Source organism: Hyphomonas chukchiensis (genome assembly GCF_000682695.1).
GTDB lineage: Bacteria > Pseudomonadota > Alphaproteobacteria > Caulobacterales > Hyphomonadaceae > Hyphomonas > Hyphomonas chukchiensis.
Genome location: NZ_AWFG01000001.1, coordinates 338285 through 451290 on the forward strand (window position 1 = coordinate 338285; position 113006 = coordinate 451290).

Genomic DNA, 113006 nt, shown 5'->3' on the forward strand with positions numbered 1-113006 from the left:
ATCGGGTGAGAGTTTCGCCGCCCAGTCCGCCAGCGCGCTGAGCGGGGGGCCGAGATGGGAGATTTCCAGAAAACTGTCGAGCACGCTCGCGCCTGCGGCCAGGTCTGCATAGAGCAGGTTCGTGGCCGCCGCGACGATGCCGCCGACAAAGAAGACGGGCATGCGGCCAAGGACGGCAATCAGTACCGCCCCCAGCAACGACCCGAGAATGGTCGCGATCACACCAAAGAACTTCGAGGCAATGGCCACATCGTCCAGCGAATGGCCGAGCGCGCCGAACTGGTCTCCCAGATAGAACGGATAGGCGAAAGCGCCCCAGACTGCATCGGTGAAGCGATAGGTCAGCGCCAGAAGCAGCACGAGCACAGCGCCCCATTTCAGGCGCGATATCAGCTCCATCAACGGATCGAAAATCGCGCGGAACAGGTTGCGCAGGACAGAATCGGCGCGCGTCTCATTGGCAATCCGGACCGGTGTTTCCGCTGCACGCGCCCCGAAACGGAAGACGAGAACGGCCGATACGATAGCCGGCACGAGCACGGTCAGTCCGACAATCCATGGCCCCTCAGAGCGCACGAACGTGCCGCCGGAGGGCGGCGTCGCCGAGAACAGCGCCTGCATCACGAAGGTGAGGATCATGACAAAGCCGATGAGCCAGCCGATAGACACGACCGTGACGGCAGGCACGGAAACGCTGCGCGGCAGGCTCGGCAGGAAGGACAGCCGGTCGGCATTGGGCTTTTTGGAGCTGGCCGGTTCCGGCGCAATGATGCTGCCGATCATGGAGAGGGCCAGCACGAAGGCGACCATCAGGAACGTGACCGTCCAGCCTGCCCGCGCCGCGACCAGCAGTGCAATGAAGCCGGAGATAAAACCCGCCGACTTGTAGCCGAACTGGTAGAGGGCGGACATGAGGTCCTTGTCCTCGTCCGACCGGGCAACCTCGATACGCCAGGCATCAAGCACGATGTCATGCGTCGGCGAGATCAGCGCAATCGCCAGCGCAATGAGCGCAACAAGGCCGATATTCGCCGCCGGATTCGTGAAGGCGAAAATGGCGATCAGGACAACCATGATGCCCTGCAGGAGCAGCAGCCATGACCGCCGCCCGCCGAGGAAACCGGTCAGCGGCGCGGGGTGGGCCGTCTGGAAAATCGGCGCCCAGAGATATTTAAAGGAATAGCCGAGCGTCAGCAGCGACAGCGTGCCGATCGTGGACGGCGTGATACCAAGCTTGGTGAGCCAAGCATTCAACAGGCCCAGCGTGACGCCCATGGGCAGGCCCGCCGCGAACGCAAAAAGCGCCATGGCGGCCATGCGCCTGTCGCGCAGCGCCTTGAGGGCACGCACGGCGCGGGGCGGTTTTTTCATCGGCGGAGGGGAGATCGCCGCCTCGCTCATGCGGCGCCTGCGGCCTGGCGCTTGGGGTCGGTCCAGCGGATGGCGAGCATGCGCAGGGCTTCGGCGTCGAGCGGCTTGGCCACGACACTGTCAGCGCCCGCCGCAACGGCCCGGCGCTCGATTTCGGGATTCACTTCCGCGGAAACCGCAATGATCGGCACACGCGAGCCCCCTGCCCTCAGCTGGCGCATGGCCTCGAACCCGTCCATGACGGGCATGCGCAGGTCCATCAGGATGAGAGCTGGGTTCATGTCGCCTGCGGCCTCCAGTGCTTCACTGCCTGTGGAAGCGACTGTGACGGTAAATCCCGCCGATTCCAAGGCGCGCCGTGCAATCAGCGCGTTGACCGGGTTGTCGTCGGCAATCAGCACATGACCGGCACCGGTCGTTGCCTCCTCCTCGTCCTGGGTCTCGCCGCCTGCACGGACAATGAATATCCGCTCGGCGAGCGACGAGGTGCGGAGCGGGCGCACGAGCCAGCCGACACAGCCCAGCAGGCGGAAACGAGGCAGCGCGCCGCGGTCTTCCGGACGCAGCACGACAAGCGCGGGCGCCATTTTGGCATAGGCGCGCACGGTCGCTTCCGGCAGGTCCGCGCCGATCAGCAGAACATCGACGCCATCGGGCAGCTTGCCGCGTGAGGGATCGACCAGGACCGGGGTCGCCTTCACCTCCTCAAGCGCGGCCGCAATCGAGAGACCTGTAACCAGCGGCAGGCCGACCAAACCGACCTTTCCGCCAAGGTTCACGCCTGTCGTACCTGGTTCCATCCCCGAGCGCTCAAGCGGCAGGACAACCGAGAACGCCGTGCCGACACCTGGCAAGCTGTCCACATCAATCCGGCCTCCTAGCAGGTCTGTCAGGCGCTTGGTGATGGCAAGGCCAAGTCCGACGCCGCCATCCTTGTAGGCATCCGCGCGGCCGGCCTGGTGGAAGGCCTCGAACAGGTGTGCGAGATCGTCCCTTGCGATGCCGGGGCCGGTGTCAATGATGCGGAATTCGAGTCCGTTCTCGAGGGCCGTTATGTCCAGCAGGACCCCGCCCTTCTCGGTGAACTTCAGCGCATTGCCGACCAGGTTGAACAGGATCTGGCGGATGCGGCCCGCATCGCCCGAATAGGTCGGCATGGGCAGTTGCGAGGTGCGGGCGGCCAGGTCGAGCCCGGCAGCATGGGCGCGGGGACTGAGCAGTTCGATCACTTCGCGCCCGAGCTGGGCCGGGCAGAAGCTTTCGGCCTCCAGCTCCACAGCGGAGGCGTCGAGGCGGGCATAGTCCAGCACATTGTTCAGGAGTTCGAGCAGGCGGGCGCCGCTCTGCTTGATGACTTCGGCATATTCGCGCTGGGAGGGCTGGAGGTCGGTCTCCAGCAGCAGTGACACGGTGCCGAGAATGCCGTTGAGGGGCGTACGAATCTCATGGCTCGCCGTGGCGAGGAAGGTTTCCTCGGGCGATGGCGGCGATTGAGGGGGTTTGGGCGCGTCAGTCATGGATCCCGACCCTAGGTTCAAGGCTTTAGCATTCGTTTAATGCGGGCTAGCGCGCGAGGGCCCCGGCCTGAACGCCTTCGGCCTGCCCCGGCGCGCGGCGGCGATAGGTCAGCGCCTCGGCAATGTGGAGGCGGCGCACGGCCGTCGCGCCATCGAGATCTGCAATGGTGCGGGCAACTTTGAGAACACGGTGATAGCCCCGCGCGGTGAGCTGGAGATTCACGGCGGCATCGGCAAGGAGGGCCGCGCCGGCAGCATCAGGCGCGGCGAGGCGTTCAATGTCGCCGGTGGGCGCATCGGCATTGACGGGGCGGCGCTGGTCGCTGGTGATCTCGCCGAAACGTTCGGTCTGGATATCGCGGGCCTTCAGGACGCGGGCCTTGACCTCCGCCGTGCCCTCGGCGGCAGGCGGCAAGGCCAGGTCGACGGCAGTGACCGGGGGCGTGTCGTAGTAGAGATCGATGCGGTCAAGGAACGGGCCGGAGAGGCGCGACTGGTAGCTTTGGGCGCATTTCGGCCCCTTCGTGCAGGCCGCTGCGCCCGGACCGCCCCCGCAGCGGCAGGGGTTCATGGCGGCGACGAGCTGGAAGCGGGCCGGATAGCGCACATGGCGATTGGCGCGGGCGACGACGGCTTCGCCCTCCTCCAGCGGCTGGCGAAGACTGTCGAGCACATGGGCGGGAAATTCGGGCAGTTCGTCGAGGAAGAGGATGCCGTAATGGGCGAGCGATACTTCGCCGGGCTTGGCCTTGATCCCGCCGCCGACAAGGGCCGCCATTGAGGCCGAATGGTGCGGCGCGCGGAAGGGCCGTGTGCGCGAGAGACGGCCGCGTTCGAGGAGGCCCGCAATGGACTGGATTTGCGAGACTTCCAGCAGTTCGCGCGCCGAGAGCGGCGGCAGGAGGCCTGGCAGGCGCTGGGCGAGCATGGACTTCCCGGACCCCGGCGGGCCGCAAAAGAGGAGGTTGTGGCCCCCCGCAGCGGCAATTTCGAGGACGCGCTTGGCCCCTTCCTGGCCCTTTACGTCGCGCAGGTCAGGCCCGGCAGGCGGCTCGGCCAGCACACCGGCGGCGGGCGGGCCGATGACAGCGCGGCCGGTGAAATGATTGATCAGGGCTATAAGGCTCGGCGCGGCGAGCACGCTGCCGCCGGCCCAGGCCGCTTCCCCGCCGCAGGGGGCCGGGCAGATGAGTTTCAGGTCCAGCGCCTCGGCGGCCATGGCGGCGGGCAGCACGCCGAGCGTTTCGCCGAGGCGGCCGTCGAGCGAGAGTTCGCCAATGGCGGCATGGCCTTCGAGCATGTCGGGCGGGATGACGCCCATGATGGCCAGTATGGAGAGCGCGATGGCGAGATCGTAATGGCTGCCCTCCTTGGGCAGGTCTGCCGGGGCGAGATTCACAATGACGCGCTTGGGCGGCATGGCGAGGCCGAGCGCGGCCAGCGCCGCGCGCACCCGCTCGCGGCTCTCGGTCACCGCCTTGTCGCCAAGGCCGACAATGTTGAAGGCCGGCTGGCCGCCGGTCAGCTGCACCTGCACATCAACCGGCTGCGCCTCAACGCCCTCGAACGCGAATGTTGTAATGCGGCAAACCTGCGCCTCTCCCCATCAGCGGGAAAAGCGTTAACACACGTTAACGAACAAAGGAAGAACAAATATAAGGGATCGGCGCGAGGCTGCTCGAACCATCCTGAAAACAGTCGGCCTTGTTTTCGGGCAAGGTGGCTTCATAGTGAATCAGGCCTTGGGAGGGGCAGGAAATGATGCGATCGTGGCGATTGTTCTTAATTGGCTGGCTGATCATTGCGGTCGGCGTTCTGGCCGCGCACCTCGTTCAGACATCGGGCGCCGTGTCGGTCAAAGAGGTGCAATACGCAACCGCCGAGGGCCGCACGATCAGCGCCTTGCTGTACACGCCCGCGACGGCCAGCGCGGCATCGCCTGCGCCGGGTATTCTGGGTGTGCACGGCTATATCAACTCGCGTGAAGTCCAGTCGGGTTTCGCCATCGAGTTCGCACGGCGCGGCTATGTCGTGCTGACGCCGGACCAGACCGGCCACGGCTATTCCGACGGCCCGGCCTTCGCGGAAGGGTTCGGCGGCCCGGCGAGCTTGGCCTACCTGCGAGGCCTGGAGAGTGTCGACCCGAACAATATTGGCCTTGAGGGGCATTCCATGGGCGGGTGGACCGTGCTGGCAGCGGCGGCGGCGATGCCAGACGGCTACAGGAGCCTGGTGCTTGAAGGCTCAAGCACCGGGGCGCCGTTCGTCATGGATGGCACGCCGGACTGGCCGCGCAATACGGCCGTCGTCTTTTCGAAGTTCGACGAGTTTTCACCGCTGATGTGGGGCGTCGATCGCGGAAGCGACGTTACTGCGAGCCCGAAGCTGCAGGCCCTGTTCAACACGGCTGATCCGATCAAGGCGGGCGAGATCTATGGCGACAGGGCCGATGGAACCGCGCGGGTGCTGTATCAGCCCGCCGTCACCCATCCAGGCGATCATATCTCTCCGGTGGCAATCGGGCATGCGATTGACTGGTTTGCGCAGACGCTGGAGGGCGGCACGGCGCTGCCGAGCGGCAATCAGGTCTGGGTGTGGAAAGAAGTTGGTACGCTGACAGCGCTGATCGGCTTTGTGGTCCTGTTGATGGGCACGTTCCAGCTGTTGCTGGAGATACCCTACTTCAGTCGCCTGAAGACCGAGGCGACTGCGGCCGCGTTCGAGCGGCGGACGGCGCGCTGGTGGACCATGGCGGCGATGAGCATGATCGTGCCGGTCGCGACATTCTACCTGTTCTTCAAATGGGCGGAGGTGCTGCTGCCCGCGTCGGCGCTACTGCCGCAGACGGTAACGACCCAGATTGTGGTGTGGGCAGTGCTGAACGGTATCATTGCCGCATTGATTGGCCTGACCGCCAAGCGGCCTGCCGGGACGCGGCAGCCGGATGTTGTCGCAGCCATGCTGATCGCGGTCCCGACGATTGCTGTCGGTTACTTTGTGGTGTGGCTTGCCGGCACGCTGTTCCATCTGGATTTTCGCTTCTGGTTCGTCGGCGTCAAAATGCTGAGCGTCGCGCAGGCGCAGATTGCGCTCGTGTATCTTATGCCGCTGGGGGTCTATTTTGTGCTGACGTCGCGAGCGCTTCATCAGGGCCTGTCTGTCATGGGAGACGGGCGCTGGGCACAGTACGGCGCCAATGCCGCGATCATGGCGGGCGGCTTCGCGATTTTCCTTGCCGCGCAATATCTCGCGCTGTTCACAACGGGAAAGCTGCTGACGCCGAGCGAACCGCTCAACACGATCATCATGCTGCAATTCGTGCCGCTCATGCTGATCGTGTCACTGCTCGGCACGTTCACCTATCGGCGGACGGGCAGCTATATTCCCGGCGCGGTGCTCAACACGCTGTTCGTGACTTGGTACGTGGTTGCCGGACAGGCCACTCAATTCGCCGGGGCGTAGCGCCCTCTTCTCTTGCGGCGCACATCGCAGCACCAAAAGCCGGACAGGGCGCTGCCCTTCCGGTTTTGCTTTGCTTGCAAGGTCCTTGCGGATGGGCGGCGGGGCCGCCTGGGGCAAGGCTGATAGTTCAATTATTGTTGGATAGTGTTGCGCCCTGCCGTGCACAGCTGGCCGCCGTCCCATCCGCGCGGGGCAGGCAAGTGCCCCGGACCCTGTCGCCAGGGGGATCCGACGACGGATGAAAGTATAGGCGCATTGTGGCGGGGGCGGAGAGAAGCGGGCGCTTTTGCCGAAGGCGCTGCAGGTTGCAGCTCGGATTGTGTGGGAAAGGCGGTTTCAGACTTCCGCGATATTGACCGTGTGCCCCGTGATCGCCTCGACGGCGGCGTCGAGCACGTCGAGCCCCGCACCGGGCTTTGGCGCGCGCTCTGACAGGACACGGCGCCAGGCGCGGGCGCCAGGCTGGCCATTGAAGAGCCCAAGCATGTGGCGCGTCATGGCGTGGAGGCCGGTGCCGCGGTCCAGCTGGTCTGCCATGTAAGGCATGTAGGCGATGATGGCCTCATGCGCCGAGACGACGGGGGCCCCTTCCCAGCCGAAGGCCGCGTCGACCTCGCCGAGCAAAGACGGGTTCTGGTAGGCCGCGCGGCCGAGCATGACGCCGTCGAAGACTTTCAGATGGGTGCGGCATTCTTCAATCGTGGTGATGCCGCCATTCAGCGTGATGGAAAGGCGCGGGCGCGCGGCTTTCAGGTCTGCGACAAGACCATAGTCGAGCGGGGGGATGTCGCGGTTTTCCTTGGGGCTGAGGCCTTTCAGCCAGGCCTTGCGGGCGTGGACGGTGAAGTTTGTGCAGCCGGCGGCGGCGACCGTGTCGATAAAGGTGAAGAGGGTTTCGCGTGCGGGCATGTCGTCGATGGCGATGCGGCACTTGACGGTGATGGGCAGGTCTGGCTCGGCGGCGCGCATGGCCGCGACGCAGTCTGCGACGAGGGCGGGCTCGGCCATCAGGCAGGCGCCGAAGCTGCCGGACTGGACGCGCGAGGAGGGGCAGCCGCAATTGAGGTTGATCTCCTCATAGCCCCAGCTGGCGCCGATGCTGGTGGCTTGCGCGAGTTTTGCTGGGTCGGAGCCGCCGAGTTGCAGCGCTGTGGGGTGGCAGGCCGGGTCCTCGCGCAGCAGGCGGTCCGGGTCGCCATGGATGACGGCGTCGGCGGTGACCATTTCGCTGTAGAGGAGCGCGCTTTTCGTCAGGCAGCGATGGAAGGCGCGGCAATGCGCGTCAGTCCAGTCCATCATGGGGGCCACGGAGAAGCGGTAGTCGGTCATGCGGCCCCGTTTAGTGCGGGGGATGGGGGCGCGTCCAGCGTCTTTGCCGTGATCAATGTATTTGCAGGCGGGGCGCGCGGCAGGCTATGAGCAGGGGATGACAGATACTGCCCGCATCGACACGCTTGAAATCCGCATCGCCCATCAGGACGAGGTGATCGACGACCTGAACAAGACCGTGATCGCCCAGTGGAAAGAGATCGACCGGCTGACGCGGCAGATGGCGCGGCTGGCCGAGCAGTTTGCCAACATGGGACAGGCCGAGCGGCCCACGCAGGGCGACGAGCCGCCCCCGCCACACTGGTGACGCCATGAGCCGTATTTTCGGGAAAGTCTGCCAGAACGGCTATGTCGTGCGCGATATCGAAGCAGCGATGAAGCATTGGATCGAGGTGATGGGCGTTGGCCCGTGGTTCTATATTGAAGACGTGAAGACCGACTGGTTCACCTATCGCGGTGTGGCGTCTGACGTGAAGATGAGTATTGCGCTCGCCAATTCCGGCGACCTGCAGATTGAGCTGATCCAGCAGCGCAATGAGGCGCCGTCGATGTACAAGGACTTTCTCGATGCGGGCCGCGAAGGCCTGCAGCACATGTCCTATTGGACGGAAGATTATCAGGGGCTCTACGACAAGGCGCTGGGGCTTGGCTATACGGTGGGCCATGAGGGACAGATTGGCGGAGAGAAGGGCCGGTTTGCCTATTTTGATACGGAGGCACATCCTGGCACCGTGGTCGAGATTTCCGACATCAGCGGCGCCAAGGGCAAGACCTTTGCCTATATCCGCAAGCAGGCCGAGGGCTGGGACGGGACGAACCCGATCCGCACGTTCAGCTGATCCGGTCTTCCGCGATTTCGACAGTGTGATCGCGCGCCTTGTGCACGACGATATCGGCATGGGCTTTCAGCGGTAGGATATGGTCGCGCAAATTGGGCAGGTTGACGCCGTCCCAGACAGTCTTTGCGAAGGCGCGCAGCTCTGTCTCGCTCATATGTAGCCATTGGGCATAGAATGAGCTGGGGTCGGTTCGGGCCGCATTCCAGAAGCCGACGAAGCGTTCCACATACCAGTATTCCAGATCGGCCTCGGACGCATCAAGGTAGACCAGCACATCCGGCTCGCCGTCCGGGCGCTCAGGGCGGGTTGGCGGCTGGAAGCCGAGACCTTCGAGGATGAGCATGTCGGGCAGCTGAACTGTGCGCGTCAGCGCCGGGTCGATGTCATAGATGTCGTGGCTGTGGGCCGGGAACGCGGCCTCCCCTTGCCTTATGCTGACGAGCGCATTGGTGAAGCCATCGCGGTCATAGGTTTCGGGGAAGCCCTTGCGCATGAGCAGCCCCTGCGGCTCCAGCACGGCGTTCGGGAAGAGGAATCCATCGGTCGAGACGGTTTCGACGCTGAGGGGTGGGTTCAGCGCGTCAGCCACGTCGCGGGCGAGCGTGGTCTTGCCGGCAGCGACAGAGCCTGTGAGGCCGACAATGCGGGCGGCAGCGCTGGACCGTAGCTCGGCGAGGCGCTCGGCCAGCGCGGCAATGCCGGGGCCTTGATGGATGATCACGTCGCGATTCATGCAGTCAGTCCCTCAGGCTTGCGTGCACAGCTTAGCGGCGGAGCGCCAAGGAACCAACGGGAAAACGGCCCGGACGCGCAGCTTGGTGGCGCTCCCTCCCCCTGTTAGATTGAACAGCTACCGGACGCGCGGAGGACAGCCTACGATGCTGGGCATGAAAACATATCTCGGTTGGAAGGTGGATTTCCTGCAGCCTGCAGGGGAGCCCGCCTATGCAGGGCCGGACTCCGTGTCGTGGCGCGTGTTCAAGAATCCGATTGCGCTGGGCGTGGGCGGCATTGCTGCCGTGCTGCTGGAGTTTGCCGATGCGCGCATACGGTCGGGCGTGTGGGACCATTCCACGTTCAAGACAGACCCGGTTGGGCGTTCGAAACGGACCGGCATGGCAGCCATGGTGGGCGTTTACGGACCGCAGAGTGCGGCGCGGCGGGTTATTCAGGGCGTTACCAATATGCACCGGCAGGTGAACGGGGAAACACCGACTGGCGAGGCCTATTCGGCGCTGGATGTGGAACTGCTGGACTGGGTGAGCGCGACGGCGACCTATGGCTTCCTGACCGCCTATGACCGGTTTGTGGCGCCGCTGTCGGAGGCTGACAAGACGCGCTTTTATGAAGAGGGCGAAGCCGTGGCCCGCCTCTATGGTGTGCAGAACCCACTGCACAATGAGGCCGATTTCCACGCGATGCTCGCCAAACTGATGCCGCGTTTCGAGCCGCACCCGATCAATACCGAATTCCTCGATATCATGAAGTCCGGACGGGCCGCCAAGGGCGTGCCGAAAGGGTTGCAAAGCGCGGTCGTGAATGCGGCCGTTTCCATCCTGCCCGTCGCGGTTCGCGAGCGGCTGGAGCTTGGGGCGGACTATGACCTGCGGCCTAAGGGCGTTGCGACGGTGAAGGCCATGGGTGCCCTTGCGGAACGTCTGCCCTTGCCTGCGAGTCCCGCGGGTCAAGCTTGCGTCAGGCTGGGTCTTCCTGCCACATTTCTATGGAAGAGCCCTGAGAAACAGGCAAGTATACGCCACACAATACAAGAGGGACGGGCGGCATCACTGGCGCACTGATCTCCGGAGGAGCGGCAAAAGTGAACCTGGAATTTCTTACCGAAGAAGAAGCCTTTCGTGATGAGGTGCGCACGTTTCTCGACCGGGAACTGACGGCAGACCTGCGTGCCTATGCAGCGCGGATGACGAGCGTCTATTCCGACAAGGAAACCGCCCTCGCCTGGCAGGCCATTCTGGTGAAACAGGGCTGGGCCGCCCCCGGCTGGCCGGTGGAATATGGCGGCTGCGACTGGACCGTGGCGCAGAAATACATCTTCGACGTGGAGATGGCCCGCGCGGGAGCGCCTCCCCTGTCGCCCATGGGCATCGCAATGTGCGGACCCGCGTTGATCGGGCATGGCACCAAGGAACAGAAGGATTATTACCTGCCCCGTATCCTCTCCGGCGAGGATTTCTGGTGCCAGGGCTATTCCGAGCCGCATGCGGGGTCTGACCTCGCCTCGCTGACCATGTCGGCCAGGGATGATGGCGACGCGTTCATTTGCAATGGCTCGAAAATCTGGACCACGCATGCCCATGAAGCGAACATGTGCTTTTGCCTTGTGCGCACCGATGCCAGCGGCAAGCCGCAACAGGGTATCACGTTCCTGCTGATCGACATGACCACGCCGGGCGTTCGTGTCGATCCGATCATTATGACATCCGGCGAGCATATCCAGAATGCGATCTTCTTCGACGATGTGCGCGTACCGAAGGCCAATGTGATCGGCAAGGTCAATGAAGGCTGGACGGTGGCGAAATACCTGCTCGAGTTCGAGCGGGGCGGATCAAGCTACGGCCCCCGCCTGAAGGCACGTGTTGCGGCGCTGCGCAGGCAGGCAGCCGAGGCGGGCACGGGGCCGGACATGGCCGCCAAGCTCTCACAGGCTGAAGCGGATGCCTCTGCGCTGGAAGCGGCCGAGCTGATGATGATGTCGGAACTCTCTGGCGGCGGGACGCCAGGGCTCAAGGCCTCGATGATGAAGATCAAGGGCACGGAACTGAGCCAGCGCCTGACGGAGCTTGCGCTCGAAATCGCTGGCAACTGGGTGGAGCCCTTCCAGCCGCACCATACCAATCCCGGAGGCGAAGTGGTCAACGCGCCATCAAACTCCGGCGCGCTTGTCGGGCCGGAGAGCGCTGTCACCGTATCAGCCAAATATCTCAACGACCGGGCAGGCTCGATCTATGCCGGTTCGAACGAAATCCAGCGCAACATCCTTGCCAAGGCCCAGCTCGGGCTTTGATCATATAACGGAGCAATAAACCGCATGCTCGTCCTCTATGAACATCCGCTGTCGCCCTATGCACAGAAGGTCAAAATTGCCCTGCGCGAAAAGGGCCTCGAATTCGAGGTGCGCATGCCGGAAGGCATTGGCGCCGGCCACACGAAAGGCGAATTTGCCGAGGCCAACCCACGCCGGGAAGTGCCTGCCCTGATTGATGACGATGTCGCCCTGTTCGATTCCACCGTGATCCTCGAATATATTGACGACAAGTGGCCCGAGCCCTCGCTGATGCCGAACGCGCCGGAAGACCGCGCGCGCATGCGCCAGATCGAGGACGTCATGGACACGCATTTCGAGGCGATCACATGGGGCCTCGGCGAGCTGCATTTCTTCAAGCGCGGCAATGCTGAATTGCGCAAGACGATTGAAGCGCAGGCAAGCCGTCAGATTGCCGGCTTCATGGCCTGGCTGGAAAGCGAACTGGGCGATAATGACTGGTTCAGCGGGCATGAATTTGGCCGGGGCGACCTTAGCGTCATTCCCTACCTCAATGCGGCCGACGGTTTCGGCTATAAGCCTGCCGAAGGCTCGGCCCTCGCCGCCTGGATTGCCCGCGCCAATGCGCGCGACAGCGTGAGCCAGACAGACGCGGAATCACGCGCGTCGATTACCGGCATGCAGATGGTCAGCGCAGCGGTCGAATCCGGCCTGTTCAAGCGCCAGTACCGCGATCACCGCCTCGAATGGATGATCAAGTCCGGCGGCATGGACATTGTGCGGGACGGTCTCGAAAAGCAGACCATCCGCTTCACCGATCACTGGGATACCTGAGACACACAACACGGACCGCCCAAGGCGGCAAAGGGAGACAAAAAGAATGCATATCAAGACACGTTTCACCGAAATGTTCGGTATCGAGCACCCGATTGTTCAGGGCGGCATGCAATGGGTGGGTTATGCCGAAATGGTTGCGCCTGTGGCAGAGGCCGGCGCGCTCGGCTTCCTGACGGCGCTGACACAACCAACACCGGAAGACCTTGCCAAGGAAATCCAGCGCACAAAGGACATGACCGACAAGCCGTTCGGTGTGAACCTGACCATCCTGCCGGCGATCACGCCGCCGCCCTATGCCGAGTACCGTCAGGCGATCATCGAAGGCGGCATCAAGATTGTCGAGACGGCCGGCTACAAGCCGCAGGAACATATCGATCACTTCAAGCAGCATGGCATCAAGGTGATCCACAAATGTACCGCCGTGCGCCACGCACTGTCGGCGGAGCGGATGGGCGCGGATGCGATCTCGATCGATGGCTTTGAATGCGCAGGCCACCCCGGTGAAGACGACATTCCCGGCCTGATCCTGATCCCGGCAGCGGCCAACAAGGTGAAAGTGCCAATGCTGGCTTCCGGCGGCTTTGCGGATGGACGCGGCCTCGTGGCGGCGCTGGCGCTCGGCGCGGACGGCATCAACATGGGCACGCGTTTCTGCGTGACCAAGGAAGCGCCGATCCATGACAGCTTCAAGGCCCAGATGGTGGCCAACAATGAACGCGACACGAACCTGATTTTCCGTACGCTGCACAATACGGCCCGCGTGATGAAGAATGCGGTCAGCGACGAAGTGGTCGAGATCGAGCGTAAAGGGGGCGCCAAGTTCGAGGATGTTGTGCACCTCGTCGCGGGCGCCCGTGGGCGCAAGGCCATGGCCGAGGGCGACGCGGATGGCGGCATCTGGTCGGCGGGCATGGTGCAGGGCCTGATCGACGATATCCCGACCGTGAAGGAACTGATCGACAGCATCATCGCGGACGCCAACGCGATCATCAATTCACGCCTCGCCGCGACGACCAAGTAACGCCCGGGAGGATATGTGATGGCCTACGAGCAGATCCTTTTGGAAAAGGATGGCCCGGCGGCCATCATAACCCTCAACCGTCCGGAAAAGCTGAACGCGTTCACCGCGCAACTTGGCCAGGAGCTGGCCCATGCGGTGAATGCGTGCGACGCCGACGATGAGGTGCGCGGCATCATCCTGACGGGTGCGGGCCGCCATTTCTGTGCGGGCGCCGACATTTCCGATGGCGCCGATGCCTTCGATACGAAGAGCGGCACGGGCGCGAAGAATTTCGGCACGTCAGAACCCGGCAAGAAGCGGGATGGCGCGGGCTTCATCGGGGCGCTCTACAATTGCCGCAAGCCCGTGATTGCCGCCTTCAACGGCGCGGCTGTCGGCGTGGGCCTGACGCTGGCCTTGCCGACCGATATCAAGATCGCTTCGGAGAAAGCGAAGTTCGGTTTCGTGTTTGCGCAGCGCGGCCTGCCGCCGGAAGCGGGCAGCGCGTGGTTCCTGCCTCAGCTGGTCGGCCTGCCGCAGGCCCTGCGCTGGTGCATGACGGGGCGCGTCTTCGATGCGGAAGAAGCGCTGGCGGGTGGCCTGATCAGCGAGATCCATCCACCGGAAGAGCTGCTGCCGGCGGCCAAGCGCATTGTTGACGAGATTGCCCGCAACACCGCGCCAGTCTCCGTCGCGCTGGTTCGCCAGCTGCTGTGGCGGTTCGGACCGACGGGTGATCCATTTGAATTGCTGAAAGTCGACGGACAATTTGCGCTGACGCTCGGCTCGTCACCGGACGTGAAAGAGGGCGTCAGCTCGTTCCTCGAAAAGCGCGCGCCCAATTTTCCCGGTAAGGTCTCCACCGACATGCCGGAAGGCTATCCCTGGTGGGAGCGCACCTGAGCCCTTCCCTGCCCTAAAAAGACGGCCGCAATCCAGAAGGATCGCGGCCGCGGTGCCCGAGGGGAGGAAACACTTTTCGGTTCTAGAACCGGTACGTGAGGGAGGCACCATAAGTCCGTGGCATGCCCGCAAAGCGCATGACGACGTTGGCGTTCGTCGTGATCTGCTGCCAGTAATACTCGTCGGTCAGGTTCTTGCCCCAGACCGAAAGCTCCCAGTTCTGATCGAGCGAATAGACGCCGATCGACCCGTTGAGCAGACCATAGGAGTCGATGTCGTAGAGCGGGTCATTTGGCTGACCAGCTGTCGACTCGCTCTGCCAGCGACCGCTCAGCGAAGCCCGCAGGCCGAGATCCGTCGTGACCGGGCGGTCATAGAGCAGCGCGAGACTGACAACGGATTCAGGGCTGTAAAGGAAAGGGTCGCCCTGGCGGTTAGTCGGCAGGCCGAAGCTGTCGACCGTGTCGAAGTCGCCGATCTCGGTGTGCAGAAGTGTGAGGCCACCCATCGCCGTCAGCTCTTCACTGATCAGGTAGGTGACTTCTGCATCGAGACCGTAGGCTTCAGCGGTTGGGACGTTCTGAAGACGGGCGAGCGCCTTGTAGATCGGGTCGGCAAAGAAGGCCGAAATCTGCTTGTCTTCATAGTCATAGTAGAAGAGCGCCGCGTTGGCCTGCATGCGCTGGTCGAGCAAGCTGGCCTTGAAGCCCACTTCATAGGCGAGCAGGCCTTCCTGCGTTGCAGGGGCGTTCTGTTCGGACTTGGATGCCGCGTTCACAGGCGTGGAGGCCGACTTGTAGCCCTGCGTTGCTGAGGCAAAGAGGACCAGATTGTCGGTCGGCGTCCAGTTGCCGACCACGCGCCAGGAGACGTTGTCTTCCTTGGTGGAAGACGAGACCGGTCCGAAGGAATTGGTTGCGACATCAAACGTGTTGCAGCCGTTCTCGAGCAGTGGGGCGGCGGGAGCCGTTCCGTAGATCAGCGCGAAATAGGTGCGGTTGAAAACGTTGACGTTCGGCTGCATCGAGCCGTTCACGTCGCCCGAGCAGCCGACATAGTCCTGCGTGTCTTCGGTATAGCGGATGCCTGTGGTGAGCGTGAACTCCGGCGTCAGCTCCCAGTCAGCGTTAGCAAAGATGCTCCAGGTCTTGGTCTCGAATTCGCCGGTGTCGCGATAGGTCTGGAACGAGTTCAGAAGCTCGGCCACCGTGTAAGGCAAGCCGGTTTCCGGATCCACATTCAGGGGCGAGGCTGCGAGTGTGGCCGCGATGGTTGCGACATAGCTGGAGTTGGCATTGTCGAGCAGGAGTGTGCGGTTCGTATCCGAGGTTTCGTCCTTGCCGTAATACGCGCCGACGAGCCAGTTGGCTTTCCCGGTCTCGCCTTCCAGACGCAGTTCCTGGCTAAAGGATTTGATCTCGGCATCAACATCCTGAAGCAGGATGGCAAACGGCGCGCCGGAGAAGTCCAGCACAGCCTCACGGTCCAGCTTGTTGTAGCCGGTCAGTGAAACCAGGTTGAGACCATTGTCGAAACCATAGCGGACACCCAGCTTGAGGGCGTCGAACTTGGAGTCTTCTTCCAGCGGGCCATCAATGCCGTTGACGCCGATGCCGTCAGTGGTGCGGGCATAGTTCGGTGCCCAGTCGGCCTGTTCGGCGCTGGTGGGGAAGTTATTGTTGATGAAGTCAACGAGGCTAAGGCCAGTAACAGGATCAACCGCATTGAAGAGCGACGTGGTGGACGGGCCAGCGGTGCCGGGAACCACGAAAGTCGGATCGGTGTTCGGTGTCAGCGCGATGGCCTGACCGCCGATCGTGTCGGACTTGTTGCGCCAGCCATTGTAGGACACATCAATGTCGAGACTGTCGGTTGGCTGGAGGGCCAGCGCGGCGCGGAACCCGAGCTTGTCCTTCGTGCCGCGATCTTCGCCGCGCGTAATGGATTTCTGCCAGCCTTCGTCACTGTTCTCGCTGCGGATGGCGAAGCGGCCTGCGCACGCTCGGATAGCGGCACGTTGAGCATGCCTTCCAAGTTCCAGGTGTCATAATTGCCGACATCGGCACTGACAGACCCTTCGAACTGGTCGGATGGCTTGTTGGTCACCATGTTGATCAGGCCAGCCGTCGTGTTGCGGCCAAAGAGCGTGCCTTGCGGACCTTTCAGCACTTCGACGCGCTGGATGTCGAACACAGGGCCCGAGTTCATGAACGGATAGGGATAGGCCACTTCGTCAACATACGTACCGACGGTGGAGGTGGCCGAGACGTTGATCGTGTTGAAGCCGATACCGCGCAGCGTGTAGGTCGGCACACCCTGATAGCTCTGCGAAACGGAGAAGCTCGGAACGACGCTCTGGAGATCGTCTACGCTATCGACGCGCAGGGCATCGAGCGTGTCTTCGCCGAAAGCCTGGATGCTCATCGGCACGTCATTGATGGATTCTTCGCGGCGCTGCGCGGTCACGACGATCGAGCCAAGCTTCAGCGAGCTGTCAGCGGGCGTCTCGGCAGGTGCCGCCGGTGCAGCGTCGGTTTCCTGCGCAATGGCCGGCATCTGCGAGGCCAGCGCGAAAAGCGAGGCGCCCAACATGGCATAACGGCGGATTCGGGGTGTCTGGGTCATCTGATTTATCTCCTCCCGGCAGCTTCCTCTTGGTGGGAGCTGTCCATTGGGCGAGACAGTCAGTAATTATTAGACAACCAACAAGCTATCGGAAGTGACAGGGTCGGCTCACAGCCCAAGCACCATCTTGGCCATGATGTTGCGCTGGACCTCGTTCGAGCCCCCATAGATGGAGGCGGCGCGGTTGTTTAGGTAGCGGGGCACAAGCGTCACGCGGTCAGAGGGGCCAACAGGCTCGATATTGCTGCCAGGCTGGCGCGCATCCAACTGCTCGACACCGGCGTACGTGCCGCCCGCCTCAATCCCAAGCGTATCGATCCGCTGCATCATCTCTGTGCGCTGGACCTTGAGCATGGAGGCCGCAGGGCCGGGATTCCCGCCGCTGGACAGCGCGGACGAGACCCGCTGTTCGGTGATCTTGATCGCTTCAAGGCCAATCTCGGCGGCAGCAAGGCGGCTGGTAAAGCCCGGATCGGACGCCAGCAGGCCGTCCCGCGTGGCAAGCGCACGGATGCGACCGACACTGGCTTCGAGGCCAGCGGACGAACCGCCTCCCCGCTCGAACTCGAGCAAGTATTTGGCGACGGTCCAGCCATCATTCTCGGCGCCAAGGCGCCCGGACTTGGGCACGCGCACATCATCAAAGAAAACCTGATTGACCTCATGCTCACCTGCCAGCGTGATGATTGGATCCACCTTGATGCCCGGCAATGTCATGTCGAGCAGGAGGAAGGTGATGCCTTCCTGCGGCTTGCCATCGAACCGCGTGCGCACGAGGCAGAACATCATATTCGCGTGGTGGGCGTGCGTGGTCCAGATCTTGGTGCCGTTGAGGATATAGTCGTCGCCATCGGACGTCGCCCTCAGGCTGAGGCTGGCGAGATCAGAGCCCGAACCCGGCTCGGAATAGCCCTGGCACCAATAGTCTTCACCCGCGAGGATGCGCGGCAGGTAATAGGCCTTCTGCTCGGGCGTGCCGTGGCCGATGATACAGGGCCCGACCATGGCGAGCCCCATGGGCGAAAGGGACGGCGCACCTGCCCGCGCGCATTCAGAGGCGAAGATATAGCGCTGCATCTCGGTCCAGCCCGTGCCGCCATATTCGACGGGCCAGGCGGGAGCGGCCCAGCCGCGCGCATGCAGGATTTTCTGCCATGGCAGGCTGAACTGCGGCTCGATGAACACACTCGTGACCAATCGCCCTGCATCGGCCAGTTCTTCGGTCAGGTTGTCGCGAAGGAACGCTCGCACTTGCGAACGAAATTCACTATCCTCAGTTGTGAGATCGAGGTTCATTTCGGGCCTCCGGGCTTGCACGACTCCGACGCCGCGTCTGCTTATCGGCCAAGCTGACAGTATACGGCCAGATCATGCAACCTGCTCTATTTGATAGGGTTTATTTTATTGACGGATTTTGCCGACACGCAGGACAATCCCGGAGACGCCGGAACGCAGGCGATGCGCCTTGCTCGCGAGGTTGCCGCGCTGGGGGAGGCCATGGGCTTGCCCTATATCGCGGTCAGCGCGGATATCGGCAGTCCGGAACCCATGCGCGACCCGGCCGGCCGGCCGCTCGCCGAGACGCTGTTCCGCTGGATCGACCCCGAACTGGCCTATTGGAAGGACCGCGCCTTCGCGCTGCGGTCAGGCTATGTGCGTGGGGCGCGGACCTGCGCCGAGCCCTTCTTCCATGCCGACAAGCAGATCGGCAGCTGGCGCCAGATCGCTGCGCTCGACGGGTTGGCGAAGACAATGAATGCCGAGGACTATAGTGTCGGGGCCGCAATCATTTCGCCGTGCCATCTACCATCGGGTGTAATCGGTGCGGTCGTCTGGGCAACGCCCGACAAGGCCTTCCCTATCCGAAAGGTGTTCGACGAACGCGCCGCAGAAATCCACGTCCTGACGGTTAAGTTCATTGCCACCTATCACGAGTTCAGGGGTGCCGGGCCGACTGATCTCGCCGTTGCCCTCACCCGCCGCGAAATCCAGTGCCTGAAATGGGCTGCCGCCGGCAAGACCGACCATGAGATCGCGACCATTATCGGGATTTCGCAGCCAACGGTACGGTTCCACATCACCAATTCGAGCCGGAAGCTCGGCGTCTCCGGCCGTTCGCAGGCTGTTCACCGGGCGACGACGCTTGGCTATATCGGCGCCAACGCGAACTGAAACACAATTTGCGGCGCGGGGTTTCCCCTCCGGAAATGCGCCCTATCATCGTGCACGAACCCCGCCAACAAGGAAACGCGCCATGACAAGACTGCCAAACAACCAGCCTGTGCCGCAGGGCGTGCTCGACCTTTACGATGGCTATTGCCATGGCGCGATGTCGCGGCGGGACTTCTTCGACAGGCTCGGCAAGTATGCCGTTGGCGGGCTCAGCGTGTCGATGCTGGCCGCCTGCGTGATGCCGGATTACGAGGGCACTTTGCAGACGGCGGCAGATGATGCGCGCCTGAACATCGAGACCTTCCAGTATAACTCACCCAATGGCGCGGGCGACATGGCGGGCGATCTGGTGCGCCTCAAGAAAGGCCCCGCCAAGCGGCCCGGCGTGATTGTCGTGCATGAGAACCGGGGCCTTAACCCGTATATCAAGGATGTCGCGCGGCGTACGGCGCTTGAGGGCTACATCGCCCTCGCCCCGGACGCGCTCTACCCGCTTGGTGGCTATCCCGGAAACGACGACGATGGCCGCGAGATGCAGGCGACACGTGACCGCGACGCCATGATCCAGGATTTCATGGCTGCCGCCGAGGCCCTGCGCGACCATCCCGAATGCAATGGCAAGGTCGCCTGTGTCGGCTTCTGCTTTGGCGGCAGTGTTACCAACATGATGGCCGTAAACCAGCCCTGGCTGTCAGCCTCGGCCCCTTTCTATGGCGGCTGGCCGACCGAGGAGGACGCCGCAAAGGTGGAGGTGCCGCTGATGATCCATCTCGCGGGTCTTGACGAGCGCGTGAATGCCGGCTGGCCGGAATATGAAGCGGCCCTCAAGGCCAATGACGCCGAATACGAGGCCTTCATCTATGACGGCGTGAACCATGGCTTCCACAATGACACCACGCCCCGCTATGACGCTGACGCGGCGAAGCTCGCTTGGTCAAGGACGATGGATTTCTTCAAAGCGAATATGGGCTGATAAAACTGGAGCCCTTGCTGGCGCTGCGGGCATTTCAGGCCTCGATTTGATCCTCGATCAAATCGTGCGCCCGAGGCGCACTGGCCTGAAATGGTGGGCGGTACAAGGTTCGAACTTGTGACCCCTACGATGTCAACGTAGTGCTCTACCACTGAGCTAACCGCCCGATCCATTCGGGAAGCAGGGGTAATGGATAATTCGGGGCGTGCCGTCAAGACGCGTTTGACGGTGTCACTATATGCAGGGCGATTTTCTGCAGTATCGCCTCGGGTGTTTCGGGGTCGTCGGCATAGAACCAGACCTCGCCAAGCGGGTCGCTGGCCGTGAAACCATAGCCATCCAGCTGGAAAACCATCCATTGGCCTATCTCGGCTGGCACCAGTGAGGCGATATCGATGCCGTCCATGGCAATCAGCCGGATGACACATTGATCCATACTCATGTGTGCCGGCGCATCAAAGAAATGACGCCCCGTATCGGTTACAGTGGATTTGATCAGCTTCGGCGGCTCGTCGGGCGAGCCGCCAGCCATCAGGCAGCCATCACCTTGTCGACTTCGTCGACAATCTCACGCAGGTGGAAGGGTTTGGAGAGGACTTTCGCCCCGGCCGGCGTCGGCGCGCTGGAAGACAGTGCCACTGCGGCAAAACCCGTAATGAAAACAATCTTCATGGCCGGGTCCAGCTCTGCGCCGCGACGGGCAAGCTCGATACCATCAAGGCCCGGCATCACGATATCGGTCAGCAGGAGGTCAAACACTTCGCGCTCGAGCGCGTGCAGCGCTGTCTCGCCGTCCGCATAGTCCTGGATCTCATGGCCAGCCCGGCGCAGGGCTGCAGCCAGGAATGTGCGCATTGAGTCGTCGTCTTCTGCGAGAAGGATCTTGGTCACGCTCGCCCCCTTGGATGCCAGTAATCGATTTAAGCCATAAACAGCCTATCCGGTAAATCAGCGGTGAAGACGGGTGAAATTTCAGACTTCTTTTTTACCAGCGCCCTGAAAAGGCTTGACCTTAACGCGAACAGGCAAACCATTGGCCCCATGACCGGCGCTCTCCCCCTGACCCGATCGGCTACGCTGCCGCCCGCCGGACCGTTCGTGTATGACACGCCCTATACGCTGGACATGCCCGAAGGGCGGCCGGCGCCTGTCCTGTTTGCGTCGCCCCATTCAGGCAGTGACTATCCGGAGAACATGCAGGCGGCCCTGCGCGTGCCTCTGATAGACGTGCGCCGCACGGAAGATGCCTTTGTGGAGGAATTGTTCGGGGAGGCCCCTGCCCTCGGCGCCATCCTGATGGCTGCGCGCTACGGCCGGTCGGTAGCCGACCTTAACCGCGACCCGCGCGAGCTGGATGCCAGCATGTTCAGTGACGGCCTGCCCCGCGCATCCGGCCTGCCAACGGCGCGGGTGGATGCCGGGCTCGGCTGCCTGCCACGCGTCGGGGCTCGCGGCGAGGCCATCTATGCCCGCCGGCTGACCCGTGAGGAAGGCGAGGAACGCCTCAGCTGCGTGCATGACGCCTATCACGACCGATTGGGTCAGGAGCTGGCCCTCTTGCGCGAGACGCATGGCGCCGTTCTGCTGATCGATTGCCATTCCATGCCCTCAGTCCAGCCAGGCCGCCGCCAACTGGCCGACATTGTCCTGGGGGACCGGTTCGGTTCAAGCTGCGATCCGCGCCTGACAGGGCGTGTGGAACGCGCCTTCCGAACGCATGGCCTGAGCGTCGCCCGGAATGCGCCCTATGCGGGCGGTTACACGACCCGCCGCTATGGTCGGCCGAAACGCCAGGTCCATGCACTACAGATCGAGATCAATCGCGGGCTATATATGGATGAGCACAAGATCTGCCGCCTTGAGCGATTTGCTGAAATAAGAGCGATCATTACAGATGTGACGGCAGAGATCCTTGAGATCGCGGCGCTCGTCACCCGTCCCTGATTTTCCGGCAAAAAAAGGGCCGCACCCGTGGGTGCGGCCGAAGTCAAAGGGAGGAAACGCCAGAGGCGTCTGCACCGAAGTGCAAGGACAGGAATATGTTGCGGTGCACAAATAGGCAAGCGCAGGAATGTCGCACCTGTGCAATTAACCTCAACTGCCCGTTTATTGGGCACAAAAATCCCCTGCGGCACACCTATTGCGTAGGACTTGCTCGAAATTCCTGTTTTGGGACTGAAACGGTCCTGTATGAGTTTGGAGCAAGTAATGGCTGATGAAACCGATCTGCACGTAGGCAAACGCCTTCGCCGCCGCCGCCGCCTTCTGGGCATGACCCAGCAGGACCTCGCAAGCCAGGTTGGCGTGCGATTCCAGCAAATCCAGAAATACGAGTGTGGCGCCAACCGCATCACGTCCTCGCGTCTTTATGAACTGTCGCGGGCGCTGAACGTGTCAGTCCAGTACTTCTTCGATGGTATTCCGGTGGGCGATGCGCCTGACGCGGCCAATGACGCGAACGAATACATGGAAGGCGACATCCTCTCGCAAAAAGAGACGCTGGAACTGGTTCGGGCCTATTACCGCCTCGGCGAACGCCCTCGCAAACGCCTGCTGGAGCTTGCAAAAGCCCTCGAAGGCGACCAGTCGAGCCACGGCGCCGCTTGACGCCGGGCTCAAGGCAGGGCTAGCCCTGCCGAATGCCAGACGGAATTTCCCTCGAAGATGAGCTTGCCCTCGCCGGGCGGCTCGCAGATGCGGCCTGGACAGCAATCCGGCCGCATTTTCGTGCCCTGACAAATGTGGATAACAAGGCGCAAGATACGTCGCTGATCCCATCAAACGGCCGCCCGAAGCCTACATCGACCCCGTCGGTCCCGACAAAAACACTGTTCGACCCGGTAACCGAGGGCGACCGGGCCGCCGAACGCGCCATTCGCGACATTCTCAACGCCGAGCGCCCGCATCATGGCGTGACCGGTGAGGAATTCCCCGAGAAACCTTCGCAGAGCGGTTATCGCTGGCTGATCGACCCGGTCGACGGCACGCGGGCCTTCGTGGCTGGCCTGCCCGTCTGGACCACACTTATTGCGCTGGTTGATCCGGACGATGTGCCGGTCATCGGCATTATCGACCAACCGGTTCTGGGCGAGCGCTATCTCGGCTGGCCGGGCGGCGCCGCGATGGAAAAAAATGGCGAGCGCACACCCATTCACGTGTCAGACTGCCAGGACCTGCGCGAAGCAACCATCGCCACCACCGACCCCTTCATCTTCAATCCGGCCGAACAGGGCGCGTGGACACATTTGCGCGCAACAGCACGGATCACGCGCTATGGTCTGGACGCCTATGCCTATGCCCGTGTGGCCGCTGGCACGGTGGACCTTGTTGCAGAGTCAGGCCTCAAGGCCTGGGACGTCGCGGCGCTGTTCCCGGTTGTGCGCGGCGCTGGCGGCCTCGTGACCGACTGGCGCGGCAATGCACCCAAACTCGGTGGACAGATCGTCTGTGCCTCAAGCGAGGGCGTTATGGAGCAGGCGCTGATGGCCCTCAGGCGGTCTGCAACATAGGCCCGACACAATTGGCAGGCATGAGAGCGCATATGCAGGCACATGACTTCTCAGCACTAATCTTCGATTGCGACGGCGTGCTCGTTGATTCCGAGGCGATCCATGTGGCTGTCGAAATGGAACTGCTGGCAGAGATGGGCCTCGCCTACGAGTGGGAGACCTATCTCTCGCGCTTTGTCGGGCTGGGCGTTCCGGAATTCCACGCCGCCCTTGCCGAGGATTATACCACGCTGGGTCAGGGCCCCTTCCCAGAGGATTTCGGGCCACGCCTGCATGACCGCGCCTGGCCACGCATCGAGTCTGAGCTGACAGCGCTGCCCGGTGCGGCGGCACTTGCCGTAAGGTTTGACGGTCCGGTCGCGGTTGCCTCCTCGTCCATCACGCCGAAACTGCACCGTAAACTGGAGCTGACCGGCCTGACCGGTACATTTTCCCCCCGTATCTATTCGGCAGATCAGGTTGCGCGTGGCAAGCCGGCGCCCGACCTTTTCCTGTTTGCAGCAGACAAAATCAAATCCGATCCCACCTCATGCCTCGTCATCGAAGATAGCGTGAATGGTGTGAAAGCCGCGCGCGCGGCAGGCATGACCGCGTTCGGCTTTACGGGCGGCGGCCATGCCGATGCCGGTCTAGGCGAACGGCTGGTGGCAGCCGGTGCGGCATTGAGCTTCCAGAGCCATGACGCCATCGCGGCGCATCTGTTCCCGGCCTGATATCCTGCGCAAAGAAAAAGCCGGCCCCCGAGGGACCGGCCTTTTATGCCATCAGGCTGGAGTCAGCCGTAATGCGTGGTCATCGACGTGCGGAACTGCGGGTCGGCAAAATCCGGCCACTTGTCCTTGTCGAAACCCGGTGCGTTCTTGAGCCGCTCCTTTTCCACGTTCAGGACCATACGCTTGTTGGCGCGGTCAACGCTGAGGCGCTCGAAGGGCACGGCAAAATATTTATCGCCCATGCCGAGAAAGCCACCGAAGCTGAGAACGGCATATTCAATCTGGCCGCTGTCCGTGTCGACCATGAGGTCCTCGATCTTGCCGAGATCTTCACCGGCGGCATTGTGAACCGAGTCGCCATTGATCGACGAAGCGGACAATACGAAATGTGTCATAGCGTTTCCTTTCTATTGAACTCTATGAAAAAGAAATGCGCGGGACAGCGCCTGTGTTCCGGTGTCCGGGGCTTAAATTACGGAGAGGTTGCAAACGCTTCCCGGTAGCGCCTGCTGCCGGTAATGACCCGGTCGTCATCGAGCGTAATGTCCACATCACCAGAGGCGCGCGGTTTGAGCGCGCCGATCCTTGCCCTGTTGACGAGGCGAGATCGATGCACGCGGACGAAGCCCTGCCCGCCGAGACGCGCCTCCCATGCGGCCAGCGTGCCACGCACGAGGTGCTCCCTTTGCTGCGTATGGAAGGCCACATAATTACCGGCGGACTCCACGTACAGGATGTCGCGCGCGGCCAGGAAGACGGTCGTATTGCCCTCCCTCAGCTCGATGCGCGAGGCATCCTGCGGGATAATCGGAGGCGAGACGGCAAAGCGCTCAAAGGCCCAGTAAGTCGCCGCCACCAGTGCATAGGACAGCACATCCTTGCGCCACTCATAGACAAAGCCCAGCAGCACCCCATCCCCGAAGAAGTCATAGCGCACGCCCATCGCGCCGAACCACAGGTTCCGTAGGAGAACCATGCCGCCGACATGGATCAGCGAGATCACCACCGTCATCACGGCATGGAACAAGGCAAAGCGGGCATAGTGTCCGCCGCGGGGCGGCACGCGGCGTATGGCGAGGCCAATCAACGGCGCCAGCCCGATCCAGAGGATGTAGCTGGTCGCTTCGAGAATGAAGGGGATGGCCGTATTGATCGTGTGCCCGTCACTCCGCGCTTCAAGGATGCCCGACGTCGCGTTGACGAACAGGTTGACCAGACCGATGGCGATGACGGCCAGCCAGGGCCAGAGCCAGAGGCGCCTGTCACCACTCGTCCCGCCAGCCCCTCCACTCGTCACAAGCTCATCTCCGTCTGTCCCGGCCCGCAGCCGCTCGCGTCACAACGATAGCGTGGCCCGCAGCTTCGCGAAAGGAAGGGAGACACGAAGGAGACCCTATATGACTGAACGCCGCTATGATCTTGACTGGCTCCGAATTGGCGCCTTTGGCCTCCTGATATTCTATCATGTGGGCATGTTCTACGTGACTTGGGACTGGCACGTGAAATCCAGCCATGCGAGCCCGCTCATAGAACCGCTAATGCAACTGTCCAGCCCGTGGAGACTGGTGCTGCTGTTCCTGATCTCGGGCGTCGCAACGCGCTTCATGGCCGACAAGATGAGCACATGGCAGCTGACCAAAGCGCGAATGGGGCGTCTTTGGCCACCCTTGCTGCTGGCGGTGTTCTTGATCGTGCCGCCGCAAAGCTATTACGAGGTCGTTGAGGCCCTGAAAGTCCTGAACGGACCGCAATCGCCCTGGCTTGATAATTTCTACGTGAAATACGTGACCGCCTCCGGTCACTGGTGCGATGCGGAGGGCTGCCTGATGACGCCGACCTATAACCATATGTGGTTTGTCGCCTACCTCATCCTTTACTCACTTGCGCTTTTGCCTCTGATCCCGCTGTTGCGCCGCATGCCAACAGCGCTGGCGACCCTCATCCGGGGCCCCGGCCTGATCATCGCGCCATGGCTGTTCCTGTATGCCGCGCGTGTCTTTCTCATGCCGCAGTTCGGCGAGACGCATGACTTCCGCAATGACTGGTATCTCCACATCACCTATTTCGGCACGTTCCTGTTCGGCTTTGCCATTGCGAAACACGCGCCGTTTTTCGAGGCCTGCATGCGCTGGCGTTGGGCCGCGCTGGGCGTCATGTTCGCCGCCTGGGCGGCGCTGATGACGTACTATGCCGCTTGGCCGGGCGATTCAGTGCCGCCCGAATGGCAGCGCATCGTGTTCCGGGGTGTACGCGAGATGCAAGCCTGGACGGCCATCGTCGCGGCCATCGGCTTTGCCCACCGTCATCTGCGCAGCCATGATGGGCCTATGCGCCGCGTGCTGACGGCGGCTGTCTTCCCCTTCTACCTGATACATCAGACCATTATCGTGGTGGCCGGGCACTTTCTGAATGAACTGCACCTGCCTGTCGCAGTGGAAGCTAGCCTTCTGATCCTGATCACGTTCGCCGGTTGCTGGCTGTTCTACGACCTTGGCCGGCGCATCCCCTTCCTGCGCATATGGATCGGCCTGCCCTCGCGGTCGAAGGAAGCGCGAGCTGCTATGGCCCAGTCACGTCCAGACCCTGCGCCCGCAGGAGGGTGATGACACTGTCCTCACCGGCCAGGTGGCCGGAACCGACTGCAACGAGGCGGGTGCCCGGCGTGTCCAGCATTGCGGCGATCTTTGGCGCCCAGGTCTCGTTGCGCGTCTTTAGGAGGGCATCATAAACCTCCTCGGACCCCATCATTTCCGGATTGGCCATCAAAAGGCCAAGGCCCTTCACGTCGCCATCGACCCATTCATCAACCAGCGTGTCGAGCATTTCAGCGCCGTCCTCGATCGATTCCGCCGAGCTGATCAGGAAGTCCACCTGCACATCATCAGGCAGGCGAGCGAGGCGGCCGAGCTGATCGTCGACGGTTTCGAGATAGGCGAAGGATTTGCCCTGCTCTGCGCCCTCGGCCATCAGCACCTGCTCGACGCCGGCTGTGGGGTCGAAGCCGTCCTTGGTCATTTGCATAACCGACAGGTTCACGGCGGCAAACCACGGCCGCATGTTCTGCACCGCACCAAGCGGCAGGCCGACATAGTCGAGCGCCACCTGAAGCTCGACCGTCTCGGCATCGCTCAGCAGGTTGGTCAGCTGGCCGCCATTGGCAAAGAGGCCTTCCTCGCGGACGAATTTCATCATTTCAGCGCCCGCCTCAGGGCTCGAAACGTCGGCCTCGAAGACAAGCGTATCGGCCGCATTCACGGCCTGATTGATTGCATCGCTACGCCAGTCGAGTTCCGGGCGCAGGAGGTGGACGGTGCCCATGATATAGATGGTCGTATCGTCATCCTTGAGCACCCAGAGGGCTGGCTCGCCTATGCCATGCGAGGCCTTGGCCGCCGCGACAGCCGCATCGGTCGCCGCTTCCATCTCGGCACGGGCGTCGGCCGCCTGTGCAGCGATACTGGCCGCATCGGGCGCCTCCTCCCTGCAGGCCGCCAGGCCCGTCAGCGAGAGGCCAAGGATCAGTGAGAGCGCCAGGCCGCGAATCTGCATGTCGTTTCCTTTTCGGTTGCCGCCCTAGCTAGCGCATAAACCGTCATGCGCAAACGATCCGAGGCGGCATTGACCCGTTGCGCCCCCGCCCGGCTTGGCCTAAAGACACGGCCACCCCGCACCCATAGCTCAGCTGGATAGAGCGCTGCCCTCCGAAGGCAGAGGTCACAGGTTCAAATCCTGTTGGGTGCACCATTCGCGAAGCATTTGCGTGAATATTCCGGGCCATTCGAAAAGCACTGGACAAATTATCGAAATTCGATATGCCGTCGCAGATGACAAATTCTCAAATCGATCGGCGGGATGCCTGGATAACGATTTCCATATTCATGGGAATCCTGTGCGGCCTGAGCGCGATTGCGCATTTTGCAATCCTCGAACTCAATCCCACCAGCCTCTATGTCGGCGCATTGATGCTGTGTCCGGCGATCGCCGCCCTAGTGACGCAAAAGATCAGGGGCCGCACAATTTCCAGCCTGCCGTGGGCATGGGGCAACTGGCGCAGTAATATTCAGGCGTACTTCATACCGGCAGCTTATATCACATTGGCGTACTGTCTGATCTGGGCATTCGGGCTGGGGGCCCCGCTCAATCCTGAAACCATTACCGAATGGTCTGATGAACTCGGCTTTCCACCGAATGTGCCTGCCTTGTCGATGTTTGTAATGATCGGCCTGCTGGCCAGCGTCCAGTTCGTCAAATCCCTCGGATCAATTGCCGGGGAAGAGATCGGCTGGCGCGGCTTTCTTGTCTGGGAATTGCGCAAGGTCATGCCCTTTGGCGCCGTGTCCATTTTGAGCGGCCTTATCTGGGCAGCCTGGCACTACCCCATCGTCATCAAATATGGCGGAGGCAATCCCGTATTTCAGGTCGCGTGTTTCACGCTCATGATAACAAGCATGTCCGTGATCATGACGTATTTCACGTTCAAATCCGGAAGTGTCTGGCCCGCCGTCATATTTCACGGCGCCCATAATATTTTCATCCAGAAGATATTCACGCCCCTCACCGTGGATACCGAGGGCACGCAAATGTGGATCGACGAATACGGACTCATGATCCCGCTTATTGTGACCGGCTTTGCCTTCTTCTACTGGCGGAAGGCGAAGGCCGAAGGATTCTAGGAGAGCTGTCAACCGCGGCCTGAACGGGAGTGGACCTACCAGCGTTTTCAAGACCGCAATTTTCTGGCAAAAGCGAAGCGGAAAAGGTTCTCACTTTCACCCCCTCCGGTGCACCATTCCTGTGCTGTCCGACCCGGACACATAGGTAACAGAATGTTCTGGAGAGATAGGTTACACTTTCCCGCGAACAGATTGCAGACCGTTTCAGTTGCTCTGCTCATTCGCCAAAGTTCTGCGCGACCGCTTGCAAGTCCCTCAAAATACTCTTGACGAGCTTATGCGTTGCTCTGCTTTCGTCGGGTGGTACGCTAGCCAGCGCCACGGAAAGCTTTGAAGCGACCCCGTCTATTGTGGTTGCAACCAGCGACGGTATTGTAGCAAGCAGCTTTTGATTTTGCGTGAAAAGCGCAATGATGCGGGCATTGATGGCATCCAGTTCGGACGCCCCGGGAAGCGACGCGCGATCCCGTCTGTTCAGGTTGAACAAGTCATGTTCACGGATGAGATGGGTTTCCAGCCGTTGCCATTGTCGGATGAGCCTCTCGTGCTCTTCATGTCGGTTGAGCCACTCCGAACATGCTTCGGCGGCTTCGTCGGTCGATCGCTGATTAAAGCCGATCGCTTGTGAAGAGCCGCTTTTTGCAATTGCTTGGCGACGTGATTTGCCTGACATCTGCTGCCTCCTGACGATAGATGGGCATGCAAGCCTGCACTCAACATTTACATATTATAGTACATAACACTAAAGTATGTAAATGGCTAGCTTTCCAGCATGGATATGCGAAAGCTGGTAGGTCGCAATTTTGCGCGTCTTCGTCGCGAAAAGTGCCTCACCCAAGAGGAAGTCGAGGCACGATCGGGATTCAGTCAGCAGTATTTAAGCGGATTGGAACAAGGCAAAAGAAATCCAACGGTTGTGACTTTGTATGAGCTCGCTCAAGCTATCGGGGTGACGCACGTCGATCTGGTTATGCCGGACGACAAGACACGACCCAAGAAATAGTCAAAGGCTGCAATCTGCAATTCAGTTCCTCAAAACAGAAATTGCAACCTGGTGCCCATTTTCACTCTCTCCGGCGCACCATTTCTCCCGTTTCAGACGAACTTTTCGGCGACGATGCAGGCCAAGATTGCATCCAGGCAGCGTCGCCTACGTATATATGCTTATTCATCCGCCCTGCCCCCGCCCGTTAAATGCTCCCAATTCAATGGGACGCACGACATTTTATTCGGGAGTGGGACATATGGCTCGAGACGAGCATAATGAGAGCCATGCCGGGCCAATAACTTACGCCGTCTTCGCGGATGCTCTGGAGCGCGAAATCGTGCCGCTGCGCGCCATGACGCTGACAGCGACCGGAGATCACGAGCTTACTGAGCGGATTGTCGCCGGCTTCCTCCTGCGCGTGCTGGACCGCGAGATTCCGCGGCCAATGGCCATCACACCAGACACGATCGAGGGGCTCTATCTCGATTACCTCAAGGATGTGCTTGAGTCGGACATGGTGAAAGTTGCCATAGGGAACGACGCAACTGTTTTTTTGTCCCTGGAACAACTTCGCGAGGCGATGAGATAGGCGCTCGACAGAAGCGATAAGCATTCACCTTCCCCAACGCAAAAAGTACAAATCTCGTGGCCAATAAAGACGACGACACACCACCCGCTTCGCACGCTTCCCATCTCAATGGAGGCGCGAATGGAAAACTGCCTGAAGACTTGCGAGACGCTGTCAGGCAGTCCGCTGGAAACGACCGGTCCATGCCACTATCGGAAAGGCTGATGGATATCATTCGGCGCATCCGGAACTTGCCCTCGGACGACTGAAGGCCTGACTCCAAAACCGACCCACACGCTTTATTAGCCAGTCGCTGGCACCCTCCCTATTCGGCCTAAAGATTGCAGGATGCGGGCCGTTAGCGTGCCATCGGGGGATGGCGTGCGTGAAGGCAAGTTGTCGGGAGCGCGCAAGCCATGAATCTGTTTTTCCGGTTCCTCCGGATCTTTCTGCCGGCCTGGTTCGCGCGGAAGCGGACCCAGCCGTTGGATGTGCATGTCATCAAGTCCGCCGTATGGATCGGCGACCATGATCCGATGGGTCACATGACCAATTCGCGCTACGCCTCGTTCACCGATCTCGGCATGCTGAACTATATCGCCCGCACGGGTTTCCTGAAGGTCTTCCGGAAAAACGGCTGGACCCCGATCATCCAGAGCGAGGCGATCAGCTTCCACCGCATGATGCGCTTCCCGCAGAAATTCGAGCTGCACACCCGCCCTGTCGGCTGGGAGGGCAGCTATATCCTCTTCGAGCACAAGTTCATCTCAAAGGGCCGCACGGTCGCGGAGAGCCGCATGGTCGCCCGCCTTGTCGGTCGCAGGAAGCAGCGCGTGACGATCGACATGGTGTTCGACGGCTATGGCCTACACATGGACAGTCCGGAAATATCACCGCAATTTCGTGCCATGCTGAAAGATCTGGAAGCGCGCCCTTAAAGGCGAAAGCCGTTTGGCAGCACGTCTTCGACGCTCAAGCGTTGGATATCGTCGCCTGTTACGGCAACGCAGTAGATATCCGTGCCATCGACGGCGAGTTCCGCAATGCGCTGGCGACAGCCACCGCAGGGCGTGATCAGCGTGTCGCCACTGCCAACGATGACAATCGCCCGGCATTCCTTGCCGCCTGAAGCCACCATGGAGCCAAGCGCCACCGCTTCGGCGCATGTGCCGAGTGGATAGGCACCATTCTCCATATTGCAGCCCACAGACACATTGCCGTGCTCATCCAGCACCGCCGCGCCGACCTTGAATTTGGAATAAGGCGCATGGGCATTCAGGCGAACGGCGCGTGCGGCCTCAACCAGTCTTTCAAGTGCACCTTGAGGTATATCGGTCACGAAAATCCCCATGCTTTCCAAGGGTTTAATGCAGCTCGCCGCCTGATCTCACTTGCCGGGGCGGGTCCGTTGGTTAGCATGGGCACCAACAAGCCTACAAGGGAAGGAAAACCTGTTTGGAAACGCTGGCGAAACACGCATGACGGCCCGTCCGATCATTATAGACTGCGACCCGGGCGTCGACGATGCCGTGATGCTGATGATGGCATTGGCGAGCCCTGCGCTGGATGTGCGCGCGATCACGACTGTCGCCGGCAATGTGCCGCTTCGGCTCACCAGCCGGAATGCCCGCATGATGTGCCAGATCATGGACCGTCCGGACGTGCCCGTTTTTGCCGGCTGCCCGCGCCCGATATTGCGCGAGCCAGTGACTGCCGAGCACTTCCATGGCGACAGCGGCATTGCCGGGCTGGAACCGTTCGACCCTGACACACCTCTTGCCGCAGGCCACGCCGTCACCCACCTGGTCGACACGCTACGTGGCGCGGCGCCCGGCGAGTACACGATTGTCGTCACCGGTCCGTTGACCAATGTGGCCGCCGCAATTGTCATGGCGCCCGATATTGCCCGTGGCATCGACCAGCTCATCATCATGGGCGGCGCCGACAGTGAGGGCGGCAACATCACGCCCACAGCCGAGTTCAACATTTTCGCGGACCCGCATGCCGCCGCCGTGGTGCTCGACAGCGGCATACCGGCGACACTGCTCAGCCTCGACGTGACGCACCAGGTCCGCGCCGAGCCAGAGCGACTGGAGCCGCTGCGTGCCCTACCCGGCGCGCGGCCAGCCATCATGGTGCAGCTACTAGAAGCCGCCAATGTGCTCGAAGCGCGCTGGAAGGAAGGCCGCATGACGCCCATGCATGACCCGTCGACCATCGCGTACCTGCTCGCCCCACACCTGTTCGAAAGCCGCAAGGCGACTGTCAGCGTCGACACGACAGAGGGCGACCATTTCGGTCAGACGCGCCTCTCGGCGGCCGCTGAAGGCCCCCACACGTGGGTCACAAAGGCCGACGCGGATGGCTTCTTCACCCTCATTGAAGGACTCGTGACAGCATCATGATCACCGTCACCGGCTCCATCAATCTCGATATCGTCGCCACAGGCCCCACCCTACCCCGCCCCGGCGAGACGGTGACCAATGCCCGGCTCGCGCGCCATCCCGGTGGCAAGGGCGCCAACCAAGCCCTCGCGGCTCAGCGTCTCGGCGCAGACGTCCGCCTGATTGGCGCGGTCGGCGCTGACGACATGGCCGAGGAAGCGCTGAAGCTGCTCCAGGCGGGCGGCGTGGACCTTTCCGGCGTGCAGCACATCAACGGCGAGACGACCGGGGTCGCCTTGATCGCCGTCTCGGCGGATGGCGAGAACCTGATCGTGGTCTGTCCCGGCGCAAACCGCGCCCTGCGCCCGGCTGACGTGGAAGACGCAGACATCACCCACATGATGGGCGTCCTCGAAATCCCGGCCGATACACTGCTCGCTGCCGCAAACCGCGCCACAGGGTTCGTCAGCCTGAACCTTGCCCCCGCCATGAGCGTTCCCGACGCCCTGCTCGCCCGTGCCAGCCTGCTCTGCGTCAACGAGACCGAGGCCGCCTTCTATGGCGACGCCCTCCACGCGGCGGGCGCGCTGGTTGCCATCTCGCTCGGCGGCGAAGGCGCGGCGCTCTATCGGAATGGCACGGAAATCGCCCGCGAAGCCGCACCGCAAGTGCAGGTCGTCGACACGGTCGGCGCAGGTGACACGTTTACGGCTGCCCTGACGGTCGCACTGATCGAAGGCATGAGCGAAGAGGCCGCCCTGCGCTTTGCAGTCACCGCTGGCGCGCTCGCCTGCACGCGGGCTGGCGCCCAGCCCAGCCTGCCAAAACGCGCAGAGGTCGACTCTCTCTTCGGAACCAGGTGAACCGGAAAAGTTCAACTTGAATTAGCAATTTGCAAAAATTATTTCCGCCGGTGGCAAATCGGGAATCACCGCCATGAAATCGAAAAATGCGGCAATAAGTTTGACCTGGATCGCACTGACCGCATGCGCCAGCGGCAACGAGGTCACAGCTACGGTGCAGGCAGACGATGTCGCCTCCATTGAGGCCGTCGTGACCCGGCTCGAAGAGGCCTGGACGGCCGGCAATGGCGAGGCGTGGGGCAGGGAGTTTACCGAAGACGCCGACTTCACCGTTTGGTTCGGCCCCCGCGTAAAGGGGCGCGAGGCCATTGAGCAGGGGCACAAGCGCATCTTCGATGGCATCTACAAGAATACGCGCGTCGAGATGGACGTTGCGGGGATCCGCTTCCTCACCCCCGATATAGCGTTGGTTGATATCGATGGCTGGGTTACAAATGCGGGCGAGACCCGTCCTGCGCGTGATGCGGAAGTCCATCCTCTCATCGTCATGGCCCGCTCGGACAGCGGCTGGAAGGTCGAAGCCTTCCAGAACACCCCGAACTTTGGACCAACGCGCGTGGTCAATGGCGACATAAGGGCCCAGCCTGAATTTACCGGGCAGTAGGGCGCGGCGCGACGCGGCATTGACCCTCGCGCGGAATTGGCTTTCTGGTTAGGCGACCTTTTTAGCCCCGGAGACCGCCTGATGAAACGCCTGATCATGACCTGCCTCATGGCCCTCGCCACTGTCATGCCGGCCCATGCATGGGGCAAGACGGGCCACCGGGTCGTCGGCGCTGTCGCCCAGACCTATCTCAGCCAGTCCGCCGATACGGGCGTCAAGGATATCCTGGGCCCAGAAGGCATCGCAGAGGCCGCCGACTGGCCGGACCATATGCGCTCAAACCCTGATCCCTTCTGGCGCTCCGAAGCTAATCCCTGGCACTATGTCACCATTCCTGTCGGCCAGACCTATGCGCAGGTCATTCCGCCGCCGGAAGGCGACGCGATCACTGCGCTCGCAAAATACCGCGCCATTGCGATTGATCCCACAGCGCCGCTGGAACAGCGCCAGCTCGCCCTGCGCTTCATCATCCACATCGTCGGCGACCTGCACCAGCCGCTTCATGTCGGCAACGGCACGGACCGTGGCGGCAACCAGTTCGTCTGCACGTTCTTTGATGAAATGAGCAACCTGCATGAAGTGTGGGACGAGCTGCTGATCAATTACCAGGAACTCTCCTACACCGAATGGACCGAATGGCTCGTGCAGAAGATTACGCCCAACCAGCTCGCCGAATGGGCCAAGGCCAGCCCTGCCGACTGGGCCGATGAAAGCGCCGCCATCCGCGACACGATCTATCCGGACACGCAGATCCTGTCCTATGACTATGCCTACCAGACGCGCGACATTATCCGCCAGCAGCTGTCAAAGGGCGGCGTGCGCCTTGCGGCCTATCTCAACGAGATGTTCGAAACCATGACGCCGGACGCGCAACCGGCCGAATAGAATGGATCAGGCGCTTGCGCGGTTGATGCGGCGGCGCTGAACGCTCGATGGAATGTGCAGGCTCTCGCGATATTTCGCCACCGTGCGGCGGGCGATCTCGATGCCATAGCCGGTCAGGATCTCGACGATCTGGTCGTCCGAGAGCACATCGTCTTCGGTCTCACCGTCAATCAGCGCCTTGATCCGGTAACGCACAGCCTCGGCCGAGTGGGCCTCGCCGCCGCCGGTCGACGGAATGGCCGCCGAGAAGAAATACTTGAGTTCGAACAGGCCACGCGGCGTTGCCATGTATTTGTTCGACGTCACACGGCTGACCGTGGATTCGTGCATCTCGATCACGTCGGCTACCTGTTTGAGGTTCAGCGGACGAAGATGGGCCACGCCGTGCGCGAAGAAGGCATCCTGCTGGCGCACGATCTCGCTCGCGACTTTCAGGATGGTGCGGGCGCGCTGGTCGAGTGACTTGATCAGCCAGGTCGCATTCGCCGCACATTCGGAGATGAACTCCTTTTCCTGGTCACGCATCGGCAGCGCGCTCACTTCGGCATAATAGGCCTTGTCCATCAGCACGCGCGGGAGGGTTTCTGAATTGAGTTCGACGCCAAAACTGCCATTCGGCAGCTCACGCACAAACACGTCCGGTGCAACCGCGATGGTCGTGTCGCTGGAAAAGCCACTGCCGGGCTTCGGGCTGAGCTGGCGAAGCTCGCCCAGCATGTCCTGCAGGTCGGCCTTGTCCACACCGCACACATCGGCGAGCGCCTTCAGGTCGTGCTTCGCCACCATGTCGAGATTGGCGAGCATGGCTTCCATGGCCGGGTCGAAGCGACCGCGTTCCTTCAGCTGCAGCGCCAGGCATTCGGGGATTGAGCGCGCCATCACGCCGGTCGGCTCGAAGCCCTGGCAGACAGCCAGAACGGCGGCGACGTTGGCTTCATCCGCACCGAGAGCCTTGGCGACATCTTCGAGGGGCGCCCGCAGGTAGCCGGCTTCATCGGTCTCGTCGATCAGGCGGGCGCCGATCAGGCGGTCTGCCGCAGAGAGCCCGGCAATGTTCAGCTGATTGTGCAGGTGTTCCTGCAGGGTCAGGTCGGTCGTCAGGTTCGCCGCGAAGTCATATTCCTCGCTGTTGAAGCTGCCACCGGACGTGGCGCTCGACCAGTCCGTCTGGACCGACGGGCCCGAGCCTTCGGCCGGCATCGCGGCATCCGACCCTGTGCCCGGTTCAAACACATCCTCGCCTGGCGCATCAAGCTGCTCGCGTGCGGCGCCAAGGCCGGAATTGTCATCGAGGGAAAGCTGCTCGCGGCGCGCCGGGGCCTCGCCCTGCTCCCTGCCGCCATCCTCGGCATTCTCCTCGGCCTTGTTCAGCAAGGGATTGCGCTCGATCTCGGCTTCCACGAACTCGGCGAGTTCCTGATTGGAGAGTTGCAAAAGCTTGATCGCCTGCTGCAGCTGCGGCGTCATTACCAGGGACTGGCCCTGGCGCATGTCGAGTGACTGTTTCATTCCTAAGCCCGCGCCCTGTCGATCAAGCGGCGAACTGTTCACCCAGATAGACCCTGCGCACATCCTCGTTCTTCAGCACATCGCCTGGCGTGCCATCGAAGAGAACGTCACCATCATACATGACATAGGCCCGGTCCACGATCTGAAGCGTCTCGCGCACCTGGTGGTCCGTAATCAGGACGCCCAGGCCACGCTGCTTCAGGTAGCGGACAAGTTCGGAAATGTCGGAAATGGCGAGCGGGTCAATGCCGGTGAACGGTTCGTCCAGTAGCATGAAGCTCGGACGGGATGCCAGTGCACGTGCAATCTCGACCCGGCGACGTTCACCCCCCGAAAGGGACGTGGCCGCCTGGCCGCGAAGATGTTCCACATGCAGCTCGCTCAGCAGGCTGTCGACCTGTGCCATGCGCGCAGACCGGTCTTTCTCGACCAGTTCCGCCACGGCCATAACATTCTCTTCCACTGTCATTCCCCGGAAAATGGATGCTTCCTGGGGAAGGTAGCCCACGCCAAGGCGTGCGCGCTGGTACATGGGCAGGCGTGTCACGTCTTCCCCATCGATCGAAATCGATCCGGAATCCGCGCCGATCAGGCCCATGATCATGTAAAAGCAGGTCGTCTTGCCGGCCCCGTTGGGTCCAAGCAGGCCAACAACCTCCCCGCGCTGCAGGGATAGAGACACATCACGCACCACCTGTCGTTTGCCAAAGGATTTGGCAATATTCTTAACGACAAGGCCTTCGGCCGCTTCAGTCATCTCGTGAATTCGTCCCTGTTCACGGGCAGTATCGTCGCCCCATGGATGGCATAGTCTGACATACTTAAGATCGGCTTCACGCCATTGCTCGAATTTTTCAGTTCCCGGCTGTTCCCTGGTCTGGCTCGATCACCATGCGGGTCCGTCCGGCACCGCCATCAAGGGTCGTGCGACGCTTGCCGACTTCCATTTTCAGGGTCTGGCCCTCGGCCACATCGCGATCACGCATCAGGGCCACATGCCCCGTCATTGTTATCGTATCGACGGCTGCATCATAAACGCCGCGGTCACCCTTGGCCTTCAGTTCAGGCGTCACATAGAACACGTTTCCCTCGGCAACCATGGTCTCGATCGAACCGAAGCCAGAGCCGACGCCGGAGGACTCACCGCCTTCGGCCTTGCCACTGAATATGATCGTCACCTTGTCAGCGCGCAGCCGGGCCGTGCCTTGCTGAATGTCGACATTGCCGATCAGCAGCACCTTGCGCTCACGCTCAAGGCTCTCGGTCCGCTCGGAATCGATATAGATTGGCCCGCCTTCCGACGAAATCTGTGCCATGGCCGGGGCGGCCAGGGAGGAGAGCGCCAACGCTGCCCCGAAGAGTTTAAGGATTGCCATCTGCACCACCTTCATCACTGGCCGCAGCATCTCGCTCGGCCGGATAGATCACTGTTTTTACGTTACCCTGAAAGACAACGCGGTTACCACCGTCAAGAATTTCATACGAGTCCGAGCGTATATCGCCAAGCGGTCCCTTGCCTTCCAAGGGGGAAAGGCCCTCGACCCAGTCCTGCCCGACATGCACCCGCGCAGCTGCCGTATGGAAGGAATAGCCTGACGCATCGGTGATTGTCACATCGTCATAAAGCTCAAGAATGCCCGCATCGCGGTCATACATGCCCGAGGGCGCGCGCACTTCGCTGCCTGCCGCATCGCGCAGGATCGGCGCCACGAGGTCGACCACATTGGCCGTAAGCTCCTTCCGGCGGGCCGCATCTGCAGTGATCGTGAAGCTTTCACCCGTCGAATCACGGCCGGTAAAGCGCGGATTGAGCATCGTGACGACCTCATCACCGGAAATCTGCACCGGCACGGCGTCACGCGTCAGGGCGCTCTTGATGATGAAACCGAGGAAAAGCCCCATCGAAATCGCGGCGCAGGCCATGAACAGGATGCGCAGGCCCCGCACACGGTCCGACCGCTTGCGGGCATCGGCGAGCGTCGACTGCCGGCGGGGCACCCAGAGGGATGCCGGGTCGTGATGCTTGACTGCGTCCATGAAAGCGAGTGCCTGCGGCCTGTTACAAACGAATACAGACCGTGTTTACCTTTGATAAGGCCGAAACAAAAGCGCGCACAACATGACGCTTGCTTCAGGAATGGGCGAAAATGTCCTGTTCGGCCCAGCCGGCCAGATCGAGGGCGGCGCGGGTCGGCAGGAAGTTGAAACAGGACTGTGCCAGTTCCAGCCGTCCTTCCCGGATCAGCATCGCCTCAAGCCCCTCCTTGATGGCATGCAGGTGGAGCACATCGGAGGCTGCATATTGAAGCTGCGCATCGCTCAGCTCTTTCGCCCCCCAATCGGAGCTCTGCTGCGCCTTGGAGAGGTCCACGCCTGCAATTTCGCGGGCGACGTCCTTCAGGCCATGCCTGTCGGTATAGGTCCGCGCCAGTTTGGAGGCGATCTTGGTGCACCAGATCGGTGCGCAATCCACGCCCAGCCAGCGCTTGATCATGCCCACATCAAACCGCGCAAAGTGGAATAGCTTGATCACCTTGGGGTCAGCCAGCAGGGCCTTCAGGTTCGGGCAATTATAATCCCGGCCGAGCTGGACCAGGTGCGCCGTACCGTCGCCGGACGACAATTGCACCAAGGTGAGGTGATCGCGCAGCGGGTTGAGGCCCATGGCTTCGGTATCGATGGCAACAATCGCGCCGAAATCGATATTTTTGGGCAGATCGCCCTTATGCAGTTGGATTCCGTTCATGTTCAGCGCTTTAGCATGGGTTGGGTTAAGGGCAAATGATCGGTGCAGGCAGGTTTAAAGGGCCGAATTCCGATTTGACGCGCGATACGGGACGCAGCTAGCTTTCCCGGACACTTAGGGGGACGGATGAAACCATATCTGCTGGCAGCCACTACGCTGGCGACAGTGCTGACGGCCTGTACATCGGACGAGATCCTGATGATGTCGGACGCATTTGCCCAGACATTCGAGGAAGAGACCTACAGGAATTCCTACGCCATGGGCGCAGGCTATTCCCCTTACACGCCCTATGGCTTTTCGACCTATTCCGGCTGGCCCTCGGGCTATTCCTATGGCGATTATGTCGGATCATATGCCTGTTCGAGCATTGGCTCCTATTACACATGCGACAGTGACGGGGATGGCTATGCCGACATGTATGGGGATACGGCGGACGGCTCGTATTCCAGTGCAAGCTTCCGGGTGAACGGGCGCGGCGAAGCCTATACCTACAATGGCAGTTGCAGCTGCTGGGAGCGCGAACGCTCGCTCGACGGTCCCCGCAAGGACTATCATGATCGCTATGAAGACTACGACGATCACCGGCATCATCACGATCACTGAAGAGGGACGCACGACATGGCCAAGGACCCGATGCAGGCCATTGTCGCCTCGATGCCCTTCGCCGGCCATATCGGCCTGCGCATGGTGGAAGCCACAAAGCATCAGGTTATCGGTGAGGTCACTGTCGAGGCTGACAAATGCACCGCCGGGAACATCGCCCATGGCGGCTTCCTGATGACACTGGCCGACTGCGTGGGCGCCGTCGCGGCCTTCCTGAACCTGCCCGATGACGCGAAAGGCACCACCACCACCGAGAGCAAGACCAACCTGATCGCCGGGGCGCCTGTCGGCACTGTCCTGCGTGCCACGGCTCTTCCGGTCAGCGTCGGCAGGCGCCTGCAGGTCTGGCAAACACGCGTCGAAACGATTGAAGGCAAACTGATCAGCCTGACCACGCAGACCCAGCTGAACCTCTAGAGCCCCGCCCGCATCCCGGCCCAGGCCTCCGCGAGGGCGCCCCGGTGCGCCGGATCAGCAATCGAGATCAGCCTCTTGGCCCGTTCGTCGACGCTCGCGCCGCGCAGGTTCACCGCGCCATGCTCCGTCACGACCCATCCAATATCCGAGCGCGGCACGCTGACCCCCTCAGGCCCCAGCCGGGAGACGATCCGGCTGACCTGCCCCTTGGCCGCCGTCGACGGCAGGGCGACAATCGGCATGCCGCCATCAGAGACGGCCGCACCGCGCAGGAAATTGGCGAGGCCGCCGATGCCGGACACCTGCTGTCCCTTCATGAATTCCGCATTGGCCTGCCCGAACAGGTCCACTTCCAGCACCGAATTGATGGCCGTGAAACGCGGGATCCTTGCCAGTACCTCAATCCCATGCGTCACGTCCACGCCGCGGAAGCGGAACCGCCTGTCACGCGCCACGCGGTTATACAGCGCCTTCGTGCCCATCGCGACACCAGTGAGGATTGCGCCGGGCGCATCGACCACGCGACCTGCATCGATCAGGCCCAGCACGGGGTCGGTCACGAGGCCGGAATGGATCGTCAGGTTCGCTGGTCCGCCTGCGTCAGCCAGCGCCTTCAGCACCGCCTGCTGCACATTCCCGATCCCGAACTGAAGGCAGGCCGCCTCCCCGCCAACAAGATCCGCAATCCGTTCCCCAATGCGCGCAAACACCGGCGGCAAGGCCGATTCCGTCAGCTCCACCAGCGGCGTCTCGTCCCGGGCCACCACATCGAAGCGCGAAAGCGGCACACGCAAGGTGTCGCGCGGCGCCGGCATGCACGGATTGACCACGGCCATCACCGGAATATCCGGACGCGCAAGAATCGCGCCTGAGAAATCCGCCGACAGGCCAAGGCTGACAGTTCCGTCGGCTTCCGGCGGCGAGACCATGATGACAGCCACGTCAATCGGCCCGGCCTGCATCTCGCGATAGCTTTCGGTATAATGCATGGGACGCAGAAGAATCTTTCCCGCCGCGAAGCCGTCCCGCATGGCGCCATACATGAAGGGCATTTCCGCGCGTGCGGTCGCATGCAGGTGCGTCCAGTCGAGATGATTGAGGCCTGGCACGGGTACGCCGACAAAGGTGAGGTCTCGCGCCAGTTCAGCCTCGGCGCTGAGCGCATTATATAGCCCGACAGGCTCGCCGCTGCATCCGGCAAGGTAGAGCCGCGCAGGCCCCGGCTTCAGGGCCCGCAGCGCGGCAAAGCCCTCGGCAAGACTATCAGCGCGATGCATCATTTGAATGTGAAATTGGCGGGGCGCTTTTCGAGGAAGGAAGAATAGCCCTCCACGAAATCCTCGCTCGCAAACCCGTCCGCGAACAGGCCTGTCGCTTCAGACGAGGTGTCGTCCCACCCGGCCTCGATACCCGCGACCATCCGCTTTATCGCCCGTGTCGACCATTGCGACGTCGCGGCCACCGCATCGCCAAGCGCGCGGGCACCGGCCAGTGCCTCGCCTCTCGCCACCACACGGCTGAGCAGGCCCATTTCCTTCGCCTCGGCCACGTCAAAAATGCGCGCCGTAAACAGGATGTCCTTCGCGCGCGCAGCCCCGATCGCCGCCACCAGCCGCCGCGTATCGCCCGCCGGATAGACAATGCCCAGCTTGGCCGGCGTGATGCCGAACCGCGCATCCTCGCTCGCGACCCGCAGGTCTGCCGCCATGGCAAGGCTCATGCCCCCGCCAACACAGGCGCCATCAATCGCCGCAATCACCGGCTTGGTGCAGGCCTCCACAGCATTCAGCGCCGCCGCGATCACCGCGCCAGACTGCGCCGCCGCTTCAGGCGTCGAATAGATCGTCGAAAACTCCGAAATATCTGCACCCGCCGCAAAGGCGCCAGCGTCTCCGCCATGAATGATCACCACCTTGACTGTCTCGGCCGCCACAACCCGCTCGATCAGTTCCGGGATGGCCGCCCACATGTCGACCGACAGGGCGTTACGTTTTTCCGGCTTGTTGAGAATGATCTCGCCGAAAGGCGCATTGATCTCGAGGCGTATGGATGGCTGGCTCAAACGGGCCGCTCCCTGGTCGGCGCGCCGCACTGGCGCTATCAGCCTCCCGTCATGGCAAGAAGCCCGCAACCACGCAAGCCGTGGCCTAGGGCATACGTTTCAGCTTCACCAGCGCCTCATCAAGCGCCGAGAGGAAGCGCGACCTGTCCGCCTTGGTAAAGGGCGCCGGTCCGCCCGCCCGCGGCGTGCCTGTCTCGGCAATGCCGACGCGCAAGTCAGCGAGGATCGCCCGCGTAGCGACCGCCGCGCCAATGGAATCATCGGTAAAGGGTTTGCCCGTCGTCCCGATCACTTTCGCGCCAGCTTTCAGGCAGCGGTCGGCCAGCAAGATGTCCGCCGTGATCACGACGCTCTTGGCGTGCGCCCGCTCGGCGATCCAGTCATCTGCGGCATCAAAACCATCTGTCACGATCTGGCGTGAGAGCAGCGCATGCTCCGGCATGCGAATATAGGAATTGGACACGAGCACCGCCGGCACACCATGGCGTACCGCCACACGGTAAATCTCGTCCTTTACCGGACAGGCATCGCCATCGATGAAAATCTGTAAATCGGCCAACCGAAGGTCCTTGCATCACTTGTTTTCAGCGACCGGCCTATCCTCCCGGCGCGTCGCCGTCCAGATCATCAGGAAATCCCGACCGAAAGACAGCGTCTGTCCCTCAATTTTGCCGTCTACCAATCGGCCTGAATGGGCATAAGGCGCATTGCCATCCGACGTAACCGAACCGAAGGCGATGACGTTTCCGCGTACCGCGTACTCGGCCTCCTCAAATGGAGAATCATAGAAAGAGCCTGTCAGCACGCCGTCTGGCGACAGGTTCAGCTCCATGACGGTCGCACTCGGCGGCTTGTCGGGCGCATAAAGCATCGCAACGTCCCATGTTCCATTGAGCGCGCTGGGCGAAGGAGTCATGACCGGGGCCTTTGCAGGCTGCGTTACGGTGCACGCTGAAACGATGGCGAGGGACAATACGGCGAGGAATTTCATGCCAGGATCTCCGTGCGGCTGCCGATTGCCGGCATCTGGCACAAGAGATAGGTCGCTCGACTTCAGCGCCCAGATGGTTCGTCGGACTCCATGTCCTCGATCCATTCACGCACCAGCGCAACGCCGGGCTCATCAATCACGCTGCGCCCGAGTTCCGGCATGGCCACGCCTGCCTCCGTCGCGTTCATCCGATATGGCATGATCGAATGGTCCGGGTCCCCTGGCGCAATCACGAAGGTGAGCCCGCCCGAGCCCCTGCCCGCCGCCGTCGGATGCTTGCCAATGCCAAGCTTGACCGGATCGTTTTCCCCGGACCCGAGCCAAAGCCCCGAATTGGAAGCCGACCCGCCTGCATTGTGGCAATGCCCGCAATTGATATCGAGATAGGCGCGCGCCCGCTCCGACACAGGCAGGCTGAGATCATAGACTGCCGCTGCCGCAGGCACGTCATCCGGCACGCCCTCCAGCAGGCCGCGTGCCTGCCAGTCGTCAATCTGGTTCACGCCCGCCGGGCCGTCATGGTTCAGGTTGCGCGCCTTCGGCCCGATTGGCAGCACGTCGTGCCCATCCTGGTGGCAGGTCTTGCACTGGTTCTTGTTCGGGATGGCATAGTCGATGCTGAGGGCAGCGCCTGACGGGTCGATCACCGAGATCGCCTCATGCCCGCCTGCCGGGGCATAGGTCGCCTCCGTGCCTTCGGCATTCCAGACATAGGGAAAGGCCGCCCAGCCATCCTTCTTGTGGATCAGCACTCGTGTCTCGACCTTGTATTCCTTGACGCCGGGCGCGCGCAGGTCCGGCGCAAAGGCAAAGGTCTTGATCAGGGCACTGCCGACCGGAAAGTCCATCACCTTGTCCGGCGAATAGGAAGCCACGTTGCCCCTCGGCACGAAAACGAAACGGTGCTTGATTGCATGATCGGAAAACAGCGGATTGATCAAATCATAGGGCACAACGCCTTCTACCGGCTGGTCAGCGCCCGCATCCTTGAAGAAACCATAGTCTGCCAGCGTCTCGGCAGGCGCATCTGCCATGAGGAGCGCCATGTCCGGCCCGCCCGCCGCGCCGTCCGGCCCGCCACACCCCGCCAGCAGGAGCAGCGCAGGGACAAGACCGGCCATCCATCGCATCATCACGCCGCCGCCTTACTCCGCATCCTGCGGCAGCTTGACCGCCGCCGGCTCTTCCACCGGCGTGCCTTGCGGACGCTCCGTGCTCGGCTCCATCGCTTGCGGATCGATCGGATAGGCACCGAGACCGAGACTGACAAAGCCTATGTCTGGCGCCTCATCCACGACAATATTCACCGGTTGCGATTCCGCGCCCGGCCAGCGCGTCACGCCGTCGGTCACAATCTCCGGGAACGTACCGCCGAGGGCCTGAGCCGCCGGGGCCAGGTCGCCCTGCGGATCATTGCCGCCGCCCGACCAGCGATTATTGCGCACGACGATATCGCGCGGCAGCGGATTGTAATTCGCATCGGCAAAGGCCTGCGGATAGGCCGTGATCAGCATGTGCGCCGTACGATTGTCGGCAAATTCATTGTCGAACACATGCACGTCATAGTTCGCCAGAATGATCACGCCGCTACCTGATGGCACGCCCGCAACAATATTCCCGGCCGGTGCAAAGTTGCGCGTGTTGTTGTGCACGATCTGGTTGTTGAAGATGCGCGTGGAATGCCCGCCCATGACCGGAAGGTCCGGCAGGTCGAACACGAGAATGCCGCCGGCATTGTCCCGAGCGATATTTCCGTACACGTCGGCATTTGACGAGTTCTCGATCTCGATGCCCGCGACGTTGAACTCGGCCAGTGAGTTGCGCACGATGATATTGTGCGACTGGCCGACATAGATCCCCGCGTCTGATGCCCCGCGCACGGTCACGTTCTCGATCAGCACATCGGTCGAATCCACGGGATAGACACCATAGGCGCCATTGCCTTCGTCCGGCTCGCCCGACCAGTCGACCGTCACATCGCGATAGACAATCCGGTCGGCGCCCTTGGACTTGATCCCGTCGCCCTTGGTGTCACGAATGCCGAACGCCATCAGCGTCACATCATCCGATGTCACCAGCAGGCCTTCGCCCGCGCCGGTCTGTCCGGCAAAATCGAGAATGGTCTTGTCCTGGCCTGCGCCGAGCACGGTCACCCCATCAACATCAAGCGATAGGCCGGTCGTCAGTCTGAACACGCCTTCCGGCAGGCGCACCGTGTCACCGGGCCTGGCTTCAATCAGCGCTGTCTGCAGGTTTGCAGCGAAATCGCCCTCGGTCGAAACAATTTCCGGCAGGGCGGGCGCGGCCTCTTCAGGCGCAGCAGCAGGCTTCGGACTGCAGGCGACAAGCGCCAGTGCGGCCACGAGGCCTGTTCCAGGAATGTAATTTTTCATGCCGATGCTTCCCCCCGGTTCTTTTGATGACGCAAGTGTCATCATCAAACCGGAGAAAAGCAAGGGGCTATCAGGCGGCGTTAATGCACGCTGAGGGGCTTCAGGTCGTTCGCGAGCGCCGCCGCAAAGGCCGCATCGCGGCCCTCGACAACGGCCAGCCTTACGCCGTCGGCAGACAGGACAACAAAGAGTTCTTCGGGATCCTTGACCTGTTCCATGGCATTAGCGGGCATCAGCGTCTGCAATTCGTCAGCATCCAGGTGGCGGATGTAGACAAAGGCGTCGCTTTCAAACGGGTTCGTTTTCAGTTCGGTCGTTATCATTTTCCAATCCTTTCCGTCACAAGACAGATACCGAACGCCAGAGCCGGTGACTGTGCCTCGTGGGCGGACCCTTCGTTCACTAAGAAGGTGGGGGATCAATGTGTCCGCTTCAAGCGCCGACCTGTGGCGGAAGTGAGACAGCGTTCACACTTTAGTGAAGCTAAACAGGGCTGTTTTGGCTAAAAGCCAACCTGCCGACCAGACAGCAAAGAAGCGAGACCCGAATGGACCTTTCAAATATCCCCTTCGCCACGACAGACTGGTCCACAGTCTCAACGACCGAACATCCCGGCGAAACCGGGATTGCCACATGGCGGACGGTTGACCTTGGCTGCGTGAGGGTCCGGCGAGTGGACTATTCCGCAAATTACAAGTCGGATCATTGGTGCAAGCGCGGACACATCCTGTTCGTACTGGAAGGGGAACTTGTCACCGAGCTGGAGGATGGCCGCGTTTTTACGCTTTCGGCTGGCATGAGTTACCAGGTTCAGCATGACGGCGAAGCGCACCGCTCCGAAACGCAGACCGGCGCAAAGCTGTTCATCGTCGATTAGACAACTATCGGCGACGTCTCACGCCGTACCGGTCAACAGGATCGGGGAATGGTGGAGCCAGACGGAATCGAACCGACGACCTCTTGCATGCCATGCAAGCGCTCTCCCAACTGAGCTATGGCCCCAATCTCGGGAAGGGCGAGAACTAGACGCAGTAAACGCGCCTTTCAAGCCCTAATCTTCATCCTCATCATCAAGAACGAGCGGATCATCATCGTCATCGTCCGCATCGGCGTCGATATCGAATGCATCATCGTCGTCATCGTCCAGAATGACGTCATCATCATCGTCATCCTCGACGCCTTCTTCGGTGAATCCGGCCGGAACCTTCGTGGTCGAGCCTTCTTCCTCGTCGTCCTCGCCAGCGCCTTCCAGGATCACTTCGGCTTCTTCGCCGCCGAGCTCCTTGGCGTCTTCCTCGTCGTCGATGTCGTCTTCATCTTCGTCGTCGATGTCGTCGTCATCGTCGCCCTTGTTCTTGCCCTTGCCTTTGACGGCGATGTCATCCTCGTCGTCATCATCATCGTCATCGTCGTCAGACTTGACGGCGGCGCGGGCAGCCTTGGCTTTCACTTTGGTGATCGTGGTCTTGATCACTTCATCTTCGGGATCGAACTCATTGCCACATTTGGGGCAAACGGCCGGGCGCTTGTGAAGGTCGTAGAAACGGGCTTCGCAGTCTGGGCAGACTTGCTTGGTTCCGAGTTTGTCTTTCGACACAGGGCGGCTCCCTTCGGAGTTTCAATGATTTTGGTCTGGCGGGCGCTTGCCATGAACGCTGCGCGCTGTCAAAGCCCGAATTCACGTAAGAAACAGTGTAACCGGAAATTGATCATGGTCTGGACCAGCCGCCCCGTCTCCCGCCTGCACGGCGTCCTTCGCGCCCCCGGCGACAAGTCCTGCAGTCATCGCGCGCTCATCATGGGCGGCATTGCGCACGGCACCAGCCATTTCACCGGCCTTCTGGAAGGTGATGACGTCCTGCGCACGGGCGCGGCCATGCAGGCCCTCGGCGCAACGGTCACGCGCACGGGCGCTGGTCAATGGGAGGTCACGGGCACAGGCGCGCGCGGCCTCACCTCCCCCGCCGCCGCGCTCGATTTCGGCAATTCCGGCACCGGCTCGCGCCTGATGATGGGCCTGATGGCCGGGTACGCCCTCACCGCAGAACTTTGCGGGGATGCCAGCCTCAGCGCCCGCCCGATGAACCGCATCCTGACGCCCCTACGCCAGATGGGCCTCACCGACACCGCCGAGCCGCACGGCCGCCTCCCCTTCCGCCTGACCGGCTCGGCCGCGCTTCAGGCCATCACCTATGCCCCGCCACAGGCCTCCGCCCAGATCAAGTCCGCCGTCATGCTGGCGGGCCTCAATGCCCACGGCACAACAATCGTCGAAGAGGCCAAACCGACCCGCGACCATACCGAACGCATGCTGCGCGGCTTCGGCGCCGAGGTCGGCGTCTCGCGCGGCGCCGGTCAGGTCCGCACCATCTCCCTGCTGGGCGGCCAGAAACTCTCGGCCATCGAGGCCGCCATCCCGGGCGACCCGTCCTCGGCGGCCTTCCTTATTGCTGCGGGCCTCATCTCGCCCGATGGCAATGTTCTCGTCGAAGGCGTCATGTCCAACCCCACCCGCTCCGGCTTCTACGACCTTGCCGAACTCATGGGCGCCCGCCTCGGCGCCGAGGATACAGGTGATGCTGCCGGTGAACGCCTGATCGACATCCAGTCCGGCAGCGCCTCCCTGATCGGCCGCAACGTGCCTGAGCGCCTCGTCCCCTCCATGATCGACGAATTCCCGATCCTCGGCGTGCTGGCCGCCTTTGCCACCGGCGAAACCGTCGTCACCGGCGCCGAAGAGCTGCGCGTCAAGGAAACAGATCGCGTGAAAGCCGTGGTCGACATGCTGCGCGCCAATGGCGTCGAGGCCGAAGAGCGTGAAGACGGCTTCGTGGTCCAGGGCTGCGGCGGCCCGCCCCCCGGCGGCGGCCTGGTCGAAACCCGCCACGACCACCGCATCGCCATGAGCGCCCTGATCATGGGTACAGCCTCGCAGAAGCCTGTCAGCGTCGACGACATCTCCATGATCGACACCAGCTATCCGGAATTCCTCGCCCACATGGCGACACTGGGAGCTGATATTTCCGAGGGCGCATCATGATTATCGCCATTGATGGAACCACCGCCTCGGGAAAAGGCACGATCGCCAAGCGGCTCGCGGCGAAATACGCCCTGCCGCACATGGATACGGGCTGCCTTTACCGCGCGACCGCCGTTGCCGCCCTGAAACAGGGCGTTGCCCTTGATGATGCGGAGGCGCTCCAGCAAATCGCCATTAATCTCGACCTGTCGAAATTCCGCGATTCCGACCTGCGCACCGGCGAAGCCGGCAAGGCCGCCAGCCAGGTCGCCGTCATTCCGGAAGTCCGTCAGGCCCTGTTCGAGCTGCAGCGCAGCTTCGCCACGCAGGCCGGCGGCGCCCTGCTCGATGGCCGCGATATCGGAACAGTCATTGCACCTGACGCCGATGTGAAACTCTGGGTCGACGCCAATGTCGAGCAGCGCGGCTATCGGCGCTGGAAGGAACTTGTCGGCTTCGAGCCGGATCTAACGCTCGAAGAGGTCATCAAACAGCTCCGGAACCGCGATGAACGCGACCAGTCCCGCAAGGATGCCCCCGCTGCCATCGCGTCAAATGCCGTCTTGATAGATACGACTGATCTGACTATAGACGCCGCAGTGGAGAAGGCGATTGTGGCCGTTGAGGCCGTTCTCGCCCGTGGAAAGACCGTTTGAAGGGCCCAAAAGGCTCAAATCCAAACAAGCGGTACCGCTCTGAAATACAGACCACTCTAACGGGTCGTTCCGACGCGGGCTGCAATGGTGCAGGCCCGCCTTGAACCGTTCGCCCCGTCCCCGGAGACACAATGACTGACAAGATGAACCCAACATCCGACGATTTCGCGGCGATGTTCGAATCGTCCGCTGCCGCGGGCGCCATGCAGGAAGGCCAGGTTATCCCGGCCACTGTCATTCGCATCGAAAACGAAAACGTCCTGGTCGATATCGGCCTGAAAACCGAAGGCCGCATTCCGGTCAAGGAATTCGCCCTCGAAGACGACCAGCCGAAGCCCGGCGATATCATCGACGTGTATCTCGACCGGATCGAGAACGCCCTCGGCGATGCCGTCCTCTCGCGCGACAAGGCTCGCCGCGAAGAGCGCTGGATCAAGCTCGAGCGCAGCTTCAACAAGGAAGAGCCCGTCAAAGGCGCCATTTCCGGACGCGTCAAAGGCGGCTTCACAGTCGACCTCGGCGGCGTCAACGCCTTCCTTCCCGGCAGCCAGGTGGACATCCGCCCGGTTCGCGACGTCGGCCCGCTCATGGGCGAAGTCCAGCCGTTCGCCATCCTCAAGCTCGACCGCACACGCGGCAACATCGTTGTCTCGCGCCGCGCCATCCTTGAAGAGAGCCGCGCAGAACAGCGTGCCGAAATCGTCTCGGACATGAAAGAAGGCGACGTCCGCAAGGGTATCGTCAAGAACATCACCGATTACGGTGCGTTCGTGGACCTCGGCGGCATCGACGGCCTGCTGCACGTCACCGACATGAGCTGGAAGCGCATTAACCATCCTTCGCAGGTTGTTGAAGTCGGCCAGGAAGTCGAAGTGCAGATCGTCAAGATCAACCCTGAAACCCAGCGTATCTCGCTCGGCATGAAGCAACTCGGTTCCGACCCATGGGACGGCATCGACTCGCGTTATCCGGTCGGCGCACGCCTCAAGGGCCAGGTCACGAACATCACCGATTACGGTGCATTCGTTGAACTGGAAGACGGCGTTGAAGGCCTGATCCACGTCTCCGAAATGAGCTGGACCAAGAAGAACGTCCACCCCGGCAAAATCCTCTCGACGACCCAGGAAGTCGACGTGGAAGTGCTGGACGTCGACAGCGACAAGCGCCGCATCTCGCTCGGCCTCAAGCAGACCATGGACAATCCATGGGACGCATTCGTTGCCGAACATCCGGTCGGCTCCGAAATCGAAGGCGAAGTCCGTGGCATCACCGAGTTCGGCCTGTTCGTGGGCCTCGGCCCCGACCTCGACGGCATGGTGCACATCAATGACATCGCCTGGGACAAGTCCGGCGAGCAAGCCATTGAAGGCTTCAACAAGGGCGACATGGTCAAGGCACGCGTCCTTGACGTCGACGTCGACAAGGAGCGCATCTCGCTCGGCATCAAGCAGCTCAGCGGCGACCCGATCGCAGCCCCTGCCGATGGCGGCACGGGCCTCAAGCGTGGCTCGATCGTCACCTGCACTGTCACCGAGATCACCTCGGGCGGTATCGAAGTCGAGTTCGGCTCCCCGGCGATGAAATCCTTCATCCGCCGCTCCGACCTCAGCCGCGACCGCGCAGACCAGCGCCCTGAGCGTTTTGCTGTCGGCGACAAGGTCGACGCCAAGATCCTCACAGTCGACCGTGGCTCGCGCCGCGTCTCGCTGTCGATCAAGGCGCTCGAGATTGCTGAAGAAGCAGATGCTGTCGCCCAGTACGGTTCGGCTGATGCCGGCGCCTCGCTCGGTGATATCCTCGGTGCAGCCCTTGCCTCCTCTTCGGTCGGCAAGCCTGCCAAGGCGACGTCCGAGAAGGTCGAAGCGACACCAGCTTCTTCCGACGGCATCAAGGCCGGTGACGTGTCCTCGCTCGACGAGCGCGGCCGTCTCGAAGGTCCGCAAGGCGATGCTGACGACCTGAAGCAGATCAAGGGTGTCGGTCCGGCATTCGAGAAAAAGCTAAACGAAGCCGGTATCTACCACTTCTGGCAGGTCGCTGCCCTCAATGATGCCCAGATTGCAGAGCTTGAAGAAGAGCTCAGCTTCCAGGGCCGCATGGAACGTGACGATTGGAAAGGCCAGGCCGAGGAATTCATGTCCTAGGCTTGCCCGGGAAGCGGCACCCGCTTCCTAAAATTGATGAAATGTTTGCGGCGGGGGCCTAGCGCTCCCGCCGCAAATACGTTTAATAACAACAACATGCTAAAGTCAGAACTCATCGCGAAGCTTGCTTCAGAATATAGCCACCTGCGCCAGGAGGATCTTGAGCGCGTGGTGAATGTGATTCTGGACGAGATTGCAGACGCCCTCGCCCGCGGCGACCGGGTTGAACTGCGCGGCTTTGGCGCCTTCTCTGTTCGCAAGCGCGACGCCCGCAAGGGCCGCAACCCGCGCACCGGTGCACCCGTCAAGGTGCCCGCGAAGGCAGTCCCCTTCTTCAAGGCCGGCAAGGAGTTACGCGCCCGCGTGAATGGTGGCGAGGATCCGGAAGCGAGATAGGCAGCCTGGTTCCACCTGGAGCCGTAAAGTCGTCGCTTGACCGTGGATTCGAATAGTCTGATTAATTCCGTATTCTTTACGAAACACACAATCTGGGAAGGGGCTGACTATGCTCAAGGAGTTCAAGGAATTTGCGATGAAGGGCAACCTCATCGACATGGCGGTCGGCTTTGTCATGGGCGGCGCCTTCGCAACGGTTGTGACAGCCTTCATTCAGGGCGTCTTCCTGCCACTTCTCGCGCCCATCATGGGCGGCATCGATCTCTCAGCGCTGAGCTACACGATCTCGCCCGCAGTCGTTGATGCTTCGGGTGAAGTGACCAAGGAAGCCGCCATCATCGAGCTCGGCAATTTCATCAGCGCCGTGATTTCCTTCATCATCGTGGCCTTCGTGATGTTCATGATAATCAAGGGCATGAACTCGATGAAAAAGAAGGAAGAGGCCGCACCGTCCGAGCCGCCGCGCCAGGAAGTTCTTCTGGAAGAAATCCGCAACCTGCTTGCAAAAGGCGCCAAATAGGCGACGCAATGCGCATTCGTAAACCGTTAGGGTTTTTTCCTTAAGGCTTACGATCAGTAGAGTGCCAGGTAGAGTAAGGAGAGGGGCAGCCGATTGGCTGCCCTTCTTTTTTGCCTAAAGACCCAGCGCGGCAACGAGATCGTTATGCGCGCCTTCGGTAAAATGGAAGGCCTGCCAGCCAATGCTGCGCGCCGCCTCGACATTCTCGGCCATGTCATCAACCAGCAGCATGTGCACCCCCGGCATGCCAAGCTCCTGTTCCAGATGGCGGAAATAATCCGTATCGGGCTTGGCGACGCGCATCCGGCCAGCGGCAAAGATCCGGTCCATGTGCTGGTCAAAGCCCATGTCGGACTCAATGAAAGCCGTGCGGTGGATCTCGTTATTGGTGGCCATCACATTGGCAATGCCGCGCTGGCGCAACTGCGCGACCATGGCCAGTACATCCGCGTCGGGCAGGGCATCGCGGGTGAACCAATAGTCGAGGATCTCCCCTTCCCGGCCCACCGCCCCATTCGTGCCAGCCCATTCAGTGACAAGTTCCTTCAGGCAGGCCTCGCCGACCATGGCCTTCTGGAACCGGCCCTGAAAGAGAAAGCGGCTGAACGAATCCAGCGACAGGCCAAGGTCCTCGGCAAAACTTCGCGACCAGGCAAAGACGCCGTCCTGCACATTGCGGTTCAGCACGCCGTCGAAATCCCACGCGACGACCCTGATGTCTTCAGGTCTGATCATGCCGGCCTCAGTAATCGTATTTCGTCAGGCTCGTCATCTCGATCGTATAGGCCGCATCGGCCAGATCGGAATTCTGCGTCTGCGTCCGGATCGTGCCTTCGATCCAGACCGCCTGCGCCAGGTCCTTCAGCTTGATCGGCGTATCGGTCTTGACGAAAATCGTCTGGTTCGGCGGCGGTGGCGGGGCGTGGATACAGGCGCCGAAATAAGGGACCAGCAGGAATTGCGTGATCTCGGCCTTCGAGCCGTACTCGAACGGCACCGTATAGCCCGGAATGCGCACCTTCACGCCATCAAGCGCGGCCACCGTGTTGAACGTGCCGATCTGCATGGCCGTGTCGGCAGCAGAGCCTTCGGCAATCGGCGATCCGGAATAGAGCGAGGCCATCTGCGACTGGTACATCTGGGCGAGGCGCTCCTCCTCCCCTTCCGGCATCAGGTCTTCCCAGCCAATGGGGCGAATGCCGCGGGCTTCCAGGTCAGCCTTGATGCGCGCTTCCTCGACGGCCTTGGCGACAATGGAGGCATCCTTTTCGGCTTTCTTCTCTGCGGCCTTGGCGGCCTTCTCGGCATCGCTCTCGCCAATCTTGTCACCGACCTTTGGGCCGGCGTCGGTGGTGGATGTGGCGGCGGCTGGCGCTGCAGGCGTTTCCGGCTCAGCGGTCTGGCCGCAGGCGGTGACAAGAGTCACAAGTAGGGCGGCGGAAAGGATCTGGATCGTTTTCATGGGTCTCAACTTAAACTCCGGGTGCTGGCAGGACTAGACGGTTTGAGCGGTTCATTCAGTCACACTTTCACGGACAGGCCATCGGCCAGCGACCGGCGGAAGGCCGCCCAGGCCGGCACCATGCCGATCAGCAGCGAGGCCAGCGTCACCGCCAGCAAGGTATAGAGGTCCGTCAGCCCCGGCCCTGTCCCGGCGAGCGACACGCCATAGCGCGCCTCCACCATCGGCCCGGCCACCAGCAGGATCGCATGGATCAGCAGGATGCCGACCACGGCGCCCAGAAAGCCGACCAGACCCGCCTCCAGCACAAGCAGGCTGAAAATATGCCCCGGCCGGGCGCCTACTGCGCGCAGGATCGACATCTCACGCCGTCGTTCGTTCAGGCTCGTCAGGATGGAGGTCAGGATCGACACGAGGCCCACCGCAATCACGAACACGGACACGGCCATCAGCGCCCGCTCGGCAAAGGCGGTCACGCTCCACAGTTCGGCCAGCGCCTCACCCGGAATGATCGCCATCAGCGGCTCGCCCTTGTTCGTATTGATCGCCCGGCGCGTCGTCAGGATCGTGCCCTTGCGCTCAAGGCCCACGAAAAAGGCCGTAATGGTCTTGGGCGTCAGATCGAAGCTACGGATCATCTTCTCGTCGATCGTATCGGCGAGCGGGTTCTTCGCGCCGGTCTCCCAGCCGACATGTATCGCCGTGATCGCCTCCAGCGAGACATGCACCGTGCGGTCCACGGGCGTGCCGGTTGGCGCAAGGATACCGACCACGCGGAAGGGCCGGTTCTCGTGCCCTCCCCCGATCCCTGCATTGCCAAGCCCATGGCTCAGCACCAGCGGCGTGCCGATCTCATAGCCAAGCTCGCGCGCCACATCGGCGCCAATCACGGCATCAAACAGGTCGCTGAGTTCCGCACCTTCGGCGAGCTTCAGGGGTTGTCCGTGACCATATTTGTAATGGACGAAATAATCATTCGTCGTGCCAAGCACCCGGAAACCGCGATGGCTGTCGCCCAGCGAAATGGGCACGGTCCAGGCGATATCCGGTCGGCTGGCAATTTTCTGATAGGTCGGCCACGAAACTTCCGCCGTCGCATTGCCCATCCGGAACACCGAATAGAGCAACAGGTTCACGGTGCCCGTCGGCGCGCCGACAATCAGGTCCGTGCCGGAAATCGTGTTGCCAAAGCCCTCACGCGCGCCGGTCCGCGCCTTGTCGACACCGAGGAAGAGCGCAACTGACAGCGCTACGGCCACCAGGGTCAGGATCACCGATCCCTTGCGGTTCATCAGGCTCTTCCAGGCCAAAGTGAGGATTGCGCTCATGCGGTCACCCCTGCCCTGTTGATCGCGGTCAGATCAACCGCCCGATCAAACAGGCGCGCCAGCGACGCATCATGGCTGACGAACAGGAGCGCCGCGCCTGTACGCGCCGCCTCTTCCGACAGGAGGGTGATGAACCGGTCACGGGTATCGGCATCGAGCGCTGAGGTCGGCTCATCCGCGATCACGATTTCCGGTGCTCCGATCAGGGCCCGCGCCGCTGCCACCCGTTGCTGCTGGCCGACCGACAGGTCCGACACACGCCGTTCCAGAAGCGACTCATCCGTCAGGCCAAGCCGCCCGAGCAGGCGCTTCGCCTCTTCCTCCGCATCTCCGCCAACGGCCTTGCGCCGCGCAGCCGAGAATTTCAGCGGCAGCGTCACGTTCCCGACGACGGAGAGGTAAGGGACCAGATTGAACATCTGGAAGATCACCCCGAGATGGTCGGCCCGCATCCGGTCCCGGGCAGAACTGGAAAGGGACGCAAGGTTCTGCCCCAGCACGCTGACCCTGCCCGCATCTGCCTCCAGCACGCCCGCAATCACGCCCAGCAAAGTCGACTTGCCGGAACCTGACGGCCCGCGCAGGAACAGCCGTTCGCCGCGCGCCAGCGTAAAGGCGGGCACGTCCAGAACGGCCGCATGGCCCTTCCACGCAAAGCGTAGCCCTTCGATCTGTATGGCAGGGTCGTTCATAAGAACCGTTTCGGGCGTCTAACGGGTGGCCAGTTCAGGATTGCCGGGCGTCAGCACTGCTGCTGTCTGCGAGTCAGGACCGACGAAAACCGCATCAACGGTCTGGAAACCCGGGAATTCGGAGAAGGCGTTGAGGCGCACGCCGTCCAACTTGTCGAGCGCGCTGCAGGTGAATTCGAGGGTCAGTGTCAGGCCACTATGGTCGCCGACGGTGCGGGTCTGAATATGGCGGTTGCCTTCCGTGCAGTCGGCATTGCCCTGGAAGCTGACAAGCTTGTCGCCAATGCCGGTGCTGACTTCCAACGCATCGGTGTCGCCTTCACCAAGGCCGAAATTGGCGAGCGGCGCATCCAGGGTAACAGTCAGCACGTCGCCATCAACGGCAACCGCGAATTCGCCTGCGCCATGCACATGTGCCTCACCGGCCGCTGCTGCAGTCTCTGTGGCCTCGGGGACTTCAACCGTTTCCGGCACGGCAGGCGCTGCCTCCATATTTTCGGGTGCTTCAACCGACGGCACTTCTGGCGCGGCCGGCGCAGATTCGGTCTTCTTGCTGCAACCCGCCAGCGCCAGAGCTGGGACGGTCAAAATCAGGCACAGAGCCACACGCGGTGAAGTGAACATGAAGAGGGGCCTCCTGGCGCCGTAATGAGGGGAAATTGCGCGAACCGCAAATTTGTACTCGCGATTTGCATAATGAGACTATATAACATTTTTCCACAAGGCCGCATTACCGTTTTTCGCTGCAGCATCGCCTATTCTGTTCATTTTCTGGCCCTGCGCGGCCTACCGAGACCGCTTTCCATTCATGCTCCAGTCCATGCAGGCCCCTCTTTTCTTCGGCTTGATTGCCGCCTTTGTGACGACGATCGGCCTTATCGCCGTTGCCGCGCGTGGCGACTGGAGTGCGCGCCATTCCGGCCTGTTCGCGCTCGCCGCCGGTGGCATGCTGGTCACGCTCAGCATCCTCCACATCACGCCCGAAGCCTTTGCGCTCAGCCCGCATGCCCCCGGCCTGATCCTTTCGGGCTTTCTCGGCGGACTGCTCATGAGCTTCCTTGTCCGCGTGATCTTTCCCGAAGGCGGAGAGGAAAGCCATGCCGCTGCCGCAACGCCCGTGCTGGCCATCGCGCTCCACTCATTCATCGATGGCATCGTCTATTCGGTGACCTTCGCGGCCAGCTTTTCATCCGGCGTCTATGCCGCGACCTCGCTTCTTCTTCACAAGTTTCCCGAAGGCGTGATCGCTTTTGCCATCCTGCGTCGGCACGGTTTCGCCAACCGTCAGGCCTTCCTTCTGGCCTTCCTCGCGGCGGCGGCGACCACCCCGCTGGGCGTCATTGCCTCGGCGCCCTTCATGTACGGGCTGGGCTCTGAAACCATTGGCAACCTCTTCGCCATTTCAGCAGGGCTCCTCCTCTATGTCGCCACCGGACCGCTGATGGAGCCGCTGAAGGAAGAACCGCCCCTGCGCAGCTTCCTGTCGCTCGGCGCAGGTGTTGCCATCGCCGTCGCAATTGCGAGCCTGCCCTTCCATCGTCACAGCCATGCCCTGAACGAAACGCTCTTTCATAATCACGACCCCGCACACATCCACCCGCTCAGCGATTGACGTATCGGTCTTTCCGGGCTGCAATCAGACCTGCTGAACGGATCGGACGCGCTTGCATCGGCATGGCCTTTGCAACGTCGTCTCCAGTTCAGGGAGAGTCTCGATGGCCTATTCACGTTTCGCACTGAAAGCAGTCTCAGCCCTGATCGCCTCCGGCATAAGCGCCTTGATCGGATTGGCGCCATATGCCCATGCCGAACCCGCCTGCGGCCTTGCGGACGCCACCCGCTACCAGAACGCCATCTCCGCGCCGACAGAAGAAGGTAGCCCCGCCTATTTCCTGCGCACGGCAGAGGCCTTTATCGCCGCCTGCCCTGACCGGTTTGAAGTACGCGAGGCCCACCTTGTTGCCGCCCGTGCAGCGCTCGATTCCGGGCGCGCCGATGTTTCCGCCTTCCATTACGATGCAGCCCTTGCCGCTGGCGCCCAGCTTTCACCATCTGCCCGCATGGACCAGGCCGTCGTGCTGATGGCCACCGGCGAACAGGCCCGGGCCCGCGAAGCGCGCAACCTTGCCGTCTCCGGCTGGCTTGCGACGCTTGATGCGACCAATGCTGCAACACTCGCATCCTACCAGGTCAGCGGCGGCACGATCTATTCCGTCCGCTACACCCATCCCGATCCCGGTCTGGCCGTCACAGCGCTCTGGATGGCGGTGCCGACAGGCACTGGCCTGCCATCCAGCATCCTGATCCGGAATGCGCCCCAGCGCGCCGCCTGGCGCAGCCTGCGCGAGGGGGCGGATGCGCCTGAACTCATTGTCGCCGAACGCCTCACCTGCCGCTCAGCCGCGCTGCTGGGCGAAGTGACGGACGATATCTCCCTTAAAGACATTGATCGCGGCGCGATCGGCGAGCTTGCGGCCTATCTGGGTCATCCTGACACGCTCCTCTCGACAGACAAGGGAGAGCCAATCGCAGCCTGCCTCGGCCTCAACCGCATGATGCATGTGCCCGGCCAGAGCGACCCGTCCATGCTGCGCTAGACCGGCAACTCGGTCGTATTCTTCATGCATTCCATGGCAAACGTGGCGCTGACATCTGAAATGTTCACCCGCGCGATCAGGTCCTTGTAGACGCGGTCATAGTCGTGAACGCTGCGGGCCTGCACTTTCAGCAGATAGTCCACCTCGCCCGCCATCCGGTAGAACTCGACCACTTCCGGGATCATGCGCACCGCATCGGCAAAGCGCTTCAGCCAGCCGGCCGAATGGTCATTCGTGCGGATCGCCACGAAGATTGTCTGGCCGAGCCCCAGCTTTTCGGCATCCAGCAAGGCCACACGCCGCGCAATCAGCCCGCTCTCCTCCAGCCGCTTCACACGGCGCCAGCACGTATTGGTCGAAATGTCCGCACGCCCGGCCAGCGATTCGAGCGACAGCGTGCCATCCGCCTGAAGCGCGCGGAGCAGGATCCGGTCTGTATCATCAATTTTTTCTTCCATTCGTCCCATATATCGAAATATCTACCCATATTCCATCATAATTATTGTAAGACTGCGATGATATTTGATCGCATCTGTGGGACTCTCCCTCACTGAAATGAGGAGATATCCATGCCACTCGCCCTTGCCACCGCGACATCCCAAACCGCAATCCGCACGGCGAACCCGGTCGATCATCCTCGCCTGCGGGCCCTCTCGAACCTGATCGGCCGCACACCGCTCCTCTCGATCCACCTGCGCTATCGCGGCGTTGAGCGCGTGATCCACGCCAAGGCGGAGCACTATAATCTCACCGGCTCGATCAAGGACCGCATGGCCTTTTCGATCCTCAGCCGCGCCATGCGCTCCGGCGCACTGCGTCCGGGCGACCGCATCGCGGAAGCCACCAGCGGCAATGCCGGCATCGCCATCACCGCGCTGGGCCGTGCGCTCGGCCACAAGGTCGACATCTACATGCCCGACTGGATGAGCGACGAACGCAAGAGCCTGCTGCGCAGCCTGGGCGCGGACCTTCACCTCATCAGCCGCGAGGAAGGCGGCTTCATCGGCGCCATTGAAGCCACACGCACCCTCGCCGCAAGCCAGGACGGCGTCTTCCTGCCCTGCCAGTTTTCCAATTGCGACAATACGGGCGGCCATTGCGACACGACCGGGCCGGAATTGCTGAAACAGATGGCCGTGCTGGGCCTCACGCCGGACGCGTTCGTCGCCGGTGTCGGCACGGGTGGCACCGTGATGGGCGTCGGCCGGGCCCTGCGCGCCAGCCTTCCGGACGTTAAAATCCACCCCCTTGAGCCGCTGGAATCGCCAACGCTCTCCACCGGCCACAAGGTCGGCAGCCACCGTATCCAGGGCATTTCGGATGATTTCATTCCGGCCATTGTCGACTTTGCCCAGCTCGATGATGTCATCGCTGTCTCCGATGGGGACGCGATCCTCATGGCGCAGGCGCTGGCCAGCGAACTCGGCCTCGGTGTCGGCATCTCGTCCGGTGCCAACCTGATCGGTGCCCTGATGGCCGCCGAACGGCTTGGGCCCGACGCGCGCGTCGCAACCGTATTCTGTGATGACAACAAGAAATACCTCTCGACCGCACTGTCACGCAGCGAGCCGGTCAAGGAAGGCTATCTCAGCCCGGAGATCGAATTGCTTGGCTTCGAAGCGACGCCCTGCCCGGCCTGATCGGCCGACCTAATCCGCCTTGGCGCAGATCGCCCAAACCTTCAGCTTCCACTTGGGTGAAAAGCTGCTCTGGTTCCGGGCATTGACCATCCAGTGCGTGCCATCATAGGCGGGCTGGCTGGTGGTCGCCTGCCCCTCGAGAATGGCGTCGGTCTCGTCGAGCGCCGCCCAGCCGCCTCCCGTCACTTTCTTGTCCTTCGGACAATTGACGATGAGTTGCTTGGACACGGTCGCATCGACAACCGTTTCCTGGGCTACGATTTCGTATCCTGCCAGCTGCGCGCTGGCTGCAGGCGTAACGACGGCAGCCGTGGCAAGGGCCAGGCTGAAGGCTTTGATCTGGGGCATTTTAATACTCCCTAAGACAAAACGGCGCCCCATCCGGACGCCGCTTCAGTCTAACAGGAGTTGAACCGGCTGCGAAGCGGGGTCAGCCTGCGGCGGCGACCTCACGGGCCGTCACTTCGGCTTGCACGTCCATGAAACGACGCGTGAACTGGCTCACGCGCGGCGCAATTTCCGTGCGGAACCGGTTGCCGTTGAACACACCATAATGGCCGACGCCCGGCTGGATATAATCCGCCTTCATATCGTCGGGGATCTTCGTGCAAAGATCATGCGCCGCCTGCGTCTGGCCAATGCCGGAAATATCGTCCTTCTCGCCCTCGACCGTCATCAGCGCCACATCGCGGATCGCCTGCGGCTTCACCAGCCGCTCACCGCGATACCTGTAGATGCCGCGTGCCAGATGGTGCTCCTGGAATACACGCTGGATGGTCTGCAGGTAGAATTCCTCGGTCAGGTCGAGCACGGAGAGATATTCGTCATAGAACTCGCGGTGCTTGCCGGCCTCGTCTCCGTCACCATCGACGAGGTGATTGAAGAAGTGCCATTGCGCATCGACATGGCGGTCCCAGTTCATGTTCATGAACGAGGCCAGCTGCACGAAGCCCGGATAGACGCGGCGCATCACGCCCGGATAAGGCGCCGGAACGGTGTGGATCATGTTTTCTTCAAACCAGGCGAACGAGCGCTCTTCGGCCAGCTCGTTCGGCACCGTGGGGCTGCGGCGCGCATCAATGGGCGAGCCCATGAAGGTCATCGAAGCCGGGCGGGCCGGGTCATTGTCCTCAGCCATCATGGAAATCGCGGCCAGAACAGGCGGTCCCGGCTGACAGACGCCGAGCACATGGGCGCCCGGGCCGACATGGGTGATCATGTCACGGATATGGTCGATATAATCATCAAGATCGAACCGGCCGAGCCAGACCGGCGCCATGCGCGCATCCGCCCAGTCGGTGATGTAGACGTCATGATTGGGCAGGAAAGCCTCAACCGTGCCGCGCAGCAGGGTCGCATAGTGGCCAGACAGCGGCGCGGTGATGATCATGCGCGGTAGCGGCGGCGCGCCCGGCTTGCGCACGGCGGCCAGCTGTTCGGGGTCTTTCTTGAAGTGGATCAGGTTGCACCAGGGCGAGCGCCAGGACACGGTCGGTGTCACCTTGATCGGCGCGCTGTTCACGCGAACCGTGTCAATCCGCCATTCCGGCTTGCCATAATAGCGTGTGGAACTCTCGAAAACGTCCGCAAAGGCAGCGAGCGATTTGCCGTATTCCGTCTTGCCAAGGGGATTCAGCGGGGAAAGAAGCGCCGCCCGGCCAGCCTTGGCGGCCAGTCTCATCGGCGCCATTGCCGCGCGGTTCATTTCGACAAGTGAGTAAAGCATCGCGTTACAAACCTTTCATGCTGCATTGCAACATAAGAGCAGTTTTCCGGCGTAGCAAACAGATTCGCCATACGCGCGTGATGACGACTACCCGCCAGAATAATTGAATTTGTGTAAAATTTGCACGCGGGTGGTCGCAAGAGAGTTAAGAAGCCGATGCTCTAACGTAAGCTTCAGGGAGGACGAGACCCATGTTCCTTAAGTGTGAGCCAAATCCCCATCGCGCGGGCCGGATGACCCGCACGCTGGTGTTCGAGCATGTTCCGGGCCAGCGCTACGCGATCGATGCTGAGCAGCTGCACAAAAAGCCTGAACTGCTGAACGCATTCGGCCGCAACATGTATGCGCGTTTCCGCGTGCTCGACGCGATGGCGTACATGATCTGCCTGCTCGGCTTCCTGGCCACGATTGCCTTCGTCTGGTGGGCCTTCATTCCGGGCTTGGCCATCTGCGTCCTGATGCTGGCGACCAATCGCAAGTCAGCCGGCGAGATTGCGCGCAAGGCGGCCACACGTTCGGTCGACAATTTCCGCGCGCTCCACGAAATGGGCTGTCTTTGGCTGGTTTACGCCTAGATCCCGATCAGGCCCAGAATGCCGGCAATCACGGCAATCAGCATGAACATCAGTGACAGGCTGACCGATACGGCCCGCTGATCCTTGCGCCGCGTCCGCACGCCTTTCGGGTTCTTGCCCTCTTTCGGGGCCAGCATGAGCCGCGTCGAGAAAAAGCCGAAGGCGGCCAGCGCCGCCGTCACCGCCGCCGCCCAGCTCGTCGCAATCGCGAAAAACGCCATGGCTGCCAGCATGATGCCGGCAATCGGGACGGCAGTTGCGTGCAGCAATTCGCGCACATGCCGGTCAGCCCGGCTGCCATCAAGCTTGTCGAAGCTGCAATTGGGCGAGGCAATCGCCACGACCCAGCCAGCGCCAATGGCCATGGCGCTCGCCGCTACGCCCAGACCGCCCGCATAATGCTGTATCTCTGTAATCATGCGCGAATCATGCAGGGATTCGGCGAGCCGCAGGAAGCAAATTCGCTATTCGCGCCTTTTAGCCGGTGCTCAGCGCCAGCAACCGACTGATGGTTGCCCGCGGCAGTCCGCTCTCACCATGCCAGCCGTTGACGGCGGCCTGCACTTTCGCGAGGTCGCCCTTGCTGGTGGCCGCAGGCTTGTCCAGTACCCCCTCGCGCTTCAGCGCCGCGCACATGTCCCCCGACGTGATCCAGGCATCCCAGCCGCAAAAGCGCAGAAAATACTGCGCCGTCGCCCCGCCAAGCCGGGAGCCGCGCTTGTTCAGCGTCGCCATCAGTCCCGTCTGGTCATCGGCGGGCCAACTGGCAAGAAAATGCCCGAAACCGCCCTCATTCTGCTCGATCTCGGCGACCATGCGCGCATTCTCCAGCGTCGCCTTGATCTTCTGCCCATTGCGCACGATCCGCTCATCCGAGACGAGGTCGCCCATCATTTCGTCGCCAAAAAAGGCCAGCTTCGCCGGGTCAAAGCCCTCAAAGGCCGCCTCGAAGCCATCCCACTTGGCCTCGATGACCTTCCAGTTGAACCCGGCATTGAACATGCAGCGCGTCATCGTCGACAGGAGACGATCCGCCGGCACCTTGGACAGGTTCTTCACGCCATGCGCATTGCGCGCCTGCGCCAGCACGGCCTCGCGGCCGCCATGATGCTGGCCGGCACGCTCAATCACCTTGTCGAACGTGCCCATGGCCTTCAATCCTTCAGAGTGCGGTTTCGTAGACCTTGGCATAATCGTCCGCGCTCATCGTGCGCGGATTGCCGAAATGCGCGAGATCCTTGAGGGCATATTCCACGATGCCGGGGCCATCGGCAGCCGTCAGGCCGATATCGGACAGTGTCTTCGGAATGCCGATCGCATCATTCAGGTCCTGGATCGCATCACCGAGATCCGCCTTGGCCTTCAGGCCCATGGCCGCGCGCAGGCGGACATATTTCTCGTCGGCCGCGCCCTCATGGAAGCGCAGGATGTGCGGCAGGAAGATCGCGTTCAGCGTGCCATGGTGCAGTTTCTTCTCGTGCAGACGGCCAGCCGCATGGCTCAGCGCGTGCACGCCACCAAGCCCCTTCACGAAGGCCAGCGCGCCCTCATAGCTCGCCATCATCATGTGCCAGCGCGCTTCGGGGTCGCCGCCATCCTTGACGGCCTTCTCGAGCCAGCCACCCCCAAGCGCCCGCACGACACCGTCATAGCCGATGCCTTCGGCCGGCGGGTTCACGGTTGGCGTCAGCACAGCCTCGATACAGTGCGTCACCGCGTCCATGCCCGTGGCCGCCGTCATATAGGCCGGCAGGCCGAGCGTCAGGTCCGGGTCGCAGATCGCCGTCGACGGAATGAGGTTCGGTGAGGCGAACGTCTCCTTACGGCCATTCTCCATCGTCGTGATCATGCCGATCGACACTTCCGAGCCCGTGCCCGCCGTGGTCGGAATGGCAATCAGCGGCGGAATCTTGCCGATCTTCTTGGCCCCGCCAATGATGGCCGCATAATTCTCGAGCGGCTCCGGGTGCGACGCCATCAGGCCGATCGCCTTGGCATGGTCCATCGACGAGCCACCGCCCACGGCAATGATGCCGTCCGCGCCGCTATCCTTGTAGGCCTGCGTCGCGATCTTGGCCTGCGTCTCGGTCGGGTTGGCAACCGTCTCGGCGAAGATGCCTGCGGGCGCAGTGCCCAGAGCTGCCACGACCTTGTCCAGGATGCCCGCCGCCTTGATGCCCGGATCCGTCACGATGAAGGCCCGCGTGATGCCGAGCTTCTTCGCGGTGACTTCCAGCTGCTTCAGCGCGCCGGAATCGAAAATGCAGGGCGTAAGGAAATTGATGACGGGCATGAAAACTATCCTGTGAGGGCCGGGATCGGCATGTGGGATGCCATGTTCCCCGCTCGCGCGCACAAGTTCAAGCCTGCCGCAGCGGGAAATGCCCCGCCATCACGCCGCACCCCATCCCTCAACCCGGCGCAATCCGTCCATATCCCATGCCCGGCAGGCGGCATCAATCGGGACTTCTACCTATCCGGGCGCTCATGTCGCGCGGCGTGCGACCGCGCGTCAAAACGGTCAATTACCAAAGCAAAAACAAAGGTCTACCTCCCGCCCATCGCAGTCACTTTTCGGGGTACAGACCAATGAAAAATCTCCTTCTCGCCGCCCTCATGGCCAGCGCCGCCTGGGTCGGAACCAGCCCGGCCGCCGAGGCCCAGGACAATCCCTGGATGCTGCGCGCCCGCGTCATCGGCGTCCTTCCCGACGAAAGCGGCACGCTCAAGGTCGGCGGCACAAGGCTGCCCGGCGACGTGGATATCGGCGACCAGTACGTGCCGGAATTCGACATCACCTATTTCTTCAACAAGCACATCGCCGCTGAGCTGATCCTCGGGGTCACGCCGCATGATGTGAAGGCCGTCAACGTCACCGTTCCCGGTGCGCTGACCGATGCCACGATCGACCTGGGCGATGTCTGGCTGCTGCCACCCACGCTGACCGCCCAATACCATTTCACCGAAATGGGCCGCTTCAAGCCCTATGTCGGCGCCGGCATCAACGCGACTTTCTTCTTCAACGAGGATGAAGGCAAGGTGGCCGATGGCATCAGCTATGATTCCAGCGTCGGCCCCGCCCTGCAGGCCGGGTTCGATTATGATCTCGACGGCGAGCCAGGTGGCTGGGCCTTCAATGCGGACATCAAGAAGATCTGGATCAATACGGACGTCACCGTCGACTTCACAACGGCGCTGGGCGCCAAGGTGAAGGCCGACGTGGATATCGATCCGCTCGTGATCGGCATGGGGCTTGGCTACAAGTTCTAGCGCCGGACGGGCCGCTGTTACTCCCGGAAGCAGCGGCCGTCATACTGAACCGCGCCCCGCAAGGGCGCGGTTTTTTTGTGCATTGAAATCATTGCACATGTCGGCTCCCGATGTAGAGATTGCGGGCATGAGCATACTTTCCGTGAATGACCTAGTGGTCGATTTCGACACGCCCGACGGCCTTGTGCACGCCGTGCGCGGTATCAGTTTTGATGTGGCTGAAGGCGAATGCCTCGGCATTGTCGGCGAAAGCGGATCGGGCAAGAGCCAGACGGCCCTTGCCGCGCTTGGCCTCCTGGCCGGAAATGGAACGGCCACGGGCCATATCGATTTCAACGGCACCAATATGCTGGATGCCCCCATCGAGGCCCTGCGCAAGATACGCGGCGCCCAGATGTCGATGATATTCCAGGATCCCCTGACCAGCCTGACCCCCCACATGACCGTCGGCGCGCAGATGCGCGAAGTCCTGGCGCTGCATAAGGGCATCAAGGGCGAGGAAGCCGACAAGCGCTGCGTGGAATGGCTGGAAAATGTGCGTATTCCGGAAGCCGCCCGGCGCATGGACCAGTTCCCGCATGAGCTCTCCGGCGGCATGCGCCAGCGCGTGATGATCGCCATCGCAATGCTCTGCAATCCGCGCCTGTTGCTGGCCGACGAACCGACAACGGCGCTTGATGTCACCGTTCAGGCCCAGGTCCTCGACCTGATGAATGACCTCAAGCGCGATACCGGCACAGGCATCGCCCTCATCACGCATGACATGGGCGTCGTTGCCCGCATGTGCGACCGCGTGATCGTCATGCGCCACGGCGAGATCGTCGAGCGCGGCACGGTCGACGAGATTTTCTACAATCCCCAGCACGCCTATACCAAGATGCTCCTCGAAGCCGTGCCCCGGATCGACCAGCCGGATCGGCGCGGCCGCCCGACGCTTGGCCCTGCGCCGGATGTGTCAGTCAAACCCGTTCTCGAAGTCGATGACATGAAGATTCACTTCCCCATCCGGGTGAAGGGCGGTCTTTTTGGCAAGACAAAGCCGCTCAAGGCGGTCAACGGCGTCTCGTTCGACCTGCGCCCCGGCGAAACGCTGGGCGTCGTCGGGGAATCCGGCTGCGGCAAGTCCACGCTCGCGCGCGGCGTCCTGCGTCTGATCCCGCCGACCGACGGCAAGGTCGCCTGGCTCGGCAAGGACATCACCAAGGCTGGCAAGTCCGAGATGGACGGCCTGCGCGATGACCTGCAGATCGTTTTTCAGGATCCGCTCGCCAGCCTTGACCCGCGCATGACCATCGGCGCCTCGATTGCCGAACCCCTTCAGGTGCATGAGCCCCGCCTCACCCGCGCCGAACGTGACGAGCGCGTCCAGGCGATCATGCCCCGCGTCGGCCTCGACCCTGCCCTGATCAACCGCTACCCGCATGAACTGTCAGGCGGCCAGAACCAGCGCGTCGGCATTGCCCGCGCGATGATCCTGAAGCCGAAACTGGTTATCTGCGACGAGGCCGTCTCGGCGCTCGATGTGTCCGTACAGGCACAGGTTGTCGACCTGCTGATTGAACTGCAGAAGGAATTCGGCCTCGCCATGATCTTCATCAGCCACGACCTCTCGGTCGTGCGCGAGATCAGCCACCGCGTGATGGTTCTCTATCTCGGGCGCATTGTGGAACTCGCCGGCCGCACCGCCATCTATGAGGATGCCCGCCATCCGTACACGAAGGCCCTGATCGCCGCCGTCCCGGCCGCTGACCCGAAACTCGAACGCACCCGCGAGCGCATCAAGCTGACCGGCGACCTGCCGAGCCCGCTGGACAGCCGGGCCCCGCTCCGTTTCCTGAAGTCGAAGCGTGTGGACGATCCTGATGCCGAACAATACCAGCCACAACTCATCGAGATCGCGCCAGGACATATGGTTGCCGAGCATGACGCGATCCTCGGCAGCGAAGGCCTGTATGCCAGCTGACAGTCGGCACGCCGCACCACGGATTCATAACATGCGTTATTCCGGAATTTCTCAAAATGGTTAGAGTGCGGATCGCTCATCCCTGTCCGGAGCTCCAATAGGCCAACCGATGCACAAGATCAGACCCAAGCCGCCGACCGAGACCGACCGCATTGACCGGCCTGTTCCAGGCCCGTTCGATTTCAAGCAAGCCTTCGAGCTTTCACCGAGCCCCCTGATGATCCTGAACAGGGATCTCGACTATGTTTACGCAAACGCTGCCTATCTGGTGACCACAGGCTGTACCCTGTCGGAAATACAGGGCCGCCATGTGTTCGAGGCTTTTCCCGAAACTGAGGAACGTACAGCACTGTTCAAGGCCGCCTTCGAGCAGGCGCTTGATGGCACCGAGAACGTCCTGATGACCGAGCCCTATGCCATCCCGGTTGATGGTGGCGGCATGCGCGAAATAGTCTGGATCTGCACGCAAATCCCCCTTCGCAATGCTGCGGGAGAGGTCGAATACGTGATGCAGAACGCCGTGGACATCACCGAGAAATATCATAGCGAGCAGGAAAACCGTGTCCTCTTGCGCGAACTGGACCACCGGGTGAAGAACTCGCTCGCCACAATGCAGGCTGTTACCCGCATGTCCCTCGTCGACTCCAAATCGATGCAGGAGGCACGTGACGACCTTCTGGCCCGCATGCATGCCATGTCCGAAGTCCAGAACCTGCTGGTCGAACGCAACTGGGCCGGCTCGAACATCGAAGCCGTGCTCTCGAATGCCCTCAAGCCCTTTGGCTACGAGTCTGATGGTGCCTCGCGCATCACACTGGATGGCCCGCATGCCCTGGTCACCGCCAAACAGGCCCAGGCCCTCTCCATGGCGCTGCACGAGCTGGCAACCAATGCCGCCAAGTATGGCGCACTCTCCAATGATGAAGGAACCGTCCATGTCGCCTGGACGTTCAACGAAACGAACGGCTCGCATTTCGACCTGACCTGGCAGGAGTCCGATGGTCCGGTTGTGACAAAGCCAACCCGCAGGGGTTTCGGGACGACGATGCTGACCCGGATCCTCGCACAGGAAATTAATGGCGACCTATCACTTGATTACAAGCCCGACGGTTTAGTTTGTAAAATGGAAGGGTGGCTCGAGAACGGAAACTGACAATGACTGCCAGCCGAATATTCATTGTCGAGGACGAAGCCATCCTCCTCTGCGATCTCGAAGACATCGTCACGCACCTTGGGTATGACCTCGCTGGCAGCGCCACCAGCCTCGACGAGGCCATGGACAAACTCAGGGACGGTCAGAAACCAGACATTGCCCTGCTCGATCTCAACCTGAACGGCACGCCAAGCGACCCGATCGCCGACTATCTGATCGCCGCCAACGTGCCCATCCTCTTCGTCTCCGGCTATGGTCGCCGGGGCCTCGCCGAACGCTTCAGCGCCTGCCATGTCCTCCAGAAGCCCTATGATGAGACCAAGCTGGCGAATGCCCTTGGCCGCCTGATCGCCGGCGAAGCCCCCTGAAACACCGCTGAACGGACTCAAAACGGTCCCTGAAGTCCCCCGATTGTCCCCGGAACGGTCAGCGAATGGTCCGGGAATACCCACGGAACGACCTGCATTTCCCCGCCTTGCCCTTGCGAGGCTGGGAGAATAGGGTGCGCCGACTTCAACCGGGACCCCTGAAATGCCTGATACACTGACCTCCACCCTGCCCGTGACCCTGTCTGACATCGAAGCCGCCGCGCGCGTCCTCGAAGGCCAGATTGTGCATACGCCAATGCACTATTCACGGACACTGTCAGCGATTACCGGGGCCGAAGTCTGGGTGAAGTTCGAGAACCTCCAGTTCACCGCTGCCTTCAAGGAACGCGGCGCCCTGAACCGTCTCACCCACCTGTCGGAAGCCCAGCGCAAGGCAGGCGTCATCGCCGCCTCAGCCGGCAACCATTCCCAGGGCGTGGCCTATCATTCCCGTCGCCTCGGCATCCCCGCCACGATCGTGATGCCCCGCACGACACCCTTCAGCAAGGTCGAGCAGACCCGCAGCCATGGCGCAGAGATCGTGCTGCACGGCCTGAACTTCGACGAAGCCAAGGCCGAAGCCTATAATATCTGCCAGCGCGAAGGCCTGACCTTCATCCACCCCTTTGATGACCCCCATGTCATGGCCGGTCAGGGCACCGTTGCGCTCGAAATGCTCGCACAGAACCCAGAACTCGACACCCTGATCGTACCCATCGGCGGTGGCGGCCTCATCTCCGGCATGGCGATTGCCGCCAAGGGCATCAATCCGAACATCAGCATCGTCGGCGTGCAGGCCTCCATGTACCCGGCCATGCTGTGCGAAATCGAAGGCCGGGATGTCCATGTCGGCGGCGCCACGATTGCCGAAGGCATTGCCGTGCGCGATGTCGGCCGCCTGCCACTGCAGGTCGTGCGCGATCTGGTCGACGAGATCCTTCTGGTCGAGGAAGAACACCTCGAACAGGCCATCACACTCTATGTGAACGTCGAAAAGACAGTCGCGGAAGGGGCTGGCGCTGCCGGCCTCGCGGCCCTGCTCGCGCATCCGGGCAAGTTCAAGGGCAAGAAGGTCGGCCTCGTGCTCTGCGGCGGCAATATCGACACGCGCCTTCTGGCATCCGTGCTCACGCGCGCCCTCGTGCGCGAGAAACGCCTCGCCTCCATCCGCATCATCGGCGACGACCGGCCGGGCCTGCTCGCGCTGGTCTCCAAGATCATCGGCGACAATGGCGCCAATATCATGGAAGTCGCTCACAACCGCCTCGCGCTGGATGTGCCGGCCAAGGGCGCCGAGTTCGATATCCTCATCGAAACGCGCGACAGCCAGCACACGCAGGACGTGATCGATGCCCTCACCGCCGAAGGTTACCCGCCGCGCCCCCTGTAGCGTTAAGGTGACTTGGGCCTCAAAGCGCCCTAGACCCGCGCCGAAACTGAACCAGACGGAGCCTGACCCGAGATGATCCGCACATTCGCTGCAGCCTGCGCTGCCCTCTTCATGATCGCTGCCTGCAGCCAGTCCAAGGAAATCGCCGACGTGAACGCGCCATTCGAAAAATACCTGCCATGGGATGCCAACGGAAAGGACGTGAAGTCCGCCGAAGGTGGCCTGCAATATATCGTGCTGAACGAAGGCCCGAAGGACGGCAAGTCGCCCGTGCCGACCGATATGGTGCGCGTCAATTATGATGGCCGCACAGCAGCAGGCGAAAAGTTCGACAGCTCCTTTGATCGCGGCCAGCCAGCCTCCTTCAAGCTGAACCAGGTCATTCCGGGCTGGACGCAGGGCCTGCAGCTGATGAGCGAAGGCGATGACTACCTGTTCTTCATCCCGAACAACCTTGCGTATGGCAACACGGCGCGCGGCAATGTCATCAAGGCCGGCGACGACCTGGTCTTCCGCGTCAACCTTCTGGAAGTGATGGAGCCCAAGACGGCCGATGCCGCCGCCTGGAAGAAATACATGCCATGGGATTCCAGCCTGCCCGAGGTCAAGAAAACCAAATCGGGTCTTGAATATGTCGTGCTCGCCAGCGGCGATCCCTCAGGCCCGTCACCGGAAAACGGCGAAATGGTCGCCGTCTATTATGACGGCCGTCTCGCCGAAAACGGCGAACAGTTCGACAGCTCCTATGAGCGTGGCGCGCCGGAAGTCTTCCCGTCCAACCAGCTCATCCCCGGCTGGGTTGAGGCGCTCTCGATGATGAAGCCCGGCGACCGCTGGATGGTCTATATCCCGGCTGACCTCGGCTATGGCGCTGCCGGCACGCCCGGCGGCCCGATCCCGCCGAACGCAGCGCTTCAGTTTGAAGTCGAACTCATGGACGTGATGAAACGCGGCTAAGGCCACGCGCAAGGTAGAATACCGATATGGCCATTACCGCCGATACACTCGCCCGGATCGCGCTCGACGCCGGCAAGCTCATCATGGACATCTATGAGAGCGATTTTGACGTCGCCCAAAAGGGCGATGCCTCGCCCGTGACCGAAGCCGATCAGAAAGCCGAGACACTGATCCTGGCCGAACTTGCAAAGGCAGATCCGCATCTTCTGGTCGTCGCCGAAGAAGCCGCCAGCGAAGGCAATGTGCCGGACCATGGCCCGCGCTTCGCCCTCGTCGATCCACTTGACGGCACGCGCGAGTTCGTCAGCAAGAACGGCGAATTCACCGTAAACATTGCAATCATCGAGCACGGGCGTCCCGTCATGGGCGTCGTCTATGCGCCTGCCCGCGATCGTTTGTTTGTCGCCGAGAGCCATAATTCGGGCTGGCAGGCCAGTGCCAAGCCCGGCGGCGCTGTGCCGACAGAGCGCACGCCGCTGCGCATCCGCCCCTGCCCCGCAGCAGGCGTCACCGCCATCGCCTCGAAATCACACCGCACGCCGGAAACCGACGTCTGGCTGGACAAGCACAATGTTAGCGAAACGCTCAGCGCCGGCTCGTCCCTGAAATTCTGCCTGATCGCAGCGGGAGAAGCCGACCTCTATCCCCGCATGGGTCGCACGATGGAATGGGATACAGCTGCGGGCCAGGCCGTGGTCGAGGCCGCTGGCGGCCGCGTCCTGACAGAAGACGGCGCGCCTCTCCTCTATGGCAAACGCGAGCGCGGCTATGACAACCCGCACTTCATTGTCTATGGCGATGTGACCCCCTGCTGAAGCGGGCTCTCGATCAAGCGACTTAATTCTGCCAAGAAACGTGCAGGGAGAAGAAAGCGCATGGCACGTCAATATTTCGGAACCGACGGCATTCGTGGCCGCGTGAACCAGAAGCCGATGACGGCGGAAACGGCACTCCGGCTCGCCATCGCCACGGCGCGCACCTTTGCGCCGGATGGAACCGGTACAGTTGTCATTGGTCGCGACACGCGCCGCTCCGGCGAGATGATCGAGGCGGCCCTTATCGCCGGCCTCACCAGCATGGGCCTGACACCCCAGCTCGCCGGCATCGTGCCAACGCCCGCCATCGCCATGACAACCCGCGTCTCCGGCGCCCGGTTCGGCCTGATGGTGTCAGCCTCGCACAACAAATACGAAGACAATGGCATCAAGCTCTTCAGTCCCGAGGGCCTGAAGTTTGATGACACGACCGAAGAAGCGCTGGAAGCCGCCATGGCGACTGCTTTTGACGGCACCTTCGCTGCCCCCGCCCTGATCTCCACGCCCCAACGGATGGCAGGTGTTGGCGACGACTATGTCCGCAGCTGCCTCGCCACCGTGAGTTCCAGCAACAAGATCCACGGCATGAAAGTCGTCCTGGACTGCGCCCATGGCGCAGGCTTCGAGGTTGCACCGGAAGCCCTGCTCCATTGCGGCGCCGACCTCAGGGTCATCGGCGCGGGGCCCGACGGCGTGAACATAAATGCAGGGCACGGATCGACTGACACTGCCGCCCTGAAAGCCGCTGTTCTCGACGCGCGCGCCGATATCGGCCTTGCCCTCGACGGTGATGCGGACCGTATCATCGTGGTTGACGAGACAGGCACCGAGATCGATGGCGATCAGATTATGGCCCTGATCGTGCGCGAGCTGCACGCGAGCGGGCGGCTCAAGGGCGGCGGCATGGTCTCCACCGTCATGTCGAACATGGGCCTCGATCAGTACATGCAATCGCTTGGCCTGACGCTCGCCCGCACGAAAGTCGGCGACCGTTATGTCGGCGAGCACATGCGCGCCCATGGTTTCAATTTCGGTGGCGAGCCCTCCGGCCACATCATCCTCTCGGATGTCTCCACAACCGGCGACGGCCTGCTGGCCGGCCTGCATGTGCTCTCCATCCTCGCCGAGAGTGGTCAGAAAATGTCAGAGCTCGGACGGGTGTTTACCCCCGCCCCGCAGGAACTGGTCAATATCCGTTACGCGGGCGCCAATCCGATGACCAGCGACCGCGTAAAGGCCGCCCTCACCGAGGCCGAAACCCTGATGGGCGCGCGCGGGCGCATGGTGGTGCGCAAGTCGGGCACGGAACCGCTTATCCGCGTCATGGCCGAAGCGCTCGAGGAAGACCTGATGAAACAGGGCCTCCAGATTGTTGTCGAGGCGGTGAAGGCGGCATCCTGAGCCCCCGCACCCTGTCAGGAATGCTAGGACCTGACGTAGCGGCGACGGGCCATTCCGCACAAACTAACCCGACGTCACCGGCCCATTTGGCCCTGCCAGCGCACCGTGGACGCTAGCCAATATGCGCGTTTCAAATACACTGGGAAAAACAAGACAATCATATCCTAGGGAGTACGCAGCCATGGCCGAAGGTCAGACCTTGCCGCCATTTCGCCTGTTGCCGATGAAGGCGCCGGACATCCAGATGACCCGCGCTGAAGGCGGCGTCATCTATGTGACTCCGCGCCAGGCCCCCGGCGACCGCCCCAGGACGATCCCGCATTGCCTCGATGAACGGGCAGCGGAACACCCGGATCGTCCCTTCCTGAGAGAGAAGGATCCCGCCACGGGCGAATGGCAGACGCTCACCTATGGCGAAGCAAAGTCGATCACGGACGGTCTCGCGCAGGCCTTCCTCGACATGGGCGCCGGCCCCGACGCACCGGTCATGATCCTGTCCGGCAACTCGACGCGCGCTGCCATGGTCATCCTCGCAGCGCAAAAGATCGGCGCGCCTGCCGCACCGATCTCGGTCCCCTATTCACTCATGTCCACGGACCATGAGAAACTGAAACACTGCTTCGGCGCCGTAAAACCCGCCATCATTTTCGCGGAGCAATACGAGCCCTTCCGAAAAGCCATCAGCGCCCTCAATGCCGGTGCTTGTCACATCTTCTCCGCCGATCCGGCGGGCGAGAACAGCGTGCGCCATTATGACGACCTTGTTGCAACCGAGCCCACAGACGCTGTCGCCAGCGCCATGGCCAGGCTTGATGATGCCTCCATCGCGAAATACCTGTTCACCTCCGGCTCCACCGGCCTGCCGAAACCCGTGCCGACCACGCAAGGCGCCATGTGCGCCATGATTGGCGGACAGGAAGGCCTGCGCGACGATGCGCGCGACCCTGAATACAATCCGGACCTGATTCCCAACGTCCTCGACTGGTTGCCCTGGAACCACATTTCCGGCTCGAATGTGAACTTCAATGGCGCCATCTGGAACGGCGCAACCTTCTGGATCGACGACGGCAAGCCCACCCCTGCCCTCTTTCAGCGCACGATCGACAATATCCGCGATTGTTCGCCCTCTTCCTTCGGCACGGCGCCCATCGCCCTTGCCATGCTGGCAGATGCCATGGAGGCGGATGACGCGCTGCTCGCAGCCTTCTTCAAGAACATGCGGTCCATCGGCTATGGGGGCGCGACGCTGTCGGACGATCTCTATGATCGCCTGCAGGCGCTCGCGATCAAGGCCACGGGGCGTCGTATCCCCATCATCACCATGTATGGCGCCACCGAAACGCAAGGCATCACTGTGGTCCATTGGGAAGCCGAGCGTGTCGGCCTGATCGGCCTGCCCCTTCCGGGCATGACGCTCAAGCTCGTGCCGAACGGCGCCAAGCTCGAAGTGCGCGTCAAGGGCCCGTCCGTCATGTCCGGCTACCTCGACAGCCCCAAGAAGAATGCCGAAGTGTTCGACGAGGAAGGCTATTACTGCCTTGGCGACGCCGTCACCTTCGTGGACGAGGACCACCCCGAGAAAGGCCTCGTCTTTGACGGACGTGTCGGCGAGGACTTCAAGCTCTCCTCAGGCACATGGGTCAGCGTCGGCACATTGCGGCCCGACTTCGTGGCCGCCTGTTCACCCCTCATCTTCGATGCCGTCATCGCCGGCCAGGACAAGGACTATGCGGCCGTCATGGTCTGGCCCTCCCAGGCCGTCATGGAACAATATGTGAAAGTCGCCGGCGGAGACAGGGAACGCGCGCTGAAAACGTTCACGGACGAACTCGCGCACAAGGCCAAGGCCTTCAACGCAGGCGAACCCGGTTCGTCCCGCCGGCTGAAACGCCTTCTCGTACTGACCGAGCCTCCATCGATCGACGCAGGCGAAATCACCGACAAAGGCTATGTGAACCAGCGCCTGGTGATTGACCGACGCGCCGACCTGGTCTCCCGCATCTATTCGGATCCACTGGCAGACGGTGTCGTCCAGCTTTAGTCCGTCTGCCTCTTAAAGCCTTGTCAGGCTTTTCAAATTAGGCTGCCCATCACTTGTGGAGGGACGCCATATGACGTTCGATGCCCGCGGTGGCAAAGGCCCTGCGATCAGCAGCAACGCCCTGTTCGCCTGCGCGGTTGTTGCCGTCGTGGGCGGCGCCTTTCTGGCCGTTCTGAATTTTCCGGCTTCGTCTGAGAAAGGCGAGGCACCTCAGGCCATTGTCGCTTTAGCAGGGACGGAGTCCTTGCAGGCGCCGGACGGCTTCTCATCCAGACCTGCGACATACTATTTTGAGACCCTTGCCCGCCTTGATCCGTCCGCCTCGGCCAGCCTCCAGTCGCGCCTGGGGAAGGCTGACGGAAAGACAGGTGGGGATCACGCCGATATCGTTCTGATACATGGCGCGGCCCTGCTGAAGGAACGCGCCACAGACCTCGCCCAGGCCGACACAAGCCACATCGACGGCATCCTCGTCATGACGCGGGATCGCCTGAAATCTGCCTCGCGCGCGGGCAATATATGGTGCGACGGCAACCAGTATGCCGATCTGGATGAAAGTGCCCTGCGCAATCCTGCCGCCTTTGAACAGAGTTTCGCCCGCCTTGAGGGACCGCTCCAGGATTACGGTTTCGAACTGATGGCGCATCTCCTGCTAGCGGCAGATGATGGGGCCCGCAATCCGGTCGCGCGGGGCCCTGTCACCCATGCGGACAAGGCCGCCCTGCAAGGTGTTGTCATGTCCATGCTGTCGGATCCGCAAGTCGTGCCGCTGATAATGGCCGCCCAGACAAGCGCGGATCCAGACGAACTCAGGCGCAAGCTCAACGTTTGCGAACTCGGCGCGACGGCCATGACAGCACTCAAGACCCTGCCTCAGGATACCAAGGGACGCGTCTTTGCCGATCTTGTGAAACAACTGGCTGAAGGGAATGCGGACCTTGCTGGTCTGACCCATTATTAGGCCTGTCTGCGCCCCTATCCGATCAGGTCAAAGCGGCGCGCATCAACGATTTTCACGAAACCCTCGCGTCGCCGGGAATTCTGCCTTCACAAGGCCCGGTTTCGAACCCATCTTGCCGCCATGACGCTCGACGAATCCTTTCGGCACTTTCTTGACCGGTTCCAGATACCGGACCTGGCTCATCTTGACTGGAAGAGCTCGACCGACAAGCTGCGCCAGCAATTCCACGTCGCGAGCCGCGCCATCGAGCGCGATGCCCCGGAAATGGCCGACATCTCCCACGTGAAGGTCGAAGGCGCCGCCGGGCCGCTCAAGGCCCGACTCTACACGCCCCTTGGCGCCGGGATGCCGCCCGGGCCCGGAATTGTCTTCTTCCATGGCGGCGGCTTCATGCTGGGCGATCTCGACAGCCACGACATGGTTTGCAAGCGCTTGGCTGAAGGTGCCCGCAGCCGGGTGATCGCCATCGACTACCGGCTCGCACCCGAACACACTTTTCCCGCCGCACATGAGGATGCGCTGGCCGCGTGGAACTGGATCGTCACGCATGCCGAACAACTCGGCCTTGATCCGGACCGTCTCGCCGTCAGCGGTGATAGTGCAGGCGGCAACCTGTCCGCCTATCTCGCGCAGGAAATGAACCGCACCGGCGGCCCCAGGCCCGCATTCCAGTTGCTGCTCTATCCCCTGGTTCAGTTTGTCGACATCCGGACGAAGAAAATGAGCTTCCAGGAAGGTGGCTTTTTCATATCCGCCAACCTGTTCGAGTATTTCCGGGACAGCTATATCGCCGATGAAAGCCAGCGGATGGACGTGCGTGTCTCGCCCCTCTTTGCAGGCCCGGACGCCTTCAAGGGCCTTCCACCGGCCCATTTCGTGCTCTGCGGCTGGGATCCGCTGAAGGATGAAGGCCTCGCCTATGCCGACAAGATGGCCAGTTTTGGTGTGCCCGTGACGGTTCGCGAACATGCTGGCATGGTGCACGGCTTCATGAACATGACAGCCTTATCCGACACCGTTCGTCTGGCAATACGCGATGCCGGTCATGTGGCTGGGCGAGCTTTGGGCGCTGTTTAACGGACTACCCATTAGAAATCCTAAACTCACCGTTGCATATTTGAGACGGTCATCCAATAAATTGCATACCGGTGAGGAGTACACCTTTTATGAGGGTCTCGCTGCGTCATATGCAGTGCTTGCGCCCCCCTCCCAGAGTCCTCGGGTTGCAGTAAATATAATCTAGAGGAAACACAGAATGAAATTCAGAAACATGCTGGCCCTGTCAGCATCTGCAATTGTATTTGCCGCCGGTGCAGCCGTTGCACAGGATCAGGACGCCGAATCAACACGCGAAAACGCCGTTTCCCGTGTCCTTGGCACCGTCACCGTTACCGCCACCAAGAAAGCCAATGTCGAGAACGTCCAGGACGTTCCGGTTGCCGTTTCGGCCTTCAACAGCGACACGCTGGATGCGCTGAACGTCACGACGCTCGAAAGCCTGAGCTATTCGGCGCCGAACGTCTCGCTTGACGATGTTGGCACGTCGCGCGGTACGGCCAACTTCGCCATCCGCGGCCTTGGCGTGAACTCGTCCATCCCATCGATCGACCCGGCCGTCGGCGTCTTCATTGACGGCGTCTATCTCGGCATCAACAGCGGTGTCGTCGTCGACCTGTTCGACATCGACAGCATTGAGATCCTGCGCGGCCCGCAAGGCCTCCTGTTCGGTCGCAATACGACCGGCGGCGCAGTTGTCGTCAACACCGGCAACCCAACCGACGAATTCCACTACAAGGTCCGCGCCAGCGTGGACGGCCCAGTCGATGGAGATCGCGGCGGCGCCAACTCGACCATTCAGGGCGTCATCTCCGGCCCGCTGATCGAAGGCAAGCTGAACGGCAAGTTCGGCATCGCCTACAATTCGGATGCCGGCTACTTCAAGAACCAGTTCAACGGCGATAACCACGGCGAGATTCAGGCCACGACCTATCGCGGCGCCCTCGAATACATGCCAACGGATACGCTCACCTTCCTCGGCAAGCTCGAGTACAACAAGTCGCGCGGCGACGGCCCGACCGGTCAGAACCGTGCCTACTTTGACCGCGACACGTTCGACTTCTCGATCAACAATCCGGGCCTCGGCGAAAGCGAAACCACGTTCGGCTCGCTCAAGACCGATCTCGATGTCGATTTCGGCAATGGCGTGATCACGAACATCTTCGGTTACCGCAAGTATGACGGCGTCTCGAGCGGCGACATCGACGCCACACCGTTCACCCTGTTCCATTCCGACGCCGAACTGGCGCAGGAACAGTTCTCCGACGAGCTTCGCTACGCCGGTACGTTCGGCAAGGCTGACGTCACGACCGGTCTCTACTATTTCGAACAGACGCTCGATTATACCGAGATCCGCAATCTGCCGACCACCCGTCCTGCCGCCCTTCCGGCCTCGGTCCCGTGGGGCTTCTACGGCGGTGGTAGCCTTGAGCACTCCGTCTTCGGCGCCTTTGCGAACGTCGACTACTCGCTCACGGACAAGCTGATCGCGACCGTCGGTGTGCGCTACTCGACCGAAGAGAAATCGGCTGACGTCGTGTACATTCGTCCCCGCTTCCCCTGTAGCGTTGTCAGCGGCTCTTGCTCTGCCGAGGGCACCAACGACCTGATCACGCTTCTGACCGGCGGTGCAGTTGCCGAACCGAACGGCTTCAGCGACTCCGACAAGTGGTCGAACTGGACACCGAAACTCGGCCTGCAATACTTCTGGTCCGACAATGTCCAGACTTACGCCCTCTACACCAAGGGCTTCCGTTCGGGCGGTTACAACTTCCGCATCACCGACCTGCCGATCTTCCAGCAGTTCGTCGCGCAGACGGGCAGCCTTGGCTTTGACGAGGAAGAAGTCGATTCCTACGAACTCGGCTTCAAGGCGCAAAGCGAAGATGGCCGCATCCAGGTCAACGGCGCAACATTCGTGACCGAGATTGCAAACATGCAGCGCGAAGTGAACACCGCTGGTGCCTCGGGCGTCGTCCAGAACATCATCAACACGGCTGATGGTTCCATCTTCGGTATCGAAGTCGATGGCCGCTTTGCCTTCACGGACTCCCTGCTTGGCACGTTCAATGTCGGCATGATGGACGCGAAGTATGATGACGTGTTCTTCGACCTCACCGGCGACGGCGTGATCGATACGACTGACCTGAACCTTGACCTGCCACGTGTGCCGGAACTGACCTATGGCTTCGGCATCATCAAGGACTTCGACCTTGGTGCGAACGGCGCTGTTGTTGCCACGGCAAACTTCCAGCACCGCGACAAGATCGCCTACACGGACAGCAACTTCGGCTGGATCCAGGAAGCCGACATGGTCGACGTCGATCTGACATGGGAAACGCCTGTCGATGGCCTCTCGGCCTCCATCTACGGCAAGAACCTGCTCGACGAAGTCCAGGCCGGCAACGAAACGCAGCTGCCGTTCCCGGGACCAAACTCGACCGGCGTCAACCTGCCCTACCAGGACTATCCTGCAGGCGGCACATTCTCGCCGCTCAAGAAGGGCCGTCTGGTCGGTGTCGAGCTGACCTACTCCTACTGATCGCTTCGGCGTTCATAAGTCCAAATGGAAAGGGCGGCCCTTGGGCCGCCCTTTTTTATTCTGAAGTGTTTGATCCGGCTTAGTTGCCCGAACCGCCAAACCGCTTGGTGAGGCTGATCTTGAACGTCCGACCGAATGGGTTGTGCGTGTAAGGATCGTAGTTGACATCGAAGGCCGCGAATGGCGGATCTTCATCCGTCACGTTGACCACCGAGAGACCGAAGTCGAAACCACCAAGCATTTCGCTCTGCAGGTTGTAGAACAGGTCAAACGTTGTCTGGCTGTCGATTTTCGCGCCAACACCGCCACGGGCAGCCGGGGCACGTTCATCCTTGTAGCTATCGATGTGACGCATCACGACGCGGAAATTGTGGCCCCCGAGTGCATAGTTTGCAAACAGGTTCGCTTTCCACTGCGGCATTGACCGGGTGAAGTTGCCCCGGTTGAACTGGCCGACATAATCGCCCCCGCCGATTGGCAGGCCTTCAACGAAGTAAGGATCGACCTTGTACTCGATGATGTACGTGCCGTCGGCACCCACCGAGAACTCGGCATTGTTCGACATGTCCCAGCTATGCTGCAGACGCAGATCGACACCGGATGTCTGGATATCCGGACCATTGGTGATATTCGTCCGGACCCGCGAGATCTGGTTAGCCGCAGGCACAGCCGCCGGATCGTTGAATGTGATCCGTGTCAGGATTGGGTTGTCGAAGTCACCGGCATTGATGGCCGCAACCGCCGCGTTCACAATGTTCGACTGCTCTTCCACGATGACCGGATCGGAGAAGTCGAAATTGTAATAGTCGAGCGAGGCGAAGAAGTTGTTCACTTCATAGATGCCACCGAGGTTGAAGCTGAACGCCGATTCCGGCTTGAGGGCCGGGTTGCCGAACGTATCAACTGCCTTGAAGGCCGAAGCGGCGGAGATGAACTGCAGTGTCGTTCCGACGCCGCCCAACTGGTTCAGCGTTGGCCCCTTGAAGGAGGTCTGGGCCGAACCGCGCAGGGCGAAATTGTCCGTCACATCCCATTTGGCGGCCACTTTCGGGTCGAAGGTCGAACCGATGTCACCACCATAATCCTCGTAACGAACGGCAAACTGCATGTTCAGGTTGTCATAGAGTGGCACCTGAAGTTCGCCGAAGACAGCATAGATCGTCTGGTCTTCGTCAGCAGGGGTCGTGCCAGCGAGGAACGAGTAGGGCCCCGTTCCACCGGGTCCCGGCGTCACGGTCAGGTCGGTCAGATCCGATGGGTCGACCTTGTAGCTTTCGCGGCGAACCTGGACACCCGCAGCCCAGCCAACGGCACCGCCTGCGGCCTGCACGTTGCTCTCACCCGAAAGGACGCCATCAAACACCAGCAGGTCTGTCTTCGCGATGGTCACACTGCCATCGGTCATCCAGTCAGCCAGCGTAACCGAGTTTTCAAGACCCGGCACATAGTTCGGGTTAGGTGCACCCGTAACGCCGCTTTGGATGATGCCATTGGAGAACGGGTTGTAATATTCGCAGGTTCCTGCGCCAGCGACGAGCGTACCGCTATAGCCCGGTGCATAGGGCACCGTGCCTGTTGCCGGGTCGAAACCCGTGTTCGGATCCGTACACACACCAAAGCCGCGAAGGGCTGATGTCAGGCCAACGATATAGGTATCATTGGTCAGGCGTTCGCTTTCCGTCGAGGAGTAGCTGAGCGCTGCATCATAATGCACACCATTGTCGAAATCGCCGACATAGGAGCCCGAACCGCGCCATGTTTCGCTGGTACGATAGCCTTCCTGTGCGCCGCCCGTGCCGGGGAACCCGCCCCAACCGAAGGTACGACCGATGAACAAGGCGCCAATCGTGCCTGCCGGGAATGCACCCGGATTGTCAGCCGCGTATTGCTGGAAGCCGGGATGGCTTGCCAGAAGAACCTGTTTGGTCAGCGACTGTGGCGGATAGGATGGCGATGTCTTCCATGTCGGAACATCCGAATGCGCATAGAGCAGTTCGAAATGCAGCTCTGCACCATTCGAGAGGTTTCGGTTATATTCGGAGAAGATCTGGTAACGCTCTTCTTCCTCGACCAGGTTGTCATAGTTGGTGAACTGGAAACGGCAGGTTCCCGCGACAACGATACCGCCAACATCCTCACAACCGGAATCGTTGATGGCGCCGCCAATCGGCCCGAGACCTGTCGCAGTCACGCCGAGCGGAACATAATAGCCCGGATTGGACAGGGACGACCAACCACCGACCGGGTTCTGGTCATAAGGCAGGACGGCCCAGTCTTTTTCGCTGAGCAGCACTTCGCTACGCTTGTTATAGCCAACCGATGTGACCCAGCTGAAATTCTGGCCCTGCAAGCCATAGGCAGCCGAAAGGTCATAGTCGCCATCGGACCCGTCAAACGTTGAAAAAGACCCGCCGACTTCAAAGCCGTCGAGATCGCGGTTCGTGATGAAGTTCACAACGCCGGCAATGGCGTCAGAACCGTAAAGGGCCGCAGCACCGTCTTTCAGCACTTCAATCCGGCCAATGGCCGCTGTCGGAATATTGTTCGTGTCGACGAACAGCTGTGCCTGCTCACCGATCGAATAGGGGTGATAGGTCTGGCGGTGGCCGTTGATCAGCACCAGCGTCCGTGCGGGGCCAAGGCCGCGCAGGTTGATGTTCGACGTGCCCTCAAGGCCGTTCGACGAGAACTGGTTCGTTTGTCCGTCCACGCCCGAAGACGGGCCGAGGTTGCGGATCAGTTCCGTGATGGAAGGCTGGCCTTCCAGTTTCAGGTCGCCGGCTGTCAGAACGTCCACCGGCAGGGCGGCGTCTTCCGGCGTCCCCTGGATGAATGAACCGGTCACCGTGACCGTCGATAATTTCCGTGTACCGTCATCCGCTTCTTCCTGCGCAAAGGCGGGCAGAGCCGTCACAAGCGCAAGGGCAGACGCCCCCAGCACCAATCGTGTGGTTAATCTCATTTGGTTTCCTCCGTTTATACCCTGTGATCCGCTCCGGATTATGTGTTCCGGATGTCGACCTCACCGACCTGTAACCTTAGCTTCATCTTTCCGCCGCGATAGGCACGACCTGTGCTGCACTGCAATATTGCAAATCAGCCATGCATTACAGCAAATCTATTGCGTAACCGGCTGAATTCAGGTCAAAAATGAATGGATGTTGCGCGACCAGCCCTCCCCCGCCCCCTTTCTTGCGCTGGCAGATCATTTCGCAGATGCGGTAGAACCGGCAAATTTTCCGGCCCATGTGTTGCGCTTTCGCAACCGTCGCTGGTCAAAACATCTCGGCCTCGATGATCTGGCTGATGCCGCATGGCTGAACCACTTCGCCCGATTCGAGCCCCTGCCCGGAAACCTGCAGCACCCATTGGCGATGCGCTATCACGGGCACCAGTTCGGAACCTACAATCCACAGTTGGGAGACGGGCGCGGATTCCTCTACGCACAGGTGCGGGACGGAGCTGGAAACCTCTTCGATCTCGGCACCAAGGGCTCCGGCCAGACACCCTGGTCGCGACAGGGTGATGGCCGCCTGACGCTCAAGGGCGGCGTGCGCGAGATCCTGGCCGCAACCTATCTCGAAGCGCTCGGCGTGCACACATCCAAGGCCTTCAGCCTCGTCGAAACCGGCGAACAGCTTGCCCGCAATGACGAGCCCTCCCCCACACGCGGCAGCGTTCTCGTGCGCCTCTCGGAAAGTCATGTCCGCTTCGGCACGTTCCAGCGCTGCGCCTATTATGACGACCGTGAAGGCCTCGCCCGTCTCGTCGACTATTGCATTGCCGAGTTCCACCCTGACGCCGACGCCCCGGAGATGGCCACAAAGGCCGTGAACCTGCTCACCGCCATCACACGCGCCACCGCCGCCATGATCGGCCAGTGGATGGCCGCCGGCTTCGTGCACGGCGTCATGAACACCGACAATTTCAACGTCACCGGCGAGACATTCGATTTCGGCCCGTGGCGCTTCCTGCCCGTGTCAGACCCGAACTTCACCGCCGCCTATTTCGACCAGAACGGTCTCTACAGTTTCGGTCGCCAGCCCACGCAGGGCGCCTGGGCGCTGCAGCAACTCGCCTCCTCCCTCCTGCCGCTCGCCGACGCCGAAGACCTCGCCAAGGGCCTCGCGCCCTATGAGGCGGCCTACCAGCAATCCTTCGCCGCCCACACGCACCAGCTGCTCGGGCTCCATGGCTCCGGCGACCTGCGCACCGACCTCACCTTCCTCCAGGCCTTCTATGGCTGGATGACCACAAGCGGCGCCTCCTGGCCGCAAACCTTCTTCGACCTCTATGGCGGCGAGGCGAGCGACACCCGCCTGAAAGCCTCGCCCCAGGCCGCGCTCTATCAGACGGAAAGCTTCGCCCCGGTCCGCGAGTTTATCACCGCGCGTGAGGCCACCCATGCAGACCGCCTCACCCTCCCCTATTTCCAGGCCGACGCCCCCGTCACCCTACTGATTGAGGATGTCGAATCCCTCTGGGCGCCGATCGCCGCCGAGGATGACTGGTCCGCCTTCGAGACCAAGCTGGCGCATCTCGAAGCCGCGCGCCTCGCCCTCGCGCCCTGACCCTGCGTTCGGCCTTGTTGCCCCCGGCGCGCCCCCTTACGGTCACCCGGAATAACCCCGGAACGGTCCGGGAATACCCCAAGAGTCCCCCGCAATGACCCATGAAGTCCCCAAAGGCCCCCTGTCAGGCATCAAGATTGTCGACATGAGTTCCGTCGTGCTCGGCCCCTTCGCCACGCTGATCTTCGGCGATCTCGGCGCCGATGTGGTCAAGGTCGAGGCAGGCCAGAAAGGCAAGGCGGGCGACATGATGCGCTATGCCGGCGCCTCCCCCACAGGCGATCTCGGCCCCATCTACACCGCGCTCAATCGCAACAAACGCTCCATCGTCCTCGACGCCCAGACAGACGCCGGAAAGGCCGCCCTGACGGCGCTTCTCAAGGAGGCCGATGTCTTCTTCCACAATGTCCGCCTCGCCGGAATGGACCGTCTCGGCTTCGGCTATGAGGCCGTCAAAGCCATCAACCCTGACATCATATACGTCCACTGCGCGGGCTTCGGCACGGGCGGCGAATATGAACACCGCCAGGCCTATGACGACCTCATCCAGGGCGCCTCGGGCTTTGCCGCACTCAACGCCATGCGCTCCGGCGGCGCGCCGGAATACGCCCCCTCCCTCGTCGCCGACAAGACGGTTGGATTGTTCGCCACCTATGCAACGCTTGCCGCGCTGTTTCACCGGGAGCGTACGGGCCGTGGCCAGTTCGTTCAGGTGCCAATGCTCGAAAGCTTTACCTTCTTCAACATGGTGGAAAATCTCTACGGAGAGACCTTCATTCCGGGCAATGGCCGCCTCGCCTACACCCGCTCCATCAATGCCAACCGCAAGCCCTACCCCACAAGGGACGGCTATATCGGACTCGTCCCCTATTCCGATCAGCAATGGGAACAGTTCTTCACCATTGGTGGCCGCCCCGACGTCTTCCAGGACCCGCGCTTCTCCACCTATGCCGCCCGCACCGAACACGTCACCGAGCTCTATGCCCTGATCGAGGAAGTGGCCGCCACCAAGACAACCGATGAATGGCTCGTCCTGCTGGACGCGGCGAACATCCCGGCCATGCGCTACAACACGATGGAAGCCGTGCTGACAGACCCGCATCTGCAACAGGTCGGCTTCTTCGAGGAGCGCGTCCACGCCGTCGCCGGCGCCTATCGCTCGATGAAGCATCCGGTCAAATTCTCTGACAGCCCCGCCAGCACCCGGCTCGATCCGCCCTGCCTTGGCGCTGATACCGAAACCATCCTCGAAAGCCTCGGCCTTTAGGCCGAGCGCTTTCCGCCGCCGCCATTGCGGGCGAGCCAGACACCGCCAAGGATCAGCGCAAACCCTGCCAGCGCATTCCAGCTCTGCGTCTCGCCGAACAGGAAGTAGCCGAGAATGGCGGCGACAACCGGGATGGAATATCCCGTCAGCGAGAGAAAGGTCGCCGACGTACGCGCGATCAGCAGCATATAAAGCGCCTGCGCGAACGCGGTCGGCCCGAGCCCCAGTCCCGCCACGGCGAGCCAGTTCGACCACCCCGCATTCACCTCGCCGGGATCGACAAGGAAAACCAGGGGCCACGAGACAACCGCGGCAACCGTTACGAAAGCCGTTGCAAACGGTATCGCCCGCATGACCGGCGCGCCGCGTGCAATCAGGCTCGACATCGCGTAGGCCATTGTTGCGCCCATCAGCATCAGCTGCGCCAGCGCCGTGGCCGAACCGAGCCCCTTCATGGCCTCAGGTCCGAACAGGCAGGCCACGCCGCCAAATCCGATCAGGACGCCCAGCAGGGAGCCCGCTGTCATCCGCTCGTCGCGAAACATGAAATGCGCGCCAATCGCCACGAAAATCGGAACGGCCGATGTATAGAGCGCCGCAAGGCTTGAATTGACCACTTCCTGCGCCGTCGTGATCAGGAAGAAGGGCACGACCGAGCCAACCAGCCCCATCCCGACAATGGCGCTCCAGCGGCGACGGTCAGTGAAAGGCGGCGGGCGCTGGCGCGTCGCCAGCATCACACACCACAAGGCCACGGCCCCGATGGTCAGGCGCGCCGAGATCACCCATTCCGGTGGCAGGCCCACGTCAGCATGGCCCTTGTCGACCGCGATGCGCGTGAAAAGGTAAGCACTGGCCCAGATCAGGCTTAGCAACCAGAACAGCACCCAGTCGCCCAGCGTTCGCCCGGCAGGGCTTGCCGGCGCCAAGGTCGGAATATTCGCGTCTGGAACGTCTGCCGTCACCCTCGAACCTCTCAAAACAGGCCCTCAGGCAATACAGGTGCCTCAGTGCAAGTCCATGCAAATTTTGCACGGAACTTGCAAGCCGCGTCTCCCAATACCGGCTCTGGCTGAAACACGCTCCGGAATACCTGGTTTTGCGGCTCGATACCGCAGGTCATCCGGGTGGACGGGCGGGCCTCAGCATCGTAAAGGGCCTGCAAAGTCGCAGCTAATATCCCGTCTGAGGAGAATAATTAAAATGGCAATACGTGTCGCAATCAATGGCTTCGGTCGTATCGGACGTCTCGTCCTTCGCTCCATCATCGAGCATGACCGCAAGGACATCGAAGTCGTCGCCATCAACGACCTCGGCCCCGTTGCTACAAACGCTCACCTTTTGCGCTTCGACTCCGTCCATGGCCGCTTCCCGGCTGACGTCCAGGTCGATGGCGACAAGATCGTCATCAATGGCAAGCCGATCCTCGTGACCGCCATCCGCGACCCGAAAGACCTTCCGCACCGCGAACTCGACATCGATATCGCAATGGAATGCACCGGCATCTTCGCCGACAAGGAAAAGGCCTCGGCCCACCTTGCTGCCGGCGCCAAGCGCGTGCTCGTGTCCGCGCCAGCCACCAATGCCGACAAGACCATCGTCTTCGGCGTCAACCACGAGACGCTGACCAAGGACGACATGGTCGTCTCGAACGCCTCGTGCACCACGAACTGCCTCTCGCCTGTTGCCAAGGTCCTCAACGATCTGGTCGGCATCGAAAAGGGCATGATGACCACGATCCACTCCTACACCAATGACCAGCCTTCGCTCGACCAGATGCACAAGGATCTCTACCGGGGCCGCGCTGCAGCCCTCTCGATGATCCCGACATCCACGGGCGCTGCCAAGGCCGTCGGCCTCGTACTGCCGGAACTCAAGGGCAAGCTGGACGGTATTTCGGTCCGCGTGCCGACCCCGAACGTCTCCGTTGTCGACCTGAAATTCGTCGCCAAGCGCAAGACAACGCCGGAAGAGATCAACAACGCGATCATCGCTGCGGCCAACGAAGGCCCGATGAAAGGTGTTCTCGGTTTCACCGACCAGCCGAACGTCTCATGCGACTTCATCCACGATAACCGCTCGTCGATCTTCCACCTAGATCAGACCAAGGTCATGGACGGCAATTTCGTCTCGATCCTCACCTGGTATGACAATGAATGGGGTTTCGCGACCCGCATGAGCGACACCGCGCTCGTGATGGCGAAATTCCTTTAGGAGCCTGCAGGCGATGACCTTCAAACGCATCGCCGACGCCGGCGACCTCACTGGCAAGACCGCCCTCGTGCGCGTTGATTTCAACGTGCCGATGGACAAGGGCCTTGTCACCGATGACACCCGCCTGCGTTCTGCCGTGGAAACGGTCCAGACGCTGCGCACCCACGGCGCCAAGGTTGTGCTGCTTGCACACTTTGGTCGCCCCAAGGGCCAGCGCGTGGCCGAGATGAGCCTTGCGCCCATCGCCGGCGCCTTTTCCAAGGTGCTCGGTTCGAATGTCAGCTTCGTCGCTGATTGCCGGGGCGACCATGTGAAGGCGGCGATTGCCGACCTGGCACCGGCCGGCGTGATCCTGCTCGAAAACACCCGCTTCCTCCCCGGCGAGGAAAAGGGCGACATGGAGCTGGCCAAGGAAATGGCCGCGCTTGGCGATATCTATGTCAACGACGCCTTCTCGGCGGCTCACCGCCGCCATGTCTCGACTGCCGTGCTCGCTGAAATCATGCCCGCCTATGCGGGCGCGGCGATGGAACGCGAACTCGACGCCCTCGACAAGGCGCTCGGCAATCCGGAGAAGCCCGTGCTGGCCGTTGTTGGCGGCGCCAAGGTCTCCTCCAAGATCGACCTTCTCAAAAACCTCGTGACGCAGGTCGACATGCTCGCCATCGGCGGCGGCATGGCCAATACGTTCCTTGCCGCGCGGGGCCATTCTGTCGGCAAGTCGCTCTGCGAGCATGATCTCGCCGATACGGCCCGCGAGATCGAGACCATCGCCAAGGCCAATGGCTGTGAGATCCTCCTGCCCGTCGATCTCGTCGTGGCAAAAGAATTCGCCGCCAATGCCGCCAACCGCACCTGCGGCCTCGACGACGTTGCCGATGACGAAATGATCCTCGACGCCGGCCCGCAAACCGTCGCGGCCCTCGGCGCAGCCATGGACACAGCCAAGACGCTCGTCTGGAACGGCCCGCTTGGCGCCTTCGAGATGACCCCGTTCGACACGGCCACCGTCGCAGCCGCGCAGTCCGCCGCCAGGCTCGCCAAGGCTGGCAAGCTGGTCGCCGTTGCCGGCGGCGGCGACACGGTCGCTGCCCTCAACCATGCAGGCGTCGCAGACGATTTCACATTCGTGTCGACCGCTGGCGGCGCCTTCCTGGAATGGATGGAAGGCAAGCCCCTTCCCGGCGTGGATGCCCTCAAGGGCTGAGCCTGATTGGCACACCCTGCGGCAAATCGCGCAGGGCCACGATAATGGTAGCGATCACATTTCGGCGCGGTTCGATTTACCCGAAATCGGACTGTGCCGGAATTGGGCGGTCATCATTCCGATTTACGGCGCACTCCCCTCACCGGACTGTGCCGAAACCGTCCAAATCCGAGCAAATGCAGCGATTTCGTCGGTTCAGGAAGATGCACAGCCGGTCCTGTTGACGCCACATTTGGGCACGGTACTTGAAAGCAACTGCCTGCAAACAACCAAGCAGGTCCCCCCACAATGAGTTTTGACGCGGTATTGAACATGGATAAGACACAGATGGCCGAGCAGGCCGCTCACAAGGACGGCTTTATCGCCGCACTCGACCAGTCGGGCGGTTCCACGCCGAAGGCGCTGCGCCTTTATGGCGTCGAGGAGAGCGAATACGCCAACGACGAGGAAATGTTCGGCAAGATCCACGAGATGCGCGCCCGCATCATCAAGTCCCCCGCCTTCACCGGCGAAAAGGTCATGGGCGCGATCCTGTTCGAACGCACGATGGACGGCGAAATCGACGGCGTACCGACCGCTGAATATCTCTGGAACGAGCGCAATGTCGTCCCGTTCCTGAAAGTCGACAAGGGCCTCGCCGATGAGGCCGACGGCGTCCAGCTCATGAAGCCGATGCCCGAGCTTGACCACCTGCTCGAGCGCGCCGTCGCCAAGGGCATCTTCGGCACCAAGATGCGTTCGGTCATCAACGCCGCAAATCCGGTGGGCATCGCCGCCGTTGTCGCCCAGCAGTTTGACGTCGGCCGCCAGATTCTCGGCCACGGTCTGATGCCGATCATCGAGCCGGAAGTCACGATCACCATCGACGACAAGGCCGAAGCCGAAGACATCCTCCTTGCCGAGATCACCAAGCAGCTCGACGCGCTCGCCGCCGACAAGCAGGTCATGCTCAAGCTGTCTCTTCCCGAGAAAGCCAACCAGTACAAATCGCTCTGCCAGCACCCACGGGTCATGCGCGTCGTTGCCCTTTCGGGCGGCTACAGCCGCGAAGAGGCAAACGACAAGCTCTCGTCAAACACCGGCATGATCGCCAGCTTCTCGCGCGCCCTGACCGAAGGCCTCTCGGCCAAGCAAAGCGACGCAGACTTTGACCGCACGCTCGCGGCCACGATTGACGGCATCTTCCAGGCTTCCAAAGCCGGCTGATCTTTAGCCGGATTGTTTTTGAAAAGGCGGTCTTCGGGCCGCCTTTTTTTGTTGCGCCGCCTGGGCTGGACACCAGCGCGCTGGCAGGACAAGTTGCCGTGCATATCAAGGCGGCGTTCCCTGGGGGACATCTTCGCCGCAAGTCGAGGAAAACTGCCAAATGACACGCCTGAAGATTGCCGCTTCCGCCGCAGCCCTTATGCTCGGCGCATCCGCCTGCTCGCCCGCCAAGAAGGCCGAAGCGCCAGCGCCCGCCCCTACAGCCGAAAACCTGCTCGTCACAGATGCCAAGGCGATGATGGCCGATCTCGTTCTGGCCCCTGCCAGCGCTGATGTTTTCACCGTTCGCTGCGACAATGCCCTCGATCTCGCCAACAAGATGATCGCAGACCTTGAAGGCCGTGACAGTGTCGCCGGCGCATCAGACCTGTATTTCCTCGATACGCTGACCAATCTCGCAGCGTCGGTCGGCTATGGCGAAGCGCCGATCATGGCCGAAGCCAATCCCGACCCGGCCATTCGGGAAGCGGGCGACACCTGCCAGCAACGCACATCTGACGTCCTGACGCGCCTCTCCCTGTCCCGGCCGGTCTATGAGCGGCTCTCCTCCATTGATACGACGACGCTGAATGAACGCGAAGCCTTCCTGCTCGCGCGGACACTTCGCGACTATCGCCGCGCAGGCATCGACAAGGATGAACAGACCCGGGAAAAGGTCCGCGCCATCAATGCCGAGCTGGCCGAGATCAGCACTGAATTCAGCAAGAACCTGCGCGAGATCCAGGGCAAGGTCGTGCTGGAATCCGTCGATGCGCTGATGGGCATGCCTCAGGACTATATCGACGCGCACCAGCCCGACGAAAACGGCCAGATCACGATCACGACCGACTATCCCGATACCGGCCCCATCTACAGCTATTCGCCGAATGAAGCCCTGCGCAAGGAACTCCGCAAGGTCGACAGCGACCGCGCTTATCCTGAAAACGTCGGCCCGCTTCGCCAGCTTCTCGAGAAGCGTTACGAGCTGGCCACCCTGCTCGGCTATCCGAACTGGGCCGCCTATGTCACCGAAGACAAGATGACCGGATCGCCGGAAGTCGCCGAAGCGTTCCTGTCGCGTGTCGAAACCGCCGCAACGGATGCCGCCGGCATCGAATACCAGCGTCTTCTCGCCAAGCTGGTCGAGACACAGCCCGACGCCGACAGCGTACCTGAATGGAGCAGCGCCTACCTCACCGAGCAGATCCGCCAATCGGACTATGCGCTCGACAGCCAGGAAGTCCGCCAGTATTTCGCCTATGACAATGTCCGCAGCGGGATCTTCGCACTGGTGCAGGATCTCTTCGGCGTCGAAATCCGCGACTGGGCCGATGCCCCCGTCTGGGACGAAAGTGTCACCGCCCACGAGATGTACCGCAATGGCCAACTGATCGGTCGCTTCTTCCTCGACATGCATCCGCGCGACGGCAAGTTCAAGCACGCCGCCGCCTTCCCGATTCGCTTCGGCCCGACCTCGGACGGCGTGCCGGTGGGCGCGCTGATGTGCAACTTCCCGGCAGGCGATCACACAACCGGCCTGATGGAACACCGCCAGGTCGAGACCTTCCTCCACGAGTTCGGCCATCTGATCCACGACATGTTCTCCGGCCAGCCTGATTTCGCCAGCCTCAGCATGGGCAATCTCGAATGGGATTTCATCGAGGCCCCGTCTCAGATGCTGGAAAACTGGGTCTGGGATTATGACACGCTCGCCAAGTTCGCCGTGAATGCGGACGGCGAAACCATCCCGCGTGAACTCGTCGCGAAGATGAATGCGGCCCGCGACTTCGGCAAAGGCCTCGGCACGCTGCGCCAGCTTGTCTATGCGGGCGTCTCGCTCAACTATTACAACCGCCCGCCGGATGAAGTCGATTTCGACGAAATCTGGAACGAGCGCCAATCGGCCCTCAGCCCGTTCGAGGCCCTGCCGGATGTCCACCGTTATGCCAGCTTTGGCCATCTCGATGGCTATTCGGCGATCTATTACACCTATCAATGGTCCCTCGCGATCGCGACGGACATGTTCACCGAGTTCGAGAAGAACGGCCTGCGCAATACGGAGACAGCCGCCCGCTATCGCGACAATGTCCTGGCCCCCGGCTCGTCAAAGCCCGCCGCCGAACTGGTGCATGACTTCCTCGGCCGCGACTGGACACCTGAAGCCTACGAGAAAGAGCTGATCGACGCCGCCCAGTCCGGCAAGCCGATGAAAAAGACGAAATAGGCGTCTCATGCTCGAGATGCGCCCCAATTGTGAACGCTGCGATGCGGATCTGCCGCCGGATGAAGTGGGCGCCTTCATCTGCTCGTTCGAGTGCACCTTCTGCGATGAATGCGCCGATGGTCCACTCGACGGCGTCTGCCCGAACTGCAAGGGCGACCTCGAGCCCCGCCCCATGCGAAAGGGCGCGGCGCTCGCCCGCAACCCTGCCAGCACAAAGCGCGTCGGTCCGAAGTAACCGGCAAAGCCGCCTTCCTTCCCTGCCCTGCTTGGGCTAGAGACCCCGCCCATGGCTGAAAACATCCCTCCGCGCGAGCGCACCCGTCTCTATCTCATCACCCCGCCCCGCATCGATGATGTGGCGGAATTCGCTGCCATTCTCGAAGGCGCGCTCGAAGCCGGCGATGTCGCCAGCCTCCAGATCCGCCTCAAGGGCGCTGACGGGAAGATCGACGTGGCCGCCACGCGCGAAGTAACCGAGACCGTCATGGCCATGGCACAGGCCTATGGCACTGCGATCATCATCAATGACAGCCCGGAACTGGCCGTGGAGCTTGGCGCAGACGGCGTTCATGTCGGCCCGGAAGACATGCCCGTCAAAAAGGCCCGCGAAATCATCGGCAGCGACATGATCCTTGGCGCGACCGCGAAAGACAGCCGCCACGCCGCCATGGCCGCCGGTGAACAGGGCGCAGACTATGTCGCCTTCGGCGCCTTCTATCCCACCGAGACCAAAGCGGGTACGGTGCCTGCTGACCTCGAACTCCTCGAGTTCTGGCAGGAGACAATGGAACTGCCCTGCGTCGCGATTGGTGGCATCACGGTCGATAATGCCGCCCCGCTGGTCACCGCCGGGGCCGACTTCCTCGCCGTCTCATCCGGTGTCTGGAACCATCCGGAGGGCGCTGCAGCAGCCGTATTTGCCTTCAACGCCTTGCTGGATAGCCTGCATTCGCGTTAACACCCCGCCGCTTGACCCTCGCGCGGCAAAGGCTTACGCCGCGCCAAACCCCAATTAGGACGACTTCAATGGCCAAGATCAATGGTAATGAAATCAAGCCAGGCAACGTGATCGAATATGAAGGCACCGTATGGCGCGCGATCAAGACCATGGCCGTCAAGCCCGGCAAGGGCGGCGCCTTCAACCAGGTTGAACTTCGCAACCTGTTCAACGGCTCCAAGTCCAACACGCGCTTCCGCGCGAACGAAGCGGTCGAACGCGTGCGCCTCGAGCAGAAGGACTTCCAGTACCTGTTCGCTGACGACAACGCGTTCACGTTCATGGATACCGAGACCTACGAACAGATCATGATCGAGCGGGATTTCATCGGCGACCAGGGCGCCTTCCTGCAGGACGGCATGATGGTCACCATCGAATTCTATGGCGAGCGCCCGATCGGCGTTGCCCTGCCCGAACAGGTCACGATCGAAATCCTCGAGACCGAACCGGTCGTCAAAGGCCAGACGGCCGCCAACAGCTTCAAGCCCGCCATGTGCGAAGGCGGCATCCGCGTCCTCGTCCCGCCTTTCGTCGGCGTCGGTGAGCGGATCGTCGTGCAGACCGCGGACAGCACCTACCTGCGCCGCGCAGACTAGTCAGGAACACCCATGTCCAAGCCCTCCCCCGTCGGTGCCGTAATGATCGCCGCCGCCCGCGCCGCAGGCCGGGCGCTCGCGCGCGATTTCGGGGAGGTCGAGAACCTCCAGGTTTCCAAGAAGGGCCCGGGCGACTTCGTCTCCAACGCAGATCACCGCGCCGAGGAGATCATCTACGCCCAGCTCTCCAAGGCCCGCCCCGGCTATGGCTTCGTCATGGAAGAGCGCGGCATCATTGAAGGCACGGACAAATCCAACCGCTTCATCGTCGACCCGCTCGACGGCACGCTGAACTTCCTCCACGGCCAGCCGCACTATTCGGTCTCCATCGCCCTTGAGCGCGAAGGCCAGCTGCTGACCGGCGTCGTGTTCGACGTCGCCAAGAACGAGATCTTCTGGGCTGAAACCGGCCGCGGCGCATGGCTCGAACAGCGCAAGCTGCGCGTTGCCGCCCGCCGCAAGCTCAGCGAATCCGTCGTCGCCACCGGCACGCCGTGGATCGGCAAGTCCGAAGCCGCCCATATCGGCTTTGCCCGCGAGATTGCCGCCATGACGCCCGTTTGCGCCGGTATTCGCCGCTACGGCTCCGCCGCGCTGGACCTTGCCTGGGTTGCCGCAGGCCGCTTTGACGGCTTCTGGGAGCGCGACCTGAAGCCATGGGACATCGCAGCAGGCATCGTTCTCGTGCGTGAAGCGGGCGGCTATGTCGAGGAAATCGACGGCGGCGACGTGCTGAAAACCGGCTCCATCGTTGCCGGCAACGAGGACATCCTCCCCGCCGTGCGCAAGCAGATCCGCCACGCTGACGCCTTCGGCAAGGCCGCCGCTATCGAATAGCACGCGAAAAAGCGTGACACTCGCGTCATCTATTCTTGTGGCATCAACACTGACATTGTATCATTCCGGGCATGACCCAGACAGATACAGACATTCTCATCATCGGCGCAGGCCTTTCCGGCATTGGCGCAGCCGTGCACCTGACCAAGCGCTGCCCCGATAAATCCTACCGGATTGTCGAACAGCGCAGCGCCATTGGCGGCACGTGGGACCTGTTCCGCTATCCCGGCATCCGCTCGGACAGCGACATGCACACGCTGGGCTACAATTTCAAACCGTGGACGGAATCCAAGGCCATCGCCGACGGCCCGTCGATCCGCAAATATGTCCGCCAGACCGCCGATGAATACGGCATTACCGACCAGATCCAGTTCGACACAAAGGTTGTCGCGGCCGACTGGTCCGGCGCCGACCAGTCCTGGCATGTGACCTTGGAAACCGCGTCAGGCGCGCGCGAGCAGATCACCTGCGGCTTCCTCTTCCTCTGCGGCGGCTATTATAATTACGATCAGGGCTACAAGCCGGAATTCCCGGGTGAAGCAAGCTTCAAGGGTCAGATCATCCATCCCCAGCACTGGCCGGAAGACCTGGACTATTCCGGCAAGAAAGTCGTCATCATCGGCTCCGGCGCTACGGCGATGACGCTGCTTCCCGCGATGACCGACAAGGCCGCGCATGTCACCATGCTGCAGCGCTCGCCCACCTATGTCGTGTCGCGCCCAGCTGTCGACACGTTCGCCAACAAGCTGCGCAAGTTCCTGCCCGATAGCTGGGCCTATGGCCTCATCCGCTGGCGCAATGTCCTCTTCCAGCAATTCTTCTTCCGCCAGACCCGCGCCCATCCGGAAAAGGCCCGCGAACGCCTGCTCGGCATGGTCCGCGAGGAGCTGGGACCAGACTATGACGTCGAGAAACATTTCACGCCGTCCTATAATCCATGGGAACAGCGCCTCTGCCTCGTGCCGGATTCCGATCTCTTCACGGCCCTCAAGGCCGGCAAGGCCTCCGTCGCCACCGATCATATCGCCCGCTTCACCGAAAACGGAATCGAACTCAAATCCGGCGAAACGCTGGAGGCAGACATTATCGTCACCGCCACAGGCCTGAACCTCCAGTACATGAACGGCATTGATGTCAGCGTCGACGGCGTGAAGGCCGCGCCGGGTTCCCTGCTCAACTACAAGGGCGTCATGGTCTCCAACGTGCCAAACCTCGCGATCACGTTCGGCTATACCAACGCGTCCTGGACGCTGAAGGCCGACCTGACATCGGAATATGTCTGCCGCCTGATCAACTATATGGATCGCAACAACTATGCCTCGGTCACGGCAAAACTGGATGCCTTCCCCGATGAGACCGACCCGTTCGTCGATTTCTCGTCCGGCTATTTCCAGCGCGTGATGGACAAGTTCCCCCGCCAGCACAAGGAAGCCCCCTGGAAGCTCCACCAGAGCTACACCGCCGACATGATGAACCTGCGCTATGGCCGCGTGGATGATGGCGTACTGGTCTTCGAACCGGAGCGCGCAGCGGCAAAATCGGAAAAGCCGGTCCTGCAAGCGGCTGAATGAACTTTCCGGTAGCTGCAGTTGCGAAGGCAGGGGCGGCGCACAAAAGTTTTCCGCTCTGGAATTCCCCAAAACCACAGCCTATCCTGACCCCGTACGGGGCGTACGGAAGAAGGAGTGTCTGTATGTGGTTATGGCTATTATGGTGGTGCGTTGACGATCATCTCGCGGCGGCGCTGCAAACCCCCGGCCTCGGCGAACTACCGATCTGGGTCCCGCTGATCCTGTCGCTTGCTTTTGCCTTCACCATCGACGGCAAGGTCAAGAAGCTGCGCAAAAGCTAGGCCTGCTCGCTCGCAAACTGCAGTTCCGCGAGGCGCGCATAGAGCCCGCCCTTGGCGACCAGTTCGTCATGCGTGCCCTCTTCCACGATCCGGCCCTGCTCCATGACGACGATCCGGTCGGCGCGGCGCACCGTCGACAGGCGGTGCGCGATGACAAGCGTCGTGCGGCCCTCGGCGGCATTGGCAATCGCGCGGCGCACGGCGGCCTCGCTCTCGGAATCGAGCGCACTTGTCGCCTCGTCCAGCAACAGGACAGGCGCATCCCGCACCAATGCCCGCGCCAGGGCAACCCGCTGGCGCTGACCGCCTGAGAGGCTCCGCCCCTTCTGGCCAAGGTCGGTCGCGAGGCCTTCCTTCGCATTCAGGAAGTCCATGGCCTCGGCCATCCGCGCGGCATGCTCCAGCAGCGCCGCATCCGGGTTGTCCGTGCCGAACGCGATATTCTCGCCCGCCGTGCCGGTGAACAGCGCCGATTCCTGCGGCGCATAGGCAAACTGGTGGCGCCAGTCGCTTGGGTCTGCCGACACCGACGCCACGCCATCCAGCGACACGGTCCCCTTCTGCGGATCGAACAGGCGCAGCGCGAGGCGGAAGACGCTCGTCTTGCCGGCGCCGCTCGGGCCCACAAGGGCAACGAACTCGCCCGGCTTCACGGTCAGCGAGAAGTCCTCCAGTGCCGACAGCGTCTCCTCGCCATAGCGGAACGTGACATGATCGAAAGTCAGCGCGCCCGTGACCTTGGGCGGCAGCGCCACGGGATGATCCGGCGCCGCAATCTCGATATCGGTGTTCAGCACTTCAGCGGCGCGGTCTGCAGCGCCCGCCGCCCGCATCACTTCCCCATAGACTTCCGCCAGCATGCCGATGCCCGATCCCGCATAGAGCGCGTACATGACCATGGAAGCCAAGTTACCAAACGTCATCTCTCCCGTCGCCACGCCCCGCGCGCCCAGCCACAGCACGCCCACAAAGCCGCCAAACAGCAGGACAGAGACCATCACGATCATCAGCGCCCGCGCCCCGATCCGCTTCATGGCCGCCGCGAAGGTCGCCTCAACAGCCGTCGTGAATGAGGCAAGGCGCCCATCCTCGCGTCCATAGGCCTGCACCAGTTCGATGGCGTCCAGCGCCTCGGCGGCCTCGGCACCGGCATCGGAGAGGCGCGACTGCGCCCGGTTCGACATTTTCCGTATGATCCGGCCAATCCCGAGCACAGGCAGGATCGCCACCGGCAGCATGGCGAGCAGGGTCAGGCCGAGCTTCCAGTTCACCACCATCATCATCACGAGCGCGCCTGTCGTGGTCAGCAGCGTCCGGGCAGCCATCGAGGCGGAGGTGCCAAGAAAGGTCTCGATCAGGGTAATATCCGCCGTCAGGCGCGACACGGCTTCGCCCGAACGCATTTTGGAATGGTAGGCCGGCGACAGCTTCAGCAGGTGGGCATAGAGGTCGCGGCGCAGATCAGCGGCCACACGCTCGCCGAAGCGCGACACAAAGTAGAACCGCACGGCGCCAAGCGTCCCGGAGCCAATCGCCGCGAGAAACACCCAGAAAAACGCCTTGTTGATCAGCTCCAGCAGGTTCTGGACATTGCCCTCGGCTGACTGGCCCGCATCGGCTGCCCGGCCCAGCAGGACAGGGATCAGAAGGCTCGAGGCCGCCGCCAGGATCAGGAAAACGCCGGCAATGATGACCGTGATCCAGTGTTTCCGGAAATAGGGCAGCAGCAGGGTCAGGGGCTTCAGGCTGCGCGCCTTGGGCCGTCCCAGCGCTTCGCCCCCATCGGGCAACGTGGTACGCCGATCCTCAACGAGGCGGGTCTCTGAGTCAGCCATGGGGAAGTCTTTCTGCGCCGGGCGCTTCGGATTCAAATGCAAGCCCCCCCTTGCAGGGCGGTCCTCTTTCAGTTACACGCCGGGCTTCGAAAAATGGCTGAGACATGCCAGCGCACCTCGTGCGAATTCAACCCGTTACACCAGGCTACATAGAGAGGCCCAGGCTATGAAAAAAGAAGGGCATCCCGATTATCACTTCGTTACCGTTGTGATGACCGATGGCACCGAATATCAGACCCGTTCCACCTATGGCGCCGAAGGCGACAAGCTGGTTCTGGATATTGACTCCAAGTCGCATCCGGCGTGGACTGGCGGCGACGGCAAGATGCTCGACCGCGGTGGCCGCGTTTCGCGCTTCAAGGACAAGTTCAAAGGCTTCATGTAAGACCGACGGGTTTTTTATGATGCGTAGAGTGGGATTGCCCCGGCCTTATGGCCGGGGTTTTTCTCATTCCGGGCCGGGCTTCGTGCTGTTTCGTGCACTCTCCGTGCTTTTTACGTGCAATTTTCCGTGCATTTATTCGTGCATCAGGCCCGCACAGAACAGCGTCAGTATTTCTTCTTCGTGATGGTCTTGGTCGGAGCAGGCTCCGGCACCGCCATCTGCTGCTGTAGCTGCTGATACGGCATTTTGGACTTCATCTGCTCCTGCACATAGGGCACGACCGACTTCTGCTCGAGCAGGCCACTGACAGCGCCCAGTCTTATCTGGAGTGTCCCCCAGTCTTTCCCTGAACATTGCCCGGCCTTGACCGCCGCCTGCAGCACCCCGTCATTCAGCCGCTCATGATCATAAGTCCGGCACGTTCCGTATATTTCACTCCAGCGCCGGTCGGTGCAGCGGTCGGTCCGTGCATAGGCATCAAGGCAGGTCATGGCAGAGCGGAAGTCGTTCGGCTGTGCCGCATATTTCTGCCGGAAAGCCTCCTCGTTCTGCGCTTCCCATGTGTAGCGCTTCATGATGGCCGGCCAAGCCTCCGCCGTGCACATCCCCTCGCTGACCGTCCGCGACAGCCCGCCATCATCCAGCAGCGCGTGCTCATAGGTCTTGCAGTCCTCATACACAGCGCTCCAGTCGTCCGGCTTGCACATGCCGGCCTTGGCATGATCCGCGATACAGGCGAGCGAGGCGCTGATATCCGAGCCGCTGGCAACAACTGTCGGCGTGTAGACCGGCGCACCGGGCGTGCTTTCGGCCAGGTCGCGCCCGTCACTTCCGTCGGTGGCATTACAGGTTGCGGCCCGCTCGCGGGCGAGCGCCGCCAGCGGACTGGATGGGTACTGGTCAAGGAAGGCCGCATACTCGCAGGGGCTTTGGGCGAGGTCGAAAACGGTCTGCTCGGCGCTGGAAATGCCGCCGCCTGCCATGCACTGGGCAAAGCAGATGTCCTCGCCCGTCAAGCCGCTATTGTAGAACGGCGTCTGCGCGCCCTCGGTCGCCGTGCTGACACGGTCGGCCACACGCTTGAACACCTGTTCCGCAATCAGCCCGTCCGTCGGCAGCACAGCCGCCAGCGCCTCGGTAAAGGGACTATGCTGGTTTTCCCCGTCAAAGGCCGTAAAGCCCGGCTCCGTCGCATAGGCGATCAGCAGGCCGCGCGCCCGCCCGACAGGTGCGAGGCCACCGGAAAGGTCCCGGCTCGCGCTAGGCAGCGGATTGTTACGGCAGGCGTCGAGGATGACGAAATTCACCGAATTGCCCGCGCTGTTTATATATTGCAGCGCGTCGCCCAGCCGGGGCGCCTGGCGCCAGAGGTCCTGCTCGGTGCGCGCATTGGCATCCACCGGCACGAGATAGTTCAGCCCCTCCGACTGGACCCCATGACCCGCATAATAAAAAACGCCAATCGCGTCGGTCCCGGCCGCCTTCAGGCGCTCGCCATAGTCCTGGAAGGCGACTTCCATTTCGTCTTCCGTGGCATTCTTCACTTCCACCACTTCAAAGCCGATCTGCTGCAGCGTCTGCGTGATGAGATCGGCATCCTTGACCGGATTGGGCAGGTCCCAGCCTGACTGGCGATAGTCGGAATTGCCGATCACAAGGGCAATGCGCGGCTGGGCCATGGTGGCGCCCGCGAGGCAGGTCATGGCAGCTAACAGGCTAAGCGCGAATTTGCGTATCATCGTCAGTGTCCCCACACGTCATGAGCATATTAAGCCAGAAATCCTCCTCTCACGGAACCCTCCTATTCACCCGAGGCGAGAGTTTGGAGATGGCGCGGAAGAAAAAGCCCCGCCCCCGGTGAACGGGAGCGGGGCCTGATTTGCCTCGAAGATTCGGCCTATTCTGCTGGTGGAATTGCAGAATCTTCTTCAGCCGCTTTCTTCTTCGCCGCGAAATAATCCTTCGTCAGCTTGAACACGATCGGACTGAGAACAACCAGCGCAACAAGGTTCGGCGCCGCCATCATGCCGGTCAGCGTGTCCGCCACGAGCCAGAACAGGTTCACGAGGTTCTTGATTTCGCCTTCGAACATCAGCGCGGCAGCGCCGAGGAAAACGACGACAATCCAGCTGATACGGAATGGCAGGATCGATTTCTCGCCGAACAGGTATTCGCAGCAGCGCTCGCCATAATAGCTCCAGCCAAGAATGGTGGTGAAGCCAAACACAGTCAGGCCGATGGCAACGATATGCTGGCCAATCCCGGGCAGCGAGGCATCAAAGGCTGACACCGTCAGGGGCGCGCCCGTATCACAGCCGGCGGCCTGCCCATTGGCCAGGATGTCATGCGCGGTCGCCGCTGTCGGCATGCAGTCCGCACCCAGCACCCCGGACGTCAGGATAACCAGCGCCGTAATCGAGCAAACGATCAGCGTATCAATGATCGTACCCAGCATCGCGATAATGCCCTGATCGACAGGATCATGGTTCTTCGCCGCAGCATGCGCGATGGGTGCAGATCCCTGACCCGCCTCGTTCGAGAAAATGCCGCGTGCGACGCCCTTCTGCATTGCCAGCATCAGGAGGCCGATGGAGATGCCCGTTCCGGCACTGTCAAAGCCAAACGCGCCACGGAAAATCTGACCGAAAGCAGCCGGAACCGCTTCAATATTCAGCGCAACGACCAGAAGGCCGCCCGCCAGGTAGGAAAGCGCCATGAAGGGCACCAGCTTGCTGGCAACGCTGGCAATCCGCTGGATGCCGCCAAGAATAACGGCCGCTGCGCCGACAGACAGGGCGACAGCCGAGACGATAGGTGTGATGCCATATGTGGCATTGAGCGCATCAGCGATCGAGTTCGACTGGATAGACGCGCCCGTGCCCCAGCTTGCGAGCACCCCAAGCGTCGCAAATACGCCGCCCAGCCAGATCCATTTCGAGCCCATGCCGTTCTTGATGTAATACATCGGTCCGCCGACATGGCGCCCCTCTGCATCGATTTCGCGGAATTTCACGGCGAGCACGCCTTCGGAATACTTGGTGGCCGTGCCGACAATGGCCGTCATCCACATCCAGAACACCGCGCCCGGGCCGCCAATGGCGATGGCCGCGGCAACGCCGGCAATATTGCCGGTGCCGATTGTGGAAGACAGCGCCGTCATCAGGGCGCCGAAGGGGGTCACATCACCTTCGTCATTGCTGTCGGGCTTCTTGAACAGCTGTTTGAAGGCGTAAGGTAGCCGCGTCACCGACAGGAAACGCAGACCGATTGTCAGATACAGACCTGTTCCGAGCAGCAAGGTCAGCATCGGAATGCCCCATACCAGCCCGTTGAGCGAGTGAATCAGATTTTCCATGGGCCTCCCCGGCCTCCCTGTTTGATTAAACTGGCGCCACCCTAGCCCCGTTTGCCCTCATGTGAAGCTTTAGTCACTTCGCCCAGGCGGCCCAACTGCCATTCCCCAACAGCCGCACAAGGTTCTGGCAGAGCGGGCGCTTTTGAGGCATAAGCCCGCGGATGAATTCAACCGACGCCGCAAAACCCGCCAAAGGTCTCTTTATCCGGACCTATGGCTGCCAGATGAACGTATATGACTCCGAACGCATGCGCGATGTCCTGCGCCCCCTCGGCTATGCCCCAGTTGATGGGCCCGAAGACGCCGACCTTGTCGTCCTCAACACCTGCCACATCCGCGAGAAGGCGACCGAAAAGGTCTATTCCGAACTGGGCCAGCTGAAGAAGATGAAAGAGGCCTCAGGCGGCCGGATGACGATTGCCGTTGCAGGTTGCGTCGCACAGGCCGAAGGCGAGGAGCTGATCCGCCGCCAGCCTGCCGTCGACCTCGTGCTTGGCCCCCAAGCCTATCACAAGCTGCCGGAAATGATCGCCCGCGTCAGCCGCGCCGTTGGCGACCGGCTGGAGACCGAATTCGAAACGCTCGAAAAGTTCGATGCCCTGCCAAAAGCCCGTGAAGTGGATGGCCCCGCCGCTTTCCTCTCGGTGCAGGAAGGCTGTGACAAGTTCTGCACGTTCTGCGTGGTGCCCTACACACGCGGCGCCGAGCTGTCCCGCAGCGTGGATGACATTGTCGCCGAAGCGCGCGGCCTTGCGGCACAGGGCGTTCGCGAAATCACGCTTCTCGGCCAGAACGTCAACGCCTTCCACGGCGCAGCGCCTGCCCTTGAAGGCGGCGCTGACTGGACGCTTGGCCAGCTTTGCCGGCATATTGCGAAGATCGGCGGCATTGACCGCATCCGTTACTCAACCAGCCACCCACGCGACATGGATGACGACCTGATCGCTGCCCATGGCGACACCTCGGCCATGATGCCTTTCCTGCACCTGCCCGTGCAGTCCGGCTCCGACCGCATTCTCAAGGCCATGAACCGCGGCCACACAGCGGCCGATTTCCACGAGATCATCCGCAAAGTACGCGCTGCGCGGCCAGACATAGGCCTCGCTTCCGATTTCATTGTCGGCTTCCCGGGCGAGACCGATGAGGATTTCGAGGCAACGATGGACCTCATCCGCCAGACAGGCTTTGCGACGGCCTATTCGTTCAAATACTCCAGGCGCCCCGGCACACCGGCCGCCGAAATGCACGGACAAGTGCCCGAAGACGTGAAGGATGCCCGCCTGCAGGCCCTCCAATCCCTCCTCCGCGACCAGCAAACCACCTTCAATGCCTCCTGCATTGGTCGGACAATGGACATACTTGTCACCGGCAAGGGACGACGCCCGGGCCAGATCCATGGCCGCTCCCCCTATCAGCAGGCCGTCCACTTCGAAGGACCGGAGAGCATGATCGGCCAGATCGCATCCGTGCGCATGATCGATTCCAGCATGAATTCGCTGACCGGCGAATGCGTGTCGGTGCGCGAGGACGCCGCGTGACCGTCAAGCGCCGCAAGCCCGCCTCGCCCGAGGCACCGATCAGCCGCATCTATGAAGTCCGCAACGCCGAGCGGCTGCAGGACCTGTGCGGCCCGCATCATCGCCACCTGCAGATACTCGAGACCAAGCTGGCCGATTTCGGCCTGCGCGCCGAGAGCCAAGGGGGCGGCATCCTGCTGATCGGCACGGCGGAAGGTGTTTCCATTGCTGAAGCCACGCTGGCCGAGCTGGAACGCCGTATCCGCAGCGGAACGGAGGCGAATGACATGGAAGTCGAAGGCGCGATCGAGGCAGCCCTCACGCCCGGGCAGACATTTGGCGGTCTCGTGGGCCTTAAAAAGCCGATCAAGCCCCAGACCCGCGGTCAGGCCAAATACCTTGAACTGCTCGCCAACGCCGATAATGGCCTTGTGTTCGGCGTCGGTCCCGCCGGCACGGGCAAAACATTCCTCGCCGTCGCGGCAGGTGTTGCAGAACTCACCACGGGCCTGCGCCAACGTCTCATTGTGACACGGCCTGCGGTCGAAGCGGGCGAAAAGCTTGGCTTCCTGCCGGGCACGCTTGAGGAAAAGGTCGATCCCTACATGCTGCCGATCTGGGACGCCCTGCGCGACCTGATGGGACAGGAACAGATGGAGCGGCGCATGGCGCGCGGCGAAATAGAGGTGGCGCCGCTCGCTTTCATGCGCGGGCGGACGCTCAAGAATGCCTTCGTCATCGTCGACGAAGCGCAGAACACGACCGTCGCCCAGATGAAAATGGTACTGACCCGCCTCGGACGGGACAGTCGCATGGTCGTGACAGGCGATCCCGGACAGGTCGACCTTCCGGGCAGTCAGCCATCCGGCTTGAAGCACGCCTTGCGTATCCTTGAAGGCGTCGACGGCATCAAGGCCCACTACCTGACAGCCGCAGACGTTGTTCGCCACGGGCTGGTCAGCCGCATTATCGATGCCTACGCGGCGGCCGGAGAAGGCTGACCCCAACCATGATCAATATCGACCTGATCGTTGAAGATGACGGCTGGGACGCCCTCGGAGACCTCGAAGCCTTGAGCCAGCGTGCCTTCGACGCCGGGCGCAGCGTGGAACGGGCTGACGGCACCGTGTCGCTCCTACTGACAGATGATGCTGTGCTCAAACAGCTCAACAAGGACTTTCGCGGCATCGACAAGGTGACTGACGTCCTGTCCTTCCCGGCCCTGCCGATGGACCGGCCGCTGCTCGGTGATATTGCCGTGGGATATGGCATCAGCACCCGCGATGCTGCAGCACAGGGCAAAACGCTTGCCGACCACCTTACGCACCTTCTTATCCATGGTTATCTACACCTGCTCGGGCATGATCACATGCAGCCGGACGAAGCCGAGATCATGGAAGCCCTGGAAATCGCGGCCCTTGCCTCTCTCGGCATAGCCAATCCCTATGAGTCAGATTAAAGCACCTAATTAGATGAGCGACCCAGACCCTTCAGACCCTGTCCCTAGCGGACGATTACGCAAGATGTTCGGCTTTGGCCGCAAGGGACATGATGCCGAACATCAAGCTTCCGACTCCCCTGACGGCGCACCGAGCGTCACACCCCACGACATGCGTCTGCGCATTGTCGAGTTCGAACAGCTCCGCGTGGAAGATGTCATGGTCGCACGCGCCGAGATCAAGGCTGTCGAAGTCGGCATGGAATTTCCCGATCTTCTGAAGTATTTCGCCGAAGTCACGCATTCGCGCCTGCCGGTCTTTCGGGAATCGCTCGATGATCCGATCGGTTTTGTGCACATAAAGGACGTGGTCAAGGAACTCGCCACAGGCGGCGAAGTGAACAAGCGGCCGCTTGAGCGCCTGCACCGCGAAGTGCTCTATGTGCCGCCCTCGATGAAGCTGACAGATCTGCTTGTGAAGATGCAATCAACGCGGATACATCTTGGCCTTGTCGTCGACGAATATGGCGGCACAGATGGCCTCGTGTCCCTTGAGGACCTGGTCGAAGAAATCGTCGGTGACATCGAAGACGAACACGACGATGAGGAGCCCATGTTCGTGCGCCGGAGCCAGCGGGTCTGGGAAGCGGATGCACGCACCGAAATCGACGATTTCGCAGAGGAAACCGGAATTGATCTTGAGCTTGCCGATATGGAAACGGACATCGACACGCTTGGCGGCGTCGTCTTCGCGCTTGCGGGTAAAGTACCCGTCCGCGGAGAGGTCCTTCGTCATCCCAGCGGCGTCGAGATCGAGGTCATGGACGCAGATGCGCGCCGCATTCGGCGTCTGCGCCTGCGCACACCGGAGACTGGCGCGGAGCCCCTTCCCCAGGAGTAGAGCATGAAAGACGGAGTGCGCAGCCACGGCTTCACTGCCCTTGGCCCCCTGCATGAGGCGTTCGCGCGCCTGACAGGCTGGGCCGCCGCCGGCACAGCCTTCCTGTTGGGCGCCTTTTCGGCTGTCGCGTTCGCGCCCTTTCACTTCAGCGCCGTCCTGGTCATTTCCTTCACCGGCCTCGTCTGGATGCTGGACGGCGCCCGTGGCCACAGGCGTTGGGGCAAGGCCGTTTTCATGCGCACCTGGGCCTTTGGTGTCGGCTTCTTCCTGATCAGCATGCACTGGACGGCGGCGCCCTTCCTCGTCGAGCCGGAAAAATACGCGATCTTCCTGTGGATGCCTTTGATCCTGTTACCGGCAGGAATGGCCCTCATCTGGGGCGCGGCAGGCGCCATGGCGGGCGCATTCTGGTCGGCCTCGCCTTCGCGCGTCTTCGTTTTTGCCCTGTTCTTCTCGCTGGCGGAATTCGTGCGCGGTCATTTGTTTGGAGGATTCCCCTGGAACCTGCCGGGCACAACCTGGGTTCCGGGCGGCGCGCTCTCTCAGGCCGCCTCCATCGGCGGCGTCTATTGGCTCACACTTCTCACGGTCTTCGTCATGACCGCACCGGCCGCTTTGGTGGACACCCGCGACATGCGCGGCCTCGCGGTACGGATGATGCCCGTGTTTGGCGCCGGCATTCTTGTTGCGCTCGGCTGGGCATGGGGCGCGCAGCGAATCGCGGAGCCTTCGCCCCTGTCAGACACTCAGGTCGTGCTGATGGATTCCGGCGTGCCGCAGGACCAGAAATGGGAAGTCGGGCCGGATGCAATCCTCAACGAATACATCAAGATGATGACGACCGAAGAGGGCGCACCCGGCGACATCATCCTCTGGCCGGAAGGCGCCATCCCTGTGAACCTGCTGCAGGACCCTAACGCAATCGATATCATCGATGCCTATCTCGGGCCGCGCGTGCTGATCGCCGGGACCACACGCTACGAAATAACGGGCGATGATGCGCGCGATTATTTCAACAGCCTGACAGTTGTCGACCAGAGCGCTGCGCGCTCAGGCCCGCTCGCGCTCTATGACAAGCATCGCCTTGTGCCCTTTGGGGAACTTGCCGCTGCCGAGATCATCCCTTTCGGAACTTATATTTCGGGCATTCTGCCGGGTGCGATGCAGCGCATGGCAACTGACGGCTTCAAGCCTGGCCCGGGCCCAGCCGTTATCTATGCCGACAATGTCCCGCCCTTCGTGGCCATGATCTGCTATGAAGGCCTCTTTCCGTCGATCCCGCGCAATGCGAATCTGAATGGGCGGGCTGACTGGCTGGTGCTGATTTCCAACGACGCATGGTTCGGGGGCGGAATGGGCCCGGCCCAGCATTATGCACAGAATCGCTACCGCGCAATCGAGACGGGTCTGCCCATGGCGCGCGTTGCCAGCCGGGGAGCGTCAGCAATTGTCGATGGTTATGGGCGAGAAGTGTTGCGTGGAACGCCCTATGCCAGCGCCCCTCAAGGCTGGAGTGCCGCTTACGGTCGCGGCCGTTTACCCGTGCCTGCCAAAGAAACAATTTACCAACATCGCATCGGCATCATTCTCTTCTGGCTGAGCATCTGTCTATTTGCAGGTCTAGCTTTCGCGAGCTGGCGGCGCTAAAGTGTCATGAAAATACAAGCGCTAAGTACACCGGGTGGGATATGTCAGAGAACAAACTACCGAGCGGTATCGATAGAGTGGTGGGTCAGCGCGTACGCTGGCGACGGCGGGAGCTGAAACTCACCCAGGAAAAGCTCGGCGAGCTGTTGAACCTGACCTTCCAGCAAGTCCAGAAATACGAAAAGGGCGTTAACCGTGTTTCGGCCGGCCGACTCTTCGAAATAGCCTCCGTGCTCGGTGTTCCGATAACGTACTTTTACGAGGGCGCTGAAGATTTTGTCGAGCATGAGAATGCTCAGTTCGCCGAGGATGGTGACGATGTTCACGCTCCCGTCATGAATTCGGAAATGCTCGAGCTGATTTCAGCCTTCCAGAAGATCGAGGATATGTCGCTTCGCAAGTCCCTGCTCAACACGGTGCGCGCTGCCGCTTCTGCATTCGAGCTTAAACAACAGGATTGATTGACCCGGCCTGCTGGGGCAAGAGGCGGGGATCATGACTTCCCCTACCCAAGATCCTTCCAGTCGCCCGATCCGCACGTTTGGGCGCAAGGGCGGCCGCCCGCTGTCTGGTCGACAGCAAGAGCTTATCGACAATCTTCTGCCGCGCCTCACCGTTCCTGTCGGCGCCCCGAGCCTGCTTGATCCTCACACACTATTTGCGAATCCGGGCCCTGTTTGCCTCGAAATAGGCTTCGGTGGGGGAGAGCACCTGATCGAACAGGCTCGCCGCGCGCCTGAGACAGGCTTCATCGGCTGCGAGCCCTTCATCGAAGGCATGGCCAAGGCGCTTGTCGGTGTTGAGGACAACAGCCTCGCCAATGTCAGGCTCTGGATGGATGACGCGCGCACCCTGATCGACAGCCTGACCGCTGCGTCCGTCGATCAGGTATTCATCCTGTTTCCTGACCCCTGGCCCAAGAAGCGCCAGCAGAAGCGGCGCCTGATCCAGCCCGCCTTCCTGCAATCATTGCACCGGATCCTGTTGCCCGACGCCCGGGTACGGTTTGCAACCGATGTCGCCAGCTATGCCGATGAGGCACTTGCCCGTTTCCTGGCTCATGGCGGCTTCGAATGGAAGGCAGAACGCGCGTCTGACTGGCGTTCAGCGCCTTCTGACCATGTGCCGACCCGCTATGAAGCCAAGCAGCTGGGTGACTGCAAACCGGTCTGGTTCGACTTCAGCGTGCAACCCTAGCTGGATATACTTGACGAAATGTCGCACTTGTGTGTTTCATAAGGCCATCGAATTCGGTCGGTCTGAATATCAAGACCCCGTCAGACCGGCGGCTATGACTTTCTTCCTACCCGTTTCGATAGGCGGATCAGGTTCATGAGGGTGCCTGGACGTTTTAGCTAAACGCGAAGGAATAAAGTAATGGCAACTGGCAAAGTGAAATGGTTCAACGACCAGAAGGGCTTCGGATTCATCAAGCCTGATGATGGCGGCACCGATGTTTTCGTCCACATTTCGGCTGTTGAGCGCTCCGGCCTGCGGACCCTGGCGGAAGACCAGGCGATCTCATACGAACTCTACAAGGATGAACGCCGGGGCAAGACCTCTGCGGTGGATCTGAAGATCCTCTAGATATCATTTTGTCCTTACAAGCGATCTGTAAGCGCGCTGACTGGACTAGACGCTCGACATCGGGGACATCCGACTGTATATAGCGCCCAAGTCGAAAAATATCGGCGGCGGTTCCGGCAACGGGGCCGCCGTTTTTCTTTGTCTGGATTTGCCCTGATACAATGATTGCCCTGACCGAACAGGAACGCCGTATTCTCGAGATCGCCGCCCCCGTGGCCGAGCGTCTCGGGCTTGAGATCGTGCGCCTGCGCGTCATGGGCGGACGCCGCCCCGGCCTGCAGATCATGACCGAGCGGACCGGCGGCGCCCCGACCAGTGTCGAGGATTGCGCCAAGCTGTCCCGTGCGCTCAGCCCGGTGTTCGAGGAAGCCGACCCCATCAAGGAAGCCTACGTGCTGGAAGTCTCGACGCCTGGCATTGATCGCCCACTGACCCGCCCCGGTGATTTCGGCCGCTGGGTCGGGCATGAAGTCAGGATCGAACTGGCGCGCCCGCTTGATGGCCGCCGCCGCTTTACCGGTACGATCACCGGCGAAGACGAAGATGGTGCACATATCGAACTGGACGATGAGACGAAACTCGTCGCCCATGTAAATGAAATGAGCCGCGCCTCACTCGTACTTACGGACGCGCTGATTGATGCAGCCCGCGCCGATGGCAGCCTGCCGCCACAACTGGATGAAGACGGTCTTGAGGAATTCGAGATCGACGAAACCGAAGACGACACAGATACAAACGAGAAGACGGGAGACGTCACATGAACACAATCGGCGTTTCAGCCAACAGGCTGGAAATCCTGCAGATTGCCAAAGCAGTCGCAGAAGAAAAATCGATCGACCAGCGCATCGTCGTCGAAGCCATGCAGGAGGCCATCGAAAAGGCCGCCAAGGCCAAGTACGGCCAGGAGCATGACATCCGCGCGAAGATCGACGCGACAACGGGCGAACAGACGCTCTGGCGCGTGCAGACTGTTGTCGCCGACGCCGACCTGGAAGACGAATCCAAGGAATTGCGCCTGTCGGAAGCCAAGCGCATCGATTCCGAGCTGGAAATCGGCAGCGAACTGAAGGAAGAGCTCCCCCCCTTCGATTTCGGCCGTGTCGCCGCGCAGACCGCCAAACAGGTGATCATGCAGAAAGTGCGCGATGCCGAGCGCGAGCGCCAGTATAATGAATACAAGGACCGCGTCGGCGAGATCATCAACGGCATCGTCAAGCGCGTCGAATATGGCCACATCATTGTCGATCTGGGCCGCGCAGAGGGCATCATCCGCCGCAATGACGGTATCCCGCGCGAGAACTTCCAGCCGAACGACCGCGTCCGGGCCTATCTCTACAAGGTCAGCCGCGAAGTGAAGGGCCCGCAGATCTTCCTCTCGCGTGCCGCACCTGATTTCATGGTCAAGCTGTTCGCCCAGGAAGTGCCTGAAGTGTATGATGGCGTCATCAATATCCGTGCCTGCGCCCGCGACCCGGGCAGCCGCGCGAAAATCGGCGTTATCTCGAACGATAGCTCGATCGATCCGGTCGGTGCCTGTGTCGGTATGCGCGGTGCGCGCGTGCAGGCTGTTGTCGGCGAGCTCTCGGGCGAGAAAATCGACATCATCCCGTGGAATTATGACGACGCGACCTTCATCGTGAACGCCCTGCAGCCAGCCGAAGTGTCGAAAGTGGTGCTGGATGAAGAAGAGCGCCGCGTGGAAGTCGTCGTCGCTGACGACCAGTTCCCGCTGGCCATTGGCCGCCGCGGACAGAACGTGCGCCTCGCCTCCCAGCTCACCGGCTGGCAGATCGACCTCGTGACAGAGTCGGCCGATTCCGAGCGCTACCAGCGCGAATTCCAGGAGCGGACCGACCTCTTCATGAAGGCCCTTGATGCCGACGAAACGCTGGCCCAGCTGCTCGCGTCCGAAGGCTTTGAGACCGTCGAAGAGATCGCCTTTGTGGCACCGGAAGACTTCATCCAGATCGAAGGCTTCGATGAGGACGTTGCAGCAGAACTGCAGGAACGTGCCCGCGAATTCCTGGATCGCCTTGCCGCTGAGAACGACGCGAAGCGCCGTGAACTTGGCGTTGAGGACGAAGTCATGGAACTCGACAGCATGACACCGGCCTTCGCCGTGAAACTCGGCCAGGAAGGCGTCAAGACTGTTGAAGACGTCGCCGGCCTCGTACCAGACGACATCACTGGCTTCCGTGAGCCCGGTCCGGACGGCAAGCCTGTCTGGGTCGAGGGCATCCTGAAGAAGGGCGAAATGCGCAAGGACGACGCCCAGATGTTCATCATGAAGGCCCGCGTCATCGCTGGCTGGATCGAACAGGATGCCATCGAACAACTGATCGCTGCACAGCAGCCTGAAGAAACGTCGACGGCTGACCTCACCGAAGAAGAACGCGCCCTGCTCGCCCTTGGCGATCTCGGCGGCGCAGATGCGGCAGACGCCGCGCTTGAAGAGCTTGAGTTTGATCTCGACGCCCTGGCAGCGGAGGGCGGCGATGACGAAGCCGCACCGAAAGAGTGATCCGCGCTTAGCCGGCACTGCAGGTGATACGACGGATGGGGAGGGCCCCGTCCGTCAGTGCGCCGTGACGCGGGAGCGTCTGGCGCAGACGGAGATGGTGCGCTTTGTGCTGTCGCCCGACATGGTCGTCACACCTGACGTCAATTCAAAGCTCCCGGGCCGCGGTGTCTGGGTGAAGGCTGATCGCCAGACAATCGA

At 61.7% G+C, this 113006-nt stretch carries 114 protein-coding genes, 3 tRNA genes and 1 pseudogene (2 of these 118 running past the window's edge); 72 read left to right on the top strand and 46 right to left on the bottom strand.

Annotated features, from left to right (window positions below):
• The 3 genes in view from HY30_RS01605 to HY30_RS01615 are tightly spaced (at most 46 nt apart) and all read right to left on the bottom strand, a layout consistent with a single transcriptional unit that may run on beyond the window.
• Positions 1-1371: the 5' portion of an AmpG family muropeptide MFS transporter gene (locus tag HY30_RS01605; RefSeq protein WP_162176878.1), read on the bottom strand. Its footprint begins 351 nt before the window's first position; 1371 of the gene's 1722 nt are visible here — the first part of the coding sequence; it begins with the start codon at positions 1369-1371; its stop codon lies beyond the left edge, outside the window.
• Between the two features lie 26 nt (positions 1372-1397).
• Positions 1398-2888: an ATP-binding protein gene (locus tag HY30_RS01610; protein WP_034736215.1), complete on the bottom strand. Its 1491-nt coding sequence runs from the start codon at positions 2886-2888 to the stop codon at positions 1398-1400.
• A gap of 46 nt (positions 2889-2934) precedes the next feature.
• Complete coding sequence (locus tag HY30_RS01615) at positions 2935-4425, bottom strand: YifB family Mg chelatase-like AAA ATPase (RefSeq protein WP_422119990.1); 1491 nt, start codon at positions 4423-4425, stop codon at positions 2935-2937.
• A gap of 221 nt (positions 4426-4646) precedes the next feature.
• Between HY30_RS01615 and HY30_RS01620 the strand changes: the two genes are divergently transcribed.
• A complete protein-coding gene (locus HY30_RS01620; protein WP_034736220.1) occupies positions 4647-6350 on the top strand; it encodes an alpha/beta hydrolase family protein in 1704 nt (567 codons plus the stop codon).
• Positions 6351-6686: 336 nt separating this feature from the next.
• On the opposite strand, the gene dusA is transcribed toward HY30_RS01620, so the two are convergent.
• Positions 6687-7679 carry a tRNA dihydrouridine(20/20a) synthase DusA gene (gene dusA, locus HY30_RS01625; RefSeq protein ID WP_034736224.1) on the bottom strand — a complete coding sequence of 331 codons (993 nt, stop codon included), beginning with the start codon at positions 7677-7679 and terminating at the stop codon, positions 6687-6689.
• Between the two features lie 97 nt (positions 7680-7776).
• On the opposite strand from dusA, the gene HY30_RS01630 reads away from it, so the two are divergent.
• Together HY30_RS01630 and HY30_RS01635 are read left to right on the top strand one after the other, a co-directional pair.
• A complete protein-coding gene (locus HY30_RS01630; RefSeq protein WP_034736801.1) occupies positions 7777-7986 on the top strand; it encodes a SlyX family protein in 210 nt (69 codons plus the stop codon).
• A gap of 4 nt (positions 7987-7990) precedes the next feature.
• The gene (locus tag HY30_RS01635) at positions 7991-8518 is read left to right on the top strand and encodes a VOC family protein (RefSeq protein WP_034736226.1); all 528 of its coding nucleotides are present in this window, start codon (positions 7991-7993) and stop codon (positions 8516-8518) included.
• On the opposite strand, the gene HY30_RS01640 is transcribed toward HY30_RS01635, so the two are convergent.
• On the bottom strand, positions 8511-9251 hold the full coding sequence (locus tag HY30_RS01640) for a nucleoside/nucleotide kinase family protein (RefSeq protein ID WP_051614630.1): 741 nt from the start codon (positions 9249-9251) through the stop codon (positions 8511-8513). The genes HY30_RS01635 and HY30_RS01640 overlap by 8 nt on opposite strands.
• Before the next feature lie 145 nt (positions 9252-9396).
• Between HY30_RS01640 and HY30_RS01645 the strand changes: the two genes are divergently transcribed.
• Genes HY30_RS01645 through HY30_RS01665 form a run of 5 tightly spaced genes read left to right on the top strand, consistent with a single transcriptional unit; the run spans position 9397 to position 14262 of the window.
• Positions 9397-10317 carry an oxygenase MpaB family protein gene (locus HY30_RS01645; protein WP_034736228.1) on the top strand — a complete coding sequence of 307 codons (921 nt, stop codon included), beginning with the start codon at positions 9397-9399 and terminating at the stop codon, positions 10315-10317.
• A 20-nt stretch (positions 10318-10337) separates the two neighbouring features.
• Positions 10338-11543, top strand: a complete 1206-nt coding sequence (locus tag HY30_RS01650; RefSeq protein ID WP_034736230.1) for an acyl-CoA dehydrogenase family protein — start codon at positions 10338-10340, stop codon at positions 11541-11543.
• A gap of 24 nt (positions 11544-11567) precedes the next feature.
• Positions 11568-12356, top strand: coding sequence for a glutathione S-transferase family protein (locus HY30_RS01655; protein ID WP_034736232.1), 789 nt, complete (start codon positions 11568-11570; stop codon positions 12354-12356).
• Positions 12357-12402: 46 nt separating this feature from the next.
• Positions 12403-13380: an NAD(P)H-dependent flavin oxidoreductase gene (locus HY30_RS01660; RefSeq protein ID WP_034736234.1), complete on the top strand. Its 978-nt coding sequence runs from the start codon at positions 12403-12405 to the stop codon at positions 13378-13380.
• A gap of 18 nt (positions 13381-13398) precedes the next feature.
• Positions 13399-14262: an enoyl-CoA hydratase-related protein gene (locus HY30_RS01665; protein WP_034736235.1), complete on the top strand. Its 864-nt coding sequence runs from the start codon at positions 13399-13401 to the stop codon at positions 14260-14262.
• A gap of 82 nt (positions 14263-14344) precedes the next feature.
• Here HY30_RS01665 and HY30_RS01670 read toward each other — a convergent pair whose 3' ends face one another.
• The 3 genes from HY30_RS01670 to HY30_RS01675 form a co-directional block, all read right to left on the bottom strand.
• A complete protein-coding gene (locus HY30_RS01670; RefSeq protein ID WP_241765610.1) occupies positions 14345-16114 on the bottom strand; it encodes a TonB-dependent receptor domain-containing protein in 1770 nt (589 codons plus the stop codon).
• Positions 16054-16887, bottom strand: coding sequence for a TonB-dependent receptor (locus tag HY30_RS20420; RefSeq protein ID WP_241765611.1), 834 nt, complete (start codon positions 16885-16887; stop codon positions 16054-16056). Before HY30_RS20420 ends, HY30_RS01670 begins: the two co-directional genes overlap by 61 nt.
• 108 nt (positions 16888-16995) lie before the next feature.
• Entirely contained in the window at positions 16996-18183 is a 1188-nt protein-coding gene (locus HY30_RS01675; RefSeq protein WP_034736238.1) for an acyl-CoA dehydrogenase family protein, read from the bottom strand.
• Positions 18184-18291: 108 nt separating this feature from the next.
• On the opposite strand from HY30_RS01675, the gene HY30_RS20565 reads away from it, so the two are divergent.
• Positions 18292-19059: a helix-turn-helix transcriptional regulator gene (locus HY30_RS20565; RefSeq protein ID WP_277812947.1), complete on the top strand. Its 768-nt coding sequence runs from the start codon at positions 18292-18294 to the stop codon at positions 19057-19059.
• Positions 19060-19141: 82 nt separating this feature from the next.
• A complete protein-coding gene (locus HY30_RS01685) occupies positions 19142-20032 on the top strand; it encodes a dienelactone hydrolase family protein (protein ID WP_034736239.1) in 891 nt (296 codons plus the stop codon).
• Positions 20033-20123: 91 nt separating this feature from the next.
• Here the strand turns inward: HY30_RS01685 and HY30_RS01690 are convergent.
• The 3 genes from HY30_RS01690 to cpdR all read right to left on the bottom strand — a co-directional run bounded on the left by HY30_RS01690 (position 20124) and on the right by cpdR (position 20923).
• Positions 20124-20198, bottom strand: a tRNA-Val gene (locus HY30_RS01690).
• A 45-nt stretch (positions 20199-20243) separates the two neighbouring features.
• Positions 20244-20564, bottom strand: coding sequence for a hypothetical protein (locus HY30_RS01695; RefSeq protein ID WP_034736241.1), 321 nt, complete (start codon positions 20562-20564; stop codon positions 20244-20246).
• Positions 20564-20923 (bottom strand): cell cycle two-component system response regulator CpdR, encoded by a 360-nt coding sequence (gene cpdR / locus HY30_RS01700; RefSeq protein WP_034736245.1) that lies wholly within the window; start codon positions 20921-20923, stop codon positions 20564-20566. The genes HY30_RS01695 and cpdR overlap by 1 nt, the downstream gene beginning before the upstream one ends.
• A 150-nt stretch (positions 20924-21073) precedes the next feature.
• Here cpdR and HY30_RS01705 point away from each other — a divergent pair, with 150 nt between their 5' ends.
• The 4 genes from HY30_RS01705 to HY30_RS01720 all read left to right on the top strand — a co-directional run bounded on the left by HY30_RS01705 (position 21074) and on the right by HY30_RS01720 (position 24254).
• Positions 21074-21976 (top strand): N-formylglutamate amidohydrolase, encoded by a 903-nt coding sequence (locus HY30_RS01705; RefSeq protein WP_241765612.1) that lies wholly within the window; start codon positions 21074-21076, stop codon positions 21974-21976.
• A gap of 264 nt (positions 21977-22240) precedes the next feature.
• The gene (locus HY30_RS01710; RefSeq protein WP_034736247.1) at positions 22241-22639 is read left to right on the top strand and encodes a helix-turn-helix domain-containing protein; all 399 of its coding nucleotides are present in this window, start codon (positions 22241-22243) and stop codon (positions 22637-22639) included.
• 32 nt (positions 22640-22671) lie between these two features.
• Complete coding sequence (locus HY30_RS01715; RefSeq protein ID WP_034736249.1) at positions 22672-23541, top strand: inositol monophosphatase family protein; 870 nt, start codon at positions 22672-22674, stop codon at positions 23539-23541.
• Positions 23542-23573: 32 nt separating this feature from the next.
• Entirely contained in the window at positions 23574-24254 is a 681-nt protein-coding gene (locus HY30_RS01720; RefSeq protein ID WP_034736251.1) for an HAD family hydrolase, read from the top strand.
• A gap of 62 nt (positions 24255-24316) precedes the next feature.
• Here HY30_RS01720 and HY30_RS01725 read toward each other — a convergent pair whose 3' ends face one another.
• Both HY30_RS01725 and HY30_RS01730 read right to left on the bottom strand, forming a co-directional pair.
• Positions 24317-24649: a PRC-barrel domain-containing protein gene (locus HY30_RS01725; RefSeq protein ID WP_034736253.1), complete on the bottom strand. Its 333-nt coding sequence runs from the start codon at positions 24647-24649 to the stop codon at positions 24317-24319.
• Between the two features lie 77 nt (positions 24650-24726).
• Positions 24727-25551: a LytR/AlgR family response regulator transcription factor gene (locus tag HY30_RS01730; RefSeq protein ID WP_034736255.1), complete on the bottom strand. Its 825-nt coding sequence runs from the start codon at positions 25549-25551 to the stop codon at positions 24727-24729.
• Positions 25552-25651: 100 nt separating this feature from the next.
• Between HY30_RS01730 and HY30_RS01735 the strand changes: the two genes are divergently transcribed.
• On the top strand, positions 25652-26857 hold the full coding sequence (locus tag HY30_RS01735; RefSeq protein ID WP_034736256.1) for an acyltransferase family protein: 1206 nt from the start codon (positions 25652-25654) through the stop codon (positions 26855-26857).
• Here the strand turns inward: HY30_RS01735 and HY30_RS01740 are convergent.
• The gene (locus HY30_RS01740; RefSeq protein WP_051614632.1) at positions 26814-27803 is read right to left on the bottom strand and encodes a TraB/GumN family protein; all 990 of its coding nucleotides are present in this window, start codon (positions 27801-27803) and stop codon (positions 26814-26816) included. The two genes, HY30_RS01735 and HY30_RS01740, sit on opposite strands and share 44 nt — an antisense overlap.
• Positions 27804-27921: 118 nt before the next feature.
• Between HY30_RS01740 and HY30_RS01745 the strand changes: the two genes are divergently transcribed.
• Positions 27922-27998 (top strand) — tRNA-Arg (locus HY30_RS01745).
• Positions 27999-28078: 80 nt separating this feature from the next.
• On the top strand, positions 28079-28927 hold the full coding sequence (locus HY30_RS01750) for a CPBP family intramembrane glutamic endopeptidase (RefSeq protein WP_034736811.1): 849 nt from the start codon (positions 28079-28081) through the stop codon (positions 28925-28927).
• 217 nt (positions 28928-29144) lie between these two features.
• On the opposite strand, the gene HY30_RS01755 is transcribed toward HY30_RS01750, so the two are convergent.
• On the bottom strand, positions 29145-29600 hold the full coding sequence (locus HY30_RS01755; protein WP_034736259.1) for a hypothetical protein: 456 nt from the start codon (positions 29598-29600) through the stop codon (positions 29145-29147).
• Positions 29601-29699: 99 nt separating this feature from the next.
• On the opposite strand from HY30_RS01755, the gene HY30_RS20640 reads away from it, so the two are divergent.
• From HY30_RS20640 to HY30_RS01765, 3 genes are all read left to right on the top strand, one after another.
• Positions 29700-29930, top strand: a complete 231-nt coding sequence (locus HY30_RS20640; RefSeq protein WP_081812004.1) for a helix-turn-helix domain-containing protein — start codon at positions 29700-29702, stop codon at positions 29928-29930.
• Positions 29931-30171: 241 nt separating this feature from the next.
• Positions 30172-30504, top strand: a complete 333-nt coding sequence (locus HY30_RS01760; RefSeq protein ID WP_034736261.1) for a hypothetical protein — start codon at positions 30172-30174, stop codon at positions 30502-30504.
• Between the two features lie 395 nt (positions 30505-30899).
• Positions 30900-31421, top strand: coding sequence for a thioesterase family protein (locus HY30_RS01765; RefSeq protein ID WP_051614633.1), 522 nt, complete (start codon positions 30900-30902; stop codon positions 31419-31421).
• Here HY30_RS01765 and cdd read toward each other — a convergent pair.
• Positions 31418-31822 (bottom strand): cytidine deaminase, encoded by a 405-nt coding sequence (cdd, locus tag HY30_RS01770; protein ID WP_206741391.1) that lies wholly within the window; start codon positions 31820-31822, stop codon positions 31418-31420. The two genes, HY30_RS01765 and cdd, sit on opposite strands and share 4 nt — an antisense overlap.
• A 139-nt stretch (positions 31823-31961) precedes the next feature.
• On the opposite strand from cdd, the gene HY30_RS01775 reads away from it, so the two are divergent.
• From HY30_RS01775 to HY30_RS01790, 4 genes are all read left to right on the top strand, one after another.
• The gene (locus HY30_RS01775; protein WP_034736266.1) at positions 31962-32888 is read left to right on the top strand and encodes a nucleoside hydrolase; all 927 of its coding nucleotides are present in this window, start codon (positions 31962-31964) and stop codon (positions 32886-32888) included.
• Positions 32885-33730, top strand: coding sequence for a ribokinase (locus HY30_RS01780; RefSeq protein ID WP_034736267.1), 846 nt, complete (start codon positions 32885-32887; stop codon positions 33728-33730). Before HY30_RS01775 ends, HY30_RS01780 begins: the two co-directional genes overlap by 4 nt.
• Positions 33731-33803: 73 nt before the next feature.
• Positions 33804-34334: an SgcJ/EcaC family oxidoreductase gene (locus tag HY30_RS01785; protein ID WP_051614634.1), complete on the top strand. Its 531-nt coding sequence runs from the start codon at positions 33804-33806 to the stop codon at positions 34332-34334.
• An 81-nt stretch (positions 34335-34415) separates the two neighbouring features.
• Positions 34416-35219 (top strand): S1/P1 nuclease, encoded by an 804-nt coding sequence (locus HY30_RS01790; RefSeq protein ID WP_034736269.1) that lies wholly within the window; start codon positions 34416-34418, stop codon positions 35217-35219.
• Between the two features lie 6 nt (positions 35220-35225).
• Here HY30_RS01790 and rpoN read toward each other — a convergent pair whose 3' ends face one another.
• The 5 genes from rpoN to HY30_RS01815 form a co-directional block, all read right to left on the bottom strand.
• Positions 35226-36728, bottom strand: coding sequence for an RNA polymerase factor sigma-54 (rpoN, locus tag HY30_RS01795; protein ID WP_081812005.1), 1503 nt, complete (start codon positions 36726-36728; stop codon positions 35226-35228).
• A 22-nt stretch (positions 36729-36750) separates the two neighbouring features.
• A complete protein-coding gene (lptB, locus tag HY30_RS01800) occupies positions 36751-37485 on the bottom strand; it encodes an LPS export ABC transporter ATP-binding protein (protein ID WP_051614637.1) in 735 nt (244 codons plus the stop codon).
• Between the two features lie 97 nt (positions 37486-37582).
• The gene (locus HY30_RS01805; RefSeq protein WP_034736275.1) at positions 37583-38104 is read right to left on the bottom strand and encodes an LptA/OstA family protein; all 522 of its coding nucleotides are present in this window, start codon (positions 38102-38104) and stop codon (positions 37583-37585) included.
• A complete protein-coding gene (locus tag HY30_RS01810; protein WP_034736277.1) occupies positions 38091-38765 on the bottom strand; it encodes a hypothetical protein in 675 nt (224 codons plus the stop codon). The genes HY30_RS01805 and HY30_RS01810 overlap by 14 nt, the downstream gene beginning before the upstream one ends.
• Positions 38766-38859: 94 nt before the next feature.
• Positions 38860-39474, bottom strand: coding sequence for a ribonuclease D (locus HY30_RS01815; RefSeq protein ID WP_034736279.1), 615 nt, complete (start codon positions 39472-39474; stop codon positions 38860-38862).
• A 126-nt stretch (positions 39475-39600) separates the two neighbouring features.
• Here HY30_RS01815 and HY30_RS01820 point away from each other — a divergent pair, with 126 nt between their 5' ends.
• On the top strand, positions 39601-40077 hold the full coding sequence (locus tag HY30_RS01820) for a hypothetical protein (protein ID WP_034736283.1): 477 nt from the start codon (positions 39601-39603) through the stop codon (positions 40075-40077).
• A 15-nt stretch (positions 40078-40092) separates the two neighbouring features.
• Positions 40093-40494 carry a PaaI family thioesterase gene (locus HY30_RS01825; protein WP_034736284.1) on the top strand — a complete coding sequence of 134 codons (402 nt, stop codon included), beginning with the start codon at positions 40093-40095 and terminating at the stop codon, positions 40492-40494.
• Here HY30_RS01825 and HY30_RS01830 read toward each other — a convergent pair.
• The 7 genes from HY30_RS01830 to HY30_RS01860 form a co-directional block, all read right to left on the bottom strand.
• Positions 40491-41774: an acetyl-CoA hydrolase/transferase family protein gene (locus HY30_RS01830; protein WP_051614639.1), complete on the bottom strand. Its 1284-nt coding sequence runs from the start codon at positions 41772-41774 to the stop codon at positions 40491-40493. The two genes, HY30_RS01825 and HY30_RS01830, sit on opposite strands and share 4 nt — an antisense overlap.
• Positions 41771-42556 carry an enoyl-CoA hydratase/isomerase family protein gene (locus HY30_RS01835; RefSeq protein WP_034736286.1) on the bottom strand — a complete coding sequence of 262 codons (786 nt, stop codon included), beginning with the start codon at positions 42554-42556 and terminating at the stop codon, positions 41771-41773. The genes HY30_RS01830 and HY30_RS01835 overlap by 4 nt, the downstream gene beginning before the upstream one ends.
• A gap of 85 nt (positions 42557-42641) precedes the next feature.
• Positions 42642-43115, bottom strand: a complete 474-nt coding sequence (locus tag HY30_RS01840; RefSeq protein WP_034736288.1) for a YaiI/YqxD family protein — start codon at positions 43113-43115, stop codon at positions 42642-42644.
• Between the two features lie 15 nt (positions 43116-43130).
• Positions 43131-43547 carry a hypothetical protein gene (locus tag HY30_RS18960; protein ID WP_051614640.1) on the bottom strand — a complete coding sequence of 139 codons (417 nt, stop codon included), beginning with the start codon at positions 43545-43547 and terminating at the stop codon, positions 43131-43133.
• A 62-nt stretch (positions 43548-43609) separates the two neighbouring features.
• Positions 43610-44680, bottom strand: coding sequence for an SO2930 family diheme c-type cytochrome (locus tag HY30_RS01850; protein ID WP_241765613.1), 1071 nt, complete (start codon positions 44678-44680; stop codon positions 43610-43612).
• A 12-nt stretch (positions 44681-44692) separates the two neighbouring features.
• Positions 44693-45940: a parallel beta-helix domain-containing protein gene (locus HY30_RS01855; RefSeq protein WP_034736290.1), complete on the bottom strand. Its 1248-nt coding sequence runs from the start codon at positions 45938-45940 to the stop codon at positions 44693-44695.
• An 80-nt stretch (positions 45941-46020) separates the two neighbouring features.
• Complete coding sequence (locus HY30_RS01860; protein WP_051614642.1) at positions 46021-46263, bottom strand: DUF1150 family protein; 243 nt, start codon at positions 46261-46263, stop codon at positions 46021-46023.
• Positions 46264-46487: 224 nt separating this feature from the next.
• Between HY30_RS01860 and HY30_RS01865 the strand changes: the two genes are divergently transcribed.
• The gene (locus HY30_RS01865; protein WP_034736292.1) at positions 46488-46817 is read left to right on the top strand and encodes a DHCW motif cupin fold protein; all 330 of its coding nucleotides are present in this window, start codon (positions 46488-46490) and stop codon (positions 46815-46817) included.
• Positions 46818-46866: 49 nt separating this feature from the next.
• Here the strand turns inward: HY30_RS01865 and HY30_RS01870 are convergent.
• Together HY30_RS01870 and HY30_RS01875 are read right to left on the bottom strand one after the other, a co-directional pair.
• Positions 46867-46942, bottom strand: a tRNA-Ala gene (locus HY30_RS01870).
• 49 nt (positions 46943-46991) lie between these two features.
• Positions 46992-47537 (bottom strand): FYDLN acid domain-containing protein, encoded by a 546-nt coding sequence (locus HY30_RS01875; RefSeq protein WP_034736294.1) that lies wholly within the window; start codon positions 47535-47537, stop codon positions 46992-46994.
• Positions 47538-47651: 114 nt separating this feature from the next.
• On the opposite strand from HY30_RS01875, the gene aroA reads away from it, so the two are divergent.
• From aroA to mscL, 5 genes and pseudogenes are all read left to right on the top strand, one after another.
• Positions 47652-48980: a 3-phosphoshikimate 1-carboxyvinyltransferase gene (gene aroA / locus HY30_RS01880; protein WP_034736297.1), complete on the top strand. Its 1329-nt coding sequence runs from the start codon at positions 47652-47654 to the stop codon at positions 48978-48980.
• Positions 48977-49615: a (d)CMP kinase gene (cmk, locus tag HY30_RS01885; protein ID WP_034736299.1), complete on the top strand. Its 639-nt coding sequence runs from the start codon at positions 48977-48979 to the stop codon at positions 49613-49615. Before aroA ends, cmk begins: the two co-directional genes overlap by 4 nt.
• A 131-nt stretch (positions 49616-49746) precedes the next feature.
• A pseudogene (gene rpsA, locus HY30_RS01890) lies at positions 49747-51426 on the top strand (30S ribosomal protein S1); the annotation flags it as partial.
• Between the two features lie 429 nt (positions 51427-51855).
• The gene (locus HY30_RS01895) at positions 51856-52155 is read left to right on the top strand and encodes an integration host factor subunit beta (protein WP_034736304.1); all 300 of its coding nucleotides are present in this window, start codon (positions 51856-51858) and stop codon (positions 52153-52155) included.
• A 109-nt stretch (positions 52156-52264) separates the two neighbouring features.
• Complete coding sequence (gene mscL / locus HY30_RS01900; RefSeq protein ID WP_051614644.1) at positions 52265-52675, top strand: large conductance mechanosensitive channel protein MscL; 411 nt, start codon at positions 52265-52267, stop codon at positions 52673-52675.
• 114 nt (positions 52676-52789) lie between these two features.
• Here mscL and HY30_RS01905 read toward each other — a convergent pair whose 3' ends face one another.
• The 5 genes from HY30_RS01905 to HY30_RS01925 are packed head-to-tail and all read right to left on the bottom strand — an operon-like array spanning position 52790 to position 56781.
• The gene (locus tag HY30_RS01905; protein ID WP_034736308.1) at positions 52790-53410 is read right to left on the bottom strand and encodes an HAD-IA family hydrolase; all 621 of its coding nucleotides are present in this window, start codon (positions 53408-53410) and stop codon (positions 52790-52792) included.
• A 7-nt stretch (positions 53411-53417) separates the two neighbouring features.
• Positions 53418-54137: a DUF3299 domain-containing protein gene (locus HY30_RS01910; RefSeq protein WP_034736310.1), complete on the bottom strand. Its 720-nt coding sequence runs from the start codon at positions 54135-54137 to the stop codon at positions 53418-53420.
• 59 nt (positions 54138-54196) lie between these two features.
• On the bottom strand, positions 54197-55465 hold the full coding sequence (locus tag HY30_RS01915; RefSeq protein WP_034736312.1) for an ABC transporter permease: 1269 nt from the start codon (positions 55463-55465) through the stop codon (positions 54197-54199).
• A complete protein-coding gene (locus tag HY30_RS01920) occupies positions 55462-56157 on the bottom strand; it encodes an ABC transporter ATP-binding protein (protein ID WP_034736314.1) in 696 nt (231 codons plus the stop codon). The genes HY30_RS01915 and HY30_RS01920 overlap by 4 nt, the downstream gene beginning before the upstream one ends.
• Positions 56158-56175: 18 nt before the next feature.
• Positions 56176-56781 carry a ZrgA family zinc uptake protein gene (locus HY30_RS01925; protein WP_034736317.1) on the bottom strand — a complete coding sequence of 202 codons (606 nt, stop codon included), beginning with the start codon at positions 56779-56781 and terminating at the stop codon, positions 56176-56178.
• Positions 56782-56977: 196 nt separating this feature from the next.
• Here HY30_RS01925 and HY30_RS01930 point away from each other — a divergent pair, with 196 nt between their 5' ends.
• Both HY30_RS01930 and HY30_RS01935 read left to right on the top strand, forming a co-directional pair.
• Positions 56978-57769: a ZIP family metal transporter gene (locus tag HY30_RS01930; RefSeq protein WP_241765614.1), complete on the top strand. Its 792-nt coding sequence runs from the start codon at positions 56978-56980 to the stop codon at positions 57767-57769.
• 103 nt (positions 57770-57872) lie between these two features.
• The gene (locus HY30_RS01935; RefSeq protein ID WP_034736321.1) at positions 57873-58754 is read left to right on the top strand and encodes a hypothetical protein; all 882 of its coding nucleotides are present in this window, start codon (positions 57873-57875) and stop codon (positions 58752-58754) included.
• Here the strand turns inward: HY30_RS01935 and HY30_RS01940 are convergent.
• Positions 58751-59212, bottom strand: a complete 462-nt coding sequence (locus HY30_RS01940) for an Lrp/AsnC family transcriptional regulator (protein ID WP_206741392.1) — start codon at positions 59210-59212, stop codon at positions 58751-58753. The genes HY30_RS01935 and HY30_RS01940 overlap by 4 nt on opposite strands.
• A gap of 111 nt (positions 59213-59323) precedes the next feature.
• Here HY30_RS01940 and HY30_RS01945 point away from each other — a divergent pair, with 111 nt between their 5' ends.
• Positions 59324-60394: a PLP-dependent cysteine synthase family protein gene (locus HY30_RS01945; RefSeq protein WP_081812006.1), complete on the top strand. Its 1071-nt coding sequence runs from the start codon at positions 59324-59326 to the stop codon at positions 60392-60394.
• Between the two features lie 9 nt (positions 60395-60403).
• On the opposite strand, the gene HY30_RS01950 is transcribed toward HY30_RS01945, so the two are convergent.
• Entirely contained in the window at positions 60404-60742 is a 339-nt protein-coding gene (locus HY30_RS01950) for a hypothetical protein (protein WP_034736326.1), read from the bottom strand.
• An 82-nt stretch (positions 60743-60824) separates the two neighbouring features.
• A complete protein-coding gene (locus tag HY30_RS01955) occupies positions 60825-62120 on the bottom strand; it encodes a polyhydroxyalkanoate depolymerase (RefSeq protein WP_034736329.1) in 1296 nt (431 codons plus the stop codon).
• 191 nt (positions 62121-62311) lie between these two features.
• Between HY30_RS01955 and HY30_RS01960 the strand changes: the two genes are divergently transcribed.
• The gene (locus HY30_RS01960) at positions 62312-62695 is read left to right on the top strand and encodes a hypothetical protein (protein WP_155839211.1); all 384 of its coding nucleotides are present in this window, start codon (positions 62312-62314) and stop codon (positions 62693-62695) included.
• Here the strand turns inward: HY30_RS01960 and HY30_RS01965 are convergent.
• From HY30_RS01965 to HY30_RS01975, 3 genes are read right to left on the bottom strand one after another with little or no spacing between them, the layout of a single operon-like run.
• Positions 62692-63114, bottom strand: coding sequence for a hypothetical protein (locus HY30_RS01965; protein WP_034736332.1), 423 nt, complete (start codon positions 63112-63114; stop codon positions 62692-62694). The genes HY30_RS01960 and HY30_RS01965 overlap by 4 nt on opposite strands.
• Positions 63115-63172: 58 nt before the next feature.
• Positions 63173-63844 carry a DNA-3-methyladenine glycosylase I gene (locus tag HY30_RS01970; RefSeq protein ID WP_034736333.1) on the bottom strand — a complete coding sequence of 224 codons (672 nt, stop codon included), beginning with the start codon at positions 63842-63844 and terminating at the stop codon, positions 63173-63175.
• A 13-nt stretch (positions 63845-63857) separates the two neighbouring features.
• A complete protein-coding gene (locus HY30_RS01975; protein WP_034736334.1) occupies positions 63858-64988 on the bottom strand; it encodes an iron-containing alcohol dehydrogenase in 1131 nt (376 codons plus the stop codon).
• Positions 64989-65284: 296 nt separating this feature from the next.
• Here HY30_RS01975 and HY30_RS01980 point away from each other — a divergent pair, with 296 nt between their 5' ends.
• The 12 genes from HY30_RS01980 (at position 65285) to HY30_RS02035 (ending at position 80612) form a co-directional block, all read left to right on the top strand.
• A complete protein-coding gene (locus tag HY30_RS01980) occupies positions 65285-65965 on the top strand; it encodes an OmpW/AlkL family protein (RefSeq protein WP_034736335.1) in 681 nt (226 codons plus the stop codon).
• 127 nt (positions 65966-66092) lie between these two features.
• The gene (locus tag HY30_RS01985; RefSeq protein ID WP_034736826.1) at positions 66093-67928 is read left to right on the top strand and encodes an ABC transporter ATP-binding protein; all 1836 of its coding nucleotides are present in this window, start codon (positions 66093-66095) and stop codon (positions 67926-67928) included.
• 109 nt (positions 67929-68037) lie between these two features.
• Positions 68038-69081: a sensor histidine kinase gene (locus HY30_RS18965; protein WP_051614646.1), complete on the top strand. Its 1044-nt coding sequence runs from the start codon at positions 68038-68040 to the stop codon at positions 69079-69081.
• Positions 69082-69083: 2 nt separating this feature from the next.
• On the top strand, positions 69084-69449 hold the full coding sequence (locus tag HY30_RS01995; RefSeq protein WP_051614648.1) for a response regulator: 366 nt from the start codon (positions 69084-69086) through the stop codon (positions 69447-69449).
• A 187-nt stretch (positions 69450-69636) separates the two neighbouring features.
• Positions 69637-70839 (top strand): threonine ammonia-lyase, encoded by a 1203-nt coding sequence (locus tag HY30_RS02000; protein ID WP_034736832.1) that lies wholly within the window; start codon positions 69637-69639, stop codon positions 70837-70839.
• Positions 70840-70911: 72 nt separating this feature from the next.
• On the top strand, positions 70912-71796 hold the full coding sequence (locus tag HY30_RS02005) for an FKBP-type peptidyl-prolyl cis-trans isomerase (protein ID WP_051614650.1): 885 nt from the start codon (positions 70912-70914) through the stop codon (positions 71794-71796).
• A 26-nt stretch (positions 71797-71822) separates the two neighbouring features.
• Entirely contained in the window at positions 71823-72611 is a 789-nt protein-coding gene (gene cysQ / locus HY30_RS02010) for a 3'(2'),5'-bisphosphate nucleotidase CysQ (RefSeq protein WP_034736336.1), read from the top strand.
• 60 nt (positions 72612-72671) lie between these two features.
• On the top strand, positions 72672-74012 hold the full coding sequence (gene glmM, locus HY30_RS02015; protein ID WP_034736337.1) for a phosphoglucosamine mutase: 1341 nt from the start codon (positions 72672-72674) through the stop codon (positions 74010-74012).
• A 181-nt stretch (positions 74013-74193) separates the two neighbouring features.
• Positions 74194-76053: an AMP-binding protein gene (locus HY30_RS02020; RefSeq protein WP_034736338.1), complete on the top strand. Its 1860-nt coding sequence runs from the start codon at positions 74194-74196 to the stop codon at positions 76051-76053.
• Positions 76054-76123: 70 nt separating this feature from the next.
• On the top strand, positions 76124-77014 hold the full coding sequence (locus HY30_RS02025) for a hypothetical protein (RefSeq protein ID WP_034736340.1): 891 nt from the start codon (positions 76124-76126) through the stop codon (positions 77012-77014).
• Between the two features lie 120 nt (positions 77015-77134).
• Positions 77135-78091 carry an alpha/beta hydrolase gene (locus HY30_RS02030; protein WP_034736342.1) on the top strand — a complete coding sequence of 319 codons (957 nt, stop codon included), beginning with the start codon at positions 77135-77137 and terminating at the stop codon, positions 78089-78091.
• Between the two features lie 178 nt (positions 78092-78269).
• On the top strand, positions 78270-80612 hold the full coding sequence (locus HY30_RS02035; RefSeq protein ID WP_034736345.1) for a TonB-dependent receptor: 2343 nt from the start codon (positions 78270-78272) through the stop codon (positions 80610-80612).
• 79 nt (positions 80613-80691) lie between these two features.
• On the opposite strand, the gene HY30_RS02040 is transcribed toward HY30_RS02035, so the two are convergent.
• Positions 80692-83574 (bottom strand): TonB-dependent receptor plug domain-containing protein, encoded by a 2883-nt coding sequence (locus HY30_RS02040; protein ID WP_034736347.1) that lies wholly within the window; start codon positions 83572-83574, stop codon positions 80692-80694.
• Between the two features lie 196 nt (positions 83575-83770).
• Between HY30_RS02040 and HY30_RS02045 the strand changes: the two genes are divergently transcribed.
• Together HY30_RS02045 and HY30_RS02050 are read left to right on the top strand one after the other, a co-directional pair.
• Positions 83771-85183, top strand: a complete 1413-nt coding sequence (locus HY30_RS02045; RefSeq protein WP_034736350.1) for a protein adenylyltransferase SelO family protein — start codon at positions 83771-83773, stop codon at positions 85181-85183.
• 94 nt (positions 85184-85277) lie between these two features.
• On the top strand, positions 85278-86450 hold the full coding sequence (locus HY30_RS02050; RefSeq protein ID WP_034736353.1) for a CaiB/BaiF CoA transferase family protein: 1173 nt from the start codon (positions 85278-85280) through the stop codon (positions 86448-86450).
• Here the strand turns inward: HY30_RS02050 and HY30_RS02055 are convergent.
• A complete protein-coding gene (locus HY30_RS02055) occupies positions 86447-87415 on the bottom strand; it encodes a DMT family transporter (protein ID WP_034736356.1) in 969 nt (322 codons plus the stop codon). The two genes, HY30_RS02050 and HY30_RS02055, sit on opposite strands and share 4 nt — an antisense overlap.
• A gap of 238 nt (positions 87416-87653) precedes the next feature.
• On the opposite strand from HY30_RS02055, the gene gap reads away from it, so the two are divergent.
• The 10 genes from gap (at position 87654) to HY30_RS20265 (ending at position 97622) form a co-directional block, all read left to right on the top strand.
• Positions 87654-88664 (top strand): type I glyceraldehyde-3-phosphate dehydrogenase, encoded by a 1011-nt coding sequence (gene gap / locus HY30_RS02060; RefSeq protein WP_034736359.1) that lies wholly within the window; start codon positions 87654-87656, stop codon positions 88662-88664.
• 13 nt (positions 88665-88677) lie between these two features.
• Entirely contained in the window at positions 88678-89871 is a 1194-nt protein-coding gene (locus HY30_RS02065; protein ID WP_034736362.1) for a phosphoglycerate kinase, read from the top strand.
• A gap of 312 nt (positions 89872-90183) precedes the next feature.
• A complete protein-coding gene (locus HY30_RS02070; protein WP_034736365.1) occupies positions 90184-91077 on the top strand; it encodes a fructose bisphosphate aldolase in 894 nt (297 codons plus the stop codon).
• A gap of 160 nt (positions 91078-91237) precedes the next feature.
• Positions 91238-93340, top strand: a complete 2103-nt coding sequence (locus HY30_RS02075; RefSeq protein ID WP_051614652.1) for a M3 family metallopeptidase — start codon at positions 91238-91240, stop codon at positions 93338-93340.
• Positions 93341-93347: 7 nt separating this feature from the next.
• On the top strand, positions 93348-93575 hold the full coding sequence (locus tag HY30_RS02080) for a DUF1272 domain-containing protein (RefSeq protein WP_034736368.1): 228 nt from the start codon (positions 93348-93350) through the stop codon (positions 93573-93575).
• A 51-nt stretch (positions 93576-93626) separates the two neighbouring features.
• Positions 93627-94298 (top strand): thiamine phosphate synthase, encoded by a 672-nt coding sequence (gene thiE, locus HY30_RS02085; protein ID WP_034736370.1) that lies wholly within the window; start codon positions 93627-93629, stop codon positions 94296-94298.
• Positions 94299-94366: 68 nt separating this feature from the next.
• Entirely contained in the window at positions 94367-94933 is a 567-nt protein-coding gene (gene efp, locus HY30_RS02090; protein WP_034736372.1) for an elongation factor P, read from the top strand.
• Positions 94934-94945: 12 nt separating this feature from the next.
• Positions 94946-95770: an inositol monophosphatase family protein gene (locus HY30_RS02095; protein WP_034736374.1), complete on the top strand. Its 825-nt coding sequence runs from the start codon at positions 94946-94948 to the stop codon at positions 95768-95770.
• Between the two features lie 71 nt (positions 95771-95841).
• Positions 95842-97341: a flavin-containing monooxygenase gene (locus HY30_RS02100; protein ID WP_034736377.1), complete on the top strand. Its 1500-nt coding sequence runs from the start codon at positions 95842-95844 to the stop codon at positions 97339-97341.
• Positions 97342-97463: 122 nt separating this feature from the next.
• Entirely contained in the window at positions 97464-97622 is a 159-nt protein-coding gene (locus tag HY30_RS20265) for a hypothetical protein (protein ID WP_164473922.1), read from the top strand.
• Here the strand turns inward: HY30_RS20265 and HY30_RS02105 are convergent.
• Entirely contained in the window at positions 97619-99457 is a 1839-nt protein-coding gene (locus tag HY30_RS02105) for an ABC transporter transmembrane domain-containing protein (RefSeq protein WP_034736838.1), read from the bottom strand. The genes HY30_RS20265 and HY30_RS02105 overlap by 4 nt on opposite strands.
• 166 nt (positions 99458-99623) lie before the next feature.
• Here HY30_RS02105 and rpmE point away from each other — a divergent pair, with 166 nt between their 5' ends.
• Positions 99624-99842 (top strand): 50S ribosomal protein L31, encoded by a 219-nt coding sequence (gene rpmE, locus HY30_RS02110; RefSeq protein ID WP_034736379.1) that lies wholly within the window; start codon positions 99624-99626, stop codon positions 99840-99842.
• A gap of 164 nt (positions 99843-100006) precedes the next feature.
• On the opposite strand, the gene HY30_RS18970 is transcribed toward rpmE, so the two are convergent.
• Together HY30_RS18970 and HY30_RS02120 are read right to left on the bottom strand one after the other, a co-directional pair.
• Complete coding sequence (locus HY30_RS18970; protein WP_051614654.1) at positions 100007-101581, bottom strand: caspase family protein; 1575 nt, start codon at positions 101579-101581, stop codon at positions 100007-100009.
• 158 nt (positions 101582-101739) lie between these two features.
• Positions 101740-103197, bottom strand: a complete 1458-nt coding sequence (locus tag HY30_RS02120) for an alanine/glycine:cation symporter family protein (RefSeq protein WP_034736382.1) — start codon at positions 103195-103197, stop codon at positions 101740-101742.
• Positions 103198-103358: 161 nt separating this feature from the next.
• On the opposite strand from HY30_RS02120, the gene miaB reads away from it, so the two are divergent.
• From miaB to HY30_RS02175, 11 genes are all read left to right on the top strand, one after another.
• The gene (gene miaB, locus HY30_RS02125) at positions 103359-104735 is read left to right on the top strand and encodes a tRNA (N6-isopentenyl adenosine(37)-C2)-methylthiotransferase MiaB (RefSeq protein ID WP_034736384.1); all 1377 of its coding nucleotides are present in this window, start codon (positions 103359-103361) and stop codon (positions 104733-104735) included.
• Positions 104732-105715 (top strand): PhoH family protein, encoded by a 984-nt coding sequence (locus tag HY30_RS02130; protein WP_241765615.1) that lies wholly within the window; start codon positions 104732-104734, stop codon positions 105713-105715. Before miaB ends, HY30_RS02130 begins: the two co-directional genes overlap by 4 nt.
• A gap of 8 nt (positions 105716-105723) precedes the next feature.
• Positions 105724-106173 (top strand): rRNA maturation RNase YbeY, encoded by a 450-nt coding sequence (gene ybeY, locus HY30_RS02135; protein WP_034736386.1) that lies wholly within the window; start codon positions 105724-105726, stop codon positions 106171-106173.
• Positions 106174-106186: 13 nt separating this feature from the next.
• Positions 106187-107053 carry a transporter associated domain-containing protein gene (locus HY30_RS02140; protein WP_034736388.1) on the top strand — a complete coding sequence of 289 codons (867 nt, stop codon included), beginning with the start codon at positions 106187-106189 and terminating at the stop codon, positions 107051-107053.
• Positions 107054-107056: 3 nt separating this feature from the next.
• Positions 107057-108700 (top strand): apolipoprotein N-acyltransferase, encoded by a 1644-nt coding sequence (gene lnt / locus HY30_RS02145; RefSeq protein WP_034736391.1) that lies wholly within the window; start codon positions 107057-107059, stop codon positions 108698-108700.
• Between the two features lie 41 nt (positions 108701-108741).
• On the top strand, positions 108742-109161 hold the full coding sequence (locus tag HY30_RS02150; RefSeq protein ID WP_034736393.1) for a helix-turn-helix domain-containing protein: 420 nt from the start codon (positions 108742-108744) through the stop codon (positions 109159-109161).
• A gap of 34 nt (positions 109162-109195) precedes the next feature.
• Positions 109196-109897, top strand: coding sequence for a tRNA (guanosine(46)-N7)-methyltransferase TrmB (trmB, locus tag HY30_RS02155; RefSeq protein ID WP_034736395.1), 702 nt, complete (start codon positions 109196-109198; stop codon positions 109895-109897).
• A 180-nt stretch (positions 109898-110077) separates the two neighbouring features.
• Positions 110078-110287 (top strand): cold-shock protein, encoded by a 210-nt coding sequence (locus HY30_RS02160; RefSeq protein ID WP_034736399.1) that lies wholly within the window; start codon positions 110078-110080, stop codon positions 110285-110287.
• Between the two features lie 161 nt (positions 110288-110448).
• Complete coding sequence (gene rimP / locus HY30_RS02165) at positions 110449-111048, top strand: ribosome maturation factor RimP (protein ID WP_034736402.1); 600 nt, start codon at positions 110449-110451, stop codon at positions 111046-111048.
• Complete coding sequence (nusA, locus tag HY30_RS02170) at positions 111045-112808, top strand: transcription termination factor NusA (RefSeq protein WP_034736404.1); 1764 nt, start codon at positions 111045-111047, stop codon at positions 112806-112808. The genes rimP and nusA overlap by 4 nt, the downstream gene beginning before the upstream one ends.
• A protein-coding gene (locus HY30_RS02175) for an RNA-binding protein (RefSeq protein ID WP_034736406.1) crosses the window boundary here: on the top strand, positions 112783-113006 show its beginning. Its footprint extends 454 nt past the window's final position; 224 of the gene's 678 nt are visible here — the first part of the coding sequence; it begins with the start codon at positions 112783-112785; its stop codon lies off the right edge, out of view. The genes nusA and HY30_RS02175 overlap by 26 nt, the downstream gene beginning before the upstream one ends.

Coding starts and splice junctions, on each gene's coding strand:
- HY30_RS01725 (WP_034736253.1), bottom strand. CDS start 24,649: ATGACACATTTCGTATTGTCCGCTTCGTCGATCAATGGCGACTCGGTT.
- HY30_RS01775 (WP_034736266.1), top strand. CDS start 31,962: ATGACGGCCCGTCCGATCATTATAGACTGCGACCCGGGCGTCGACGAT.
- HY30_RS01935 (WP_034736321.1), top strand. CDS start 57,873: ATGGCCTATTCACGTTTCGCACTGAAAGCAGTCTCAGCCCTGATCGCC.
- HY30_RS02080 (WP_034736368.1), top strand. CDS start 93,348: ATGCTCGAGATGCGCCCCAATTGTGAACGCTGCGATGCGGATCTGCCG.
- HY30_RS01620 (WP_034736220.1), top strand. CDS start 4,647: ATGATGCGATCGTGGCGATTGTTCTTAATTGGCTGGCTGATCATTGCG.
- HY30_RS02095 (WP_034736374.1), top strand. CDS start 94,946: ATGTCCAAGCCCTCCCCCGTCGGTGCCGTAATGATCGCCGCCGCCCGC.
- HY30_RS01635 (WP_034736226.1), top strand. CDS start 7,991: ATGAGCCGTATTTTCGGGAAAGTCTGCCAGAACGGCTATGTCGTGCGC.
- HY30_RS01960 (WP_155839211.1), top strand. CDS start 62,312: ATGTTCCTTAAGTGTGAGCCAAATCCCCATCGCGCGGGCCGGATGACC.
- HY30_RS01930 (WP_241765614.1), top strand. CDS start 56,978: ATGCAGGCCCCTCTTTTCTTCGGCTTGATTGCCGCCTTTGTGACGACG.
- rpmE (WP_034736379.1), top strand. CDS start 99,624: ATGAAAAAAGAAGGGCATCCCGATTATCACTTCGTTACCGTTGTGATG.
- HY30_RS02030 (WP_034736342.1), top strand. CDS start 77,135: ATGACGCTCGACGAATCCTTTCGGCACTTTCTTGACCGGTTCCAGATA.
- HY30_RS01975 (WP_034736334.1), bottom strand. CDS start 64,988: ATGCCCGTCATCAATTTCCTTACGCCCTGCATTTTCGATTCCGGCGCG.
- HY30_RS02025 (WP_034736340.1), top strand. CDS start 76,124: ATGACGTTCGATGCCCGCGGTGGCAAAGGCCCTGCGATCAGCAGCAAC.
- HY30_RS18960 (WP_051614640.1), bottom strand. CDS start 43,547: ATGAAATTCCTCGCCGTATTGTCCCTCGCCATCGTTTCAGCGTGCACC.
- HY30_RS01780 (WP_034736267.1), top strand. CDS start 32,885: ATGATCACCGTCACCGGCTCCATCAATCTCGATATCGTCGCCACAGGC.
- HY30_RS02045 (WP_034736350.1), top strand. CDS start 83,771: ATGTTGCGCGACCAGCCCTCCCCCGCCCCCTTTCTTGCGCTGGCAGAT.
- lnt (WP_034736391.1), top strand. CDS start 107,057: ATGAAAGACGGAGTGCGCAGCCACGGCTTCACTGCCCTTGGCCCCCTG.
- HY30_RS01865 (WP_034736292.1), top strand. CDS start 46,488: ATGGACCTTTCAAATATCCCCTTCGCCACGACAGACTGGTCCACAGTC.
- HY30_RS01915 (WP_034736312.1), bottom strand. CDS start 55,465: ATGAGCGCAATCCTCACTTTGGCCTGGAAGAGCCTGATGAACCGCAAG.
- HY30_RS01995 (WP_051614648.1), top strand. CDS start 69,084: ATGACTGCCAGCCGAATATTCATTGTCGAGGACGAAGCCATCCTCCTC.
- HY30_RS01895 (WP_034736304.1), top strand. CDS start 51,856: ATGCTAAAGTCAGAACTCATCGCGAAGCTTGCTTCAGAATATAGCCAC.
- HY30_RS01810 (WP_034736277.1), bottom strand. CDS start 38,765: ATGGACGCAGTCAAGCATCACGACCCGGCATCCCTCTGGGTGCCCCGC.
- efp (WP_034736372.1), top strand. CDS start 94,367: ATGGCCAAGATCAATGGTAATGAAATCAAGCCAGGCAACGTGATCGAA.
- HY30_RS01695 (WP_034736241.1), bottom strand. CDS start 20,564: ATGGCTGGCGGCTCGCCCGACGAGCCGCCGAAGCTGATCAAATCCACT.
- HY30_RS01820 (WP_034736283.1), top strand. CDS start 39,601: ATGAAACCATATCTGCTGGCAGCCACTACGCTGGCGACAGTGCTGACG.
- cysQ (WP_034736336.1), top strand. CDS start 71,823: ATGGCCATTACCGCCGATACACTCGCCCGGATCGCGCTCGACGCCGGC.
- gap (WP_034736359.1), top strand. CDS start 87,654: ATGGCAATACGTGTCGCAATCAATGGCTTCGGTCGTATCGGACGTCTC.
- HY30_RS01815 (WP_034736279.1), bottom strand. CDS start 39,474: ATGAACGGAATCCAACTGCATAAGGGCGATCTGCCCAAAAATATCGAT.
- HY30_RS01640 (WP_051614630.1), bottom strand. CDS start 9,251: ATGAATCGCGACGTGATCATCCATCAAGGCCCCGGCATTGCCGCGCTG.
- HY30_RS20420 (WP_241765611.1), bottom strand. CDS start 16,887: ATGACCCAGACACCCCGAATCCGCCGTTATGCCATGTTGGGCGCCTCG.
- HY30_RS01610 (WP_034736215.1), bottom strand. CDS start 2,888: ATGACTGACGCGCCCAAACCCCCTCAATCGCCGCCATCGCCCGAGGAA.
- HY30_RS02075 (WP_051614652.1), top strand. CDS start 91,238: ATGACACGCCTGAAGATTGCCGCTTCCGCCGCAGCCCTTATGCTCGGC.
- rimP (WP_034736402.1), top strand. CDS start 110,449: ATGATTGCCCTGACCGAACAGGAACGCCGTATTCTCGAGATCGCCGCC.
- HY30_RS01985 (WP_034736826.1), top strand. CDS start 66,093: ATGAGCATACTTTCCGTGAATGACCTAGTGGTCGATTTCGACACGCCC.
- HY30_RS01765 (WP_051614633.1), top strand. CDS start 30,900: ATGAATCTGTTTTTCCGGTTCCTCCGGATCTTTCTGCCGGCCTGGTTC.
- HY30_RS02065 (WP_034736362.1), top strand. CDS start 88,678: ATGACCTTCAAACGCATCGCCGACGCCGGCGACCTCACTGGCAAGACC.
- HY30_RS01755 (WP_034736259.1), bottom strand. CDS start 29,600: ATGTCAGGCAAATCACGTCGCCAAGCAATTGCAAAAAGCGGCTCTTCA.
- mscL (WP_051614644.1), top strand. CDS start 52,265: ATGCTCAAGGAGTTCAAGGAATTTGCGATGAAGGGCAACCTCATCGAC.
- HY30_RS01655 (WP_034736232.1), top strand. CDS start 11,568: ATGCTCGTCCTCTATGAACATCCGCTGTCGCCCTATGCACAGAAGGTC.
- HY30_RS01940 (WP_206741392.1), bottom strand. CDS start 59,212: ATGGAAGAAAAAATTGATGATACAGACCGGATCCTGCTCCGCGCGCTT.
- glmM (WP_034736337.1), top strand. CDS start 72,672: ATGGCACGTCAATATTTCGGAACCGACGGCATTCGTGGCCGCGTGAAC.
- HY30_RS02050 (WP_034736353.1), top strand. CDS start 85,278: ATGACCCATGAAGTCCCCAAAGGCCCCCTGTCAGGCATCAAGATTGTC.
- HY30_RS02160 (WP_034736399.1), top strand. CDS start 110,078: ATGGCAACTGGCAAAGTGAAATGGTTCAACGACCAGAAGGGCTTCGGA.
- HY30_RS01950 (WP_034736326.1), bottom strand. CDS start 60,742: ATGCCCCAGATCAAAGCCTTCAGCCTGGCCCTTGCCACGGCTGCCGTC.
- HY30_RS01805 (WP_034736275.1), bottom strand. CDS start 38,104: ATGGCAATCCTTAAACTCTTCGGGGCAGCGTTGGCGCTCTCCTCCCTG.
- rpoN (WP_081812005.1), bottom strand. CDS start 36,728: ATGAAACAGTCACTCGACATGCGCCAGGGCCAGTCCCTGGTAATGACG.
- HY30_RS01685 (WP_034736239.1), top strand. CDS start 19,142: ATGACAAGACTGCCAAACAACCAGCCTGTGCCGCAGGGCGTGCTCGAC.
- cmk (WP_034736299.1), top strand. CDS start 48,977: ATGATTATCGCCATTGATGGAACCACCGCCTCGGGAAAAGGCACGATC.
- miaB (WP_034736384.1), top strand. CDS start 103,359: ATGAATTCAACCGACGCCGCAAAACCCGCCAAAGGTCTCTTTATCCGG.
- HY30_RS01660 (WP_034736234.1), top strand. CDS start 12,403: ATGCATATCAAGACACGTTTCACCGAAATGTTCGGTATCGAGCACCCG.
- HY30_RS01970 (WP_034736333.1), bottom strand. CDS start 63,844: ATGGGCACGTTCGACAAGGTGATTGAGCGTGCCGGCCAGCATCATGGC.
- HY30_RS18970 (WP_051614654.1), bottom strand. CDS start 101,581: ATGATACGCAAATTCGCGCTTAGCCTGTTAGCTGCCATGACCTGCCTC.
- HY30_RS20265 (WP_164473922.1), top strand. CDS start 97,464: ATGTGGTTATGGCTATTATGGTGGTGCGTTGACGATCATCTCGCGGCG.
- HY30_RS01665 (WP_034736235.1), top strand. CDS start 13,399: ATGGCCTACGAGCAGATCCTTTTGGAAAAGGATGGCCCGGCGGCCATC.
- ybeY (WP_034736386.1), top strand. CDS start 105,724: ATGATCAATATCGACCTGATCGTTGAAGATGACGGCTGGGACGCCCTC.
- HY30_RS02005 (WP_051614650.1), top strand. CDS start 70,912: ATGATCCGCACATTCGCTGCAGCCTGCGCTGCCCTCTTCATGATCGCT.
- HY30_RS02020 (WP_034736338.1), top strand. CDS start 74,194: ATGGCCGAAGGTCAGACCTTGCCGCCATTTCGCCTGTTGCCGATGAAG.
- dusA (WP_034736224.1), bottom strand. CDS start 7,679: ATGACCGACTACCGCTTCTCCGTGGCCCCCATGATGGACTGGACTGAC.
- thiE (WP_034736370.1), top strand. CDS start 93,627: ATGGCTGAAAACATCCCTCCGCGCGAGCGCACCCGTCTCTATCTCATC.
- HY30_RS01860 (WP_051614642.1), bottom strand. CDS start 46,263: ATGATAACGACCGAACTGAAAACGAACCCGTTTGAAAGCGACGCCTTT.
- HY30_RS01705 (WP_241765612.1), top strand. CDS start 21,074: ATGACCGGCGCTCTCCCCCTGACCCGATCGGCTACGCTGCCGCCCGCC.
- HY30_RS02040 (WP_034736347.1), bottom strand. CDS start 83,574: ATGAGATTAACCACACGATTGGTGCTGGGGGCGTCTGCCCTTGCGCTT.
- lptB (WP_051614637.1), bottom strand. CDS start 37,485: ATGACTGAAGCGGCCGAAGGCCTTGTCGTTAAGAATATTGCCAAATCC.
- HY30_RS02120 (WP_034736382.1), bottom strand. CDS start 103,197: ATGGAAAATCTGATTCACTCGCTCAACGGGCTGGTATGGGGCATTCCG.
- aroA (WP_034736297.1), top strand. CDS start 47,652: ATGGTCTGGACCAGCCGCCCCGTCTCCCGCCTGCACGGCGTCCTTCGC.
- HY30_RS01750 (WP_034736811.1), top strand. CDS start 28,079: ATGACAAATTCTCAAATCGATCGGCGGGATGCCTGGATAACGATTTCC.
- trmB (WP_034736395.1), top strand. CDS start 109,196: ATGACTTCCCCTACCCAAGATCCTTCCAGTCGCCCGATCCGCACGTTT.
- HY30_RS01630 (WP_034736801.1), top strand. CDS start 7,777: ATGACAGATACTGCCCGCATCGACACGCTTGAAATCCGCATCGCCCAT.
- HY30_RS18965 (WP_051614646.1), top strand. CDS start 68,038: ATGCACAAGATCAGACCCAAGCCGCCGACCGAGACCGACCGCATTGAC.
- HY30_RS01965 (WP_034736332.1), bottom strand. CDS start 63,114: ATGATTACAGAGATACAGCATTATGCGGGCGGTCTGGGCGTAGCGGCG.
- HY30_RS01850 (WP_241765613.1), bottom strand. CDS start 44,680: ATGATGCGATGGATGGCCGGTCTTGTCCCTGCGCTGCTCCTGCTGGCG.
- HY30_RS01920 (WP_034736314.1), bottom strand. CDS start 56,157: ATGAACGACCCTGCCATACAGATCGAAGGGCTACGCTTTGCGTGGAAG.
- HY30_RS01735 (WP_034736256.1), top strand. CDS start 25,652: ATGACTGAACGCCGCTATGATCTTGACTGGCTCCGAATTGGCGCCTTT.
- HY30_RS01825 (WP_034736284.1), top strand. CDS start 40,093: ATGGCCAAGGACCCGATGCAGGCCATTGTCGCCTCGATGCCCTTCGCC.
- HY30_RS02150 (WP_034736393.1), top strand. CDS start 108,742: ATGTCAGAGAACAAACTACCGAGCGGTATCGATAGAGTGGTGGGTCAG.
- HY30_RS01740 (WP_051614632.1), bottom strand. CDS start 27,803: ATGCAGATTCGCGGCCTGGCGCTCTCACTGATCCTTGGCCTCTCGCTG.
- HY30_RS01855 (WP_034736290.1), bottom strand. CDS start 45,940: ATGAAAAATTACATTCCTGGAACAGGCCTCGTGGCCGCACTGGCGCTT.
- HY30_RS02070 (WP_034736365.1), top strand. CDS start 90,184: ATGGATAAGACACAGATGGCCGAGCAGGCCGCTCACAAGGACGGCTTT.
- HY30_RS01910 (WP_034736310.1), bottom strand. CDS start 54,137: ATGAAAACGATCCAGATCCTTTCCGCCGCCCTACTTGTGACTCTTGTC.
- HY30_RS01760 (WP_034736261.1), top strand. CDS start 30,172: ATGGCTCGAGACGAGCATAATGAGAGCCATGCCGGGCCAATAACTTAC.
- HY30_RS01905 (WP_034736308.1), bottom strand. CDS start 53,410: ATGATCAGACCTGAAGACATCAGGGTCGTCGCGTGGGATTTCGACGGC.
- nusA (WP_034736404.1), top strand. CDS start 111,045: ATGAACACAATCGGCGTTTCAGCCAACAGGCTGGAAATCCTGCAGATT.
- HY30_RS01715 (WP_034736249.1), top strand. CDS start 22,672: ATGCCAGACGGAATTTCCCTCGAAGATGAGCTTGCCCTCGCCGGGCGG.
- HY30_RS01720 (WP_034736251.1), top strand. CDS start 23,574: ATGCAGGCACATGACTTCTCAGCACTAATCTTCGATTGCGACGGCGTG.
- HY30_RS01785 (WP_051614634.1), top strand. CDS start 33,804: ATGAAATCGAAAAATGCGGCAATAAGTTTGACCTGGATCGCACTGACC.
- HY30_RS01710 (WP_034736247.1), top strand. CDS start 22,241: ATGGCTGATGAAACCGATCTGCACGTAGGCAAACGCCTTCGCCGCCGC.
- HY30_RS01925 (WP_034736317.1), bottom strand. CDS start 56,781: ATGTTCACTTCACCGCGTGTGGCTCTGTGCCTGATTTTGACCGTCCCA.
- HY30_RS01955 (WP_034736329.1), bottom strand. CDS start 62,120: ATGCTTTACTCACTTGTCGAAATGAACCGCGCGGCAATGGCGCCGATG.
- HY30_RS02140 (WP_034736388.1), top strand. CDS start 106,187: ATGAGCGACCCAGACCCTTCAGACCCTGTCCCTAGCGGACGATTACGC.
- HY30_RS02105 (WP_034736838.1), bottom strand. CDS start 99,457: ATGGCTGACTCAGAGACCCGCCTCGTTGAGGATCGGCGTACCACGTTG.
- HY30_RS01645 (WP_034736228.1), top strand. CDS start 9,397: ATGCTGGGCATGAAAACATATCTCGGTTGGAAGGTGGATTTCCTGCAG.
- HY30_RS01790 (WP_034736269.1), top strand. CDS start 34,416: ATGAAACGCCTGATCATGACCTGCCTCATGGCCCTCGCCACTGTCATG.
- HY30_RS02100 (WP_034736377.1), top strand. CDS start 95,842: ATGACCCAGACAGATACAGACATTCTCATCATCGGCGCAGGCCTTTCC.
- HY30_RS01830 (WP_051614639.1), bottom strand. CDS start 41,774: ATGATGCATCGCGCTGATAGTCTTGCCGAGGGCTTTGCCGCGCTGCGG.
- HY30_RS20640 (WP_081812004.1), top strand. CDS start 29,700: ATGGATATGCGAAAGCTGGTAGGTCGCAATTTTGCGCGTCTTCGTCGC.
- HY30_RS01675 (WP_034736238.1), bottom strand. CDS start 18,183: ATGAACCTCGATCTCACAACTGAGGATAGTGAATTTCGTTCGCAAGTG.
- HY30_RS01945 (WP_081812006.1), top strand. CDS start 59,324: ATGCCACTCGCCCTTGCCACCGCGACATCCCAAACCGCAATCCGCACG.
- HY30_RS01980 (WP_034736335.1), top strand. CDS start 65,285: ATGAAAAATCTCCTTCTCGCCGCCCTCATGGCCAGCGCCGCCTGGGTC.
- HY30_RS02035 (WP_034736345.1), top strand. CDS start 78,270: ATGAAATTCAGAAACATGCTGGCCCTGTCAGCATCTGCAATTGTATTT.